This window comes from Enterobacter cloacae complex sp. P6RS (assembly GCF_014982245.1).
GTDB lineage: Bacteria > Pseudomonadota > Gammaproteobacteria > Enterobacterales > Enterobacteriaceae > Enterobacter > Enterobacter bugandensis.
On the sequence record NZ_JADCLB010000003.1, the window covers coordinates 137,437 to 249,665 of the forward strand.

The window sequence follows — 112,229 nt, forward strand, 5'->3', positions numbered from 1 at the left end:
CCCGGATTCTCACCGCCGCCTGCTGACGGCGTCTTCGCCCCTCCTGAACTGCCGCCCGCCGTTGCTGCAAGCGTTGCCAGGGTCACCCCCACCGCTGCTGCCCCCACAGTCTGCAGCAGCGCATTGTCTTCTTTACCGCACAACTCGGCACGGGATGACAGCTGATCGACTGTTAATGCACTCAGGTCTGCCGTGCAGTCGATGGTTTCAGATGACGTAGGCTGACTGGCCCATACGGGTGAATACAGCGCCATGGAAATACTTACCGATAAGGCGCTTAGCGTTGCTATACGACTGTGTTTTATTTTCATTGTCTTTCCTTCTGCTTTTCCATACTCTCCGCTCCCCGGTTTATATAAAGGGGATAGATTCAGATAGATATGACGTTACGCACGCCCGGTGAGGGAGTGCGGGAATGTGTCTGATTATTTAAAGGGGTGTTTCTTTTCTACATTTTTAAATACATTCAGCCATAGCAAGCCTCCTTACTTCGTTGGCATTCCTGAGATTCAGCTTTCTCGCTATAAAACCCACCCGGGAATAAACGGTTTTATTATTTGAATTGAGTGCGCGTGCGGCCGTTGCTATATCCGGATATTTCACTATAAACCTAATAACGTTCATTTCTCTGGAGGTCATCATGGACCAGTCCTGCATCTCAGTGAGATGATGTCGTATATACTGCCATTCCGGGTTCTTCTTCCCTTTCAGACACCTTATAATATCCGGCAGGCAATCATCGTAACAAAATGCGGTCAGAGGGCTTAGTGCTCTTGAATGAATACCGATGCCTTTTATCATGATAACAGGCTGCCTGTCCGCAGGGTTCGCATTTTCCAGTGCATCCAGTAAAGCAGCGAATGAAGGATACGAGTCAACATCAACGACAAAATAGTTTCTTTCAGTACGAATACTCTCCAGAAGATACTTAAAAGAATTTTTAATATAGATATTTCTGGTAAATATTTTATGTCCCATTACGCATGTAAACCACTCAGTAAATTAGTTTGCAGTTAGGAAAAAGTATTTCAGTTAATATATTTCTCAACAAAACGAGCAATGCTCTCCGGACGGGAAAAATGGTATCCCTGAAAAAGACGGATCCCTTTACGCTTCAGAAGCATAAACTGCTCCTCTGTTTCGATCCCCTCCGCGATTATCTGTATCCCTAGCGCCTGTGATAAATGAGAAATGCTGTCAAGCACAGCGGAATACACGAGTGATCCATTACTGATAACCGTCAGGCACCTGTCAATTTTGACAGTCGTAAACCCCGCATGTTCTATGTATTTCAGGCTGGCGCTCCCGCTGCCAAAATCATCTATAGCAAACTGCACGCCAGCCTCAGTAAGCTGATGCATCGCATCCAGGGCAAAATCATCCAGATCCAGCGTGCCACGCTCAACGATTTCCAGTACCACGCCAATCCGGCCCCGGAATACTTCATTAAAATCGGCCACCGCCCTGATAACCTGCGGCGAGTTCAGCTGATGCGCACAGATATTAAAAGAAAGATAAAAATCGTCAGGCAGGGTTCCCCTGTAGTCTTCAAACTCCCCCCTGACGCTGGCCAGCAGACTGCAGGTGACGTCATTTATCACCCCGGCTGGCTCCATGAGAGCAAGATATTTTTCAGGGGTGCGCAGTACTCCCTTTTTTAGTACACGCAGCAGTACCTCTCCGCCCACCACCTTATCGTCCCTGCAGATAGGCTGGATGTGAGGCACAAACTCAGCGCCAGCCAGTTCTGCTGACAGAATTCTTTCCCGGATGATCGCGCAGAGGTTGCTGAAAAAACGCTCCGCCTTTCTGAGTAATCGGGTGCCAGTCATCATATTATGCCTCCTCCACCGGTGCTGCCCATAACCGGATATCTCATCCGGTTCGTCAGCGATAATCAGGACGCCCCTGCCATACGGAGGATAAGCCCTGTCTTATTCACTTCTGCGAATAATCCTAGCAAAGGAAAACAACAATAAGATATTTGTATCGTCAATAACTGAAATTACAAATAAAAAAACTAAAACACACGACAAATGCAAACATTAACACCAGCAATATTTGCATAAATTCCGCCTGTGCTACGATGATCGGCATGCCTGAACGTCCGGCAGGACGGTAAGTATGCGTTCATGCACTCACGGAAAAGGAGGACGGGAATGGTTTTCGAGATTGGCAGGAGAGTGGTTTACCGTCCGGAAGACGGAGCCCTGTGGCCTGCTGGAGATGAGACATCAGCCACCATCCTGACACTGACGATGGGCCGGGTTCTGATGTGCCTGCTGGAAAAACACGGTCAGGTGGTCACGCGCAACGAACTGCTTGACCAGGTATGGGACGCCCATGGACTGCGTTCCTCCAGTCATACCCTCAACAAATACATTTCTGAACTGCGAAGACACTTTGTACAGTTGGGTATTGCAGAAGAGTGCATCATTACCGTGCCGCGAGTGGGATTTCTGTTTAACGGCGATCTGGAGATCAAAGTGGTGACGGCAGAAGATGCTGAACAACGGGGTGAAAGTACGGTTATTTCGATGCCCTCTGCGGAGAAGGATAGAAAGAGGAATAAAGATGACAGGTCTTCAGACGCAGGTGCAAAACATCCTTTCCGGAAAATCCCTTTAGGCTATCTTATATCCGTGACCATGGCCGCAATAGTTTTCCTGGCGGCGATTGTCTATGATTTGCTGGCCCCCTCACCTGTGCAGCTGAAGGCAAAAGAAACACCGACTTATTTTCTTTTCAATTATGAAAGCTGTCCGGTCTATACCCTTCAGCAAAACTCTGACTCCCTTAAGGAGAAAAAAATACGCATTTTCCTCGAGGCTGCCATGAAGGAAAAAATTATCTGTCTGAACGGAACCTCTTTTGTTTACCAGGCATCAGAATCTTACCTTTACGGTAAAAAAGGAAAAGTATTTATCAGCCGGTGCACATTCTCCGGGACAAACTATCTGTCGTGCCTGAATTTCTACTGGAGCGGACATGGAAGCAATGACTAGGGTCACAAGAATAATTCTGGTTTTACTGATCATCCTGTTTTTGTCAGCAACGGTCTATCTTATTTATACAAGGCAGCAGACTCCCGGGCTGGAAGTGAACTGCTCAACCGTTATCCACTACGATAATATGGCACCTGGTTTTGTTTCATCCCTCGAACTGCATTTCAGGCTACATGACAATCACACCGGCAGGGCGGTCCTCTCGGGTAATATTGATGACGAAAATAATATCACTCTCATTTCCAGAAGCATTGTTTTTGATTATGAGATAAGCGCACCCGGTGAGATATCTGTCAGCAACCTCCGGTACCTCAAGAATACCCGTGACACGGCCAGCGATGACTATTTCCGGAACAGCTTTTTCTATGCCCGTGAAGGGACGAACAGGCTGCTGCGGCTGAGCCCTTTAAATAATGGCTGGCTGTTAGGCAACCTGCAGTCCTCATTTGCCATCTGCGTAAATAAGCAGGCTTAGGCAAATAAGTGTGCTCCGTCTGGTCTAATTTATAAGGGTTCCCGGATGAAGATTTTCAGAATACCGTGCCCCCTTCTGCTCGGGGACAGTAACGTATGCCTGCAATACTCATAAAGTAGTTACTTTATGGGGGTGTTCTTCACTCACTATCCGGACAGAGTAGCATCGCCAACATTGTTGAACATGATAATCGCCCTTGTTCCCGCCCCAGATGACTCATCGTCCCTCTTGATCTTTGCTATCAATCTACAATACTGTATATAAACACAGTATACGTTGACGGTAATCATCATGCAGTTTTTTACACCTACTGAGTTACGCCAGATAGTGGTACTTCCTATGTTCAATGATCTTGTTCCATGTGGCTTTCCAAGTCCTGCGCAAGACTACGTTGAGCGTCGTATCGATCTGAATGAGCTGATGATTCAGCACCCCAGCGCAACCTATTTCGTGAAATCCAGCGGTGATTCAATGATTGATGCAGGAATTGGCGAAGGCGATTTGCTGGTTGTAGACAGCTCCCGGAAGGCCGAACATGGCAGCATTATCATTGCTACCGTTGACGGTGAGTTCACCGTTAAACGCCTGCAGTTGCACCCTATTGTTATGCTCAAGCCTGAAAATCCCGCTTACAAGCCCATACTGATCGGGAGCGAAGACAATCTTGAGGTTTTCGGTGTAGTAACCTATATCGTGAAATCAGCGAGCTGACCATGTTTGCACTGTGTGATGTGAACTCTTTCTATGCTTCCTGCGAAACCGTTTTTCGCCCGGACCTGAAGGGCCGACCCGTGGTCGTTTTGTCAAATAACGATGGCTGCGTTATTGCTCGTTCTATAGAAGCAAAACCTTTTGTAAAAATGGGCGAGCCCTATTTTAAACAAAAGGATCTCTTCAGGCGGCACGGTGTGGTGTGCTTCAGCAGCAACTATGAACTCTACGCCGATATGTCCAACCGGGTGATGACCACGCTGGAAGAGATGTCTCCTCGCTGTGAAATATACTCAATTGACGAACTATTTTGTGACCTAACCGGTGTTCAAAACTGTCGCGATCTTTCGGAATTTGGACGTGAGATTAGAGAAACTGTACTACAACGTACGCATCTGACAGTAGGCGTCGGTATTGCACAGACAAAAACCCTGGCCAAACTGGCAAATCATGCGGCAAAGCGATGGCAGCGGCAGACGGGAGGCGTCGTTGATCTGTCAAATAAGGACCGCCAGAGAAAACTGATGGCAGTCCTGCCGGTTGACGAGGTCTGGGGAGTGGGCCGACGGATTACGAAAAATCTTGAAGCTATGGGTATCAAAACGGTATTGCAGCTGGCGGACTCCGATATTCGGTTCATCAGAAAGCATTTTAGTGTTGTGCTGGAGAGAACGGTCCGCGAATTGCGTGGAGAACCGTGCCTTGAGCTGGAAGAATTTACACCGGTAAAGCAGGAAATCATCTGTTCTCGTTCGTTCGGCGGGCGTATTACCGAATACGAAGATATGCGTCAGGCCATCTGTAGCTATGCGACCCGGGCCGCAGAGAAATTGCGTAATCAGCACCAGTACTGCCGATTTATCTCAGCATTTGTTAAAACCTCCCCCTTCGCGCCTGACGAACCGTATTATGGTAATAGCGCTTCGGTAAAACTGCTCACACCGACTCAAGACAGCAGAGATATCATCGAGGCGGCCATCCGCTGTCTGGATGTTATCTGGAGAAACGGGCACCGGTATCAGAAAGCGGGCGTCATGCTGGGCGATTTTTATAGCCAAGGTGTCGCACAACTTAATCTGTTTGACGACAATACACCAAGGAAAAATAGCCAAAAGTTAATGGATGTATTAGATCATCTGAACGCTGAAAATGGCCGTGGAACGCTCTACTTCGCGGGACAAGGTATCCAGCAGCAATGGCAGATGAAACGGGAAATGCTATCACCTCGATACACAACACGATTTACTGATCTACCCACTGTTAAATGAATGGACACGCCATGAATGAGCCTGAAGAGTGAAGTCAACATGGTTAAACTCCTTTCGGTAAAGTAGTTGGCCACAGTCGTGAAAGAACGAATCCACCTTTCCAATCGCTGAACCTCCACAAGAAAAAGGGTGGAACTAAATGTATCCCCCTTTAACAGTTCCCCTGGATATCGAGGGCGTAGACTAACTCAATGTCGTAATGCCCATCTTCTGAGGGCCAGGAAAGCCACAGGCAACACGCTCAAGATATAAAGGTAATTCAATAAGTTGCTTTGGATGATAAGAAAAGAGAGTGTCCATAAATGCCTTTCCCGCCAGATACTGTATATAAACACAGCATTTCGGATTGCGGCACAGGATCAAGGTCATTTCCGACAAAGACCGCAAACGCGTTGAAGTTTGAGCGGATTTAATTTAGCAACCTCTCCTGCTGGCGATCGCAGATGGGCCAACCAAAAGTCATAAAAAAGTCATTAGAAAACACTTTAAAATGACCTCATGTGAAAAAAGATCATTAAATCACTATTGAAACACTATCAATTGACTTCAACATCAAAATAACGCATATTCCAGGGCGCGAATTATCAAGACTTTTGGAGGACGTTTTCTATGCCAGCCCGTGACTATCCCGACAAGCGAGTTGCCCGCGGTTTAGCAAAGGAGGCCGATCTCAGGATGTTGAGCGCCCGCATTGAGCCTGACCTGATGGAATACATCAGAATCACCGCCTTTGAGACGCGAAAAAGCAAGCAGGAAATTGTGGCAGAAGCGTTAGCGCTTCACAGACAGAAAAGTCAATGCGGAGTCTGAGCAGGCAAAGCCTGGAAGTGTCCTTCCGGCTTTGCCCATGCTGTGATTAACCCATCAGCGCATTCAGTTTTTCAAGTGCTTCAGGCGGCAATTGCACCTCTCCCGCCGCGAGGTTTTGCCGCAGATGCGCCACGGATGACGTGCCGGGGATCAGCAGGATGTTCGGCGACCGTTGCAGCAGCCATGCCAGCGCAACCTGCATCGCCGTTGCGCCCAGGGAATCCGCGACGGCCTGCAGGCCGGTGGACTGCAGCGGCGTGAAGCCTCCCAACGGGAAGAACGGCACATACGCAATCCCCTGCTGCGCCAGTAAATCCACCAGCGCATCGTCGCCGCGGTTCACAATGTTGTACATGTTCTGCACGCAGACGACCTGCACCATCTTCCGCGCTTCCGCCACCTGCGTGGCCGTGACGTTGCTCAGGCCAATGTGGCGTACCAGCCCCTGCTGCTGTAATTTTGCGAGGGTGGAAAGCGGTTCAGCAATCGATCCTTCTGCCGGGCCGTGTGCGCTAAACATGATCCGCAGGTTCACCACGTCCAGCACATCCAGCTTCAGGTTGCGCAGGTTGTCATGCACCGCCTGGGTCAGCTCCTGCGCGGAAAAGGCCGGCAGCCAGGCCCCTTTGTCATCGCGACGGGCACCGATCTTGGTGACGAGGGTGAGATCGTCCCGGTAAGGATGAAGCGCCTCGCGGATCAGCTGGTTCGTCACATGCGGGCCGTAAAAATCGCTGGTATCGATATGATTCACACCCGCCGCCACGGCTTCGCGCAGCACGTCCAGCGCGGCCTGTTTATCCTTCGGCGGGCCAAATACGCCCGGCCCGGCAAGCTGCATTGCCCCGTAGCCCAGTCGTTTAACCGTTCGCGTTCCGAGCGCGTACGTCCCGCTTTTATCAATGCTGCTCATGTTAACCTTCCTCATAAAATGATCCGGATTTACAACAGGTTCCTGACCGAAGCCCTAAGTTAAGCGCGAGTTAAATTAAAGTTTAAATTCTATACGACGATAGTATGGGTGTACCTCTGCATCTTTTCTAACGGACGACCGCTATGCTGAAAAATCTGCACGTGATTACCGGAATTATCTTTGCCCTCACCATATTCTGTCTGCTGCAAGTTGTCACGGGAGGGTTGTTCTACTCTGCCGTCAGCAACGATCGCCATAACTTCCAGAACTCCGGCGTGCTGAATGCCCAGCAGGAAAGCCTGAGCGACAGCGTGAACACGCTGGTGAAAACGCGCGTTACCGTCACCCGCGTGGCAATCCGCTACCTGAAGAACCAGCGCGACCCGGCATCCCTTGCCGCGATCAACAAACTGCTCGGCACCGCAGGCGACTCGCTGGCTAAAGCTGAAGCCTATAACAAAGAATGGCAGAAAATGCCGCAGGTTAACGGCCAGAATGCGGCGTTAACCGACGAGATGCAGAAGTCATGGAATCAGATGCACGAGGTGATGCGTTTGTCGATTGAGTATCTGCGTGCCGACAACTACCAGGCCTATGGCGATCTGGACGCACAGCAGGCCCAGGACGACATGGAAGCGGTCTATAACCGCTGGCGCGCCGAGAACAACACGCTGCTGAAGGCGGCAACCGAAGAGAACCAAAGCAGCTTCACGCAGATGCAGTGGACGCTGGCTGCCATTTTCCTGGCCGTTATCGCCGTGCTGGTGGTGATCTGGCAGGGTTTACAGCACCTTCTGTTAAAACCGCTCAACGCCATCATGAACCATATTCGCGCCATTGCGGGAGGCGATCTGACGCAGGATATCACCCTCTCTGGCCGCAATGAGATGGGTCAGCTGGCGGCTGGCCTGCACGAGATGCAGCAGTCGCTGGTGACGACCGTCAGCGCCGTACGCGGCAGCACCGACTCCATCTACACCGGCGCGGGTGAAATTGCCGCAGGGAGCAACGATCTCTCCGCCCGCACCGAAGAGCAGGCCTCCTCGCTTGAAGAGACTGCCGCCAGCATGGAAGAGCTGACCGCAACGGTTAAACAGAACTCCGATAACGCCCGTCAGGCGACGCTGCTGGCGAAGAATGCCTCTGAAACAGCGGCTCGCGGCGGCCACGTCGTGGATAACGTGGTGCGCACCATGAACGAAATTGCCGACAGTTCGCAGCAAATCGCTCATATTACCGGCGTGATTGACAGCATTGCGTTCCAGACCAACATTCTGGCGCTTAACGCCGCGGTGGAAGCCGCGCGCGCAGGCGAGCAAGGCCGCGGGTTTGCGGTTGTCGCCGGTGAAGTTCGTACGCTGGCCAGCCGCAGCGCGCAGGCGGCGAAAGAGATCAAAGGGCTTATTGAGAACTCCGTCAGCCGGGTAAACACCGGTTCTGAGCAGGTCAGTGAAGCGGGCGCGACTATGAAGGAGATTGTCGCCGCCGTCACCCGCGTCACCGATATCATGGGCGAGATTTCGTCCGCATCGGATGAACAGAGCCGCGGAATTGAGCAGGTGAGCCTGGCCGTGTCGCAGATGGACAGCGTGACGCAGCAAAACGCCGCGCTGGTACAGCAGTCCGCCACGGCGGCAGCGGCGCTGGAAGATCAGTCCGAACAGCTGCGTCAGGCCGTGGCCGCGTTTCGTCTGAACGGTAAAGTAAACGCCACCGCCCCACGCCCGGCCAACGTTAAAACACCGCAGCTGCTGCGTCCGGCAACGGCTAACGCCACCCCCGACAGTAACTGGGAAACCTTCTAAGCCTCAGACGGGCGAAGATATCGCCCGCTAACGGCTGCGCTTGGCGTGCCGTTCCCAGTTCTCCTGCTTCGCGTCGTCGGATTTTCGCAGGGAAACATAGCAAGCCCCGCTGCCGCCGTGATGCGGCAGCGCCACGCAGAACGCCTGCACTTCCTCGAACTCGGTTAACCAGCGTGCCAGATAGCTACGCACCACATTAGGATGCGAATTTTGCTCGCGCCCTTTCCCGTGGATGATGATGAGGTTACGTAATCCGTCACGACTGGCCTGGCGAATAAAGGAATACAGCATCTGGCGGCAGCGTTCAGCGGGCTGACGCAACAGATTTAAGCTGGCCTGTCGGGAGTATTTACCCGAACGCAGCTTATCAATAACGCCCTGCTGGACGCCTTCGCGCTGGAACGCCAGCGGCTCGTCAAGCGGCAATAGCTCAAGGAAACCCAGGGTCAGAAAGTTGTCGAGCTGTTCGGTATCGATGTCCTGGCGAGCCCGGGTATTACGGCTTTGCTGCCAGTGGATATCGGTGCAGCGTTTCAGGGGCTGGACATCCTCCATGGCGTCAAGAAAAAGGGATTTGTCGTCAGGGTTCATGGAAATCCTCCGGCTACATCTGGGCTTGTACTATACCTGCGCCAGGCAGGTGTCTCAATAAACCTTAGAAGATGAGGCACGAGATAAATATTAACCCGATGAATATATATAGTCATTATAAAATGCACTTAAACCTGACTTAACTAAAACCCCATCAACGGTAAAATAGGTGATTTGCGTTAAATTTTTGTAAAATCAGTCATTCACCTTCCTTTCATTTTTCGGGAAAGGTGTTATAACTAAATTTACCTGCCTCATGGATATAATACCCAGGACTTGCGAAAGGACGCACTGCTGTGTGTACTATAGGGTCTGTCTGATGTCGGGCAGACTCTGTTTTTTTATTATGCGACTTTCACCCTGAAACTATTTTTCTCGCTTCCCTTCTGAATTGCGTAATTAATGATTCGGCAAGCGGAGTTTGACGAGAATCCCGGCGCTGAATTAAATAATATGCGGCTTTTGGAAGCGACTCGGCAACCGGCAGAATGACCAGACGGTGCGCCAGCAGCGGATCACAGCCTAACTCCTGTGGAAGGATACTTAAAAAATCACTTTGCGCAACAAGGCTAATGCAGGAAGAAAAGGTTTCGCACACTACGCCAATCCGCGGTATTTGCGAGCGGTGGCTAAATAGATCTTCTAATTGCTTATAATAACTTCCCCGCGGCGTTGGCATTGTCCAGTTATAATGCAGCAGATCGTTAATGGATGTTGCCCCTGTCGCCGGATGCCCTTCCCGGCAAAATACCGCAAACGGTTTTTCGAAGAGTTTTTCAAACGTAAATTCATGGTCGTAAGGCCCCTGATAATAGGTGTTGATGGTGAAGTCCAGTTCGCCCTGGCGTAATTCATTGATCATCGACACCAGCTGCCCTTCCATAATTCGCACTTTAACCTGCGGGTGCTGGGCGTGAAAACGGGTGATGACGGCGGGCATCAGGCTGCGTGACACGCTGGCCCCCATCCCGATATTGATCTGCCCGGCCAGATCCCCCTGCCGCTGGCGAATGTCATCCTGCGCCGCACGCAGCTCTTCCAGAATCAGCCTGGCGCGCTGGTAAAACCCTTCCCCGCACTCGGTCAGCGCAACGCCTTTACTCCGGCGAACAAAAAGCTGCGCCGCCATGCCCTCCTCCAGCTCTTTGATGGATTTGGTCAGCGCCGGCTGCGAGAGATTCAGCGTCCGGCTGGCACCGCGAATGCTGCCCTGACGCGCCACTTCAACAAACGCCCGGATTTGATGGAATTTAATCTGAAATGACATAGCCCAACCGATAACCGTTGTTTATCAGAGTAAAGAAACTGTCATCTACTTTAATGGAAAGGGATGTGCGAGGGTAATTCCTGAACGGTTAAAACTGTGAAAAAACGGTTAGTGATAAGTAAAAACTATCACAGCGTGAAGCAGTTCACATTTTTTAATGATGACAGGAACAGATATGGACACACTGGCGCAGTACATCCAGACATTAGCCCCCCAGCTGATCGCATGGCGTCGCGATTTTCACCAGTTTGCGGAATCCGGCTGGGTAGAGTTCCGTACCGCCGCAAAGGTCGCGGAAATCCTTGACTCCCTGGGCTACGAACTGGCGATGGGTCGCGACGTGATCGATGCCGAAAGCCGTATGGGGCTGCCCGATGACGCCACCCTTTCGCGAGAGTTTGCCCGTGCGCGGTCGCAGGGGGCGCCTGAGAAATGGCTGGCGCCGTTTGAAGGCGGATTTACCGGCATTGTGGCGACCCTGAATACCGGACGACCGGGCCCGACGCTGGCGTTTCGCGTCGACATGGATGCCCTTGATTTAAGCGAAGCGCTCGACGACAGCCATCGCCCGTTCCGCGACGGTTTTGCCTCCTGCAACGCGGGAATGATGCACGCCTGCGCGCACGACGGCCACACCACCATTGGCCTGGGGCTGGCAAAGGTGCTTAAGCAGAACGAAGCGCAGCTCAACGGTACCGTCAAGCTGATCTTCCAGCCTGCCGAGGAAGGCACCCGCGGCGCGCGCGCCATGGTCGCCGCCGGGGCGCTGGACGGCGTGGACTATTTTACCGCCATCCATATTGGTACCGGCGTCCCCGCCGGAACGGCGATCTGCGGCAGCGATAACTTTATGGCAACCACCAAGTTCGACGTGAACTTTACCGGCGTTGCCGCACACGCGGGCGGCAAACCGGAGGATGGACGTAACGCCCTGCTTGCCGCCGCGCAGGCCGCCCTCGCCCTGCACAGCATCGCCCCGCACAGCGAAGGCGCTTCCCGCGTCAACGTCGGCGTGATGCAGGCGGGTAGCGGCCGCAACGTGGTGCCCGCAAATGCACTGATTAAGGTTGAAACCCGCGGTGAAAGCGAAGCAATAAACCAGTATGTCTTTGAACGCGCGAAGGCTGTCATTACCGGCGCGGCCGCGCTCTATGGCGTGAGCGCGGAGATGCGCCTGATGGGGGCCGCCACCTCCAGCGCGCCGACGCCGGCCTGGGTTGATTACCTGCGTGAACAGGCGAGCCAGGTATCGGGAATTGTGCACGCAATCGATAAGGTGAAAGCGCCAGCAGGCTCTGAAGACGCCACGCTGATGATGGCCCGCGTGCAGCAGAACGGCGGCATGGCGTCGTATATGGTGTTCGGCACGGATTTGAGCGCCGGACATCACAACGAAAAATTCGACTTCGATGAGCAGGTCATGGCTGTCGCCATTGAAACGCTGGCGCGAACTGCGCTCAATTTCCCGTGGACGCGAGGTGTGTAATGCAGGAGAACTACGCTTTTATTGCCGATGCCATCGACACGCGATGTCAGACGCTAACCGATATTGCCGACGCGATTTGGGATCATCCCGAAACCCGCTTTGAAGAGTTCTGGTCCTCCAGACGGCTCGCTGACGAGCTGGAAGCCGAGGGCTTTACGCTGACCCGCGAGGCTGGCGGTATCCCAAACGCGTTTATCGCCAGCTTCGGCAGCGGAAAACCGGTTATCGCTCTGCTGGGCGAGTACGACGCGCTGGCCGGGCTAAGCCAGCAGGCGCACTGCACGACAGCGCAATCCGCCACGCCGGGGGCGAACGGCCACGGCTGCGGGCATAACCTGCTGGGCACCGCGGCGCTTGCGGGCGCGGTGGCGGTAAAAAGCTGGCTGGAGCAGCACGGCGGCAGCGGAACGGTGCGTTTTTACGGCTGTCCCGGTGAGGAAGGCGGCTCCGGGAAAACCTTTATGGTACGTGAAGGTCTGTTTGATGACGTTGATGCCGCCGTCACCTGGCACCCGGAGGCCTTTGCCGGGATGTTTAACGTCAGCACGCTGGCGAATATTCAGGCCGCCTGGCGTTTTCACGGCGTGGCGGCGCACGCGGCCAACTCGCCCCATTTAGGGCGCAGCGCGCTGGACGCCGTGACGCTGATGACCACCGGCACCAACTTCCTTAACGAGCACATCATAGAGAAAGCGCGCGTCCATTACGCCATCACCGACACCGGCGGGATTTCGCCCAACGTGGTGCAGGCGCAGGCTGAAGTGCTGTACCTGATCCGCGCCCCGGAGATGGCGGATGCGCAGCAGATCTACCAACGCATCGAAAAAATTGCCCAGGGCGCGGCAATGATGACCGAAACCACCGTCGAATGCCGCTTTGATAAGGCCTGCTCCAGCTACCTGCCGAACCGCACGCTTGAGGCTGCGATGTACCGCGCGTTGCAGCACTACGGCACGCCGGAGTGGACCGATGAAGAGCGCGACTTTGCCCGCGAAATCCGCGCCACGCTGACGCCAAACGATCTGCAGAACAGCCTGAAAAACATTGCCGCCACGGGGGGAGAAGCAGGCAAAGCCTTTGCCCGCCGCCATCAGGAGACGCTGCTGGTGGATGAAGTCGCGCCCTATGCCATCACCGATAACGTGCTGGCGGGTTCAACGGACGTAGGTGACGTCAGCTGGAAAATGCCGGTCGCCCAGTGCTTCAGCCCCTGCTTTACCGTCGGCACGCCGCTGCACACCTGGCAGCTGGTGTCTCAGGGGAGAACCTCTATTGCCCACAAGGGCATGCTGCTGGCCGGGAAAGTGATGGGCGCGACCGCGCTCAATCTGCTGCAGGACGCCGCGCTGCTGAGAAAATGCCGTGAAGAGTTCGAACAACAAATAGAAGAAAAACCGTACGTGTGTCCGATCCCACCGGGCGTGACACCGTCACCTTTAAAATAAAAAAACACAACACAACAACACAACACTCCCGAGGAACGCCCATGAGTATGTCATCCATACCTTCGCATTCCCCATCCGGTAAGCTCTATGGCTGGGTTGAAAGGATCGGCAATAAAGTGCCGCACCCTTTCCTGCTTTTTATCTATCTGATTGTGATTTTGATGGTTGCCACCGCCGTACTCTCGGCCTTTGACGTCAGCGTGCGCAGCCCGGCAGACGGCAGCCTGGTGGCGGTGAAAAACCTGCTGAGCATTGAAGGGCTGCACTGGTTTTTACCGAACGTCATCAAAAACTTCAGCGGTTTCGCTCCGCTGGGGGCCATTCTGGCGCTGGTGCTGGGCGCCGGGCTGGCTGAACGCGTGGGCCTGTTACCCGCGCTGATGGTAAAAATGGCGTCCCACGTCAGCGCGCGCTACGCCAGCTACATGGTGCTGTTTATCGCCTTCTTCAGCCACATTTCATCCGATGCCGCGCTGGTTATTATGCCGCCGATGGGGGCGCTGATCTTCCTCGCCGTCGGGCGTCATCCCGTGGCGGGTCTGCTGTCGGCCATTGCGGGCGTGGGCTGCGGCTTTACCGCCAACCTGCTGATCGTCACCACCGACGTGCTGCTCTCGGGCATCAGCACGGAGGCGGCGAAAACCATTGATGCGGCCATGCACGTCAGCGTGATCGACAACTGGTACTTTATGGCCAGCTCGGTGATTGTCCTGACGATTGTCGGCGGGCTGATTACCGATAAGATCGTCGAGCCGCGTCTGGGCAAATGGGAAGGCCGTAGCGATGAAAAGCTGGAGACGCTAAGCAAAGAGCAGCGCTTCGGCCTGCGCGTGGCCGGGCTGGTCTCGCTGGCGTTTATCGCGCTGGTGGCGCTGATGGTGGTGCCGGAAAACGGCATACTGCGCGATCCGGTTAAGCATACCGTTCTGCCGTCGCCGTTTATTCAGGGCATCGTGCCGCTGATTATTCTCTTCTTCTTTGTCGTTTCGCTCGCCTACGGTATCGCTACCGGCAAAATCCGCCGTCAGGGCGATCTGCCGCAGCTGATGATCGAGCCGATGAAAGAGATGGCGGGCTTTATCGTGATGGTATTCCCGCTGGCGCAGTTTGTGGCGATGTTTAACTGGAGCAACATGGGCAAGTTTATGGCCGTGGGCCTGACCGACGCGCTGGAGGCTGCCGGATTAAGCGGCGTACCGGCGTTTGTCGGGCTGGCGCTGCTGTCATCCCTGCTGTGCATGTTTATTGCCAGCGGCTCCGCCATCTGGTCAATTCTGGCGCCGATCTTCGTGCCGATGTTTATGATGCTCGGGTTCCACCCGGCGTTTGCCCAGATCCTGTTCCGCATCGCGGACTCCTCGGTGATCCCGCTGGCGCCCGTCTCACCTTTCGTTCCGCTGTTTTTAGGCTTCCTGCAGCGCTATAAGCCCGAGGCCAGACTGGGTACCTACTATTCGCTGGTTTTACCCTACCCGCTTATCTTTTTAGGGGTATGGCTGGTGATGCTGGTGGCATGGTATCTTGTCGGCCTGCCGATTGGGCCGGGGATATACCCGAGGCTAAATTAAAGGATTGAAAATGCTGAGATTACTCGAAGATAAAATTGCGACGCCGCTCGGGCCGCTGTGGGTGATCGCGGACGAGCAGTTCTGCCTGCGCGCCGTTGAGTGGGAAGAGCACAGCGACCGCATGGAGGAACTGCTTGATATTCATTACCGCGCACAAGGTTATGAACGCATCAGCGCCACCAACCCGGGCGGGCTGAGCGACAAGCTGGCGGCGTATTTTGAAGGCGATCTCAGCATCATTGACACTCTGCCAACCGCCACGGCAGGTACCCCTTTTCAGCGCGAAGTGTGGCAGGCGCTGCGGTCGATTCCGTGCGGGCAGGTCATGCATTACGGCCAGCTCGCGGAGCATCTAGGCCGCGCAGGCGCCGCACGCGCGGTGGGTGCCGCCAATGGCTCTAATCCGGTCAGCATTGTGGTGCCCTGCCATCGGGTCATTGGCCGTAACGGCACCATGACCGGCTATGCTGGCGGCGTGCAGCGCAAGGAGTGGTTACTGCGTCACGAAGGGTATCTCTTGCTGTAGATCCCAGGCTTTTTGTGCTTAATTTTCTACCGGTTAGGCTAAAAATCCATAATCAAGCTGTGGAATTTCAAGAAGATGGCAACACGTTGCCGTCTCTTGTCCTTATTGAGGGTTTGTCAGGCTTACGTACTTACCAAAAAGATGTTAAAATTGACCAATATCAATTAAGGCTTGAGCAAACCTATGATCCCGGAAAAGCGAATTATACGACGCATTCAGTCTGGCGGTTGTGCTATCCATTGCCAGGATTGCAGCATCAGCCAGCTCTGTATCCCGTTTACCCTGAATGAGCATGAACTCGATCAGCTTGATAATATCATCGAGCGCAAAAAGCCGATTCAGAAAGGGCAGACGCTGTTTAAAGCGGGAGACGAACTGAAATCGCTCTATGCTATCCGCTCTGGCACCATCAAGAGCTACACCATCACCGAACAGGGTGACGAGCAGATCACCGGCTTCCACCTGGCAGGCGATCTGGTGGGCTTTGATGCCATCGGCACTGGTCACCACCCGAGCTTTGCTCAGGCACTCGAAACCTCAATGGTTTGCGAAATTCCGTTTGAAACCCTGGACGATCTGTCCGGTAAGATGCCTAACCTGCGTCAGCAGATGATGCGTCTGATGAGCGGTGAGATCAAAGGCGATCAGGACATGATTCTGCTGCTTTCCAAAAAGAATGCAGAAGAGCGCCTGGCCGCGTTTATCTACAACCTCTCCCGCCGCTTCGCCGAGCGCGGTTTCTCGCCGCGTGAGTTCCGTCTGACCATGACCCGTGGCGATATCGGTAACTATCTGGGCCTGACCGTTGAGACCATCAGCCGTCTGCTGGGTCGTTTCCAGAAGAGCGGAATGCTGGCCGTAAAGGGTAAATACATCACTATCGAAAACGGCGAAGCGCTGGCCGTTCTTGCCGGACACGCCCGCAACGTGGCGTAACTCTCCGCATGTTGATAACCAGACTGATAAATTCATGTGATTTATTGGTCTGGTATCATCGCTTCCGCTTTAAGACATTTTCACCGCAGCACGTCCCCACACAGCGCCTGAAAGGTTGTCGTTGAGGTTATGAATTGAGAGAAAGTTTGTTTTTCGTTTCAGTCGTGATCGCCTCAGTGACCTTTATCTTCATCTGGATCATGCTTGTCGGTCCGATGAAGGGGGAGGAAAAAACCTACGTTCAGGATTCCACGACCTTTGCGATAGCGGTGATGGTGCTGCTGTTCATTGCGTTTATCGCGGTGACATCCACCGTGCTTTTCCTCTGATAAATTTTCATGAATTATTGATCTGGCAAAAGCTCCCCTCTGTTTCATTCAGGATATATAGGTTACTCTTTTAATTACAGACTGTGGTGACAGTAGTAAGGAGACCTGTATGGCCAAGTATCAAAACATGCTGGTAGCTATCGATCCGAATCAGGACGATCAGCCGGCATTACGACGTGCTGTGTATTTACATCAACGGATTGGTGGCAAAATCAAAGCATTTTTGCCGATCTATGACTTCTCGTATGAGATGACCACCCTTCTGTCGCCTGACGAGCGCACCGCTATGCGTCAGGGCGTCATCAGCCAGCGTACCGCGTGGATCCGTGAACAGGCGAAGTATTACCTGGAAGCGGGCGTGCCTATTGATATTAAAGTGGTCTGGCATAACCGACCTTTTGAGGCCATTATCCAGGAAGTGGTTGCCGGTGGGCACGACCTGCTGCTGAAGATGGCGCACCAGCACGACAAGCTGGAGTCCGTAATCTTCACTCCGACCGACTGGCATTTGTTGCGTAAATGCCCTTGCCCGGTCTGGATGGTGAAAGACCAGCCGTGGCCTGAAGGCGGGAAAGCCGTTGTGGCGGTGAATCTCGCGAGCGAAGAGGATTATCACAATTCGCTCAACGAGAAGCTGGTGAAGGAGACCATCCAGCTTGCCGATCAGGTTAACCATACCGAAGTGCATCTGGTGGGCGCCTATCCGGTTACCCCAATCAATATCGCCATTGAGCTGCCGGAATTTGACCCTGGCGTCTATAACGACGCGATCCGCGGTCAGCACCTGCTGGCGATGAAAGCGCTGCGCCAGAAGTTCAGCATTGACGAGAACATGACGCACGTGGAAAAAGGGCTGCCTGAAGAGGTGATCCCGGATTTAGCCGAACATCTGCAGGCCGGGATTGTGGTGCTGGGCACCATTGGCCGGACCGGTATCTCTGCTGCCTTCCTCGGCAATACCGCCGAACAGGTGATCGACCATCTGCGCTGCGACCTGCTGGTCATCAAGCCGGATGAGTATCAGACGCCGATTGAGCTGGACGACCCGGAAGACGATTAACGTAAACATCAAAGCCCGCCGCTCCGGCGGGCTTTTCTCATCAGATCTCCATTACCGGCTTCGGCTGTTCACCTGACTCATCCTGCATCCACGGCGCGTGCAATACCATGCTGGGCAGCGCCAGCTTAATCTCCTGGGCGTTCAGCCCTTCAAGAATACGGATATTGATCTCCTGCTGGATGTCCATGTATTTGTTGTAATCCGCGGTATTAACGATATGGACGACTTCGAACGTCAGGCGGTCGCGGTCAAATCCCAGAAAATGGGCACGATCGAATTTTGTCTCGCCGACATCGGTAATGATCTGCCTGACCATATCCCCCACGTAGCGCAACTTATCGGGCGGCGTGTCGCTGGCAACGCCAAAGGTAAAGACGATGCGACGCGTCTGCATGCGTTTGTAGTTGTGAAGCGTCTGCTGAAGCAAAATGGCGTTACCGCAGACGATCTGCTCCCCGCTCAGGCTGCGGATACGGGTCGTTTTCAGGCCAATGTGCTCTACCGTCCCCGCCACGTCGTTGAATACCACAAAATCGCCAATTTCAAACGGCTTATCAAAGCCGATAGAGAGCGAGGCAAACACGTCGCTGAGGATCGTTTGTACGGCGAGGGCGATGGCAATACCCCCTACCCCAAGGCTGGCAACCAGAGCAGTGATGTTGACGCCCGCGTTAGCAAGGATAGACAGCAGCATCACTGACCAGACGATGGCACGGAGAATAAGCCCCGTGATCACCAGCGTGACCGGGTTTTTATGGCTTCCGGGCGCCAGCATGACGTGACGAAGCCACGACACCACCCCCTGATCCATCCACAGCGCCACCTGGATGGCGAAAACCAGGAACCAGGCGTGGCTCACGGTGCCAAAGAGATGATCCGGCAAGTCAACGAAACGCAGGCTGAAGAGCAGCGCCACCACAAACAGCAGGAAGCGGCTGGTGCGGTTAAGCATATCGGTCAGGATAAAACGCATCCGGTTGGTGGTCGGGTGCTTGTCGCCCCAGGTGGTGATGCCTTTCTTAACGAACGCGATCAGGCGCGTTAGCAGCCAGTACACCAACAGCGTCACAAAGACAACCGTGGCGGCGCCTATCCAGAATGTCGGCGTCATCATCAGCGCGATGATGTCGAAGCGGGACAGAAATTGCATTACACCTCCTCGTATTACACAAAGGGTAAAGTATAGACAGAGGAGAAACGCTGGCCGCAGAAATAGGAAAACCGCCCCGAAGGGCGGTTTGTCAGGAGAAAGCGAATTACAGCGCTTTCAGAATCGCATCCACGCTGGCTTTGGCGTCGCCAAACAGCATATGGGTATTCTCTTTGAAGAACAGCGGGTTCTGCACGCCAGCATAGCCGGTGTTCATCGAGCGTTTGAAGACAATGACGTTCTGCGCCTTCCACACTTCCAGAACCGGCATCCCGGCGATTGGGCTGCGCGGATCGTCCTGTGCCGCCGGGTTAACGGTGTCGTTAGCACCAATAACCAGCACGGTGTCGGTGTCGGCGAAATCATCATTGATCTCGTCCATCTCCAGCACGATGTCGTATGGCACCTTCGCTTCCGCCAGCAGTACGTTCATGTGGCCCGGCAGACGTCCCGCCACCGGGTGAATACCAAAGCGAACTTTGATACCGCGCGCGCGCAGCTTCTCGGTGATTTCCGCCACCGGATACTGCGCCTGCGCCACCGCCATACCGTAGCCTGGGGTGATGATCACAGAATGCGAGTTTTTCAGCATTTCCGCGGTGTCTTCCGCGCTGATCTCACGGTGTTCACCCACTTCTTCGTCAGAGCCGGTAGAAGAACCGTCAGAACCGAAGCCACCGGCGATAACGCTGATGAACGAACGGTTCATCGCCTTACACATGATGTAAGACAGGATGGCACCGGAAGAACCGACCAGCGCACCGGTGACGATCAGCAGGTCGTTGCTCAGCATAAAGCCCGCAGCCGCCGCTGCCCAACCGGAGTAGGAGTTCAGCATCGAGACAACCACCGGCATATCCGCACCGCCGATGGACGCCACCAGATGCCAGCCAAACGCCAGCGCGATGATGGTCATCACCAGCAACGCCAGTACCTGCAGGCCCACGCTTTCGGTACGCACGAAGACCACCAGGAGCACAAACGACACCACCAGCGCCGCCAGGTTCAGCTTGTGACGGTTAGGCAGCATCAGCGGTTTAGAAGAGATCTTACCGCGCAGCTTGCCAAACGCCACGATAGAACCGGTGAAGGTTACTGCACCGATGAAGATACCGAGGAACACTTCGGTCAGATGAATGTTGACCAGAATCGGCTCCATGCCCGGTTCGTGATACAGGTAGCTGTTGAAGCCCACCAGCACCGCCGCCAGGCCCACGAAGCTGTGCAGAATCGCCACCAGCTCCGGCATCTCGGTCATTTCAACGCGCTTCGCCAGGCGAATACCAATCGCGCCGCCGATGATCATCGCCACCAGGATCCACGCCACGTTGCCGGTATCCGGCCCGAAGATGGTGGCAATCAGCGCAATCGCCATCCCGGCGATACCAAAGTTATTTCCCTGCTGAGACGTTTCGTGTTTGGAAAGCCCCGCCAGACTGAAAATAAACAGGATTGCAGCAACAATGTATGCGGCTGTCACTAATCCTCCAGACATATGCTACCCCTTAGCCTTTACGAAACATTTTCAGCATGCGCTGAGTCACGGTGAAGCCACCGAAAATATTGATACTGGCGATCAGCACCGCGATAAAGCTCAGGAAGCTGATCCAGCCGCCGTGTCCAATCTGCAGCAACGCCCCTACCACGATGATCCCGGAGATAGCGTTGGTCACCGACATCAGCGGCGTATGCAGCGCATGGGAGACGTTCCACACCACGTAGTAACCCACAACGCACGAGAGTGCGAAGACGGTAAAGTGGCCGAGGAACTCTTTCGGCGCGACGTCAGCCAGCCAGCCGAACAGAATAATGACCAGCGCCATGATGGCGTATTTGCGCCACGGAGAAGCCGGTTTTGCCGGTTCTTTTGGCTCGGGTGCCGCTTTTGACGCAGCCTGGGGCTGGGCTGAAACCTGAATAGGCGGCGCAGGCCAGGTAATTTCACCTTCGCGAACGACGGTAACGCCGCGCACCACCACATCGTCAAAATCGACGGTGATGTTGCCGTCTTTCTCTTTGCAGAGCAGCTTCAGCAGGTTAACCAGGTTGGTGCCGTACAGCTGAGATGACTGGGTTGGCAGGCGGCCAGGCAGGTCGGTATAGCCGATCACCTTCACGCCGTTAGCGGTCGTGGTCACCTGATTGGCAACGGTATACTCGCAGTTACCGCCGTTTTGCGCCGCCAGGTCGACAATCACGCTGCCCGGCTTCATGGAGTCGACCATCTCACGGGTGATCAGCTTCGGCGCCGGTTTACCCGGAATAAGCGCGGTGGTAACAATAATGTCGACGTCTTTCGCCTGCGCGGCGAAGAGTTCCATTTCGGCTTTGATAAAGGCTTCGGACATCACCTTCGCGTAACCATCACCGCTGCCCGCTTCTTCCTTAAAGTCCAGCTCAAGGAATTCGGCCCCCATGCTCTGGACCTGTTCCTTCACTTCGGGACGGGTGTCGAACGCGCGCACGATAGCGCCCAGGCTGTTTGCCGCACCGATGGCGGCAAGTCCCGCCACGCCCGCGCCAATTACCATCACTTTCGCCGGTGGGACTTTCCCCGCCGCGGTGATCTGGCCGGTAAAGAAGCGTCCAAATTCGTGGGCTGCTTCAACAATGGCGCGGTAGCCGGCAATGTTTGCCATGGAGCTCAGCGCATCCAGCGACTGCGCGCGCGAAATACGCGGCACGGAGTCCATCGCCATCACGGTCACGCCACGGGCCGCCAGCTTCTCCATCAGTTCAGGATTTTGTGCAGGCCAGACGAAGCTCACCAGCGTGGTGCCTGGATTCAGCAGCGCAATCTCACTCTCTTCCGGCGCGTTGACCTTCAGAATCACGGGCGACTGCCAGACTTCAGCACCGTCCACCACTTCCGCGCCAGCCTGAATAAAGGCTTCGTCATCGAAACTCGCCAGCTTGCCTGCGCCGCTTTCAACCGCGACGGTAAAACCCAGCTTAAGCAGTTGCTCCACCGTTTTCGGTGTTGCCGCTACGCGGGTTTCATTGGCTAACCGTTCTTTTGGTACCCCAATACGCATAGTTTTCCCTTCCATCGGTTTTTGATGATGGTTTGTCGATAAATGCCCGCGGTTTGTATCAATTTTCGCCAGCATGATAGCGACGAGAAATGAGTAACCCCGCAAAATAAAACAGTAACAAACTGTCTATAACCTACTGAAAATAGCGCTTGTGATCTACCGCCAGAAAACACTATTTCTTACTTTATCTGTGAAAAATAAGCGATCGGCGTCACTGACAGTGATATTTACCTTAAATTCATCGCCAGAACCGATAAATCGCGCAAGCGAAGCGGTAAAAACATGATATAGCGCCATAAGAGAACAAGTTATTAACATTAAATTAACTTGTAAAAGTCATATGCTTTATCAGTTTTGCTTGTCAAACGCCTGTTTTTTCAACATATCACTAAATGTTATCGAATTCGGTAATTGCGTGAGCACAGGCAGTGAAAAATGGCGCAGACAGCGACGGGTTTTAAATGCCATAATCGGGACCGTCTCAAATAAACAACAATACCAGTACATGGTTTGCGCAAGGCGAAGGATTATTTTTATGAAGCTTAAGAACACACTCCTGGCGTCCGCACTTCTCTGTGCGACCGCCCTGTCTGCGAATGCCGCAACAGAGTTAACGCCAGAGCAAGCGGCAGCGTTAAAACCTTTTGACCATACGGTCATTGTGGGTCGTTATAATTCTATTGGCGATGCCGTCGCCGCCGCATCAAAAGCCGCGGATAAAAACGGGGCGGCCTCGTTTTACGTAGTTGACCAGTCCGATTACGGCAACAGCGGTAACCAGCGCGTGACCATTGCGCTGTATAAAGATAATGCACCAAAGGCTGACGCGCCGAAAAACCGCGTGATCAACGGTATCGTTGAGCTGCCGAAAGACCAGGCCATTGAGCTGGAACCTTACGACACCGTTACCGTTCAGGGCTTCTATCGCAGCCAGCCAGAAGTGAACGATGCCATCACCAAAGCCGCGAAAGAGAAAGGTGCCTACTCTTTCTATATCGTGCGTCAGGTGGATGCTAACCAGGGCGGCAACCAGCGCATTACCGCATTCATCTACAAAGAAGATGCGAAAAAACGCGTTCTGCAGAGCCCGGATGCCATCCCTGCGGATTCTGAAGCGGGTCGCGCGGCGATAGCCAAAGGCGGCGAAGAAGCGAAGAAAGTTGAAATTCCGGGCGTAGCGACCTCTGCGGCGCCAAGCGCTGAAGTGGGCCGTTTCTTTGAAACGCAGTCCACGAAAGGTGGCCGTTACTCCGTGACGCTGCCGGACGGCACCAAAATTGAAGAGCTGAACAAAGCCACTGCCGCGCAAATGGTGCCGTTCGACAGCATCAAGTTTACCGGCAACTACGGCAATATGACGGAAGTCTCTTATCAGGTCGCGAAGCGTGCGGCGAAGAAAGGGGCGAAGTATTACCACATCACCCGCCAGTGGCAGGAACGTGGTAACAACGTGACCATCAGCGCCGATCTGTACAAGTAACAAAACCGTTGACGAAAGGCGGCGCAATGCCGCCTTTTTTGTTACTTTTTTTGAAATTCTGCCACACATCATTGCATGCTTTCGTTACACTCCGTAAAATCCCGCGCCTTAGTGTGATCCACCATTTTTATGCGCCTTAGCGAAATAATTATTCTGGATTGGGACTTTTAATAACAGGAAGCCAATGGAAAAGAAACTTGGCCTGAGTGCTTTAACTGCACTTGTATTGAGCTCAATGCTGGGCGCGGGCGTATTCAGTTTACCGCAGAACATGGCGGCCGTCGCAAGCCCTGCCGCCCTGCTCATTGGCTGGGGCATTACCGGTGTCGGGATATTGCTGCTGGCGTTTGCCATGCTGTTGCTGACGCGCATTCGCCCGGATCTGGACGGCGGCATATTCACCTATGCACGTGAAGGTTTCGGCGAGCTGATCGGCTTCTGTTCCGCCTGGGGCTACTGGCTGTGCGCGGTCATCGCCAACGTCTCTTATCTGGTGATTGTTTTCTCGGCGCTCAGTTTCTTTACCGATACCCCTGAGCTGCGCCTGTTTGGCGACGGCAATACCTGGCAGTCTATCGTCGGCGCCTCGGTGCTGCTGTGGATTGTTCACTGGCTGATTTTGCGCGGTGTCCAGACCGCCGCCAGCATCAACCTGGTGGCGACGCTGGCGAAGCTGGTGCCGCTTGGCCTGTTTATCGTGCTGGCCTTCATTGCGTTCCGTCTCGACGTGTTTTCGCTTGATTTCAGCGGCATTGCGCTGGGCGTTCCGGTCTGGGAGCAGGTGAAAAACACGATGCTGATTACCCTGTGGGTATTTATCGGCGTTGAGGGTGCCGTCGTGGTTTCTGCCCGCGCGCGTAATAAGCGCGATGTAGGCCGCGCCACGCTGCTGGCCGTCCTGGCGGCGCTGGGCGTGTATCTGCTGGTGACCCTGCTGTCGCTGGGCGTGGTGGCGCGGCCTGAACTGGCCGAAATGCGTAACCCGTCCATGGCAGGCCTGATGGTGAAAATGCTCGGCCCGTGGGGCGACGTGGTGATTGCCGCAGGGCTGATCGTCTCCGTCTGCGGCGCTTACCTGAGCTGGACCATCATGGCGGCAGAAGTACCGTTCCTGGCCGCGACGCACAAGGCGTTTCCCCGCCTGTTTGCCCGTCAAAACCATAATAATGCGCCATCAGCCTCACTCTGGCTGACCAACATCAGCGTTCAGGTCTGTCTGGTGCTGATCTGGCTCACAGGTTCAGACTATAACACTCTGCTGACCATCGCCTCGGAGATGATTCTGGTACCCTATTTCTTAGTGGGTGCGTATTTGTTAAAAATCGCCACGCGTCCGGCGCACTATGTTGTGGGCGTAGGGGCCTGTATTTACGGCCTGTGGTTGTTGTATGCTTCCGGGCCGATGCATCTGCTGCTGTCGGTTGTGCTGTATGCGCCGGGTCTGCTGGTGTTTATCTATGCCCGCCGCACGCATCAGCTGGAGAACGCGCTGAAACGCCGTGAAATGGCCTTAATCGGGCTGTTACTGGTTGCTGCCGTACCGGCAACCTGGATGTTAATGGGATAGCACTGTCTTTCCCATTGTTGAACTGTAAAGGAGAATACGATGGGAAATGCACCGCTTCGCCCAATACTGATCACCGGTGGAGGCCGCCGTATCGGCCTCGCCCTCGCCCATCACTTTCTCAACCTTCGCCATCCGGTCATTGTCAGCTACCGTACGGAATACCCGTCGATTGAGGGGCTGCGCAAAGCCGGAGCGGTCTGCATTCAGGCTGATTTTTCCACCGACGAAGGCATTCTGGCCTTTGCCGAACAGGTTAAATCCACCGCGACGGGGTTGCGTGCCGTGATCCATAATGCCAGCGCATGGTGTGCCGAGAAACCCGGCACGTCCCTCAGCGATACGCTCTCCGCCATGCTGCAGATCCACGTTAACGCCCCTTATCTGCTTAACCACGCGCTGCAGGATCTGCTGCGCGGCCACGGGCATGCGGCGGGGGACATTATTCACTTTACCGATTATGTGGTGGAGCGCGGCAGCGACAAGCATATCGCCTACGCGGCCAGCAAAGCCGCGCTGGATAACATGACCCGCTCCTTTGCCCGCAAGCTCGCGCCCGAGGTAAAGGTGAACGCCATCGCCCCGGCGATGATTTTGTTTAACGAACACGATGATGCGGAATACCGCCAGCAGGCGCTGAATAAGTCGCTCATGAAAATAGCGCCCGGTGAGAAAGAGGTGATCGACCTGGTGGATTACCTGCTCACCAGCTGCTATGTCACCGGCAGAACCTTTGCCGTGGACGGCGGCCGCCCGCTGCGCTAGTGAAAGCGGCTCCAGAAGAAGATTAACACCCAGGCGCTGAGTCCCCAGCAGACCACTGCCCCGCCCAGCGCCAGCGGAAGCCGCAGAAAACCGGTGAAATACCACAGGGAAAGCAGGTAGAGAAAGTACGGTATGATTGACCACATGCCAAACACGATGGTCGTGCGTAGCGCTTCCGTACCCCGCTCAGAGGCCACAATATAGTGGGCAATCAGCGCAAAGGTCGGGAACAGCGGGATCAGCCCGGCAATATAGTAGTTTTTGGTTTTTGCCAGAATGCCAATCAGTAACACCACCAGCGCCCCCAGCGCGGCTTTGATCACCAGCCCCATATTTTTTCCTATAACAATCATATAACAAGAAACGTCAGAATAACGGAAGCGGCGTTAATTTTGAAAGATTAATGGAAGGTTAAGGTTCCGCGGTGTATTTTGGCTTTTTTCACGAAAACAGACGCTGTATGAATAAGATTGTATATGTTGAAGACGAACCCGAAGTCGGGCAATTGATCGCCGCCTATCTGGGTAAACATGATATGGACGTCATTGTTGAGCCTCGCGGCGATCGTGCCGAAGAGGTGGTCGTCCGTGAAAACCCCGATTTAGTGCTGCTGGACATCATGCTGCCAGGTAAAGACGGCATGACGCTCTGCCGGGATCTGCGCGCCCGCTGGGACGGTCCTATCGTTCTGCTTACCTCACTGGACAGCGATATGAACCATATTCTGTCGCTGGAGATGGGCGCAAATGATTACATTCTGAAAACCACACCGCCTGCCGTCCTGCTCGCTCGCCTGCGCCTCCATTTACGCCAGCACGCCAGCATCGAACGCGAAGCGCCCGCGCCGTCCCTGACGCCGCACAAAGCGTTGCGCTTTGGTACGCTGTCTATTGACCCGGTTAACCGCCAGGTCCTGCTTTCCGGCGAGCTTATCGCCCTTTCTACCGCAGACTTTGATCTACTGTGGGAGCTGGCCACGCATGCCGGGCAAATCATGGACCGCGACGCGCTGCTGAAAAACCTCCGTGGCGTGAGCTATGACGGTATGGATCGCAGCGTTGACGTGGCGATTTCGCGATTACGCAAAAAACTGCAGGATAACGCCACCGAGCCCTACCGCATTAAAACCGTGCGTAACAAGGGTTATCTGTTTGCCCCACACGCCTGGGAAACCTGATCGTCGGATAAGATAATCTGCGCGAATTGAAGGCATTGCGCGAAAACGCCCTCCTTTCGCGCATTTATTTTTACGTTTGCGCAACATTTAACTTGCTAAGCACGCAAACTATTCCATAATTAGCTTCTCGACTCTCCTTTCTTCAGCTCATCCCGCTCTTGCGATCGTTTTACTCATTTTCGCCGTGAAGCTTTCACGACATCGCTCCCAGAAATCTTGAAATGAGGATTTAAGCTCATGAATTATGTATAGCTACGGTCAGGTAGAAGCGATAAAAATCAATCTTGAGTGGATTGTTAATCAGGCAGCGCTTAACCATCCTTCTCCCTCTCGCCACGACCAAAAAGCGCTCTTTGATCTTCTGGAACTGATTCAGTCTTACGAAATATTGCTGGATTTAATTAACGAATTCGGAAGCGCCGTGATTGATGCGGAGATCGCGGAAGGCCTGACCCAGTCAGAAAAACTTATCGCCAAAATCAAAAGTAGTACCCACGCCATGTAGTTCAGAGCGCGGGAAATGAACGCAACTGATTCTAGTGCGCAGCATTACAACGTGCAATTTCTTAAACCGGTGACTGGAGTTCGTCCACAGATAACAGGTTATGATGTCAAAGCAGGCAAAGATCTGCTAGCTGTGGTCAGCTCGTCGTGATGGTAATTGTCATTGTCATCATCCACATGCCATCTGAGGCATCATTCTTTGAGCAGAAATCGCTTTTAAAGAAGTATTCGGGCAGGCTAATGCTTTTATGGCCGAACATTTTCATTAGACATATGAACTAATTCTGAGTGAAAAAAACTCGCTTTACTTTCACTCTCAGCCAGTAGATACATACTTGAAAACCTAATCTGCTTTTCTTCCATGTCACCTCACGTATGCCTTATATGAATTCAACTACTAAAGGGCTAAAATGCTGATTGAAAATGTGATTTTCCAAAACACACCTAAAGAACTGTACTACGTCCATGGTCCATGTCATTGTCCCCTTAGCAAGACCCTGCTGGTTTAATATACAATAAAGGGGGGGGTAATAGCATCATGATTTAAACGGCCATACCGAGTCTAGATGGATATCCAATAAAAATGCCTGATTTGTTCCTTAGTGACTGCTAGAATCTGATTTTCTCAACATAACAAGTGACTCATATGACGAAGGATGTATTACCTTTATGTCCTGTCGAGGGATTTCATACAGTTGAAATTTTAGGCAGCGGCGGCAATGGTGACGTAACAAAAATTGCTAATAATGAAACTGGTGAAGAGTTCGCTTTGAAAGTACTGAGGCGAGTTCAAGATGATACTTATCAACGATTTCAAAACGAGGTGAACGTCGTTACCAAATGCGGTATCGAGGGCGTTATGCCAATAACAGCTTCCTGTTTGCCAGTCAATCCCAGAGAAATTAAACCATGGTATGTTATGCCCTTGGCACAACCCTTCTCTGTTTTCATTGAAGGGAAGAGTTTCTCTCAAATAATTGAAGCATTTATACCTCTTGCCGAAACTCTCGAACAGCTTCACATGCAAAGAATTTACCACCGAGATATTAAGCCAGATAATTTTCTTTATTATTCAGGCAGAATATATTTGACTGACTTCGGCTTGGTCAAGTTTCCCGAAAGTGGGAATCTAACACCCGAAAGACGTGACGTTGGAGCTAAATTCACAATGGCTCCAGAAATGCGGCGCATCGCTTTTAAAGCTGATGGTGAACCAGCAGATGTTTATTCATTTGCAAAATCACTCTGGATTGCATTAACGAAACAACCATTAGGTTTTGATGGTCAATTCATTAGAGGCAGTGCACTTTCTTTATCAAACTTTGAGAAAGATGGATACCTTGCTCCTCTGGAAGAGTTGTTGCATAAATCAACAGATAATGATCCAAGCCAAAGACCTTCCATAAAAGCATTCAAAGAAGAATTAATCCAGTGGTTAGCGTTAAATGAAGATTTCAGCGCACGTAATCTCACAGAATGGTTAGAAATCCAAAATATTCTTTTCCCCATGGGTTCTCCAGCGCATGCTGAATGGACAAGGAAAGAAGATATTATTAATATTCTTTCGATCATTGCTGGAAGAAAATCCTTAAATCATATGTTTTATCCCTCTGGTGGAGGAATGGACTTAAAAGGTGTTGAACAAGCAGGTGAAGCGGGAGCAATATCTTTATTAGTTGGCCCACAGTCAGCTGAAATTTTAAAGCCTAAAAAATTATGTTATGAATCTTTTGGATTTGACCCAGAATGGAATTATTTTTGGTTGGAAGCCGATGAAATAGAACCTATTGATGGCGTAGCACTTTCGTATAATGGCTTTGATCAATACCTAACTGAATTAGACAGAGGTGAATATACTGGCCCAGAAGCTTGGGAATATTCCGAGTACAATTACCAACCATTACCTGTCACGGCTCGCCGTGTAAATAGATATATTAAAGGTGCTTTTGTTTTTTTCAGTAAGGCCTCTCGTTACAACGCTACATCAAGTACTTATGATGCATGGCAGAATATAGGGGAAGTAGAATTTAGGGAGATAATTGAACGTGCCGCGGCGCGTTTCAGGCGGTAAAGTGTTCTGCGGGAATAATATTAAGAGTATTGCATTATTTAACAAATTTTGTTTGGCCACGAACATCCTTTTCTGTAAAAAACGGGACGTTGTTACGGGTGAGCATTCGTTAATTCCACGTGGTAAGATATATACCCATCGCAATCTCACTCAGAAGGGCCTATTCAAATGGACTATGAAAATGCATAAATTGTCTATACAAAGTACTCTGCTTGGGTAAACGCGCTTGATGGTGATCAGATTGAATATCTTAACCCTCGCATCGAAGGATACTGCAGGGCCCCACAGGTGTCCAGTATCAGCTAATCTGCTGATCTTACGGTGAAAATTAATGAAAAAGCTGTTTGTGCAGTTTTATCTTTTACTGTTTGTCTGCTTCCTGGTGATGACCATGCTGGTCGGCCTGGTTTATAAATTCACCGCCGAACGTGCGGGCCGGCAGTCGCTGGACGATCTGATGAAAAGCTCGCTCTATTTGATGCGCAGCGAGCTGAGAGAGATCCCGCCACACGACTGGGCGAAAACCCTGAAAGAGCTGGATCTTAATCTGTCATTCGATTTACGCATTGAGCCGTTGAAAGATTTTGAGCTGGATCCGCCCGCCATGCAGCGTCTGCGCGACGGGGACATCGTCGCGCTGGATGAGAAATACACCTTTATCCAGCGCATTCCGCGCAGCCATTACGTGCTGGCCGTCGGGCCGGTGCCCTATCTCTATTATCTCCATCAGATGCGCCTGCTGGACATGGCGCTGATGGCCTTTATCGCCATTTCGCTCGCATTTCCGGTCTTTATCTGGATGCGGCCCCACTGGCAGGACATGCTGAAGCTGGAATCCGCCGCGCAGCGTTTTGGCGAGGGGCATTTTACCGAACGCATTCACTTCGACAGCGGTTCCAGCTTTGAGCGTCTGGGCGTGGCCTTTAACCAGATGGCCGATAACATCAACGCCCTGATCGCCAGCAAGAAGCAACTGATCGACGGAATTGCGCACGAGCTGCGCACGCCGCTGGTTCGCCTGCGCTACCGTCTGGAGATGAGCGAAAATCTGACCGAGGCAGAGAATCAGGCGCTTAACCGCGACATTGGCCAGCTTGAAGCGCTGATTGAGGAGCTGCTGACCTACGCGCGTCTCGACCGCCCGCAAAACGAGCTGAACCTCACCACGCCGGATCTGCCCGCCTGGCTGCAAACCCACATTGATGACGTTCAGAGCGTAAACCCGCAGCGCACGCTGTTGACGCGCGTCACGCCGGGTGACTACGGCGCGCTCGATATGCGCCTGATGGAGCGCGTGCTGGACAACCTGATGAACAACGCCATGCGCTACAGCGAAAGTACGCTCCAGATTGGCCTGGATTTGCAGGGCAACCGGGCCAGCCTGACGGTGGAGGACGACGGACCGGGAATTGCCCCGGAAGCGCGAGAAACCGTGTTTGAACCGTTTGTCCGCCTCGATCCCAGCCGCGATCGCGCCACCGGCGGATGCGGCCTGGGGTTGGCGATTGTCTACTCTATCGCGCAGGCGATGGGCGGCACGGTGCATTGCGAGGAGAGCGAGCTCGGCGGCGCGCGCTTCTGCTTTAGCTGGCCGGTGTACCATAACATCGCCCTTCCCGTCCCTGCCTGACCTCAAACGCACGCTGGCCTGACCCGGCGTGCTGTGCTATATGATAAGTATGTTGTAACTAATGAGAGTGTTTATGGCGAACTACGATCTCATCGAACGGCTTAACGGCACGTTTCGGGAAATAGAACACGAACTCCTGACCCTGACCGAGCGTTTGCAGGCCTGCCGCCTGCTGGCCGCGCGCGTCTTTACCCTGCCGGATGTGGCTAAGGGAGCCGAGCACGATCCGCTGGACACCATCGAGGTCGAACAGCACATCGGCAGCGCGGCCCTTGAGCTGGCGCTAAAACACTATCGTCGCCTGTTTATCCAGCAGCAGTCAGAAAACCGCAGCAGCAAGGCCGCCGTGCGCCTGCCGGGGGTCATCTGCCTGCAAACCGATGCGACATCGCGCGAAGCGCTGGAAAGCCAGATTGCGCATATCAACACCCTGAAAGCGGCCTTTGAAAAGATCATCACCGAAGAGTCCGGCCTCGCGCCTGCCGCGCGGTTTGAGTGGGTGCACCGCCAGCTTCCGGGGCTGATTACCCTGAATGCCTATCGGACGCTGACGGTACTGCGTCACCCCGCTACGCTGCGCTTCGGCTGGGCGAATAAGCACATCATTAAAAACTTCACCCGGGATGAGATTCTGGCCCAGCTGGAAAAAAGCCTGAAGACGCCGCGCACCGTCGCGCCGTGGTCGCGGGAGCAGTGGATTGAGCGCCTGGAGCAGGAGTACCACAGCATCGCCTCGCTGCCGGCGGATGCGCGCCTGAAGATAAAGCGCCCGGTGAAGGTGCAGCCTATCGCTCGCGTCTGGTATTCCGGTCAGCAAAAGCAGGTACAGTATGCCTGCCCGACGCCGCTGATTGCGCTTTACGATGCCGATCAGGGCGCGGTGGTACCCGATATTGGGGAACTGCTGAATTACGATGCTGACAATGTTCAGCACCGTTACAGACCTCAGGCGCAGCCGCTACAGCTGATTATTCCTCGGCTGCACCTGTACGTGGCGGGATGATTATTTCAGGCTACCGACCATCGCTTCCGGGCGAACCCAGGCGTCAAACTCCGCCTCCGTGAGATAGCCCAGCGCCAGGGCGGAGGCTTTCAGCGTCAGCCCCTCTTTATGCGCTTTTTTGGCGATCTCGGCGGCCTTGTCGTAGCCAATATGGGTATTGAGCGCGGTGACCAGCATCAGAGATTCATTGAGCAGCTGGCTGATGCGTTCGCGATTGGGCTCAATCCCCACCGCGCAATGCTCGTTAAAGCTCTCCATCCCGTCCGCCAGCAGACGAACAGATTGCAGCACGTTGTGGATCACCATCGGGCGATAGACGTTCAGCTCGAAGTTGCCGGACGCACCGCCCATGTTGACGGCCACGTCGTTGCCCATCACCTGGCAGCAGAGCATGGTCATGGCTTCGCACTGGGTCGGGTTCACTTTACCCGGCATGATGGAGCTGCCCGGCTCGTTTTCCGGGATGCTGATTTCACCGATGCCGCAGCGCGGGCCCGAGGCCAGCCAGCGCACGTCGTTAGCAATTTTCATCAGCGAGGCCGCCAGCCCCTTCAGCGCGCCGTGGGTGTGGACCAGCGCATCGCAGGTCGCCAGCGCTTCGAACTTATTGGGCGCCGTAACGAACGGCTGTCCGGTGATGGCAGCAAGCTCCTCCGCCACGCGCACCGCGTATTCTGGATGGGTGTTTAACCCGGTACCGACCGCCGTCCCACCGAGCGCCAGCTCCGCCAGGTGCGGCAGGCTGTTCTCGATATGCTTCAGGTTGTGTTCCAGCATCGCCACCCAGCCGGAAATCTCCTGGCCGAGCGTCAAAGGCGTGGCGTCCTGCAGGTGCGTACGGCCAATCTTGACGATGTCGCGGAAGGCCTGCGCTTTCTCGTTAAGCGTGGATTTGAGCATGTTGAGCTGCGGGATAAGCTGCTCGCGAATGGCGATTACCGCCGCCACGTGCATCGCCGTCGGGAAGACGTCGTTAGAGCTCTGGCTTTTGTTGACGTCATCGTTCGGGTGGACCTTACGTTCCATGCCGCGCACGCCGCCCAGCAGCTCGCTCGCCCGGTTCGCCAGCACTTCGTTCATGTTCATGTTGCTCTGGGTACCGGAACCGGTCTGCCAGATAGCAAGGGGAAATTCGTCAGGATGCTTTCCCGCCAGCACTTCGTCTGCGGCGCTGATAATGGCGGTGGCTTTATCGGCGTCCAGCAGGCCCAAATCCTGGTTCACTTTCGCGGCGGCGCGTTTGGTCAGCGCCAGCGCCTGAATCAGCGAGACGGGCATTTTTTCGGTCGAAATACGGAAGTGCTCCAGCGAACGCTGGGTTTGCGCGCCCCATAGCTTGTCGGCCGGGACGTCGATGGCGCCCATCGAATCTTTCTCATGGCGTACCGTGGTCATTACTTTCTCCTTGATAACAAAAGAGGGATTGCTCACATGCTTAAGGGATAAGTATTGATGACTTCTGAGAAACGGTATGGCGCTTTGTGCGCTCTTTTTGATGTCGGGTGGCGGCGGCGCCACCCGTTTTTTTCAATTTACTTCACGCACGCCGAACACTGGGACGACTGGATCTGCTTGAAGAAGTCGTTGCCTTTGTCATCCACCAGGATAAACGCCGGGAAGTCTTCCACTTCGATTTTCCAGATCGCTTCCATACCCAGCTCCGGGTATTCCACGCACTCCAGGCTCTTGATGCTGCCCTGCGCCAGAACCGCCGCCGGGCCGCCGATGCTGCCGAGGTAGAAGCCGCCGTGCTTGTGGCACGCGTCCGTCACCTGCTGGCTGCGGTTGCCTTTCGCCAGCATGATCATGCTGCCGCCGTTGGCCTGCAGCTGATCAACGTACGAGTCCATACGCCCTGCCGTGGTTGGGCCTAACGAGCCGGAGGCATAGCCTTCAGGCGTTTTCGCCGGGCCCGCGTAGTAGATCGGGTGATCTTTAATGTACTGCGGCAGCCCTTCGCCGTTGTCCAGACGCTCCTTCAGCTTCGCGTGCGCAATGTCGCGGCCCACGATGATCGTGCCGTTGAGGGAGAGACGGGTCGAGACCGGATACTGAGAAAGCTGCGCCAGAATCTCCTTCATCGGACGGTTCAGGTCAACGCGAACCGCTTCACCCTCACCCGCTTTACGCAGCGCTTCCGGGATGTATTTGCCTGGGTTATTTTCCAGTTTTTCGATCCACACGCCTTCGCGGTTGATCTTCGCTTTGATGTTGCGATCCGCAGAGCAGGAGACGCCCATCCCGACCGGACAGGAGGCACCGTGGCGCGGAAGACGGATCACGCGCACGTCGTGGGCGAAGTACTTACCGCCAAACTGCGCCCCGAGCCCCAGATTACGCGCCTCTTCCAGCAGTTCCTGCTCAAGCTGCACGTCGCGGAACGCCTGACCGTGCTCGTTACCTTCAGTAGGCAGGCCGTCGTAGTATTTGGTCGAGGCCAGCTTGACGGTTTTCAGCGTGCTTTCAGCTGAGGTTCCGCCAATCACGAAGGCGATATGGTACGGCGGGCACGCCGCGGTGCCGAGGGTGCGCATCTTCTCAACCAGATAATTCTTCAGCTTGCCCGGGGTGAGCAGCGCTTTGGTCTCCTGGTAGAGATAGGTTTTGTTGGCCGAACCGCCGCCTTTGGCGATGCAGAGGAATTTGTACTCGTCACCGTCGACGCTGTAGAGGTCAATCTGTGCTGGCAGGTTGGTGCCGGTGTTGACCTCTTTGTACATATCCAGCGCCGCATTTTGCGAGTAGCGCAGGTTGTCTTCGGTGTAGGTGTTGTAGACGCCGTGAGCCAGCGCCGCTTCGTCACCGCCGCCGGTCCAGACGCGCTGGCCTTTTTTACCGACGATGATCGCCGTGCCGGTATCCTGGCAGGTGGGCAGAATGCCTTTCGCCGCGATATCGGAGTTACGCAGGAACTGCAGGGCAACGTACTTGTCGTTTTCGCTGGCTTCCGGGTCGCTCAGAATATCGGCAACCTGCTGCTGATGCGCGGGGCGGAGCATAAAGGAGGCATCGTGGAAAGCGTGCTGCGCCAGCAGCGTCAGCGCCTGCGGATCCACCTTGAGGATCTCTTGTCCTTCAAACTCAGAGACGGAGACGTGATCGCGGGTTAACAGGTAATACTCGGTCTGATCCTTACTGAGGGGGAAAGGATCCTGATAATGGAAGGGTTTATTCGACATTGTTCTCTCACTTACTGCTTCGGTCTGTTTATTCAGGGCAGATGTTCCGCTGCCCGGCTTAAAAGCGAGTCAGCTTATCCTACACAATTTTTTAACAAAAACTGAGACTAGTACGACTTTTTACATCCACAGGTTACTTCCACGTAGTTTATTGCTTTAATACCCGGAGTTAATTCCACATTTGAATCAGGGCTTGATAATGCAAAAACTCATTAACTCAGTGCAAAACTACGCCTGGGGAAGTAAAACTGCGTTAACGGATCTCTACGGTATCGCGAACCCGAACAACCTGCCGATGGCGGAACTGTGGATGGGGGCGCACCCGAAGAGCAGCTCAAAAATTGAAGACGCCAGCGGCCAGGTACGCAGCCTGCGTGACGTGATTGATGCCGATAAAGCCGCACTGCTGGGCGACAAGGTGGCTCAGCGCTTTGGCGAACTGCCGTTCCTGTTTAAGGTGCTGTGCGCCGACCAGCCGCTCTCCATCCAGGTTCACCCGAATAAGAAAGCGTCTGAAATCGGCTTTGCCAAAGAGAACGCGGCGGGCATCCCGCTGGACGCCGCCGAGCGTAACTACAAAGATCCTAACCACAAGCCGGAGCTGGTTTTTGCGCTGACTCCGTTCCTGGCGATGAACGCCTTCCGCGAGTTTTCAGAGATTATCTCCCTGCTGCAGCCGGTCGCGGGTGCCAACAAGGCTATTGCCCACTTCCTCGAAAACCCAAACGCGGACGCGCTCAGCCAGCTGTTTGCCAGCCTGCTGAATATGCAGGGTGAAGAGAAATCTCACGCGCTGGCGGTGCTGAAAGCGGCCCTGAACAGCCAGCAAGGGGAACCGTGGGAGACCATCCGCCTGATTTCCGAGTTTTACCCTGACGACAGCGGCCTGTTCTCCCCTCTGCTGCTGAACGTGGTGAAGCTGAACCCGGGCGAAGCGATGTTCCTGTTCGCGGAAACCCCGCACGCCTACCTGCAGGGCGTAGCGCTGGAGGTGATGGCCAACTCTGACAACGTGTTGCGCGCGGGCCTGACGCCGAAATATATCGACATCCCTGAGCTGGTTGCCAACGTGAAGTTTGTGGCGAAACCTGCCGCGGAGCTGCTGACTCAGCCGGTGAAAAACGGTGCAGAGCTGGACTTCCCGATTCCGGTTGAGGATTTTGCGTTCTCCCTGCACGACCTCAATCAGACGGAAACGACAATCGCACAGGAGAGCGCGGCGATCCTGTTCTGCGTCGAGGGCGAAGCAACGCTGCGCAAAGGCGAGCAGCGTCTGGTTCTCCAGCCTGGCGAGTCAGCATTCGTTGCAGCCAATGAGTCCCCGGTCAGCGTGAGCGGCACCGGTCGCCTGGCGCGCGTTTTTAATAAGCTTTAAGCACTTACTGAATTTTTTAACAACTCTTGCTAAGCTAGTTGAAGGCTTAATATCTCCGGGCGGTTTTTACCGCCTGGTTTCATTTTAGGGATAGTCGCAATGAAAAAATCGGTCGTAGCGGTTGGAGTGATTGTAGCGTTAGGCGTGGTCTGGACGGGTGCCTCCTGGTTTACCGGGAAACAGCTGGAAGGCCGTCTGGCTGAGATGGTGGCGCAGGCTAACGGAGAAATTAAGCGCAGCGCGCCGGAGGCGGGTCTAGAGCTGAGCTACCAGAACTATCAGCGCGGCGTGTTCACTAGCCGCATGCAGCTGGTGGTGAAGCCGGTGGCCGGTGCGGCAAACGGCTGGCTGAAGCCGGGACAGAGCGTGGTGCTGGATGAAGTGGTAAGCCACGGTCCGCTGCCGCTGGCGCAGCTAAAGTTGTTTAACCTGATCCCGTCCATGGCGTCCGTTCATACCGTACTGGTGAATAACGACGTCACTAAACCGCTGTTTGACTTGGCGAAGAATGAATCACCTTTCGACATTAACACCCGTATTAGCTACTCCGGTGATACCAGTTCTGATATCGCGCTGAAAGCGCTGAACTACGAGAAAGAGAACGAAAAAGTCGCCTTCAGCGGCGGCCATTTCAAAGTTGATGCGGATCGGGACGGCAACGTCTTCTCCATGACGGGTGAAGCGGAAAGCGGCCTGGTCAACGCCGTGAACGAATATAATCAAAAAGTTCAGCTCACCTTCAACAACCTGAAAGCCGACGGCAACAGCCGTATGACCGACTTTAAAGAGCGTATCGGCGATCAGAAGCTCTCCGTGGATAAGATTGCTATCGCAATTGAAGGAAAAGAGATGGCCGTGCTGGAAGGCATGGACGTTAACGGTCAATCCGACGTATCCAAAGACGGTAAGAGCATCAATACCCAGCTGGATTACACGCTGAAGAGCCTGAAAGTGCAGAATCAGGATCTGGGCACCGGCAAGCTGTCGCTGAAGATCGGCAATATCGACGGCCAGGCATGGCATGAATTTAGCCAGAAATACAGCAAAGAGAGCCAGGCGCTGCTGACCGACGCCGCGCTGCAGCAGAACCCGGAAGTGTACCAGCAGCAGGCGATGGCGGTGCTGTTCAATAACCTGCCAATCCTGCTGAAAGGCCAGCCGGTGGTCACCGTTGCGCCGCTGAGCTGGAAAAACAGCAAAGGCGAAACCAGCTTTAACCTGTCGCTGTTCCTGAAAGATCCTGCAGCCGCCACGGGTGAACCGCAGACGCTGGCGCAGGAAGTGGATCGCAGCGTGAAGTCGCTCGACAGCAAGCTGACCATCCCGATGGATATGGCGACCGAGTTTATGACCCAGATTGCGAAGCTGGAAGGCTACGGCGATGAAGATGCCGGCAAGCTGGCGAACCAGCAGGTGAAAGGTCTGGCGGCGATGGGTCAGATGTTTCGCATCACCAAAGTGGAAGACAACACCATTTCCACCAGCCTGCAATATGCCAACGGCCAGGTAACGCTGAACGGCGACAAAATGCCGCTGGAAGAGTTTGTTGGCATGTTTGGTATGCCGATGCTGGGAATGCCGGAACCGGCTGAACCCGCAGCGCCAGCCGTACCGGCGGCACCGCAGCAGTAAACGTCAAAACCCCTCGCAAGAGGGGTTTTTTATTGCCCTTATCCTTTCCATCCCTCCAGGAAATCCAGCAGCAAGGCGTTAACTTTCTCAGGCTGTTCCTCCTGAGGAAGATGGCCGCACTCGTCGATACCCTGCGCCCGCAGGTTATCCGCCATTTCAGCCCAGACGCTTTGCATATCGAAAAGCTTGCCAACCGCGTGAAAATCATTGCCCCACAGCGACATTACCGGACAGGCGATTTTCACGTCAGCGTCGGCAAGATCCTGCGCCACGTCTTCCGCGTTGGCGCGATAGTCAGCCATCGCGCCTCGCACTGCTCCGGGCGCCTGATACGCGCGAACATAGGTGTCAAACGCCTCGCCGCTGATGGTTGATGGATCGTAGGTCCAGTCCGAGAAAAAGTGGCGCAGCCAGATATTTTCACGTCCCGCAATCAGCGCTTCCGGCAGATCGGGCACAAGATGGAACAGGAAGAACCAGTATGCGCGGGCGATGGACGCATTCAAATCGCGCGCCACGATACGCGTTGGCACGTTATCCATGACCACCAGACGATCCACCAGCTCAGGGTAATCTTTTGCAAACCGCGTCGCGACGCGCGCCCCGCGATCGTGCCCCACCAGCACCACCTTCTGTAACCCCAGCGCACGCATTAGCTCCCGGATGTCCCGGGCCATGTTCCGTTTATCATAGCCAGAAGCCGGTTTATCCGTTTCGCCATATCCTCGCAAATCCGGCGCGATGACGCGGTAGTGCCGGGACAATACAGGTATCTGGTAGCGCCAGGCATAGTTTGTTTCAGGAAAACCGTGCAGAAGAATAACCGGCGCGCCTTCACCCTCTTCAACCACAAACTGGCGAATGCCGTTTGCCGTTACGGTGTAACTTTTCATATTCGTAACCTCACTTTATTTCAGCAGAGGCACATTGGCCGCACGTTGATAAGGACCGTAATTTACAGGGTTCCAGCTATAGCCCTGCTGCCAGGCGGTGATATGCCCAATACCGGGGAAAGGCAGATGCGCAGCGGCCATCCACTCGCCATCTTTCGCCAGGGCGTTAAACTCCTGCGCCCGGGACGAGATGGCTTTTTTCGAATCGACATCAAAGCGAATAGACACTTCAGGATGCGGGAACTGGACGGCTGGCGCATGAATCAGATCCCCAATGAAATTAATAGCCGTCCCCTGCGACGCAAAGCGATAAACGGTACTGCCGGGCGTATGGCCAACGGCATAGGCCGTCTGGACTTCCGGGATCGGCGAAGCTGGCGGAACGAAGGTTTTAAGATGTCCGGAGGCTTTATACTCAGACAATGCTTTTCGGGCGATAGCAAAATACTCTTTCGCATTAGCCGGCGCGCTCGCTTCTTTTGCAGGATCAAGCCAGTAGTCGGCCTCCCCCTGCGGTACGTAGACGGTGGCATTGGGGAACAACGCTTTACCGTCTGCATCGCTCAGGCCACACACGTGGTCAAGATGAAGATGCGTCAGGAAAATGGTATCGACCTGCTCGGGACGATAGCCTGATGCTTTCATATTGTTAACCAGCTGGCCGGCCGTTTCCGGCACGCAGTGCCCCGCTCCGCTGTCAATCATGACCAGATGTTTACCGGTATTAACCAGGAAAGCGTTAAAGGCGGTCGGCATGCGTTCGGCATCGATTTTATGCTGAGCCAGCAGTTTACGAACCTTGTCGTCTGAAAGACCGTGCAGTAATGACGGCGAAAGGTCGTTATAGCCGTCGAACAGCGCCGTGACCTCATATTCCCCTACCGCCAGACGATAATAGCCTGGGACCTGCTGCTTCACCTGCGCAGGTGCGTCAGCCCAGGCGGCACTTACCAGTAACAGGCTGCTGAATGCCAGAACCGTTTTCAACTTTTTCATCTTCACTCCAGATTGGTATTTTTCAGGTTGTAAAGAGACTATGGCAGCGTAACGATAAATACTGTAGATATGTACTTTGATAAGTCAGCATAACGAAAAGCGATATAATGAAACTGGAAGACGTTGAAGTGTTTGTCGAAGCCATTAAGGCGGGTAGCCTGGCGGGCGCCGCGCGTCGGCTCTCAATGAGCGCCATGGCGGCGTCACGCTCTCTTAACAATCTTGAGGCTGAGCTGGGGGTCAGGCTGGTGCATCGCACCACGCGATCCCTCTCACCCACCAGCGATGGTGACGTTTTTTTGCCTCATGCGCAGGCGTTGCTGGAAGATAAAAATAACGCGCTGGCCGATCTGTTTCCCGATGGTACGCACCTGTCCGGACGCCTTCGCATTACCGCCTCAGCGGCGTTTGGACGCAAGATCGTTGCACCGATGTTGCCGCTGTTTATGCAGCAACATCCTGCCCTGCAGGTCGACCTGCTGGCAACCGATGAGCAAATTGATATTGTCGGGAAAGGCATAGACGTGGCGTTACGCATTGCACCGCTGCGCGATAACCGGTTAGTTGCACACCGCATCTGTGATAACCCCCGCGAGCTTTGCGCCAGCGCGGAGTATCTCGCCGCGTACGGTTCACCGAAATTGCTTAACGATCTGGCTGGACATAGCTGCCTGACCACCTCAGATACGACACACTGGTCGTTTGAGAAGGGTGAACAGCGCTACAAACAAAAGGTGTCAGGCCGATTCTCGGCTAACTCTATTGAGGCGATTTTCGAGGCTTGTCTGGGGGGACTCGGCATCGCAAATTTATCTCGCTGGTACGTAGAGCCTGCCATTGCTGAGGGTAAACTCGTGCGGATCGTCCTGGAAGATGCTCAGCCGGAATCGCTGGCCATTTGGGCGGTTTACCCGACCTCCCGGCTGATCCCGGCAAAAGTACGAAAATTTGTAGAAGCCCTGGAGACACATCTGACGCTCAACCCGCTTACGCAGCAGAGCTGAGTTATTTCACCGTCACCAGCCGCGCCGCGACAATCTGGTGCCCGGACTGGACGTCCGTGTTGTCGATGCGCTGCATAATTCTCTCTGCCAGCGTGTAGCCCATCTCCCGCGCAGGGGTGGTAGCCCAGACTATCGGCAGGTCATCCAGCGCGTTTTCACCAACGTCGGCGAACGCCCCTAACGCCACCTGATGGCCAAAGAAGGTTTCCACCCCGCCCTCGCCGCTCTGACGCCCGGCGCGAATCAGGCCAAACCAGGCACCCATGGCAATCACATCGTTGTAGCAAATCACGGCGCTGATCGTCGGATTGCTTCGCAGCAGCGCGCCTATCGCTTCCGCCGCTTTCTTCTGGCTGGATTCACACTCCACGACCCATTCGCTGTGGAACGGCAGGCCGTATTTAATCAGCGTCGCGCAGTAGCCGCCGACCCGCTCGGCGCGCGTCAGGGAGGAGCTTTTCCCTCCCAGCCAGGCAATGCGCTGATGCCCGCGGCGAATAAGATGTTCGGTCAACATTTGCGCGGCCTGCATGTTATCCGGGCGCAGCGTATCGGCCTCGTCCAGATAGCTGGCGCGCGAGGCGAACACCAGCGGCACGCCTTTCTCGGCGGCACGCTCGCACAGTTCGCTACCCACGCCCGACGCTCCGGCGACGATCACTCCGTCAACCCCCTGGGTCAGCAGCATATCGAGACGGGAGAGAAGCTGCCCGGCCTCGCGCCCGCCGTGCAGCAGAAAGACCATCCGCCCCTGCGCTTCCAGCGCTTCGGTTAACCCGGCGGTCAGCTCCGCATAAAAAGGTGACGTCAGGTCACGGACAATCAGGCCAATCACCCCGCTTTGCCCGCCGCGCAGCGCCGACGCCTGACGGTTACGCACAAAGCCCAGCTGTTCAACCGCCTCGTTCACCCTCTGGCCGGTTGCGGGCGAGATGCGCCCTTTACCACTGAGCACGAGAGAAACGGTGCTGACGGAAACCCCCGCCGCCAGCGCGACATCGTTGATGGTGACTTTTTTCGCTACAGCCATGTGTCAGCGTGACTCCCTGAAATGAGATCGGTAAAACGTTTTATCAATACGTTATCTTTATACTACCAGTCAAAGCCTGAGAATGTGATTTAGCGCGCACTAAACTTTGATAAAACGTTTTATCTTCTCGCAGCATTGAAGCAGGCAAACTGATTTTAACAATAAAGGAGTCGTTTTATGACGGCGAAAACAGCACAAAAAATATCGCTGTGGGAGTTTTTCCAGCAACTGGGTAAAACCTTTATGCTGCCCGTGGCGCTCCTCTCGTTCTGCGGGATCATGCTCGGGATCGGCAGCTCGCTGAGCAGTAAAGACGTCATCACGCTGATCCCGTTCCTCGGTACTCCCGTGCTGCAGGCGATCTTTATCTGGATGAGTAAGGTCGGCTCCTTCGCGTTTAGCTTCCTGCCCGTGATGTTCTGCATCGCCATCCCGCTGGGCCTGGCCCGCGAGAATAAAGGCGTCGCGGCCTTTGCCGGGTTTGTGGGTTACGCCGTGATGAACCTGGCGGTTAACTTCTGGCTGACCGCGAAAGGCATTCTGCCGACGACCGATGCTGCCGTGCTGAAGGCCAACAACATTCAGAGCGTGATTGGCATCCAGTCTATTGATACCGGGATCCTCGGAGCGGTGATCGCCGGGGTGATTATCTGGATGCTGCACGAGCGCTTCCACAATATCCGTCTGCCGGATGCCCTGGCCTTCTTCGGCGGTACCCGCTTCGTGCCGATTGTCACCCTGGTGGTCATGGGTCTGTTCGGCCTGATCATTCCGCTGATCTGGCCGGTCTTTGCGATGGGCATCAACGGCATTGGCCGCATCATCAACGGCGCGGGAGATTTTGGTCCGATGATCTTCGGCACCGGCGAGCGTCTGCTGCTGCCGTTCGGCCTGCAGCATATCCTGGTGGCCCTGATTCGCTTCACCGAAGCGGGCGGTACCATGGAGGTGTGCGGTCACGACGTGAGCGGTGCGCTGACCATCTTCCAGGCGCAGCTAAGCTGTCCGACTACCCACGGCTTCTCCGAAAGCGCCACCCGCTTCCTGTCTCAGGGTAAAATGCCGGCCTTCCTCGGCGGCCTGCCGGGTGCCGCGCTGGCGATGTACCACTGCGCGCGCCCGGAAAACCGACATAAAATTAAAGGGCTGCTGATCTCCGGCGTGATTGCCTGCGTCGTGGGCGGCACCACCGAGCCTATCGAATTCCTGTTCCTGTTTGTTGCGCCGGTGCTGTATCTCATCCACGCGCTGCTGACCGGCCTGGGCTTTACCGTGATGGCGGTGCTGGGCGTCACCATCGGCAACACCGACGGCAACGTGATTGACTTCGTGGTGTTCGGGATCCTGCACGGCCTGTCAACCAAGTGGTATCTGGTGCCGGTCGTGGCGGCTATCTGGTTCGCGGTGTACTACGGTATCTTCCGCTTCGCCATCACCCGCTTTAACCTGAAAACGCCGGGCCGCGATACCGATACCGCCACCAGCGTTGAGCAGGCGGTGGCCGGTACCGTGGGCAAATCCGGGTATAACACCCCTGCCATTCTGGCGGCGCTGGGCGGTGCGGATAACATTACCTCGCTGGATAACTGCATCACCCGCCTGCGTCTGTCGGTGGCGGATATGTCAAAAGTGGATACCAACGCCCTGAAAGCCAACCGGGCCATCGGCGTGGTACAGTTAAATCAGCACAATTTGCAGGTGGTTATCGGCCCGCAGGTTCAGTCGGTGAAAGATGAGCTGGCAACCCTGATGCGAACAGTAGAAGCCTGATGCCTCAACCCCCTCTCATGAGGGGGTTTTACTTTAAGGATTAACGTCATGTTTGATTTTTCTACCGTCGTGGATCGTCACGGCACCTGGTGTACGCAGTGGGACTACGTCGCCGACCGCTTTGGCGCGGCGGATCTGCTGCCCTTCACCATCTCGGATATGGACTTCGCCACCGCCCCCTGCATTACCGACGCGCTGCATCAGCGCATCAACCACGGCGTGCTGGGCTACAGCCGCTGGAAAAACGACGAGTTTCTTGCCGCTGTTGAGCACTGGTTTCGGCAGCGCTTTAACAGCCGCATTGATAAAGAAACCATCGTTTATGGCCCTTCCGTCATCTACATGGTGTCAGAGCTGATCCGCCTCTGGTCAAAGCCCGGTGACGGCGTGGTGGTTCACACCCCGGCGTACGATGCATTTTACAACTCCATTGGAGGCAATGCGCGTCAGGTAGTGGCTGTTGAGATGGAAAAGCAGGCGACTGGCTGGCAGGGCAATATGGCGGCGCTTGAAGCGGCCCTGGCGAAACCGGAAAACAAAATTCTGCTGCTGTGCAGCCCGCAGAACCCGACCGGAAAAGTATGGACTCTTGAAGAATTGACCCATATGGCAGAGCTTTGCGCACGCTATGACGTGGCGGTTATCAGCGATGAAATTCATATGGACATGGTCTGGGGGGCGCATCGCCACACCCCGTGGAATGCGGTAGCGCGCGGCAAATGGGCGCTTCTCTCCTCCGGCTCGAAAAGCTTTAATATTCCGGCACTAACGGGCGCATACGGCCTGATCGGCGATGAAGAGAGCCGTAACGGCTATCTCAGCGCGCTAAAAGGACGAGATGGGCTCTCTTCCCCTTCCGTGCTGGCGCTGACGGCCCATATCGTCGCCTATCAGCAGGGAGAGCCGTGGCTGGATGCCTTGCGCCGTTATCTGGAAGAGAATCTGTTGTATATCGCACAGGAATTAAACAGTGCTTTTCCGAAACTGAACTGGCAGCCGCCGGAAGCAACCTATCTGGCCTGGATTGACCTGCGCCCGCTGAACATTGACGACAGGGCACTGCAAAAAGTGCTGATCGAGCAGCAAAAAGTCGCCATCATGCCGGGATATACCTACGGGGAAGAGGGAAATGGCTTCGTGCGCTTAAATGCAGGCTGTCCGCGCAGCAAGCTGGAACAAGGGGTTCAGCGCCTCATCGCCGGGATCAACACGCTCCTGTAATTTGTTTGCGCAACGGAATATTCCCTTGCGCAAATAGCTTTTTACCCCGTTTTGTTTTTATAATATGGCGCACTTTAACCCGAAAAGAGTGCGACCATGATTGATACACGCCTGCCCTTAACTGATATTCATCGTCACCTTGACGGTAACATTCGTGCCCAAACCATCCTCGATCTTGGCCGCCAGTTCAACTTAACGCTTCCTGCTCAGACCCTTGAGTCCCTGATCCCACACGTACAGGTCACCTCCAATGAACCGGACCTGGTCAGCTTCCTGAGCAAACTCGACTGGGGCGTGAAGATGCTGGCCTCGCTGGATGCCTGCCGCCGCGTGGCGTTTGAGAACATTGAAGACGCGGCCCGTAACGGCCTGCACTACGTTGAGCTGCGCTTCTCGCCAGGCTATATGGCGATGACCCACAACCTGCCCGTTGCAGGCGTGGTGGAAGCCGTCATTGAAGGCGTCCGTGAAGGGTGTAAAACCTTCGACGTTCAGGCCCGCCTGATCGGCATTATGAGCCGCACGTTCGGCGAAGCCGCCTGCCTGCAGGAGCTGGAAGCGCTGCTGGCGCACCGTGACGCCATCACCGCCGTTGACCTTGCCGGCGATGAGCTGGGCTTCCCCGGCAGCCTGTTCCTCTCCCACTTCAACCGCGCGCGCGATGCCGGCTGGCACATTACCGTCCATGCGGGTGAAGCAGCGGGCCCGGAAAGCATCTGGCAGGCCATCCGCGAGTTGGGCGCCGAGCGTATCGGCCACGGCGTGAAGGCGGTTGAAGACCGCGCGCTGATGGATTTCCTGGCGGAGCAGCGCATCGGCATTGAGTCGTGCCTGACGTCCAACATTCAGACCAGCACCGTGGCAACGCTGGCGCAGCACCCGCTGAAAACGTTCCTTGAGCACGGCGTGCTGGCCTCGCTGAACACGGACGATCCGGCGGTTCAGGGCGTGGATATCATCCACGAGTACAACATCGCCGCACCGCAGGCGGGCCTGAGCCGCGAGCAGATCCGCCAGGCGCAGATCAACGGGCTGGAGATCGCCTTCCTGACGCCTGCGGAGAAGCAGGCGCTGCGGGATAAGGTGGCAACCGCGTAAACCCTTTGCCGGGTGGCTTCTACGCCTTACCCGGCCTACAACAACGTCAAAAACTTATGCCAGACAGAGCGTGGCGCGATGTTTGGCAGATTCGATCCCCAGCTCAATCAGCTCCATAATCTGAATCGCCTGGCTGGCCGGAACCGGATTCTCTCCCGTGCCGTTCAGCGCATCGCGGATGGCAGCATAATAAGCCGGATAGTTACCCGGGATCGTTAACAGGGTTTCCTCAACCAGCTCCTCACCTTCCGTCCGCGTCACGACGCCGTCGCGCATATCATAGCCCCAGTCTTCCTGCGGCAGACGTTCACCGTTTTTGAGGCGATCTTCCTGCGGATCGAGGCCAAACTTCACGTAGCTCCCGCGCGTGCCGTGGATGATATAGCGGGCAGATTCCGCGGCCGCGACCATCGTGCCGTGCAGCACAATCCGCCGCTGCGGGTAACTCAACACCGCGTGGAAGTAATCGGTTGTCTGCGCCCCGGGCCTGAGCTGGGCCAGATCGACCGTCATGCTCACCGGCAGCCCAAACAGATTCACGGCCTGGTCCAGCAGATGCGGGGCTAAATCGTACCAGATGCCGCTGCCCGGACCGGCCTGCTCGCGCCAGCGATTTCTCACCTGCGGACGGAAACGGTCAAAATGCGATTCAAAAAAAACGATCTCTCCTAACGTGCCTTCCCCGAGAAGCGTTTTAACCGTCAGGAAGTCGCTGTCCCAGCGGCGGTTATGGAAAACGGACAGCACTCTGCCCAGGCTTTTTGCCAGCACCTCCAGTTCACGCGCCTGTGACAACGTCACGGTAAAGGGTTTGTCAACAACGACGTGCTTCCCGGCTTCCAGCGCGGCTTTCGCCAGCGGGAAGTGCGTGTCGTTCGGGGTGGGAATAACAATTAAATCGATATTCGGATCGTTGAAAAGGTGTTTAGGCTCGGAGACAACCGGCACTGCGGGCCAGTCAGCGTGGACTTTGGCGGCGTCACTGCTGGATACCGCCGCCAGCGCCATTCCCGGCGTTCCGGCTATAAGAGGCGCATGAAACGTTTTGCTCGCGTACCCGTAGCCTATAAGCCCGACGCGGATGTTATCACTCATCGTGTTGTCCTCTTTTTGCGTTTCTTATTTCATACTGGCCTTTCTGGCATTGCCCTCATTAATAATGAGCCATGGCGCTTAAAATAGCAGGCTGTACCGGCTATTTTTGTTACATAGTATTAACCTTCTGATTTTGTTTAAGGGAATCGTTCCCAAAGCGCTTGCCGTCAGAGAAACAGCGCTGTAACATTTGCGACCTGTATTTATGGATAAATTACAACAGTGAATCATGGCATCAATTATTAATCGAATCATTGAATTAGCGGGATGGATTGTTCTTGGGGTTTCGGTCATTTTGCTCGGCGTAGCCAGCCATATTGATAACTACCAGCCGCCGGAGCCAGCTGCCGTCACCCATCCTAAGTAACCGGTTGCTGCTTTAAAGAGTGACATAATGTGTCAGTTTCGTATTGCCAGCCCTGGTGAACGCGGTTAACCTTCTCTTCCAGGCATCACCTTCGGTGCCTGAATTTCAGCAAAGAAAACTCCTAATTTCGTCGCGTTATCTGAGTGGGCTGTTTACGTCTGTATTAATCCGTTTATTATTCGACCGAATTACCTTAACTGGTATTACTCACTTTTATATGGAAAATTATTAATATGACAGTTCAGGACTATTTATTAAAATTTCGCAAGATCAATTCGCTTGAGAGCCTGGAAAAACTGTTTGACCATCTGAACTACACCCTGTCGGATAATCAGGACATTATCAATATGTATCGCGCCGCTGACCATCGCCGTGCGGAGCTGGTCTCCGGCGGACGCTTGTTCAACGTCGGCGAGGTGCCGAAGTCCGTATGGCGTTACGTTTTATAAGAAAGTAGCCATCCGCGCGAAATGTTATATACTCTCCGCCCTGCAAACTGGCTGTACAACATTTCGCGCAGATAATGGGAGAGTTCATGACCGCAACGCCTGGAGAACGCATCGGAGGCTGGTTAATCGCCCCACTGGCATGGCTGCTGGTTGCCTTATTAAGCGCATCGCTTGCGCTGCTGCTTTATACCACCGCACTGATTACCCCTCACGCTATTCAGACCCTGATGTCGCAAAGCGTGTTGAATATAGCGATGTGGTTTGTGTCGTTCGTTTTCGCGATTGGGATGTGGTACTACACCCTGTGGCTGACTATCGCCTTCTTTAAGCGCCGCAAGAGTGTGCCTAAGCACTACATTATCTGGCTGCTGGTCTCGGTCCTGCTGGCGGTTAAAGCGTTTGCTTTCTCGCCCGTGTCTGACGCGCTTGCTGTCCGCCAGCTGCTTTTCCCGTTACTGGCCGCGGCGCTGCTGGTGCCCTATTTCAAACGTTCAACGCGTGTGAAAAACACCTTCGTGAACCCGTAATAACCTTACAGATAACCTGTTGTCGCCTGCCCCGGTTTGTCCGATAATAGGCGGCTTTTTTATTTCAGGCTAAATAATGACCGATTACTTACTGCTCTTTGTCGGCACCGTGCTGGTTAACAACTTCGTTCTGGTGAAGTTCCTTGGCCTGTGCCCGTTTATGGGCGTGTCCAAAAAGCTGGAAACGGCGATGGGCATGGGGCTGGCGACGACCTTCGTCATGACGCTGGCGTCCATCTGCGCGTGGTTGATTGACACCTGGATCCTCATCCCGCTGGGGTTAATCTATCTCCGCACGCTGGCGTTTATTCTGGTCATTGCGGTGGTAGTGCAATTTACCGAAATGGTGGTGCGCAAAACCAGCCCGGCGCTCTATCGCCTGCTGGGTATCTTCCTGCCGCTGATCACCACCAACTGCGCCGTTCTCGGCGTGGCGCTGCTGAACATCAACCTTGGCCATAATTTTATGCAATCGGCGCTGTATGGTTTTTCTGCGGCCGTCGGTTTCTCCCTGGTCATGGTGCTGTTTGCCTCTATTCGCGAGCGCCTGGCAGCAGCAGATATTCCTGCGCCCTTCCGCGGTAACGCGATTGCGCTGGTGACTGCGGGTTTAATGTCTCTGGCCTTTATGGGCTTTAGTGGTCTGGTGAAGTTGTAATGAGTGCTATCTGGATTGCCATCGCCTCTATCAGCGTCCTGGGGTTGGTGTTTGGCCTTATCCTGGGTTACGCCTCCCGCCGTTTCGCGGTAGAGGACGATCCTGTTGTTGAAAAAATTGATGAGCTTTTGCCGCAAAGTCAGTGTGGACAGTGCGGCTACCCGGGCTGCCGCCCTTACGCTGAAGCGGTAGGCATTCAGGGTGAAAAAATTAACCGCTGTGCGCCCGGCGGCGAAGCGGTGATGCTGAAAATTGCCGCCCTGCTTAACGTCGATCCGCAGCCCGTTGATGGCGATGCGGAAGTCCAGGAGCCGGTTCGCGCCCTCGCGGTGATCGACGAAGCGAACTGCATCGGCTGCACCAAATGTATTCAGGCCTGTCCGGTCGACGCCATTGTTGGCGCAACGCGCGCCATGCACACCGTTGTGGCGGATCTCTGCACCGGCTGTAACCTCTGCGTGGCCCCCTGCCCGACGCAATGTATAGAGCTGCGCCCGGTTGAAACGACTACCGAAAGCTGGAAGTGGGATCTTCAAACCATTCCGGTTCGCAATATTCCTGTGGAACAACATGCTTAAGTTATTTTCTGCTTTCAGAAAAGAGAAGATCTGGGACTTTGACGGCGGTATCCATCCGCCAGAGATGAAAACCCAGTCCAACGGCACGCCGCTGCGTCAAATTCCGCTGGCGACGCGTTACGTCATGCCGCTCAAGCAGCATATTGGCGCTGAGGGCGAGCTGTGCGTGAAAGAAGGCGATACGGTGCTGCGCGGTCAGCCGCTGACCTTCGGACGCGGACGTATGCTGCCGGTACACGCCCCCACCTCCGGTAAGGTGGTCGCCATTGCGCCGCATACGGTGGCGCATCCGTCCGCGCTGTCGGAACTGAGCGTGATTATTGAAGCCGACGGCGAAGACCGCTGGATTGACCGTGACGGCTGGAGCGACTACCGCAGCCAGAGCCGCGAAGCGCTCATCGAGCGCATTCATCAGTTCGGCGTGGCCGGGCTTGGCGGCGCGGGCTTCCCGACCGGCGTCAAGCTGCGCGGCGGTGGCGATAACATTCAGACGCTGATTATCAACGCCGCCGAATGCGAACCGTACATCACCGCCGACGATCGTCTGATGCAGGATTGCGCCGCCCAGGTGGTGGAAGGCATCCGCATCCTTGCGCACATTCTGCAGCCGCGGGAAGTGCTGATTGGTATCGAAGACAATAAACCGCAGGCTATCTCGATGCTGCGCGCCGTGCTGGCCGGTAGCCATGATATCAGCCTGCGCGTCATTCCGACCAAGTACCCCTCTGGCGGTGCTAAACAGCTGACACAGATCCTCACCGGCAAGCAGGTCCCGCACGGCGGACGCTCTTCGGATATCGGCGTGCTGATGCAGAACGTGGGCACCGCGTACGCCGTGAAGCGCGCGGTGATCGACGGCGAGCCGCTGACCGAGCGCGTGGTGACGCTGACCGGGGAAGCGGTCTCTCGTCCGGGCAACGTCTGGGCACGTCTGGGTACACCGGTGCGTCACCTGCTGGAGCAGGCTGACTTTTGCCCGGGCAGCGATCAGATGGTGATCATGGGCGGCCCCCTGATGGGCTTTACCCTGCCGTGGCTCGATGTGCCGGTGGTTAAAATCACCAACTGCCTGCTCGCGCCTTCCCCGACCGAGATGGGTGAAGAGCAGGAAGAGAAAGGCTGTATTCGCTGCAGCGCCTGCGCCGACGCCTGCCCGGCGGATCTGCTCCCGCAGCAGCTGTACTGGTACAGCAAAGGCCAACTGCACGACAAGGCGAAAGCCCATAACCTGGCCGACTGCATCGAATGCGGTGCCTGCGCCTGGGTCTGCCCTAGCAACATTCCTCTGGTGCAGTATTTCCGCCAGGAGAAGGCTGAAATTTATGCCATCTCCATGGAAGAAAAGCGCGCCGCAGAAGCCAAAGCGCGCTTTGAAGCGCGCCAGGCGCGACTGGAACGCGAAAAAATCGCCCGTCAGGAGCGCCATAAGCAGGCCGCCGTTCAGCCTGGCGAGAAAGATCAGGATGCGATTAACGCTGCTCTGGCGCGCGTTCGCGAGAAAAAAGCCACCGCGGCGCAGCCAGTGGTGATCCCGGCTGGCGAGAAGCCGGACAACAGCGAAGCCATTGCGGCGCGTGAAGCGCGTAAAGCTCAGGCACGCGCCCGTCAGGCTGAAAAAGCGCAAACGGTCCAGGCAGAGGCGGAGATCGACCCGCGTAAAGCCGCCGTTGAGGCGGCGATAGCCCGCGCCAAAGCCCGCAAAGCCGTTGAGCGAAGCGTGGTGGTTGAGCAGGAAGCGGTCGACCCTCGCAAAGCGGCCGTTGAAGCGGCGATTGCCCGCGCCAAAGCGCGCAGAGCAGCGCAGCAGGCGCCAGCCGCAGAACCTGAAGCACCGGTCGACCCACGTAAAGCCGCCGTTGAAGCGGCGATTGCCCGCGCCAAAGCCCGTAAGGCGGCGCAGCAGGAAGAGCAGCCGCAGGCCGCCAACGATGACCCGCGCAAGGCCGCCGTCGCCGCCGCCATTGCGCGCGTTCAGGCAAAGAAAGCCGCACAGCAAGCAGTTAACGAGGATTAAATGGTTTTCAGAATCGCAAGCTCCCCTTACACCCACAATCAGCGCCAGACATCGCGCATCATGATGCTGGTCTGCCTGGCGGCGCTGCCGGGCATTGCCGTTCAGTGCTGGTTTTTCGGCTGGGGGACCCTGTTCCAGATAATCCTGGGCTGTACCAGCGCCTTAGCGGCGGAAGCCCTTGTGCTTAAGTTGCGCAAGGCGGCGGTCTCCCGCATTCTGGCCGATAACTCCGCGCTACTCACCGGCCTGCTGCTGGCGATCAGTATTCCGCCGTTTGCCCCGTGGTGGATGGTGGTACTCGGCACCGTTTTTGCCGTGATTATTGCCAAACAGCTCTATGGCGGACTGGGCCATAACCCGTTTAACCCGGCGATGATCGGCTACGTGGTGCTGCTGATCTCCTTCCCGGTACAGATGACCAGCTGGCTGCCCCCGCACGAGATTGCAGCCACGGTTCCGGGCTTCATGGATGCTCTGCACGTGATCTTCACCGGCCATACCGCACTCGGTGCGGATATGAACGCGCTGCGTATGGGCGTGGACGGTATCAGCCAGGCGACGCCGCTCGATACGTTTAAAACGTCCCTGCATGCCGGGCACAGCGTTGAGCAAATTATGAAATCGGCCATCTACAGCGGCGTGCTGGCAGGAGCTGGCTGGCAGTGGGTCAACCTGGCGTATCTGCTGGGCGGCCTGTTCCTGTTGCAGCAGAAGGCCATCCGCTGGCATATTCCGGTCAGCTTCCTCGTGACGCTGACGGTCTGCGCCACGCTGGGCTGGGTATTCTCTCCTGAATCCCTGGCCAGCCCGCAGATGCACCTGCTCTCCGGCGCGACCATGCTGGGTGCCTTCTTTATCCTGACGGATCCGGTGACGGCCTCAACGACTAACCGCGGACGCCTGATCTTCGGCGCGCTGGCTGGCCTGCTGGTTTGGCTCATCCGCAGCTTTGGCGGCTACCCGGACGGCGTGGCCTTTGCCGTCCTGCTCGCCAACATTACCGTTCCGCTCATCGACTATTACACGCGTCCGCGCGTGTACGGCCATCGCTAAGGGTTTCGCCATGTTAAAAACGATGCAAAAACACGGCGTCACGCTGGCTGTCTTCGCCGCGGTTCTGACGGGGCTGACGGCACTGGTTAATGCGTTGACCAAAACGACCATCGAAGAACAGGCCTCGAAGCAGCAAAAGGCGCTGTTCGATCAGGTGATCCCGTCCGATTTCTACGATAATGACCTGCAAAAAAGCTGCTTTGTGGTAGACGCGCCGCAGCTTGGGAAAGGCCCGCACCGCCTCTTTATCGCCCGCAAAGGGGATAAACCGGTTGGCGCGGTGATGGAAGCGACCGCGCCTGACGGCTATTCCGGTGCCATTCAACTGCTCGTGGGCAGCGATTTCTCCGGCACCGTGCTGGGCACCCGCGTGACGGAGCATCATGAAACGCCGGGCCTGGGCGATAAAATCGAAACGCGTTTAAGCGACTGGATTTTGCACTTTGCCGGTAAAGTCATCCATGGTGAAGATGACACCGCGTTTGCGGTGAAGAAAGACGGTGGCGAGTTTGACCAGTTCACTGGCGCAACCATCACGCCGCGGGCGGTAGTAAACGCCGTAAAACGAGCCGGGCTGTACGCTGAAACGCTGCCCGCGCAGATCAACAATCTTCCGGCCTGTGGAGAGTAATCATGAGCCAGGTTAAAGAGGTTATTGTCCAGGGATTGTGGAAGAACAACTCCGCGCTGGTACAGCTTCTGGGTATGTGCCCCCTGCTAGCGGTGACATCCACCGCCACCAACGCGCTCGGTCTGGGTCTGGCAACCACGCTGGTATTGACCCTGACCAACCTCTCCATCTCTGCCCTGCGACGCTGGACGCCGTCGGAAATTCGTATTCCGATTTACGTGATGATCATTGCGTCGGTGGTGAGCGTCGTCCAGATGCTGATTAACGCCTACGCGTTTGGTCTGTACCAGTCGCTCGGGATCTTCATTCCTCTTATCGTCACCAACTGTATCGTGGTCGGTCGTGCGGAAGCGTTCGCAGTGAAAAACAGCCCGGCCATGTCGGCGCTGGATGGTTTTTCCATTGGCATGGGCGCCACGTGCGCCATGTTCGTGCTGGGCTCGCTGCGTGAAATCCTCGGCAACGGTACGCTGTTCGACGGCGCAGATGCGCTGCTGGGCGGCTGGGCTAAAGCGCTGCGCGTTGAGGTGTTTCACACCGATACACCGTTCCTGCTGGCGATGCTGCCGCCCGGCGCGTTTATTGGCCTCGGCATGATGCTGGCGATAAAATACCTGATTGATGAGAAACGTAAGCGCCGCGCGGCTGAGCGCAGCGTTCTGGAAGGGACACCCGAGAAGGCCTCATGAATAAAGAAAAGCGCATTGCGATCCTGACCCGTCTGCGGGACGAGAACCCGCACCCGACGACGGAGCTGAATTTTACCTCCTCGTTTGAGCTGCTGATCGCGGTGTTGCTCTCTGCGCAGGCGACCGACGTGAGCGTCAATAAAGCCACTGCCCTGCTCTATCCGGTCGCCAATACGCCGAAGGCCATGCTGGAGCTGGGCGTGGAAGGCGTGAAGTCCTATATCAAAACAATCGGCCTGTTTAACAGCAAAGCCGAGAACGTAATTAAGACCTGTCGGATCCTGCTGGAACAGCACGGAGGCGAAGTACCGGAAGATCGCGCCGCGCTGGAAGCCTTGCCGGGCGTGGGGCGTAAAACCGCGAACGTTGTGCTCAATACCGCGTTTGGCTGGCCGACCATCGCCGTTGATACGCATATATTCCGGGTCTCAAACCGGACCAACTTCGCCCCAGGGAAAAATGTCGAGCAGGTAGAAGAGAAGCTGTTAAAAGTGGTTCCTGCCGAATTCAAGGTTGACTGCCACCACTGGCTGATTTTGCACGGTCGTTATACCTGCATAGCCCGAAAGCCGCGCTGCGGCTCCTGCGTTATTGAAGATCTCTGCGAATATAAAGAAAAAGTCTATCCCTGACCGTCATAATCCCTTGCCAAAAGAAGGGCTACCGTTCGTTCTTCTTTTGGCCGTTATTTGTCCGCTCTTACTTTCTTCTGACTTGTCACTTGTTCGGCTCTATAACGCTCAAACAGGTTAATACTTTTTTCATAGCCAAAAATTTCTATACATCTGTGATCGCGATCACTCTGATAACGTCATGTTGATTTTTTGTAGTCAAAGTCATCGCAAACCCTTTGCCGGGCAAGATTTAAATGCGTTTAGCCGGAAGATAAGACCAGCTATTTTTCAGAATATGGGCTATATCACTACAACAAGCGGCAAATAGCAGAACATATCGCCAAAACCCCATCGCACTGGGTGTATACCAGTCGAAAAAACTACCTTTAGTTATCGTATAAAATTTAACGCTAAATAACATTTGTAGAAACCGACAATTATACCGCTCAAGATATATGTAACAGATTATTACAAACGTATTGCCAGACGGGGCAGGATAGTGAACATTACCCGCCGTTTCTCCTCCCAATATAACTATAAGGCGGATGGGCTACGGCCATCACGCTATGAACACCCCCGTTAATATGGGATGTAAAAAAAGAGGTATATGTGTCGACTGCAAACAATAAACCAACAGATGAAAGCGTGAGTCTGAACGCTTTTAAACAACCGAAAGCGTTTTATCTCATCTTCTCTATCGAGTTATGGGAGCGTTTTGGTTACTACGGCCTGCAAGGGATCATGGCGGTTTACCTGGTTAAACAGCTGGGTATGTCCGAAGCCGATTCCATCACGCTGTTCTCCTCCTTTAGTGCCCTCGTTTACGGTCTGGTTGCTATCGGCGGCTGGCTGGGTGATAAAGTTCTCGGTACTAAGCGCGTCATTATGCTGGGTGCCATTGTTCTGGCTATTGGCTATGGTCTGGTTGCATGGTCAGGACATGATGCGGCTGTGGTCTACATGGGCATGGCAACCATCGCCGTAGGTAACGGCCTGTTCAAAGCGAACCCGTCTTCCCTGCTCTCAACCTGCTACAGCAAAGATGACCCACGTCTGGACGGTGCATTTACCATGTACTACATGTCCATCAACATCGGTTCCTTCTTTTCCATGCTGGCAACCCCATGGCTGGCCGCGAAATTCGGCTGGAGCGTGGCGTTTGCGCTGAGCTTCGTGGGTATGCTGATCACCGTGGTAAACTTCCTGTTCTGCCGCAACTGGGTGAAAGACTACGGTTCAAAACCTGACTTCGAGCCTGTCCACATGGGCAAGCTGCTGGCTACCATCGTGGGCGTTGTCGTCCTGGCGGCGATCGCCACCTGGCTGCTGCACAACCAGGGTATCGCTCGTGCCGTTCTGGGCGTAGTTGCGCTGGGCATCGTGGTCATCTTCGCAAAAGAAGCATTCGCAATGAAGGGTGCAGCCCGTCGTAAGATGATTGTGGCGTTCATTCTGATGCTGGAAGCGATTATCTTCTTCGTGCTGTACAGCCAGATGCCAACCTCTCTGAACTTCTTCGCTATTCGTAACGTTGAGCACTCTATCCTGGGTATCGCATTCGAACCCGAGCAGTTCCAGGCGCTGAACCCCTTCTGGATCATGATCGGTTCCCCGATTCTGGCCGCAATCTATAACAAGATGGGCGATCGTCTGCCAATGCCGCACAAGTTCGCGGTGGGTATGGTGCTCTGTTCTGGTGCGTTCCTGGTGCTGCCGCTGGGGACTAAGTTTGCGTCCGACGCCGGTATCGTGTCCGTTAACTGGCTGATCCTGAGCTACGCGCTGCAGTCTATCGGCGAACTGATGATCTCCGGTCTGGGTCTGGCGATGGTTGCACAGCTGGTTCCACAGCGTCTGATGGGCTTCATTATGGGTAGCTGGTTCCTGACCACTGCCGGTGCGGCTATCATCGCCGGTAAGATCGCGAACCTGATGGCTGTGCCAGAAAACGTGACCGATCCGCTGCTCTCCCTGAACGTCTACGGTACCGTGTTCATGCAGATTGGTATCGCTACGGCGGTTATCGCGGCGCTGATGCTGCTGACCGCGCCGAAACTGAATCGAATGACTCAGGACGACGACAAGACGGCGGAAGCGAACAAAACCGCTACCGCGTGATATTTGAGAGAAACGACAGAACAGAAGCCGCTAAGAGATTAGCGGCTTTTTTTTTGTCCATTCGCGCACTAACATAGCTGAAACCTCAGCAAAAAGGAGTTACCGATGAAACTGTTCTACAAACCGGGCGCGTGCTCTCTTGCTTCCCATATCACCCTGCGCGAGAGCGGCAAAGATTTCACGCTGGATGGCGTTGATCTGATGAAAAAGCGCCTGGAAAACGGGGATGACTTTTTTGCGATTAACCCAAAAGGGCAGGTTCCGGCCCTGCTGTTGGATGACGGAACTCTGCTGACCGAAGGCGTGGCGATTATGCAATTCCTGGCGGACAACGTACCGGATCGCCAGCTCCTTGCCCCTACCGGCAGCGTCGCACGTTATAAAACGCTGGAGTGGTTGAACTATATCGCCACCGAGCTGCACAAAGGTTTTACCCCCCTCTTCCGCCCGGATACGCCGGAAGAGTACAAGCCGACCGTGCGAGCTCTGCTGGAGAAAAAGCTGCAGTATGTTAACGAATCGCTGAAAGACGATCAGTGGATTTGCGGTTCACGCTTCACCATTGCCGACGCGTACCTGTTTACCGTACTGCGCTGGGCGCGTGCGGTTAAGCTGAACCTGGAAGGGTTGGACCATATCGCATCGTATATGGCGCGCGTGGCGGAGCGTCCAGCTGTGGCTGCGGCGCTAAAAGCGGAAGGGTTGAATTAAGCGAGGCGTCTCTGTTGCCGGGTGGCGCTGACGCTCACCCGGCCTACGAACTCAGGACGATTATAGCCGTGTGGCGCTGAAATAGTGCTCCGGCTTCGCGATACGATCCTGTGCCGCGACCACCTGCAGTTCATATTCCTGCATCTGTTTCGTCGCAATCATGATTTCGTACACCGCTGCCGTCACGTGCTCCAGCGCGTCTCTCACCGTTGCCCCCTGCAACAGTTTCACCAGCAGTAGCCCGCTGGTCACATCACCCACGCCCACCGGCTGACGCGTGCCGAAATCCACCAGCGGACGGCTGATATGCCATGCGTCATCTTTCGTCACCAGCAGCATCTCAAAACGCTCCTGGGTCAGCCCTGCGCGGGCGAGATGTTTTACCAGCACAATCTCCGGCCCCTGGGCTATCAGCTCGCGAGACGCGCGTACAGCCTCTTCTACGCTGTTAACCGGATGCTCGCAGAGGATCTCCAGCTCAATCAGGTTGGGCGCAATGATATCGCTGGCGGGCAGCGCATGGCGAACGTGAAATTCCGCTACGCCAGGCGCCACAATGCAGCCTTTCTCCGGGTGTCCCATGACGGGGTCGCAGAAATATTTTGCCGCCGGGTTTGCCGCTTTCACCTGACGCACGATGCCGAGGATGTGTTCCCCCTGCTCCGCTGAGCCGAGGTAGCCGCTCAGAACGGCGTCGCAGCGCTTGAGCTGGTCGATATCCGCAATACCCTGCACAACCTCTGTGAGGTGCGAAGGCGGCATCACGCAGCCGGTCCATTTGCCGTATTGCGTGTGGTTAGAGAACTGCACGGTATTGAGAGGCCAGACGTTGGCACCGAGGCGGCGCATCGGGAATTCCGCTGCGCTATTGCCAGCATGTCCAAACACAACGTGGGACTGAATGGCGAGGATGTTCTTCATCTTTTTCTTACCAAACCCTGAACAAACAAAAAGGGCGTGGTTTCCCACGCCCCTCGAGACTTTTACTTACTTCCAGCAGACCAGACAGTAGTTTTTCTTACCGCGGCGCAGTAGCGTGTAGCGGCCATACAGACGATCGCCGTCAACGAAGGTGTATTCCGGATCAGCCTGCTTTTCACCGTTGATGGTGATAGCGTTGGAGGCGATGGTTTTACGCGCCTGACCACGGGAAGGCTGGAGCTCAGAGTCCACCAGCGCCTGCATCAGGTCAGCTCCTTTTTCCATCTCAACCATCGGCACGCCGTCCTGCGCCAGCTGTTCGAAGTCCGCTTCGCTCAGATCGCTCAGCGTACCGTTGAACAGGCTTGCGGTGATGCGTTTTGCCGCGGCCAGACCCTCTTCACCATGAACCAGTTTGGTCACTTCGTCCGCCAGCACGTACTGGGCACGCGGCGCTTTACCGCTGTTCTTATCTTCCTCTTCCAGCGCATTGATCTCTGCAATGTCCATGAAGGTGAAGAACTTCAGGAAGCGGTAAACATCGGCGTCCGCCGTGTTGATCCAGAACTGATAGAATTTGTACGGGCTGGTTTTCTTCGGATCGAGCCATACCGCGCCGCCTTCGGTTTTACCGAATTTGGTGCCGTCTGCTTTGGTGATCAGTGGAACGGTCAGGCCAAAGACCTGGTTCTGATGCAGACGACGGGTCAGGTCGATACCGGAGGTGATGTTCCCCCACTGGTCAGAGCCGCCGATCTGCAGAGAGACGCCGTGCAGCTTGTTCAGGCAGGCAAAGTCATAGCCCTGCAGCAGGTTGTAGGAGAACTCGGTAAAGGAGATACCCTGATCGTCACGGTTCAGACGCTGCTTGACCGCTTCTTTGTTAATCATCTGGTTAACAGAGAAGTGCTTGCCGATGTCACGCAGGAAGGTCAGCACGTTCATGCCGCCAAACCAGTCGTAGTTGTTAGCAGCAATGGCAGAGTTATCACCACAGTTGAAGTCGAGGAACGGTGCAACCTGTTTGCGGATCTTATCCACCCACTCCTGCACGGTATCTTCGGTGTTCAGCTTACGCTCCGCGGCTTTAAAGCTCGGGTCACCAATCAGACCGGTCGCGCCGCCCACCAGGGCAACAGGCTTATGGCCCGCCATCTGGAAGCGTTTCAGGCATAACAATGGAACAAGATGCCCCAAATGCAAGCTGTCAGCGGTGGGATCGAAGCCGCAATAGAGCGCGATCGGGCCTTGCGCCAGTCGCTCTGCTAACGCTTCCTCGTCCGTCACCTGGGCCACGAGGCCCCGCTCTTGCAATTGTTTAATCAAGTTACTGCTTGCCATCAAATTCTCCATGTATAAACGACTGCACCTTTGCCGGTACACGACTTTTCGCCTGATGCGAAAGGACCATAGAATAAAGCGCAAGCGCGGTGTGCGCTAGCGCTTAAATCAACAAATTTCGGGGATTACGGGGCCAGTCTGTCGATTTTCCAGCCGCCATTCTCGCGCTGGTATAAAAAGCGGTCATGCAGGCGATGCTCACCGCCTTGCCAGAATTCCATCTGCTCAATCGGAATGCGGAAGCCGCCCCAGAAGCTCGGCAGCGGAATTTCCCCCTGCTGGAACTTCTGTTTCAGCTCCAGGAATTTACTTTCCAGCACGCCACGGGCAGAGATCCGGCTGGACTGTTTTGATACCCAGGCGCCAATCTGGCTGTCGCGCGGGCGGCTGTGGAAATACTTCACCACCTCAAGGGTCGAGAGACGTTCCGCTTTACCGGTGACCATCACCTGACGTTCCAGCATGTGCCACGGGAACAGCAGGCTGATGCGCGGGTTGTTTTCTAAGTGGTGCGCCTTGCGGCTGCCCAGATTGGTATAGAACACCAGCCCTTTCTCGTCGTAATGCTTAAGCAAGACGATGCGCTGATACGGTTGACCGTTTTCATCTACCGTCGCGACGACCATGGCCGTTGGGTCGGCCAGCTTCGCGTCGCAGGCCTGTTTCAGCCAGCGCTCAAAAAGCACGAGGGGTTCAGCGGGAAGATCCTGGCGACGCAGGCCGCCTTTGGTGTATTCACGGCGCAGATGCGCAATTTGCTGCAGTTCGTCGTTATCTGACATGGCGTTAACTGATCTTGAGATTGGGTGGCGCTATTGTGCGCCGCCCCTGTAAAAATCTCAACGCTTCGGATTTTCAAGCTGGCAGTTGTTCAGCACAATGCGGTCGCGTTTGTAGACCGTGGCGCTGTCGCCTTTCGACCAGAAGACATAGATGCCGTCCGAATAACGCGCCCCGGAGGCCGAGATACCCTGTTTAAGGGTTAGCAGCTTGTTATCGTAAACGAAGCTGGCTTCCTGACGCGGGTTATTCAGCTTCACGGTCAGCGGTTTTTCATCGCAGCGATACTCCAGCGTATCGGTCTGCATGCGCTCAAGGAACTGGTTATAGACGCTGCATCCTGACAGCAATAAAGGCGCGGCAATAAGAAGAAGTTTTTTCATGGGCGTATTCCGAAGACTTTCCTGGTCCTGGAGGGCATGGCTGCCCCCCTGTTTTATTCCATTCTAACGACGAGGCGCCGCGCTGAATTTCAGTTAACTCTGATTATGACGAGGATTTGCAGGGAAAATCGCCCCGAGGACGCTGGCCTCGCGCGCGCCGGTTACCGACGGCAAATTCCCTGGCAGCCCGGCGATGGTGCGCCAGGCAAGCCAGGCGAAAGCCAGCGCTTCCATATCATCCCCGCTGATGCCAGCCTCGTCCGTCGTCGTCACCTCGGTGCCCGGCAGCAGCCCGGCAAGACGCGCCATCACCAGCGGGTTTCGGCTTCCCCCGCCGCACACCAGCAGGCGTTCGCAGCCGCCGCTGAGAAGCACTTGCTCAGAGATCGACACGGCCGTTAATTCGGCAAGCGTCGCCTGGACATCCTGCGGGGCGAGTGCCGGGAACAGCGCAAGCTGGCGCTCGAGCCAGCCAAAGTTGAAGTATTCTCGTCCCGTGCTTTTCGGCGCCGGTAAGGCAAAATAAGGGTCGCTGAGCATGGACTGCAGCAGCGGGAGAACCACTTTACCCTCGCTCGCCCACTCGGCGTTTTTATCATATGGTTGACCGCACTGCCGCCAGATCCAGGCATCCATTAACATATTCCCCGGGCCGGTATCGTAGCCGCGAACGGGCTGCCCCGGAATAAGCATCGAGAGGTTAGCAATCCCGCCTATGTTGAGCACCATGCGGCGTTCTGTAGGGTGCGCCAGCAACGCCTGATGGAAGGCAGGCACCAGCGGCGCGCCCTGGCCGCCAAGGGCAATATCGCGGCGACGAAAATCCCCGACGACCGTTACGCCCGTCTTCGCCACAATCTGGTTGTTATCGCCGATTTGCAACGTATGCGGCGCGTCGCCAGTCGGCTCATGCCAGACGGTTTGTCCGTGACACCCGATGGCGACCACATCCTGGGGACGAAGGTGTTCTTTTTGCATTAACGCCTGCACCGCATCCGCAAACAGCGCCCCCAGCCGAACATCAAGTTGACCAAGCTGGGAGAGGGTTAACTGCTGCCCCTGACAGATGCTCAGAACGTCCTCTTTCAGCGAAAGGGGGATTGGCCAGGTCAGGCTCGCCTGCTGTGCCACCATATGTTCGTCAATGGCGGCCAGAACGACATCTACCCCATCCAGACTGGTGCCCGACATCACACCAATGTAGCGACCCGATTTCATGCGCTTTCCTTACGTTGCGTGGGCTAAGGATATCCACTCAACCATAAACAGCGCTCCTTTGCCATCCGACGATAATATTTTTTAACAATGTCTTGCCGGTATGGCGAGTGGCTCCTGTTTATGTCTCGTTAAGTCAAATTCAAGTACAATTTTCTTATTGTTAGTGCAAAGATATGAACTATGGCTCTTTATGCCATATAATTTAGCCATAACGGATGCCTCCAGATGGGCGTTTTTGGTGAACAGGAGATTCAAATGATTGTACGTGTACTGGGCGTTTCGCTGATTGGTTTAACCCTGGCTGGCTGTGTGAACGACAGCTCGCTGTCTGGCGACGTTTACAGCGCTTCTGAAGCAAAACAGGTTCAAAGCGTGACTTACGGTACCGTTGTTAACGCCCGTCCTGTACAAATTCAGGGTGGTGATGAAAACAACGTGATGGGCGCAATCGGCGGTGCTGTACTGGGTGGTTTCCTGGGTAATACCGTTGGCGGCGGCACGGGCCGTTCTCTGGCAACCGCAGCGGGGGCTGTAGCGGGTGGTGTCGCGGGTCAGGGCGTTCAGGGCGCGATGAACAAAACCCAGGGCGTAGAGCTGGAAATTCGTAAAGACGACGGCAGCACCATTATGGTTGTTCAGAAGCAGGGCAACACCCGCTTCTCTGCGGGTCAACGCGTCGTGCTGGCGAGCAACGGCAGCCAGGTTACCGTTTCTCCGCGTTAATTAAAAATGGATGTGGTCATCAGGCCACATCCATTTACAATATATATCACTCTCACAAATATATTTACAGAATACATTCATCTCACACATTATTAAACGCGCCATATATTGTTTCTGCGCAAAGTATTTAGCGTGCTAATTGATTAAACTCTTCGCAATCATCTCTTCATAATTATTTTAATTTGTATAACTTTATATGCTTGCGAATAGTCGTTCTGTAAAAGGTCGTTATATCTCGTTCTGTTTCGGTTGCTTTGTCGTCATCGGAATATTACAGGCTTTATTTTCAAAACTGGTTGACTGGGTTCCGTCCTTTTCGCCTCTTTTGTTCCCCACACTCACCATTTTTTTACTCGTGTTTCACCTGTTTATTGCCTGTTTTATGGCAATGAAATACTGGTGTGATAAGCGGCGGCTCTATCTGATTGCCATCTCATTTGCCTTTGCCGGTTCGGCCTTGCTGATGGTCGGAACATTGACCAGCTTTCCGGCATGGCTGGATCTCTATCAGTTCAACGTTGTGAACTACAACGATGCGATGATCTACTATATGTTCCGCCACCTCTTAATGGCGGTGCTGATGATCGTTTCGGCATTACTTTATCCCACGCGCAATCTGCCCCTTTCACGGCTGGCGCATATCATCATCGTTAGCGGTTCATTTCTTTTTACCGCATGTATGGTGATTCTGGCCTGGATGTATTCCAGCCATTCCCCGTTTTTATCCCTCGATCTGGTTGATAATGAAACGCGGCAGTTTATGGTTCTCTGGAGCCACAGCATTAATATTTCATTAATCGTTCTCTGGGTCGTGACACTAGCCACGCTGATGTTTATTACGCGCGTGCGTAATCTGTTCTGGGTAGGCGGTAATTTTCTGTGTGTCTGCTATGTCGTCACGCTCTCTATGCTGTTGGTAGGCGGACATGCAGAAGATATATCCTGGTATCGCGCCCGATTATTTGAAACCGTCGCGACGCTGATTATTATTTTTGTGCTGCTCTATGATGTCTTCAGGTTGTATCGTGACTCCCATTTGAAGTATCAGCAGTCGTATCAAAATTCGATTCGCGATCCGCTCACGCGCCTTTATAACCGTAGCTATTTTTATGAATCGTTAAACCAGGCGCTGGGCATCGCCAAACCCAGCCGCCCGGTTTCGGTTATCGTCAGCGATCTCGATCGTTTCAAGCGTATCAACGACAACTACGGTCACCTGCAGGGAGATAAAGTCCTGCAGTTTGTCGCCAATCTGCTGATGGACTCCGTACGTCCGCAGGATATCGCAGCGCGAATCGGCGGCGAAGAGTTTGTCCTGATGCTGGCAAACACCTCCGCAGAAGACGCATATCAGGTGGCGGAGCGCATTCGGTTGAAGCTAAGCGGTTTTGATAAAATTAGCAGCGAGGGTCAGTTACCAGAGCCGATTACCATCAGCATGGGGGTGTTTACGGCAACCTCTTCGTCGGTAAGCGCAGAAGCGTGCGTGGAAAGTGCCGATAAGGCGATGTATGAAGCGAAAGAGACGGGCCGTAACCGCGTCGTTGTCTTTAAGTAAAAACAAGGCCTTGCAGATGCAAGGCCGTGTTGTCTGGTCAGTCGCGAGACTGTAGCTCGTGAATGTTTTGCTCAAGGCGCGCAATGAGGCTGATGAGCATTTCCAGCTCCGTCGGTGAAACCCCTGAAAGGATTTCACCGCGCGTTTTGGTGATCACCGCTTCCATTTCAGTGATGATAGGCGCCGCTTTCTCCGTCAGCTTAATGCGCTTGGCGCGACGATCGCTGGCGCAGGTTTGCCGGGAGATCAGTCCCTTCTCTTCCAGTTGGTCAAGCGTGCGCACCAGCGACGGTTGCTCAATGCCTATCGCTTTAGCCAGTTGAATTTGCGACTGGTCGGGCGGCAGCTGATGAATGTTGTGCAACGTGACCCAATGCGTCTGCGTCAGTTCCAGAGGTTTCAGGCGATGGTCAATCAGAGCACGCCAGACGCGTACCAACCTTGCCAGATCAGAACCTAATGGCGATTCCAATTTCATCTCCTTATAATTAGCTTGCTAAGTTATTATACTGATTTTAGAATAGTGTGCAGCATTTGTATTGGCAAAACAAATGCAATACTGCATTCATCGGACTCAAAAGTATGACTTACACTGAATTATGATGCTTCTTCATACTCAGACAAGCCAACGCGGCATTCTGTTCACTGCAAAGGATTTCTGCCTGTGATCTTTTTTCATCGCTCAGAAGGTTTACCCCTTCAGGACCTGATCTTCGGTGCGTCAGTCTACTTTCCTCCCCTGTTTAAAGCCGTGCTGGTGGGCTTTGTTCTCTGGCTCATCGCGCATCGCCTGCTTCGCGACTGGATGTACTCCGGCGAAATCTGGCACCCCATGCTGATGGATCTCTCCCTGTTTGCCCTCTCCGTATGCCTGGGCCTTGCTGTTCTGATCGTGTGGTGAATATGCCTCTGAAAACGCTGAAGTACTTTTCCACCCTGTTCGTTCTTGTCCTCGCCCTGGCTGCTGGATGGTGGTTGTGGAATTATTATATGCAGTCCCCCTGGACCCGTGACGGCAAAGTTCGCGCTGAGCAGGTCAGCATCACCCCCCAGGTGTCGGGAAGTATCACAACGCTGCTGGTTAAGGATAATCAGTACGTTAAAAAGGGAGAGGTGTTATTCCGCATCGACGACACCCCGTATCACATTGCGATTCTGAACGCCCAGGCGCAGCTGGCAAAAGCCCAGTCTGACCTTGCAAAGGCCAATAATGAGGCCAATCGCCGCCGTCACCTGTCGAAAAACTACATCTCCGCGGAAGATTTAGATACCGCCAATATCAACGTCAAGGCCATGCAGGCAAGCGTCAACGTGGCTGAGGCCACGCTGAAGCAGGCGCAGTGGGAGTTAACCCAAACCGTGGTCACCGCCCCCGTCGACGGATGGGTGACCAACCTCTCCGCCAGGGTGGGAAATTATGCCACCGCCGGTCAGCCGGTTTTTGCTCTCGTCGACAGCCACTCGTTCTACGTCGTGGGCTATTTCGAAGAGACCAAGCTTCGGCATATCCGTGAAGGCGCACCCGCCGCCATAACGCTGTATAGTGGCCCGCAAAAGTTACAGGGTCACGTTTCCAGCATTGGCCGCGCCATTTACGATCAAAGCGTTGAAACGGATTCCGGGCTGGTGCCGGACATCAAGCCGAACGTACCGTGGGTGCGCCTGGCTCAACGCGTGCCTGTGCGCGTGGAGTTTGACCGTTTACCCGAGGACATCACGCTGGTTTCCGGCACCACCTGCACTGTCTCTATCGGAACCCGTTAATGAAGCTGCAGGCGCTCTCCTGGCAAAACACGCCGTGGATGAAAGCGACGCGCCCCCAGTGGCGCTACGCGCTGCGTAACGGCATTGCCATGTGCCTGGCGCTGACTGTCGCCTATTATCTGAACCTGGATGAACCCTACTGGGCGATGACCTCCGCGGCGGTGGTAAGCTTCCCCACCGTTGGCGGGGTGATCAGCAAAAGCCTTGGCCGTATCGCAGGTAGCCTGCTGGGCGCCACCGCGGCGTTAATTATCGCGGGCCACACGCTGAACGATCCGTGGCTGTTCCTGCTGAGCATGGCGGCATGGCTGGGTTGCTGTACCTGGGCCTGCGCCCATTTCACCAATAACGTGGCCTATGCTTTCCAGCTGGCGGGCTATACCGCCGCCATTATCGCCTTCCCGGTCGTCAATGTGCTCGACACCACCGAGCTATGGGATATCGCACAGGCGCGCGTCTGCGAAGTCATTGTCGGGATCCTCTGCGGCGGATTTATGATGATGATCCTGCCCAGCACCTCTGACGGCACTGCGCTTATCACTGCGCTGAAAACCATGCATACCCGGCTGCTGGAACATGCGAGCCTGCTGTGGCAACCGGATACCAGCGATGACATCCGCCTCGCGCATGAAAAGGTTATCGGGCAGATCCTGACCATGAATCTGTTGCGAATTCAGGCGTTCTGGAGCCATTACCGTTTTCGCCGTCAGAACACGCTGCTTAACTATTTACTGCACCAGCAGCTGCGCATGACCAGCGCTATCTCCAGCCTGCGCCGAATGCTGCTCAACTGGCCGACACCGCCAGAAAACACCCGCGCGGTAATCGAAACCCTGCTCGCGGCGCTCGCGCGACCGGATGCGGACATCTATACCGTCGCGAAGATCATCGCCCCGCTCGCCCCGGTGGATGAGTTTGATTATCGCCATCGCGCCTTCTGGCAGCGGCTGAATTACTTTTGTCGGCTATACCTGCGCAGCAGCCGCTGGATTAAGGCGGTAGAGAATGCTACCCCGGTCACGGAGTTCGCCGTTCCCGGCAGCCCGGCTCTCGCACGTCACACCGATTATCTGGAAGCGCTGTGGAGCGGTTTTCGCACCTTCAGCGCACTGATGCTGGTGGGGGCGTGGAGCATTACCACGCAGTGGGAGTCAGGTTCGGCGGCGTTAACGCTTGCCGCTATCAGCTGCGTGCTTTACTCCGTCGCGGCCTCGCCGTTTAACTCGCTTACGCTGCTGCTGCGAACGCTTGTTTTGCTATCACTGTTCAGTTTTGTGGTGAAGTTTGGCCTGATGGTGCAGATAAGCGATCTCTGGCAGTTTCTGCTGTTCCTGTTTCCGCTGTTAACTACGATGCAGCTCCTTAAGCTGCAAATGCCGAAACTGGCGGGTCTGTGGGGGCAGCTGATTGTCTTTATGGGCTCGTTTATCTCCGTGACGAATCCGCCGGTGTATGATTACGCCGCTTTTCTGAATGACAACCTGGCAAAGATTCTTGGTGTCGGGCTGGCGTGGCTGGCCTTCGCGGTGTTGCGTCCCGGCTCTGACGCACGCAAAAGCCGTCGACATATCCGTGAATTGCGCAGAGGGTTTGTCGACCAGCTCAGCCGCAAGCCGCATCTGCAAGAAAGCGAGTATGAGTCGCTGGTTTATCACCACGTTAGCCAGTTAAATAACAGCCAGGACGCGCTGTCCCGACGCTGGCTGCTGCGCTGGGGGGTGGTGCTGTTGAACTGCTCGCACGTGGTCTGGCAGCTTCGCGCATGGGAAACGCGCTCCGATCCGCTGTCGCAGGTACGTGATGTGTGTATCTCTCTGCTACGCGATGTGATGAGCGAGCGCGGCGTTCAGCAGCGGCCTCTGGAGGCCACGCTGGCTGAACTGCAGCGGATCTGCGACACCCTTGCCCGGCATCATCTTCCCGCAGCCCGCGATTTGGCCTCGATAATCTGGCGCCTGCACTGCTCGCTGTCGCAGCTGGAACAGGCGCCCCCGCCGGGAACGATTGGGGATCAGATTACGCCGCAGGCATAGCGCGCCCCGCCGCCGCCAAGCGGTTTAGGCTGATCGGACATGTTATCGCCGCCCACATGGATCATCAGCGCTTTGCCTTTGACCTCATCCAGCTTTTTCAGCCGCGGGGCCACGACCGGATCCGTGGCTTTACCGTCATTGTTAACCACCAGCACCGGCAAGTCGCCCAGGTGTCCCATACCTTCAGGCCCTTCATGTTTACCTGAATTCTGCGGGTCGAGGTGGCCCCCTGCAGCTTCCGCTGCCGACGGTTTACCCTCTTTCATGGCTGGCTGACAGCTCCCTTTGGCATGAACATGGAAGCCGTGTTCGCCCGGCGGGAGTGCTTTAAGATCGGGTGCGAATTCCAGCCCTTTATCGGTCTCGGTGATTTTCACCGTCCCGATGGACTGACCCACGCCCTGTGAGGTGACGAGATTCATTTCTACTTCGTCGCTGGCTGCCTGCGCCCCTGCGCAAACAACCAGCGTGACCAATGCCAGAGTAAAACGCTTCATATGACCTCCGCTGGTTATTTTTTGCCCCTTAAGTGTATACCAGGGGCACAGATTTCACCGGAAAGTCACCTTTTTGCGGTTTAAGGCACGTCGTAACCCAGCGCGGCCTTGCGGATGCGGAACCACTGCTGGCGGGTCATCTGCAGCTCTTCGGCGGCCAGCGCGGAACGGACGCGTTCAATTTTCCCGGAGCCAATAATCGGCAGCGGTTTTGACGGCAGACGCAGGATCCAGGCGTAAACCACCTGCTCTATGCTCTGGGCATTCAGCTCGCGGGCGATGGTTTCCAGCTCATTGCGCAGCGGCTGGAACGCATCATCATTAAACAGGCGTCCACCGCCGAGGCACGACCAGGCCATCGGACGAATGCGCAGCTGCTGCAGCTGGTCGAGCGTACCATCCAGCAGCAGCGGCTGATGCACCGGGGAGATCTCAACCTGGTTAGTGGCGAGCGTAAACGGCAGACGAGACTGAAGCAGGGCAAACTGGGCCGGGGTAAAGTTGGAGACGCCGAAGTGACGCACCTTCCCGCTCTGATGCAGACTCAGGAAGGCTTCCGCCACCTCGTCGGCATCCATGAGCGGGTCCGGACGGTGAATCAGCAGCAGGTCGATACGATCGGTTGCCAGATTGACCAGCGACTGCTCGGCGCTCTTGATGATATGGGCGCTGTCGGTGATGTAGTGGCCGAGGGCATGCTCCGGTTTGGCCGTGGTGGCAATACCGCATTTGGTAACGATCTCCATGCGCTCCCGGAGTGCCGGAACCAGCTTGAGCGCCTCGCCAAAGGCGGCTTCACACTGATAGCCACCGTAAATATCCGCATGATCGACGGTTGTTACCCCTAAATCGATATGCTCTTCAATAAAGCTTGCCAGCTGGAGGGGGGACATATTCCAGTCCATCAGGCGCCAGTAGCCCATCACAAAACGGGAGAATTCTGGCCCCTGGGGGGCAAGGGTAATACGCTGAACCATAACATTTTCCTCAAGGACGTGATGTCATGAGTATACGCAATTACCGCATTAAAACAGTGAAGGTTGCTGGGGTTCTTCGGTCTCAGAGGCTTTGTTTGCGCGGATTTTGCGCAGAAGTCGCTGTCTGCAGAGGCGCAGCACCTCTTGCTTTTGCGTGTCGCTGAAGTTTTGCCAGTTAAAACGCTCGTCACGGGTACGCATGCACCCGCGGCAATAACCGCGTTCATCTGACTGACAAATCCCCCGGCACGGGCTCTGGATGGGGAAAAACTCCAGTTGCTCTGCCACACTCACCTCCGGTTAACCTCTCTCACCTACAGTGAAGACGCTAAAAGCGCCGCGTGCAAGGGCTTTACCACAGTTTTGTGGCATTAAGGTTTCACTAATCTTCCCTATTTATACTCGCCACATCATGACAATGACAGGTTTTACGATCGATGTGGTTAAGTAAAAAGTTACAATGTAACGACATAAAATTTACTCTGGGCTGTGCACTCTTTTTTACTCTGCTTAACGGGCTGTTTATCCAGCGCAGCTGGGCCATTATTGCCCCTGCGCATCTGCACGATATTCTCTTCGCCGCATCCGTGCCGGTGGTGCTGTTTTGTGGCTGGGTCATTGTATTTAGCCTGCTCAATATCCCGTATATCCGTAAGCCGCTGATGATCGTCTTAACTGTCGGTTGCGCTGCGGCAACTTACTTTATGTTTACCTACGGCGCGGTCATCGATCAGAACATGATTGTGAACGTGTTCGAAACTAACTCCCAGGAAGCCACCGCGCTGGTGACCCCGCAGATGATTCTGTGGATTGTCATAGCCGGTCTTGTTCCATCCCTGGTGCTGGCGCTGACCCGCATTCGTACCGGCAAATGGTGGTACGCCCTGCTGACGCGTGTTGCCGCAATGCTCGGTGCCCTGCTGGTGATTATTCTTATCGCCGCGGTGTTTTATAAAGATTACGCGTCGCTGTTCCGCAATAACAAAAGCATCGTCAAAATGGTCACTCCGGCGAACTACGTCAGCGCCGTGGTGAAATACAGCAAGATGCGCTGGTTTGCCGGCGATCAAACGCTGGTGCGGATTGGCGAAGATGCGCACAAAGGCGCGCTGATTACGGGTCAGCAGAAGAAAACCGTTCTGGTGCTGGTCATCGGCGAAGCGTCGCGCGCGGCGAACTACTCCCTCAATGGCTACGGGCGTGAAACCAACCCGGAGTTGAAAAAGCAGGATGTGATTAACTTCCCGCAGGCCTCCTCGTGCGGCACTGAAACCGCTGTATCCGTTCCGTGCATGTTCTCCGGTATGACGCGCAGCAAATACGATGCCGACCTGGCGCACCATCAGGAAGGGCTGCTCGACGTGCTCAACCATGCGGGTATCAACCTCCTGTGGCGCGACAACGACGGTGGCTGTAAAGGTGCCTGCGATCGTATTCCCCATACCGACATGACGCAGTGGAAGCTGGATCAGTTCTGCAAAGGCCAGTCCTGTATTGATGACGTGAACTTCTATCACCTGGACAACGTGCTGGACGGTCTGAAGCAGGACACGGTGCTGGTTATCCACCTGATGGGCAGCCACGGCCCGGCGTACTATCGCCGTTACCCGGATAATTTCCGTAAATTCACCCCCACCTGCGATACCAACGAAATTCAGGATTGCGACCATCAGGCGCTGATGAACACCTATGACAATACCATCCTGTATACCGACAGCATGGTCAGCAAAACCATTGATGCGCTGAAAGCCCGTCAGGCGAACATGAACACCGCGCTGATTTACCTCTCGGATCACGGGGAATCGCTCGGTGAAAGCGGTATTTATCTGCACGGCACGCCGTACATGCTGGCGCCGGAGCAGCAGACGCACATTCCGTTTATGTTCTGGCTGTCCCCGGACTATGCGAAAAACTTTGGCATCAACGCGCAGTGTTTACGCGACCACGCAGCAAAAAATGCGGTTTCGCAGGACAATTTATTCTCGACGGTGCTGGGCATGATGGACGTTAAATCAAGCGTTTATCAGCAACAGTTGGACATTCTGAATGCGTGTCGCCGGTAACAGCGCTTGCATTAGACCGAACGGTCTATTAGAGTGAATCCATGAGCAGAAATACTGAACACGACACGCGAGAACATCTCCTTGCGACCGGCGAGCGGCTGTGCATGCACCGCGGCTTCATCGGTATGGGGTTGAGCGAGCTATTAAAAACCGCTGAGGTACCGAAAGGGTCGTTCTATCACTACTTTCGGTCCAAAGAGGCCTTTGGCGTGGCGATGCTGGAGCGGCACTATGCTGCTTACCACCAGCGCCTCGCGACCCACTTCGCCACGGGGGAAGGCAACTATCGGGATCGTGTACTGAACTACTACCAGGAAACGCTGAACCAGTTCTGTCAGAAGGGCATTATCAGCGGATGCCTGACGGTTAAACTCTCTGCCGAAGTGTGCGATCTCTCAGAAGATATGCGCACTGCAATGGATAAAGGCGCCAGCGGCGTTATCGCCCTGCTGGCGCAGGCGCTGGCGAAGGGGCGCGAAGAAAATACGCTCGCCTTCCCCGGGGATCCCTTAACGCAGGCTCAGGTGCTCTACTCCCTCTGGTTAGGCGCCAACCTGCAGGCTAAAATTTCTCGCAGTGCCGTGCCGCTCGAAAGCGCGCTGGCACATGTGATAAGTACGATTACTGCGCCTGGCGCTTAGCAGGCGTTTTTATTTACGTTATTACTAGTCGACTGGTCTACTCAGGAGTCGTTATGTCAGCTGAAAAATTATTTACCCCCTTAAAAGTGGGTGCCGTCACCGCGCCAAACCGCGTGTTTATGGCTCCGCTTACCCGTCTGCGCAGCATTGAGCCGGGTGATATCCCAACCCCACTGATGGGTGAATACTATCGTCAGCGCGCCAGCTCTGGCCTGATCATCACTGAAGCCACGCAAATTTCTGCTCAGGCCAAGGGATATGCGGGTGCGCCGGGGCTGCACAGCCCGGAGCAGATCGCCGCATGGCAGAAAATCACCGCGGGCGTTCACGCTGAAGACGGTCGCATTGCGGTCCAGCTTTGGCATACCGGTCGTATCTCCCACAGCAGCATTCAGCCTGGCGGTCAGGCGCCGGTTTCAGCGTCTGCCCTGAACGCGAACACCCGCACCTCCCTGCGCGATGAAAACGGTAACGCGATCCGCGTCGACACCTCTACGCCACGCGCGCTGGAGCTGGATGAGATCCCGGGTATCGTGAACGATTTCCGTCAGGCCGTGGCCAACGCCCGCGAAGCCGGTTTTGACCTGGTTGAGCTGCACTCCGCGCACGGTTACCTGCTGCACCAGTTCCTGTCACCGTCGTCTAACCATCGCACCGACCAGTACGGCGGCAGCGTCGAAAACCGCGCCCGCCTGGTGCTGGAAGTGGTTGACGCCGTTTGTCAGGAGTGGAGCCCGGACCGTATCGGTATCCGCGTCTCCCCAATCGGTACGTTCCAGAACGTCGACAACGGTCCGAATGAAGAAGCGGACGCGCTGTATCTGATTGAAGAGCTGGCGAAACGCGGCATTGCCTATCTGCACATGTCCGAGCCGGACTGGGCCGGCGGTAAGCCTTATACGGAAGCCTTCCGTCAGAAAGTGCGCGAGCGCTTCCACGGGGTGATCATCGGTGCGGGTGCTTATACCCCTGAGAAAGCCGAAGATCTGATTAATAAAGGGCTGATCGACGCCGTGGCGTTTGGCCGCGACTATATTGCCAACCCGGATCTGGTTGCTCGACTGCAGCAGAAAGCGGCCCTGAACCCGCAGCGTCCTGAGAGCTTCTACGGCGGCGGCGCGGAAGGCTACACCGACTACCCTTCTCTGTAATCTCGCCATTGTTCATTGATAGCGGCGACACTTCGCCGCTATACTAAAACATCGTTTCTGTTCAAAAAAATAGTCTATTCCATTGGTTAATGAGGAAATTATGCGCCTACTTCACACCATGCTGCGCGTTGGCGATCTGCAACGTTCTATCGATTTCTACACTAACGTCCTGGGCATGAAGCTGCTGCGCACCAGCGAAAACCCGGAATACAAATACTCGCTGGCGTTCGTGGGTTACGGCCCGGAAACGGATGAAGCGGTCATTGAACTGACCTACAACTGGGGCGTGGACAGCTATGAGCTGGGCACCGCCTACGGCCATATCGCGCTGGAAGTGGACAACGCGGCCGAGGCGTGTGAACGCATTCGCAGCAACGGCGGTAACGTCACGCGCGAAGCCGGCCCGGTAAAAGGCGGCACCACCGTTATTGCCTTTGTAGAAGATCCGGACGGTTACAAGATCGAGCTGATTGAAGCCAAAGACGCGGGTCGCGGTCTGGGCAACTGATCCCTCAGGGCGCAACATGCGCCCGTAGTTTTACTGCATCACCCTGCAAAATTTGCCATAATGCGCACTGCTTTTTCCCCTTGTAAGAGACCCTGATGTCCGATAACGCTCAATTTAGCGGTCTGTGCGACCGTTTTCGTGGTTTTTATCCCGTTGTCATTGATGTAGAAACAGCCGGATTTAACGCTAAAACCGATGCGCTGCTCGAAATTGCCGCCATCACGCTGAAGATGGATGAACAGGGCTGGCTTACACCGGACACCACGCTGCATTTCCACATTGAACCTTTCGAAGGGGCAAACTTACAGCCGGAGGCGCTGGCGTTTAACGGTATCGATCCGCATAACCCGCTGCGTGGTGCAGTCAGTGAATATGATGCGCTGCACGCCATATTTAAAATGGTGCGTAAAGGCATGAAAGAGAGCAACTGCAGCCGCGCCATCATGGTAGCCCATAACGCCACCTTCGATCACAGCTTTACCATGGCAGCAGCCGAACGCGCGTCGCTCAAACGCAACCCTTTCCACCCGTTCGTGACCTTCGACACCGCCGCGCTAAGCGGCCTGGCGCTGGGACAAACGGTTTTATCCAAAGCCTGCATTACGGCGGGTATACCGTTTGACGGTACCCAGGCGCACTCCGCCTTATACGATACGGAGCGCACCGCAGAGCTGTTCTGTGAGATCGTCAACCGCTGGAAGCGTCTGGGCGGCTGGCCGCTGCCGATGGGCGACAGTGAAGAATAAAAAAAAGCGACCTCTTCAGGTCGCTTTTTTATTAACGCAGAAAATTATTCAGCGTCCGGCTCTTCCGTTTTGTACTTCGCCGCCGTCTCTTTGATCAGCTGCTGCAGTTCGCCGCGCTGATACATCTCAATCAGGATATCGCAGCCGCCCACCAGCTCGCCGTCTACCCACAGCTGCGGGAAGGTCGGCCAGTTAGCGTATTTTGGCAGCTCAGCGCGGATGTCCGGGTTCTGCAGGATATCAACGTAAGCAAAACGCTCACCACAGGCTGACAGCGCCTGAACCGCTTGCGCGGAGAAGCCGCAACTTGGCAGCTTCGGAGAACCTTTCATATACAGCAGAATCGGGTTTTCAGCGATCTGGCGCTGGATTTTTTCAATAGTGGTGCTCATGTCTTGCTTCCTTTAACTTCTGTTACGGCAGTAGTCTGACATTGTAGCGGGTCAGGCTGGCATCGGAAAATAACATTTTCGTCACGTTTATATATTTTACCCCGACTCCACAAAAGTTGCATTGCAAATGGTGTTTACCCCTTCGCCCGTCAGGGTTTTGCTTAGGGAGTGAACAATTGTGCGTCAGAACGATGAATTTTTTTGCACTTGCTAACGAAACACGTTTTTAGATTGAAAAATGCTATTAACTTCTCGGGTTTTTATGGATTAGAATCGACGGGCTTTGTAAATCACACGCGGGTATTATTGATGACCTGCATATATCAGGGGACTGCCCAGTGGCGCGGATAACTAAAATCTCGATCACGCTCTGTGCTTTACTGTTTACATCACTCACGTTAACGCCAGCGGCAAACGCCTCTCAGCAGGCGCGGCAATCTGCTGTACAAAAAAGCCATCTGGTTAAAGCCACAGAACGTAAGAAAAAAACCAGCAACAAGAACGACAAGAAAAAAACCACCGCTCAGACTAAACAAACCGCTTCCAGCAAGACGAAAACAAAATCTTCCCGCACTACCCGCACCGCCAAAAATAAAGCTTCGCAGACCGCCGCTAACCTCGTTACTGAAAAATGCATTACCCGTAAAGGCCATAAAGCAAAATGCACGAAGGTAACAAAGCTGGCGGATGTGCATAAAGTGCGTGTGCAAAAAGCGCAAAAAACCGCGATGAATAAACTGATGGGGCAGATTGGCAAACCTTATCGTTGGGGCGGCAGTTCGCCGCGTACCGGTTTCGACTGCAGCGGCCTCGTCTATTACGCTTATAAAGATCTGGTTAAATTCCGTATTCCACGTACCGCCAATGAGATGTATCACCTGCGCGATGCGTCACCGGTTAACCGGGGGGAGCTGGAAAACGGCGACCTGGTCTTCTTCCGCACGCAGGGTCGCGGTACGGCTGACCACGTGGGCGTCTACGTTGGCAACGGGAAATTCATCCAGTCTCCGCGCAGCGGTCAGGACATTCAGATCACCTCGCTCAGCGAAGATTACTGGGTACGTCATTACGTCGGCGCGCGTCGCGTCATGACGCCAAAAACCATTCGTTAGTCCCTGCCCTGCCGCATCTGCGGCAGGGTAAGTTCCTCTTTTGCATACCCTTTCAATTTGCTATCCTGTCCTTGTTGTCTGTAGGGTTATTGGCAACACAAAATACAATAAGGAGAGAAGCAATGTCGTTCGAATTACCTGCACTACCGTATGCAAAAGACGCCCTGGCACCGCACATTTCTGCGGAAACCCTGGAATACCACTACGGCAAGCATCATCAGACGTACGTCACTAACCTGAACAACCTCATCAAGGGCACCGATTTTGAAGGCAAAACGCTGGAAGAGATCGTTCGCAGCTCAGAGGGTGGCGTTTTTAACAACGCGGCTCAGGTGTGGAACCACACTTTCTACTGGCACTGCCTGGCGCCGAATGCCGGTGGCGAACCTGCCGGTGAACTGGCAGCCGCCATCAACACCGCCTTTGGCAGCTTTGCAGAGTTTAAAGCGAAGTTTACCGATGCCGCCATCAAGAACTTCGGTTCTGGCTGGACGTGGCTGGTAAAAGAGGCGGATGGCAAACTGGCTATCGTGTCCACGTCTAACGCGGGCACCCCGCTGACCACCAGCGCTACGCCGCTGATGACCGTGGACGTGTGGGAACATGCATACTACATTGATTACCGCAATGCGCGCCCGAACTACCTGGAGCACTTCTGGGCTCTGGTTAACTGGGACTTTGTCGCGAAGAACTTCGCCGCATAAGAGACACGCAGAAGGGGTAACCCTTCTGCGTTTTTGCTTATTCAGCCGTGCAAACCGCTTCAGGCTGTTTACGGCCGGACATCATCACCAGCAGCAGGCCGAGCGCGGCAATAATCGCCCCCATCACCGGCACAAAACTGTACCCCAGACCGCCTGAAATCACGGCGCCTCCGGCGGCGGCACCCAGCGCATTGCCGAGATTAAATGCCCCGATATTCACGGAAGACGAGAGACCTGGCGCCTCATGGGCGACACGCATCACGCGCATCTGCAGCGGCGGCACCACGGCAAAGGTGGCAGCGCCCCAGACAACCATCGCAATCGCCGCGCCGAATTCATTCTGCGCCAGCCACGGGATCGCGACCATAATGACAATCAGCAGGGTTAAAAAGCCCTTCAGCGTGCCGCTCACGGAACGGTCGGCAAATTTCCCGCCGAGATAGTTGCCAATCGAGAAGCCCACGCCAATCACCACCAGCATCGCGGTAACAAAGAGTGGCGTTGCGTGGGTAATGTCGTGTAAGACCGGCGAGATATAGGTATAGAGGGTAAACATCGCCCCTGCCCCGAGCACGGTGGTAAGCAGCGCGGAGAGCACCTGCGGGCGCACCAGCACCGACAGCTCTCTGCGTACGTCAGGGCGTTCACCCGCGCTGCCTTTTGGCAGGGAGAAGAACAACGCCACCATCGCGACCACGCCCAGTCCGGCCGTCGCCAGGAAGGACATCCGCCAGCCAATGACCTCGCCCAGCCAGGTTGCCGCAGGAACACCGCCGATGTTAGCGATGGTCAGCCCCATAAACATGGTCGCCACGGCGCTGGCCTGCTTGTGTTTTGGCACCACGCTTGCGGCCACGACCGAGCCCAGACCAAAGAAGGCACCGTGGTTGAGGCTGGTCAGAATGCGCGACAGCATCAGAGTGGTGTAATCCGGCGAAATGGCCGAAAGCACGTTGCCCAGGGTGAAAATCGCCATCAGGAAAATCAGCGCATTGCGGCGCGCACGGTGCGAAAGCAGAAGCGTCATCAGCGGCGCCCCCACCATCACGCCGATGGCGTAGGCGCTGATTAACATCCCGGCGGCCGGGATCGAGACGTCCACGCCCCGGGCGATAACGGGCAGTAACCCCATCGGGGAGAATTCAGTGGTGCCAATCCCAAAAGCGCCAATCGCCAGGGCCAGCAGGGGAAAATTGATTTTCATGCGTCAACTCCGGATGCCGTGTCATGTGGTGACACAGAACAAAGAAGCGGAAAGCATGACATCAATCACAAAAAATGAGAAGTTAACAAAATGGCAAAAGATTTTTGCCAGAGAAGTAACAATCGGAGCGTTCGGGAGGGAGAAGGCTCTCCCCCCGCGTAAATCAATGCAGCGCAGCCGTCAGGCCAGCCGCCACAATCAGCGCCAGCACAATAACGGTGGTGAACAGCGAAAACTTCAGATCGGAACTCATCAATTTTTCTCCTTTTAATCCCCCACGAAAAGTGAGCTTGCTCATTTTTGCACAGTTTACGTCAAAAATCTTCCTGGATTTAAGCTGATAAACACTTTACCTCTTCCCCTTTTCATCAAGATAGGCCAAAATTCCACGCTAAATTTATTAGCGTACCGGCCATTGACCCCCTCCTGACGTCCCGTGTCGTTTTCCCGGCGTGCCGCAATTCAAAATTGCGTGATAAGGGTGAGAGAAGGCAAACGTTTACCTTCAAGTTTTTCAGGAGTTTAGGATATGGTCTGGAGTGACATTTAATGGCAACAATTAAAGACGTAGCAAAACGCGCAAACGTTTCCACTACAACCGTATCACATGTAATTAACAAAACCCGTTTTGTGGCGGAAGAGACGCGCAACGCCGTCTGGGCAGCGATCAAAGAGCTGCACTACTCGCCAAGCGCGGTTGCGCGCAGCCTCAAGGTTAATCACACCAAGTCTATTGGTCTGCTGGCGACCAGCAGCGAAGCGGCCTATTTTGCCGAGATCATCGAAGCGGTAGAAAAAAACTGCTTCCAGAAAGGCTATACCCTGATTCTCGGCAACGCCTGGAACAGCATTGAAAAACAGCGCGCCTACCTGTCGATGATGGCGCAAAAGCGCGTGGACGGCCTGCTGGTGATGTGTTCAGAGTACCCGGAATCCGTGCTGTCGATGCTGGAAGAGTATCGCCATATTCCTATGGTGGTGATGGACTGGGGCGAAGCGCGCGCCGACTTCACCGACTCCGTTATCGATAACGCCTTCGAAGGCGGTTACATGGCGGGCCGTTATCTGATCGAACGCGGCCACCGCGAGATTGGCGTGATCCCGGGCCCGCTGGAACGCAACACCGGCGCGGGCCGCCTGGCCGGTTTTATGAAAGCGATGGAAGAAGCGCTAATCACCGTGCCGGAAAACTGGATCGTGCAGGGCGACTTTGAGCCGGAATCAGGCTACCGCGCGATGCAGCAGATCGTCTCCCAGCCTCACCGTCCAACCGCCGTTTTCTGCGGGGGCGATATCATGGCGATGGGCGCCCTCTGTGCGGCCGACGAGCTGGGTCTGCGCGTACCGCAGGACATCTCCGTGATCGGATATGACAACGTGCGCAACGCGCGCTTCTTCACGCCAGCGTTAACCACCATTCACCAGCCGAAAGATTCACTGGGTGAAACCGCCTTCAATATGCTGCTGGACAGGATCGTCAACAAGCGTGAAGAGTCGCAGTCCATTGAAGTTCACCCTCGCCTCATCGAACGCCGTTCCGTTGCGGATGGCCCGTTCCGCGACTACCGTCGTTAATTTCATTGCGGAGCCAGTCAGTCTGGCTCCCGCAGCCACTCCCGGTTAAGCGTTTCGCTGTCCCCCAGATAGTCCAGCAGCCAGGCCATCGCCGGCGAGACATCATTTTGTTGCCAGGTGAGGCAGCAGGCCGCATCCGGGAACGGATTCTCCAGCGTTAGCTCAACCCACTCACCGGTGTCGATTCGCGGACGTGCAAAATGGGCGGGCACCATGCCTACGCAGAGCCCGGCGCTGAGGCACGTCGCCGACGATCCCCAGTCAGGGGCGACAACCCGCCGCTGGTTGTCCAGCAGCCAGGTAATTCGCTTCGGCAGCGAGCGGGAGGTATCCTCCAGCACCAGCGACGGCCAGCTCCGCAGCGTATCGTCGCTCAGCGGCCCTTCGGTCGCCGCCAGCGGATGATCGCTTGCCACCACGCATTTCCAGCTCAGCATCCCCATATCGCGAAAGGCGTAACGTCCCCCGACCGGGATCGCCTGGGTCGCGCCAATCGCCATCTCTACCCTGCCGTCCGCCAGCGCATCCCAGACGCCGTTGAACACCTCCTGCGAGACCCGCAGTTCTACGTCAGAGAAATGCCGATAAAAATCGACAATCATCTGCCGGGTGCGCTCGGGCTTAACGATGTTATCCACCGCAATGGAAAGGTGCCCCCGCCAGCCGTTCGCGATCTGCTGGCACTGCTCGCGGGTGATCTGCATTTTTTTGATAACAGAACGCCCTTCCTTTAAAAACCACGCCCCTGCGGGCGTTAATTCCACATCACGATGCCGCCGTTCAAACAGCGGTACCGCCAGCCATTCCTCAAGCTGTCGCACCGTATAGCTGATGGCTGAAGGGACGCGGTGCAACTCCTGCGCCGCTCCGCTAAAGCTGCCGTTACGCGCGACAGCATCGACCACCTCAAGAGAATAATCTGACCACATTTTCTGCCTGCAAAAAATTTGAATGCACCCGCCAAATATTAGCGTTTCACAAGCGGCTTTGCACTCCCTACACTCAGCGCCAACGTATACCTGCCTCCTCAGGAGAATAAAACAGTGCAGCCCAGGAAAGGTTTTTTAGTCTGGCTCGGCGGCTTAAGCGTGCTGGGCTTTTTGGCCACCGATATGTACCTGCCGGCGTTTGCCGCCATGCAGGAAGATTTGCAAACCCCTGCTGCCGCCATCAGCGCCAGCCTGAGCCTGTTCCTGGCCGGTTTTGCCTTCGCGCAGCTGCTCTGGGGACCGCTTTCGGATCGCTTTGGGCGTAAACCGGTGCTGCTGCTGGGGCTGGCCATTTTTGCCGTGGGCTGTCTGGGGATGCTATGGGTGCGCGATGCTACCTGGCTGCTGGTGCTGCGGTTTGTTCAGGCGGTCGGCGTCTGTGCCGCGGCCGTGACCTGGCAGGCGCTGGTCACCGATTACTACCCGGCGAACCGCACTAACCGTATTTTCGCCACCATCATGCCGCTGGTAGGGCTCTCACCGGCCCTCGCCCCGCTGCTGGGAAGCTGGATCCTCGCGCACTTTGACTGGAAGGCCATCTTTGCCACGCTGTTTGCCATCACGCTGGTGCTGATGCTGCCGGCGTTCGCCCTCAGGCCCGCGCATAAAAAAGAGGCGCACGCAGACGCGAAGCCGATTACCTTCACCTCCCTGCTGAGCGCGAAAGCGTATCGCGGCAACGTTCTGATCTATGCCGCCTGCTCGGCGAGCTTCTTCGCGTGGCTGACCGGTTCGCCTTTTATTCTGCACGATATGGGCTATAGCCCGGCGGCCATTGGCCTGAGCTACGTTCCGCAGACCATCGCGTTCCTGGTGGGCGGGTACGGCTGTCGAGCGGCGCTGCAAAAATGGGAAGGCCAGCAGATGCTGCCGTGGCTGCTGGTGCTCTATGCGCTGAGCGTCATCGGCACCTGGGCCGTTGGGTTTATTCCGGGCGCGGGTCTGGCCGAAATATTGATTCCATTCTGCGTGATGGCCATCGCGAACGGGGCGATCTACCCTATCGTTGTGGCGCAGGCACTGCGTCCGTTCCCGCAGGCGACAGGCCGCGCGGCTGCGCTGCAGAACACCCTGCAGCTGGGGCTGTGCTTCCTGGCAAGCCTGGTGGTCTCCGCGCTGATTGCCACGCCGCTGGTGACGACGACCAGCGTGATGCTGGCTACCGTTGCGCTGGTGGCGTTGGGTTATCGCATGCAGGCCTCCGCGCAGGATGAGAGCACGCAGGTAGAAACCTCGCATGCCTAATCGCGCCAGAAACTATGTTAATTTTCAGTGATTAGGTTGCTAAGAATTTTCTATTGAATCACCAAATTTTGAGGCCTATACTAAATTTGGTTCGATTAAATACGATAAATATTATGTGTTAACGGGAGCCGGAGTGCTCCCGTTTTACCATGGAAGGCATTTCGGCAAGGGTTATCTCCCTTCCTCTGTTCTACGTCGGATACTAGCCTCGCGGTATTTACCGTGAGATTTCTCACAAACCAAAAAAGCGTCTACGCTGTTTTAAGGTTCTGATCACAGTAGGGTGATGGAGAAGCTATGAGTTCATCGTGTATAGAAGAAGTCAGCGTTCCGGACGATAACTGGTCCCGGATCGTCAGTGAACTGTTAGGTCGGGCAGGCATCACTATCAACGGATCATCCCCATCGGATCCTCAGGTTAAACATCCCGATTTTTTTAAACGCGTGTTGCGCGAGGGGTCGCTAGGCCTGGGGGAAAGCTATATGGACGGCTGGTGGGAATGCGAACGGCTGGATACTTTTTTCGCCAGCGTGCTGCGTGCTGGTCTGGAAAAACAGCTCCCCCGTAATCTTAAAGACACCCTGCGTGTCGCCTCTGCCCGTCTCTTTAACCTGCAAAGTAAAAAGCGTGCCTGGATCGTCGGCAAAGAGCATTACGATCTCGGCAACGATCTGTTCAGCCGCATGCTGGACCCCTTCATGCAATACTCCTGCGCCTACTGGAAAGAGGCGTCGACGCTTGAAGAGGCTCAGCAGGCCAAGCTGCGCCTGATTAGCGAGAAATTGCAGTTGCAGCCCGGTATGCGCGTGCTGGATATCGGCTGCGGCTGGGGCGGGCTGGCGTATTTTATGGCGAAGCACTACGGCGTCAGCGTGGTCGGCGTCACCATTTCCGCTGAACAGCAAAAAATGGCGCAGGAGCGGTGCCTGGGGCTTGATGTGGATATCCGCCTGCAGGATTACCGGGATCTGAACGAACAGTTTGACCGGGTCGTTTCCGTGGGCATGTTTGAGCACGTCGGGCCGAAAAACTACGACACCTATTTCGAGGTGGTGGACCGTAATCTGAAACCGGACGGTATTTTCCTGCTGCACACCATCGGCTCTAAGCGGACCGACAATAACGTTGACCCGTGGATCAACAAATACATCTTTCCGAATGGCTGTTTACCGTCCGTACGCCAGATTGCCAACGCCAGCGAATCCCATTTCGTGATGGAAGACTGGCATAACTTCGGCGCGGATTACGACACCACGTTAATGGCGTGGCATGCACGTTTTCAGGAAGCCTGGCCTGAAATTGCGGACAACTATTCTGAACGATTCAAGCGGATGTTTAGCTATTATCTGAATGCCTGCGCGGGGGCGTTTCGCGCGCGAGATATTCAGCTCTGGCAGGTTGTTTTCAGCCGTGGGATTGAACACGGCTTGCGGGTCGCACGCTAGAAAAATAACCCCGGCCAGCCGGGGTTATTTTTTATTCTTCTTCTACAGCTTTAATTATTGCGGCTTCTTTTGCGGCCAGCACGCGCTCAACGGTATCTACAACCGCCTGGGTTTGCGGATCGATTTCGATATTCACGCGATGCCCCAGTTTTTTCGAACCCAGCGTGGTGCGCTGCAGCGTCTCGGGAATTAAATGCACGCAAAAACGCGTCGGAGTAACTTCTCCCACCGTCAGACTAATCCCATCAATGCCAATAAACCCTTTATAGAGGATGTATTTCATTAATGAGGGGTCCTGCACTTTAAACCAGATTTGACGGTTATTTTCTGATGTAACGATTTTCGCCACTTCGGCGGTGGTCATGATGTGCCCGGACATCAGATGGCCGCCAATCTCGTCGCTGAACTTCGCCGCGCGCTCAACGTTGACGGTGTCCCCCACCACCAGCTCGCCCAGGTTAGTAATACGCAGCGTCTCTTTCATTAAATCAAAGCTAATCTGGTTACCATTAATTTCGGTGACGGTCAGGCAGCAGCCGTTATGGGCAACCGAGGCGCCGGTTTCGATGCCGTCGAGCATATATTCCGGCAGCTCTACAACATGAGTACGAAAATTAGGTTTTTCATCAATGGACACCACTTTGGCGGTGCCCTGCACAATACCAGTAAACATGCTTACAACTCCTGTTTTTTCCGGACGGTGGTGACACCGTTTAATCCCACCACAATAACAGTTGGAAAAACAGGTTGCCAGCGGAGCGCATTTTCTGGCGATTTTTTCACTAGATAAATAGCTAAAGCCCGCTACAATAGCTGGCACCCCCCTGCATTTTCTTCTTGCTGCCCGTTTCGGCGGCTTTTTTAGTCTCTCATATAACTACAAAATAAAGGTGTTCACGTGCAGAAGTACATGAATGAAGCGCGCCAGCTATTGGCACTGGCTATACCAGTGATCGTCGCGCAGGTGGCCCAGACCGCAATGGGATTTGTGGATACGGTAATGGCGGGTGGCTACAGCGCCACCGATATGGCGGCCGTTGCCATCGGCACGTCAATCTGGCTGCCGGCCATCCTGTTCGGCCACGGTCTGCTGCTCGCCCTCACCCCGGTTATCGCTCAGCTTAATGGCTCGGGTCGTCGCGAGCGTATTGCCCATCAGGTCCGCCAGGGTTTCTGGCTGGCAGGGTTTGTCTCTGTTCTGATTATGGTCGTGCTCTGGAACGCGGGTCATATCATCCGCGCCATGCACAATATTGACCCGGCGCTGGCAGACAAAGCCGTGGGCTATCTGCGCGCCCTGCTCTGGGGTGCGCCCGGCTACCTCTTTTTCCAGGTCGCCCGTAACCAGTGTGAAGGGCTGGCGAAAACCAAGCCCGGCATGGTGATGGGCTTTATCGGCCTGCTGGTGAATATTCCGGTGAACTACATCTTTATCTACGGCCATTTTGGAATGCCGGAGCTGGGCGGCGTCGGCTGTGGCGTGGCGACGGCTGCGGTTTACTGGGTAATGTTCTTCAGTATGATCGCTTATGTGAAACGCGCCCGTTCAATGCGCGATATTCGTAACGAGAACAGATTCAGCACGCCGGACTGGAGCATCATGACGCGCCTGGTGCAGCTAGGCTTGCCGATTGCGCTGGCCCTGTTCTTTGAGGTGACGCTCTTTGCCGTGGTTGCCCTGCTGGTCTCCCCGCTGGGGATTGTTAACGTGGCCGGACACCAGATTGCGCTCAACTTCAGCTCCCTGATGTTCGTCCTGCCGATGTCGCTGGCGGCGGCGGTGACGATTCGTGTCGGCTTCCGCCTGGGACAGGGCTCCACCCTGGATGCGCAAACGGCCGCGCGCACCGGGCTGGGCGTCGGTGTTTGCATGGCCATCTGTACGGCGCTGTTTACGGTGGCGCTGCGCGAGCAGATCGCCCTGCTCTATAACGACAACCCGGACGTGGTGGCGCTGGCTTCGCACCTGATGCTGTTGGCTGCGGTGTATCAGATTTCTGACTCCATCCAGGTGATTGGCAGCGGCGTATTGCGCGGATATAAAGACACGCGTTCGATCTTCTTTATTACCTTTATCGCCTATTGGGTGCTGGGTCTGCCTACTGGCTACGTGTTGGCGCTGACCGATCTGGTCGTTGATCGCATGGGGCCAGCCGGATTCTGGATGGGCTTTATCATCGGACTGACGTCGGCGGCGATCATGATGATGATGCGCATGCGCTTCCTGCAGCGCCAGCCGTCAACGGTAATTTTGCAGCGCGCTGCGCGTTAACTACGCAGTAGCCGCCAGCTGGCGGCTACTTTCTCTTCACTTTGCGCGGTAATGAAGCAATCGCGTGAAATCAGAGAGAAAAATGCGTTTTCCCTCTTGCCTCCTTGATGCTGTGCCGCTAATATTCGTCCCCGTTGTCACCGACAACACGTTGCGTTCATAGCTCAGTTGGTTAGAGCACCACCTTGACATGGTGGGGGTCGTTGGTTCGAGTCCAATTGAACGCACCATTCTGCGTCCGTAGCTCAGTTGGTTAGAGCACCACCTTGACATGGTGGGGGTCGGTGGTTCGAGTCCACTCGGACGCACCATTTCAGTCCTGAAATGGTGCAAATTCTCCCCTTTTACCCTGAATTTTCTTAATCGCTTATTTTCATCATTATTCTCCTGCTACGCTTTTCTTATGGAATAAATACAGGAAGCGCGTCAATGAAGAATATCGCGATTATCGGCTCCGGCCCTACAGGGATTTACACCTTTTATCATCTGCTTAATAACAGCACCCCGCTCTCCGTATCCGTCTTCGAACAGGCCGATGAAGCTGGCGTGGGCATGCCCTATAACGACGACGATAATTCCCGGCTGATGCTGGCGAACATTGCGAGCATAGAAATCCCGCCCATTTTTATGACCTACCTCGACTGGCTCAAGGAACAGAGCGACGCCCATCTGGCGCGCTTTAAGGTTGATAAAGCCAGCCTGCATGACCGGCAGTTCCTGCCTCGACTCCTGTTGGGTGAGTATTTTCGCGACAGCTTGCGTTCAATCGTGAAAGAGGCAAAAAAACTGGGGTTCCAGGTTGCAGTCCATGAATCCGCGAAGGTAACGGACATCATCCCCTCGATAACCGGCGTAACGCTTTCCGTCAACGACACCACTTTGCCCGATCGGTTCGACCTGGCGGTTATCGCCACCGGCCACGTCTGGCCAGATGAGGAGGAAGCCACGCGCACGTTCTTCCCCAGCCCGTGGTCGGGGTTGATGGACGCCAGCATTCCCCCTTGCCGCGTGGGCATTATGGGAACGTCGTTGAGCGGTCTGGACGCGGCTATGGCGGTGGTAATGCAGCACGGTGAGTTTCGTGACGGTAAATTCCTCCTCGACAAAGGCAGCGAAGGGTTAAACATTACGCTGATGTCCCGCACGGGCATTCTGCCGGAAGCCGATTTTTACTGTCCAATCCCTTACGAACCGCTGTCGGTATTGACCGAATTCGTGGTTGAACGCGAGATAGCCAAAGGATCGGACGGCCTGCTTGACCGCATATTTTCCCTGATGGTGAAAGAGCTCGAGCTCGCTGACCCGGCGTGGTGCGAGAAAATTTCTCTGCGTAACCAGGATGCCGACAGCCTTCGTGAGGCATGGTTTGAGGACCGTAAACGGCACGGCCCCTTTACCTGGGCGGAAGAGAACCTCAGCGAGGTTGAACGCAACAAACGCGAACGGCGCACCGTGGCCTGGCGCTATACCGTCCTTCGACTGCATGAGGTGGTTCAGGAGATTGTGCCCCACCTCAACGACGACGACAGAGAGCGCTTTAAGCAGGGCCTCGCCCGCGTGTTTATCGACAACTATGCCGCCATCCCGCCGCAGTCTATCCGCAGGCTGCTTGCGCTTCGCGAGGCCGGCATCATTAGCGTGGCGGCGCTCGGCGATGATTACACGCTCGACGCCGGCAGCGATCGGACGGTAATTACCACCAAAGAGAGCGTTTATCGTTTCGACGTGTTTATTGACGCGCGCGGGCAAAAGCCGCTCAAAACAAAGGACTTGCCTTTCCCGACGCTGCGTAAACAGCTGGCAGAGACGGGCGACGAGATACCCGACATTGGTGAGGATTACACGCTTAAAGCGCCTGAAACGGTTCGCGGGCGCATTGCTTTCGGTGCGATACCGTGGCTGATGCACGATAGTCCCTTCGTTCAGGGGCTGGCGGAGTGTGCGGAGATTGCAGAGGCGATGGCGAAGGCGGCTGAAAAACCTGCCTCGGGGAGACGGCGTCGGTTACCGTACGTGGAGAACTGACAGGGCTTCCATGCCCTGCTATCGGTGATTACTCGAAGAAGACCTCCGGGTTTTCCGACAGCGATACGAACGTTTTGGTGTTCTTATCCAGGGCAAGGATTTTGCCGCTTTCAATGTCATACACCCAACCGTGCAGACGAAGCGAATTATTACGCAGGCCCACCGCGACGGACGGATGGGTCTTGATGTTGCTCAACTGCGCAAACACGTTCTCCTGCACCATCGCATTCACTTTATCGATAGGCTTGTCCCAGCTTTTCTTCTCTACCACGGCTTTCGCCGCGTCGGAATAGCGCAGCCAGTGCGATACGGCTGGCATTGGCTCCAGGTTGGCGTTATCGGCAATCGCCTTCATCGCGCCGCAGTTGGAGTGGCCGCAGATCACGATATCCGTCACGCCCAGCGCCACCACCGCGTACTCGATAGTTGCAGATACGCCGCCCGGCTCCGGCCCGAAAGGCGGGACAATGTTGCCAGCATTACGAATGACAAAAAGCTGTCCCGGCTCTTGCTGGGTGACCAGTTCAGGAACCAGACGGCTGTCGGAGCAGGAGATGAACAGCGCTTTGGGATTCTGGCTGGACGCTAAACTGCGAAAGAGCTCTTTACGTTGCGGGAAAATCTCTTTTTGAAAGCTGAGAAAACCTTCAATGATATGTTGCATAGCAATTTCTCTTTTATCTGTTTTCGTTTAGGTATGATCGCGATCACACTCGTAAAGTTTACCCACCGTACTTTACCTGAGACAAGCAATATATTTCTGGCCCGACCGCTGCACGATGTCGTCGGCGTTCGCCGGGATGTTTTGCCCTTCGAACGCGCCGTAAAGACGAGCGAACGATTTTCCCGCCAGGCGCCGGGTAACGTCCTCAACCGTACGGGCAGGCAGCGGGAGCATATTCGGGTAGCTCCACATAAACGACACCGCATCTTTCCCCGGGGTGACCTGCAAAATATCCCCCGCCAGCAAAACGCCCTCGTCCTCCTGCCAGTGCAGTACCGTTCCGCCCGCAAAATGGCCGCCGAGACGTAGCAAAGTGACGGACGGCCAAATCTCCAGCGCCTCCCCCTCCCAGAAATGAATCGCCGGGCTGTTGCGCAACACCCATTCGCGGTCGCTGGCGTGCAGGTAGACCGGCGCATCGAAAGCCGCGGCCCACTCCTGCATCGTGGTGTAATAGTGCGGATGCGAAATCGCAATGGCGTGAAGGCCACCGAGCGCAGTGATGAGCGTTTGGGTTGCGGGATCAAGGTTGGCAATGCAGTCCCAAAGAATATTGCCGTGCGGGGTGCGCAGAAGGAGCGCCCTCTGGTTAATCGCAAAAGCGGGAACCGTTTTGATACTGAACAGCGCGGGCTCCAGCTGCTGCCATTTATTCACGTGCGTGGCCGTCACCGTCGCGTAATCAATCCACGCCTGACCGCTGACCGGGACATACTGGCGTTCATCCTCGCAAATCGGACATCTCTCCGGCTTTCCATCATAGGAGGTACCGCAGGTTTTACAGAGTGTAATCATGAGCGCTCCTCGGTGATAAAGCACTGAGTATGGCAGGGATTATCCTTATGTGCTGCGAGGTACATTGCCGACGTTTTTTACCCTATACTGTGCCAGTATCAAAAACCGAACAGAGCAGGTGCAACATGGAAATTGATCTCGATAACTTAGTTTTTAACGGTCTGGATGAAGCGGAAGAGCGTAACGCGGAACGTCTGGACGACGCGGATAAAAAAGCGCAGGCGATTGTTGCCGACGACGACTGCGGTGATGCCTGCAAGATTTGATAAAAAAAGCACCGGTAAACCGGTGCTTTTTTATTTTACTTTTTCAGCCCGTCAATGGCCGCCGCACGGTGCGCTTCCACGGTTCTCGGGGAAAGGTTCAGGCGTGCAGCCACCTCTTTATTACTGCACCCTTCCAGCAGTACGGTCAGGGTAACCAGAATGCCCTTCTCATTTTTCAGACTGTCGACATTACCAGTTAACGTTGCTGAGAACAAAAAAACGCGGGCGTAATCAGATCTCAGGCGTTTTGCTAAAGCCGGTCAGCATCAGGATCAGGCTTTGCGGGGAAGACGCCGTCTCAAACTGGTAGTGATTTCCCTGACGATCGCCGCCGATGTACCACGAAATCTCGGTTTTCCCTTCTGCCAGCGCCTTGCGCACCGCTTTATCCACGTCCACCATCCGGTATTCGCGGGAGTGGTTAAGGTAAAGCACCGCATCCGAACGATAGTTACAGGCTGGCCGCGACTGCCAGCTCACGCTGGCCGGATCCCAGTCGTTGCTTGCCGGATAGAAGAAAATTTGATCCGCGCCGTTGGTTTCCACTTTCCCGCCATAAATCCGCACGCGGTATTTAAACTGCGAAGGATCCTGTCCGGCAGGCAGCGGGGGAATGTGAAACTTCACCAGCGACAGCGTTTCGCTGTTTTTGGTGCGCCCGCCGTTCTGCCAGTTATCCTGCACCAGCAGGACCTGGGGCTCTGGCTGGGTAAGCGCGGGCTCCAGGCTGCTGAGCCAGACGCTGGCCTTCGCTTTTGAATAACCATACGGAACGGTGGTGCCGCAGTCCAGACCGCGGTTCATGCACAGATCGGTCATAAAGCGCGCGGCGTCTTCCGTCCAGCCGTTCATAAAATCAGCATGCGCCGTATACAGGCTCCCCCACCGCTCTTCACGCTCGTTGCCGTGCATGATGGGGTCGAGAGAAAGCTGCGCTTTGCTGGTATCGAGCGAGCTAATCGTCGGGAGCACGTACGCAATGTTCATGTTCACAGTGGGAATTTTCACCGGGAAGTCGGACGGGCACTGCCCTTTGGTGTCGTAGGTGGCGTTGGCCAGACCGTGAGCGGGCTTAAGATTTACCCCGTCCCAGCAGTTCGGAAACTGAATGCCGATATTAAACTGCACGGCATCGTTCGCCTTGCGTAAGCCGCAGACCTCACCCGTTTTGGTGGTGTAGCCCTTGCCGTTAGCGCACAGGAAGGTGATATGTGGATTCGGCGCGGTGCCGTGATGATCGCCCGCCAGCAGCGACAGCCCCGCCGGGAACGGGTGCAGCGGCCAGGTGTCGACGTTCGATGCCTGATAATAGGTTTTTTGATAGGCGGGTTTGACCACCGTTCCGTCAGGCAATTTCAGAGAGGGTGCCCAGTAGGCCGAGCTGTCTGCTTTGTTATCGCAGGTGGTCTTTTCATCTTTACGCAGCGATTCACGGCTGGAGAAGGCATCCGTTTGCACGTTGCCAAAAAAATCGTGCAGCATGGCCTCGTTGGGCATGCCGTGCATCATAATGGCATCGTCGCCGAGCGTGTGGGAGTAACCGCAGACGACGTGCGCCTGTGGCGCAGCGTGCGCCGCCTGCATGGCAATCAATAGTGCGGTGGCAGAAAGTGCCGGGGTTAATACTGTCCGTTTCATTATCATCTCCTTCTGAGAAAGGAGATATTGGTATCAAAACGGCCAGGGTTTACCGAGGATTTGCCCGCGTATTTTTCCGTTCATCCCTGCTTTACACGGATCACGCACAGTTCATTCCAGTACGTTTCGCGCGTGCGGCGAAGTTCAGCGTGACGTTTTATCATGGAACCACTCCGGGTCGATGTTAGCGACGTCCACGCCATACAGGCTGGCAACAGGCAGTATTGACTCCAGAACACGCTGCGCGCTGTTCTCCGCATTCGCTGGCCGGGTCGCAAAAAACCGCCGTAGCGTGCCGATCCATTTTTTCATTGCCTTTACCCCTCTCGCTTCACCAGCCCTGAGTTAAGCACGCGTTTCCTGGCCGCGGAAATATCAATTCCGGCAGTCAATGTGCAGGACGTGCAAATAGCTCCTTACATTTACCTGCCGATAACACACTGTTCACTAATGCTTTTTTGTATAGAGCAAAGAACATTTTCTTATTTGGCGATAGCTTTTGCTTATGGGAGCGTAACGGTGCAAAACAAAAACAACGGGACGAACGATGACTATGGCAGCAAAGATGAAAAGGTTTAAAAAAGGGACGGCAGTTCTGGGATTACTGGCCGCCGGGAGCCTGTTTTCAGCGCAGGCGCTGGCCGATCGGCTGGAGGATATTAAGGCCGCGGGGGTGGTGAAAGTCGCCACGTTTGACGCCAACCCACCGTTTGGCTCAATTGATGCAAAAACGCACGAGATCGTGGGTTACGACGTGGACTTTGCCAAAGCACTGGCAAAATCACTCGGCGTGAAGCTTGAACTGGTTGCCACCAATCCGGCCAACCGAATTCCGCTGCTTCAGTCCGGTAAAGCAGACCTGATCGTAGCGGATATCACCATCACCCCGGAACGCGCGCAGGTGATTGATTTCTCCACCCCCTATTTCGTGACCGGACAACAGTTCCTGGTTCCCGCCAAATCGCCCGATAAGCTGGATGAATACAGCCGGGCGCGCATTGGCGCGGTCAAAGGCACCACGGGTGAACAGGCGCTCCACCAGCGTTTCCCGCAGTCCCGCGTGCTGGCTTATGACGACATTCCTCTGGCGCTGACGGCGCTGCGCAACGGCAACGTGCAGGCCATTACCCAGGACAGCACAATTCTTGCAGGCCTGCTGGCACAGGCTCCGGATAAAGCGAACTTCAAAATCCTGCCCGATCTGCTCAGTAAAGAAGAAATTGGCGTCGGGGTGAAGAAAGGTGAAACGGCGCTGCTGAAAGCCGTTAACGATGAGCTGGTTAATCTCGAGAAGAACGGTCAGGCGGCAAAAATCTATGACGTCTGGTTTGGCCCAAACACGCCCGCTCCACAGCCTCGCGCCTTTAAAATAGAAGCCAGGTAATTATGCTCTCAGGTTTATTTTCCCACTCCGCGGCCGGTGCCGCGGATTTTTCACATCTGGAACAGGCCAGCGTTGAGTTTCGTCACGTGGACAAACGCTACGGCGACCATCAGGTTTTACGCGACATTAACCTCACCATCACGCCCGGTGAAGTGGTTGCTATTCTCGGCCCTTCCGGTTCGGGTAAATCAACGCTGATCCGTCTTATCAATCAGCTTGAAACCCTGAGCGGCGGGGAAATCCTGGTCGACAGTAAGCCGACCGGGCAGCTTTCCGGCAGCAGGCTGCGTCAGCTGCGCAGCCGCGTTGGATTTGTGTTTCAGCAGTTCAATCTGTATGCCCACCTCACCGCCAGCCAGAACATCACCCTGGCGCTGGAGCATGTGCACGGCTGGAAGCCACAGCCAGCTCAGGAGCGCGCGCTGGCGCTGCTGGAGAAGGTCGGAATGCAGGAAAAGGCTCACCACCTCCCCGCTGAGCTTTCCGGCGGCCAGCAGCAGCGCGTGGCGATTGCCCGCGCCCTGGCCTCGTCGCCGCAGATCATCCTCTTCGACGAGCCGACGTCGGCGCTCGATCCGGAGATGATTGGCGAAGTGTTATTCGTCATGAAAGCCCTTGCCCATAGCGGGATCACCATGATTGTCGTGACTCATGAGATGCAGTTCGCCCGGGAAATTGCCGACCGGATTGTCTTTATCGACGGCGGGCAGATTCTTGAAACAGCGCCGCCGGGGCAATTTTTCAGTCAACCGTCGCATCCCCGGGCGCAGCGTTTCCTGCAAAAAGTGCTGAACCCGCTGCACCAGGAGCACCTCTGATGTCCGCCCTCGACTGGCAGGGCGTGCTGGCCGGACAGCCTCTGCAGTGGATACTCTCCGGATTTCTCACCACCCTGTGGGTGACGCTGGCGGGGGGCCTGATCGCCAGCCTGCTTGCACCGTTCTTTTTGCTCCTGCGTCTTTCCGGTGGACGCATCGGGAATGCGGTCGTCAGCGGCTGGGTATCGCTGTTTCGCAATACGCCGCTGTTGGTGCAGCTGCTGTTCTGGTATTTCGCCGCCTGGAACGGGTTACCGCAGGGCTTTCGAGACGCGGTGAATGCGGATCACAGCTGGTCAATTCTGCCCGGCGACGTCTGGTGGTTTACCCCTGAGTTTTTATGTTCTGCCTGGGGGTTGGGCGTTTTTACCTCGGCGTTTTTAATTGAGGAAGCGGCATCGGGACTGCGTTCTGTTCCTGCCGGACAGCAGGAAGCGGCGCTGGCGCAAGGGTTCTCCTCGTGGCGTTTATTTCGCTACATCCTTCTGCCGCAGGGGCTCGCCAACGCCTGGCAACCCGTTGTCGGCCAGTACCTCAATTTGATGAAGCTCTCCTCGCTCGCCAGCGGGATAGGCTTCGCTGAGCTAACCTACCAGGTCCGGCAGATTGAAAGTTACAACGCCCACGCCATGGAGGCGTTTATCGTCGGTACGGTGCTCTATTTGCTTACCGGCATTGTCATGGGGATGGTGCTGGTGCGCGTCGGCCCGCATTCAGGGAGGAAAAAAGATGGTTGCAGGATTTAACGTTATTGTCGAAAACCTGGATTATCTGCTGTGGGGACGAACGGCAGCGGGTGAACCCGGCGGCGTACTGCTTTCGCTGCTGATGGCCGCAGGGGCCGCCCTGCTTGCGCTTCCCGGCGGCGTGGCGCTGGCGTGCCTCGCCTGGCGCTATCCTGGGCTGGTGCGCAGGGGGCTTTTTCTGTGGGCGGAGTTGATTCGCGGTATTCCCCTGATTTTTGTGATTTTCTGGATGTGGTACCTATTGCCGCTGATCACCGGAGGGGATCTGCCGGGGGCGCTGACCGTGACGCTGGCGCTGGCCTGGTTTACGGCGGCATCGGTGATGCATTCGGTTTTTGCCGGGCTCAGGGCGCTCCCTGCGGGTCAAAACGAGGCCGCGCTGTCTCAGGGGTTCAGCACGCAGCAAATCCTGTGGCGCGTGCTGCTGCCGCAGACGCTGAGGAATATTTTGCCGTCGCTGGTGGGAATTTTTATCAGCCTCCTGAAGGATACGTCGCTGGCGTTTATCGTCAACGTCCCGGAGCTGACCACGGTGGCGGGACAGGTCAACAACCGGGTGCAAATCTACCCGGCGGCCATCTTTATCTTTACGGGTGCGGTCTATTACCTGCTCTGCTGCTCGCTTGAACAGGTCGCGAAACGCTGGCACGTTAGCCGGCCAGCGCCTTAACCACCGTTTCCATCGCTTCGGTTGTCAGTGCGCTGCGCTTGATGCGCTGGTTCGCCAGCGCCGTGCGCAGCACGCCCGCAATGACAATATGCTTCGGCTCCTGCCCTAAATCACGCATCTCCAGCACCACCTTTCCGACCACCCGGCACATCTCCTGGTACAGCGCTTCATCTTTGGTCACGTTACCCATCGTCATCACTCCATTGCCTGTTAAACGTTGAGCTTAAATGATTCTCCCGCCGGATACAAAAAAGAAGCCCGGCGAGGATCTCGCCGGGCTTCATCTGGAAAATCAAATAATTAGTTGTTTACTGGAATGACCGCGCCTTTGTATTTGGTGCGGATCCAGTCCTGAATCTCTTTGGAGTGCAGCACGTTCACCAGCGCGACGATGTCTTTCTTTTTCTCGTCACCGCGATGCACGGTAATGATGTTGGCGTACGGGTTGTTTTCACCGCTCTCGACCGCAATCGGGTCGTGAACCGGATCCAGACCGGCGTCTATCGCATAGTTGGCGTTAATCACCACCGCGTCGCCTTCGTCGTTGTTGTACATCTGCGGCAGCAGGGACGCTTCCACGTTCGGCGTGAACTTCAGTTTTTTCGGGTTCTCAACGATATCGCTGATGCGCGCCGTCACTTTGTCGATGCCCGGCTTCAGCTTGATCACGCCCTCTTTTTCGAAGATGGAGAGAATACGGCCTTCCTCGGAAACCGCATCACGCATGATGATCTTGCCGCCTTCCGGCAGGTCCTTCAGGGATTTGTATTTTTTTGAGTAGATGCCGATTGGCTCAATGTGGATCGCGCCCGCACTGACAAAATCGTAGTCTTTATCGCCCGCATGATCTTTCAGCACGCTGTTCAGGTAAGGAATGTGCTGGAAATAGTTCGCGTCGATGTCATGACCCGCCAGCGCAGTGTTCGGCAGAATGTAGTCCTGGAACGGTTTAATCTCCAGGTCGATACCCTGCTTCGCCAGAATCGGCTTTGCCTGCTCCAGAATTTCGGCGTGCGGCGTGTTGGATGCGCCCACGGTCAGGGTGTCGGCCCAGGAGGCGAAGCTCAGGGCGCTCAGGGTTGCGGCGGCGATCAGCGTCAGTGTCTTTTTCATGATGTGGTTCCTGTGTGTATTTATTAGCGTTTATCTAACAGTGAAGTAATGACATCGCCGCAGAACTGGATAATGAAAACGATGATTAAAATGGTCACCGTTGCCACCAGCGTGACGTCACCATGGTTGCGCTGGAATCCTTCCAGATAAGCCAGATTTCCTAAACCGCCGGCACCAATCACCCCCGCCATGGCGCTGTAGCTCACCAGCGCAATCAGCGTCACCGTAATACCTGATACCAGTGCAGGTGATGATTCCGGCAGTAAAACCCGAAACACGAGCGTGCTCAGTCGTGCGCCCATCGAGCGCGTTGCTTCAATGACCCCTTTGTCCACTTCGCGCAGGGCGATCTCCACCAGACGCGCATAGAACGGCGCAGCGCCGACAATCAGGGCCGGAAGCGCCGCGTTAGCGCCAAGGATGGTGCCGACGACGGTCTTGGTGAATGGGATCAGCAGAACGATGAGAATGATGAACGGAATAGAGCGGAACACGTTCACCACTATCGAAATGACGCTGTAGACCGTGCGGTTGTGGAACAAGCCACCGCGCGCGGTTAAAAACAGCGCCAGGCCCAGCACGATGCCCAGCACAAAGGTCGCCACGCCGGACAGCGCGGTCATGTACAGCGTCTCCAGCGTTGCAGCCCAGAGCTGATCCCACTTGAGATGCGGAAAGAGATTCTCAGACATGTTTAATTACCTCGCCTTCAATATCGCTGTGCTGCAGGTCGGCGAGGATATTGTTCAGTTGTTCATCGGATGCCGCCACGTGGACCCAGAGCTGCCCGAAAACACCGTGGGCGGTCTGCGTCATTTTTCCGTGCAGAATGTTAAACGGCAGGCCGTAGCGCAGGGTGAGTTCCCCGACAATCGGCTTGTGCGTGCTGTGTCCGGTAAAGGTCAGCCTGATCACCGTGCCTTCCAGATCGTTTGCGAGTTCAGTATTGAAGGTCTCTTCCTCGGCGTACTGGCTGACCTGGCGGACAAACTGCTGCGTAATCGGCTGCTGCGGATGGGTAAAGACGCTCAGCACGTCGCCCTCTTCCACCACTTTGCCGTTCTCCATCACCGCCACGCGGTCGCAGATTTTGCGCACCACGTGCATCTCGTGCGTGATCAGCACGATGGTGAGTTTGAAGCGGCGGTTAATGTCCAGCAGCAGATCGAGGATCTGATCGGTGGTCTGCGGGTCGAGCGCGGACGTAGCCTCATCGCAGAGCAGCACGTCGGGGTTGTTGGCCAGCGCGCGCGCAATCCCCACGCGCTGCTTTTGCCCGCCGCTCAGCTGCGACGGATACGCATTTTCGCGTCCCTTCAGGCCAACCAGCTCCACCAGTTCGGCGACGCGCGCCTTAATCTTCGCTTTTGGCACACCGGCAATTTGCATAGAGAAAGCAATGTTCTCACTCACCGTGCGCGACCACAGCAGGTTGAAGTGCTGAAACACCATGCTGATTTTGAGACGCGCCTGGCGCAGCGCTTCACCTTTTGCGGCGGAGATATCCTGCCCGTTAATGGTGACGCTCCCGGCGCTGGGTTTCTCCAGACCATTCAGCAGACGAATCAGCGTGCTTTTCCCGGCGCCGCTGTAACCGATAATGCCGTATATTTGTCCCTGCTCTATCGTCAAATTGACGTTATCAACGGCTGTGAGTGCCACCTTTCCGTTGTCAAAAACCTTCGAAATATTGCTCAGTACAATCATTCTTATTCGTTATCCGTGCCGCCCTCGGCGGTTTAGCAGTATGGATGTCCAAACGATAGTAAACAGGCGTTATCAGCTTTTAAATGAACAAAAAAGAATGTGTTATAACTTTCGGAAATAAACAGCGGATTTACCGGGTGGGAAGCATTTAGACCAATTTCAGCAATGATTATCTGCCGGATGCATATCTGCTGGCGGACGCGCGTAAAAAACGGTCATTTTTGCAGCATTTTATCCCGATATAGCCATCCCCACATCCAGACAACTTTACGTCTTGCTGTCCTGACATCCAAAAACGGTATTTATATTCCTTTCTGTTCTAAACGGCAGTGAATGGTTCTTTATTGAGAAAATTTCATCGCCCTATCATCCCGTCATGACATCCCGAAAGGAAAACATCATGACGATTTACCACTCCGTCACCGAACTGATTGGCCACACGCCGCTGATCCAGCTACATAAGCTTGATACCGGTCCCTGCTCACTGTTTCTGAAGCTGGAGAACCAGAACCCCGGCGGCTCGATTAAAGACCGCGTTGCGCTGTCGATGATTAACGAAGCGGAGCGTACCGGCCAGCTGCAGCCGGGCGGCACGATTATTGAGGCCACGGCGGGCAATACCGGCCTCGGCCTGGCGCTGATCGCCGCCCAGAAAGGCTACTCGCTGATCCTCGTAGTGCCCGACAAAATGAGCCGCGAAAAGATTTTCCACCTGCGCGCGCTGGGTGCTCAGGTAGTGCTGACCCGCTCGGACGTGAATAAGGGCCACCCCGCCTATTACCAGGATTACGCCCGGCGTCTGGCTAACGAGCTGCCGGGCGCGTTTTACATCGACCAGTTCAATAACGTGGCCAACCCGCTGGCGCACCGCACCACCACGGCACCGGAGCTGTACGAGCAGCTTGACGGCAGAATTGACGCCATCGTCGTCGGCGTCGGCTCAGGTGGTACGCTCGGTGGCCTACAGGCGTGGTTCGCCGAGCACTCTCCGCACACCGAGTTTGTCCTGGCTGACCCGGCCGGATCCGTTCTCGCTGACCAGGTGGAAACCGGACGCTACCACGACGCGGGCTCCTGGCTGGTAGAGGGAATTGGCGAAGACTTTATTCCCCCGCTGGCCCACATCGAAGGGGTGAATCGCGCCTGGCGCATCTCCGACCGCGAAGCGTTCGCCACCGCGCGCGAGCTGCTGAAAACGGAAGGCATTCTGGCGGGCTCCTCCAGCGGCACGCTGCTGGCGGCGGCGCTGAAGTATTGCCAGGCGCAGACCACGCCGAAGCGCGTGGTGACCTTTGCCTGTGACAGCGGCAATAAATATCTCTCGAAGATGTTCAACGACGACTGGATGCGCCAGCAGGGGCTTATCACGCGCCCTCAGGCGGGGGATCTCTCCGACTACATTGCCCTGCGCCATGATGAAGGCGCTACCGTCACCGCCGCACCGGACGATACGCTTTCCACCGTACTGGCACGCATGCGTCTGTATGACATCTCTCAGCTGCCGGTCCTGGAGAACGGCAAGGTGGTGGGCATTATCGACGAGTGGGATCTCCTGCGGCATATCGGCGGCGACGGCGACCGCTTTGCCCTGCCGGTCACGGCGGCCATGACCCGTCAGGTGGAATTTCTCGATAGACGTGCCCCGGAGAGCGCCCTGCATGCCATCTTCGACCGCGGTCTGGTTGCCGTGATTAACGACAATGACCATTTTCTCGGCCTGATTACGCGCAGCGACGTCCTGACCGCGTGGCGCAATCGTCTACAGCAATAAAGGATTAAACGATGAAAAACCTGGCAACCCTGAGCGTCCACAGCGGCGCATTCAACGACCCGCACGGCGCCGTCATGCCGCCGATTTACGCCACGTCGACGTTTGCGCAACCGTCACCGGGCGAGCATACCGGCTATGAGTATTCCCGCAGCGGCAACCCAACGCGCCATGCGCTGGAAACCGCCATCGCCGAACTGGAAGGCGGCACGCGCGGCTACGCCTTTGCTTCCGGTCTGGCGGCCATCTCCACGGTGCTCGAGCTGCTGGATAAAGACAGCCATATCGTCGCCATTGATGACGTTTACGGCGGGACGTACCGCCTGATTGAAAACGTGCGCAAACGCAGCACCGGCCTGCAGGTCAGCTGGGTTAAGCCGGACGACCTGGCCGGGCTTGAGGCCGCCATTCGCCCGGAGACCCGCATGGTGTGGGTCGAAACGCCGACCAACCCGCTGCTGAAGCTGGCGGATCTGGCGGCCATTGCGGCGATCGCCCGTCGTCATAACGTCATCAGCGTGGCGGATAACACGTTCGCATCGCCGGTGATCCACCGTCCGCTGGAGTCCGGTTTCGATATCGTGGTGCACTCCGCCACCAAATACCTTAACGGCCACTCTGACGTGGTGGCTGGGCTGGCAGTGGTGGGAGATAATCCGGCGCTGGCGGACCAGCTTGGCTATCTGCAAAATGCGGTCGGTGGTGTCCTGGATCCGTTCAGCAGCTTCCTGACCCTGCGCGGTATCCGCACGCTTGCGCTGAGGGTAGAAAAGCACAGCAGCAACGCGCTGGAGATTGCGCAATGGCTGGCGCAGCATCCTCTGGTCGAAAAGGTATTCTATCCCGGCCTGGAATCACATCCGCAGTACCAACTAGCCCGCACGCAGATGGCGCTGCCCGGTGGCATGATTTCCGTCGTGGTAAAAGGCGATGCGCAACGCGCCACCGAGGTGATTCGCAACCTGAAGCTGTTCACCCTCGCGGAAAGCCTGGGCGGGGTGGAGAGCCTTGTGAGCCAGCCTTACAGCATGACGCACGCCTCGATTCCGCTGGAGCAACGGCTGGCAAACGGTATTGTGCCGCAGCTGATCCGCCTCTCGGTAGGCATTGAAGATCCAAAAGACCTGATTGCCGACCTCAGCCAGGCGCTGCAAAAATAAGCAAACGGCGGCAGGTCGCTCACCTGCCGCCAAAAGTTGTCATCATGGCTTAACGCCTTGATAACAATATTATGTGAAACGGCATTGATTAATTCTGAAACACCGTTTCCATTTTCCTTTTATCTTAAAATTAGCGTATAATGCGCGCCAAATCCCTGGTGAATGGTTTCAGCGCTTGGAATACAAAAAACAACGTACAACTTCTCCTCTCCTTCGTTGGGCTGTCACTCAGGCACACTTTCTTCTGCACGCTCATTTGATGTCTCCTATCCTTAGTGCGTGTCATATACTCTTTTGCAACACAGGTTTGACTCCGCGGCGGTGCGCCCCCGGAGCGAGATTTCCATATCCTTCCCAACTTAAAGACTAAGACTGTCATGAAAAAGACGAAAATTGTTTGTACTATCGGCCCGAAAACCGAATCCGAAGAGATGCTGAGCAAAATGCTGGACGCCGGCATGAACGTGATGCGTCTGAACTTTTCCCACGGTGACTACGCAGAACACGGTCAGCGTATCCAGAACTTGCGCAACGTGATGAGCAAGACCGGTAAAAAAGCGGCGATCCTGCTCGATACCAAGGGTCCGGAAATCCGTACCATCAAACTGGAAGGCGGTAACGACGTCTCTCTGAAAGCGGGCCAGACCTTCACCTTCACTACCGACAAATCCGTTGTCGGTAACAGCGAAATCGTTGCGGTCACCTATGAAGGCTTCACCAGCGATCTGTCTGTGGGTAACACCGTGCTGGTCGACGATGGTCTGATCGGTATGGAAGTGACCGCTATTGAAGGTAACAAAGTTATCTGTAAAGTGCTGAACAACGGCGACCTGGGCGAAAACAAAGGCGTTAACCTGCCGGGCGTTTCTATCGCGCTGCCAGCACTGGCGGAGAAAGACAAACAGGACCTGATCTTCGGCTGCGAACAAGGCGTTGATTTCGTTGCGGCGTCCTTCATCCGTAAGCGTTCCGACGTGGTTGAAATTCGTGAGCACCTGAAAGCCCACGGCGGCGAGAAGATCCAGATCATCTCCAAAATCGAAAACCAGGAAGGCCTGAACAACTTCGACGAAATCCTCGAAGCGTCTGACGGCATCATGGTTGCTCGTGGCGACCTGGGCGTTGAAATCCCGGTTGAAGAAGTGATCTTCGCGCAGAAGATGATGATCGAGAAATGTGTTCGCGCGCGTAAAGTGGTTATCACCGCCACGCAGATGCTGGACTCCATGATCAAAAACCCACGCCCTACCCGCGCTGAAGCAGGCGACGTGGCGAACGCCATCCTCGACGGTACCGATGCAGTAATGCTGTCCGGTGAATCCGCTAAAGGGAAATACCCTCTGGAAGCGGTCGGCATCATGGCGACCATCTGCGAACGTACTGACCGCGTGATGACCAGCCGTCTGGACTTCAACAACGACAGCCGCAAGCTGCGCATCACTGAAGCAGTATGCCGCGGTGCGGTAGAAACCGCTGAGAAACTGGAAGCGCCACTGATTGTTGTTGCGACCCAGGGCGGTAAATCTGCGCGCGCAGTGCGTAAATACTTCCCGGATGCCACCATCCTGGCCCTGACCACCAACGAAACCACCGCACGTCAGCTGGTGCTGAGCAAAGGCGTGGTTGCGCACCTGGTCAAAGAGATCGCCTCTACTGACGATTTCTACATTCAGGGTAAAGCAATGGCTCTGGAAAGCGGTCTGGCGCAGAAGGGCGACGTTGTTGTAATGGTTTCTGGTGCTCTGGTACCAAGCGGAACAACCAATACTGCCTCCGTTCACGTGCTGTAATAATTCACGAACGAATTAAATTTGATAAAAAGCGCCCAATGGGCGCTTTTTTTATTCCCGGCATTAGCCAAATTCATTCAAAAAGCAAATCGGGTTTTTCTATTTAAATGCGATTTATCTAAGATGAATCCGATGAAAAATGCCTTTTTTTACATAGCTTTTTACTCAAAACGCACTGATTCGATGCTTCTTTGAGCGAACGATCAAAAATAGGCGTATTCCCATCAAAAAAATATTCTCAACCCAAAAAAGTTTGTGTAATACTTGTAACGCTACATGGAGATTAACTCAATCTAGAGGGTATTAATAATGAATCGTACTAAACTGGTACTGGGCGCGGTAATCCTGGGTTCTACTCTGCTGGCTGGTTGCTCCAGCAACGCTAAAATCGATCAGCTGTCTTCTGACGTTCAGACTCTGAACGCTAAAGTTGACCAGCTGAGCAACGACGTGAACGCAATGCGTTCCGACGTTCAGGCTGCTAAAGACGACGCAGCTCGCGCTAACCAGCGTCTGGACAACCAGGCTACTAAATACCGTAAGTAATAGTACCTGTTAATAAAATGGCGCACATTGTGCGCCATTTTTTTTGCCTGCGTCAAAATGCTACTGCGTTACCTTTTCCCCTTCCTCTTCTGCTACCGCAGCAGACACCCGGCTGTTCTGCACTGACAACACGCTATTGCTGGCCGACGGGCCGCTACCCGCGGATACGACAACCGGGATCCCGGCACGGCGCGCCAGGGCTTTATCAATTAACGCCTTATCGCTTCCGGCCTGAGAAACAAAGGTGGCAAAGTCTGCCGAGTGGGTGATGGGCGAAATCTGCGGGTTCTCGCCCTCCACCTGCGCCAGCGGACGGTGGACCTCAATATAACGTTTACCGTCCGGCTCAACCGAGAATTTCACCGGCTCGTTGATGATCTGTACCCGCGTGCCGACCCGCACCTGTTCAAACAGGGCTTTAATATCCGGGGCGTTCATTCGCATACAGCCGGAACTGACGCGCAGACCTACGCTGTCCGGCGCGCTGGTGCCGTGAATAAGATATTCCCCATTACCAATTCCCAGACGCAGCGCATAGCGCCCCAGCGGGTTATTTGGCCCCGCCGGGACGACGGGTGGCAATTTAATTCCCTGGGCCAGGGAACGCGCTCTGATGCCCGCCGTTGGCGTCCAGGTTGGATTAGGGATTTTTTGGCTGACGCGGGTGGTACTCACCGGCGTTTCCAGCCCCAGCTGTCCGATGCCGAGCGGGAAGACCTGGACAATATTTTCTCCCGGTGGGAAGTAGTAAAGCCGAAGCTCGGCCAGGTTAACCACAATGCCTTCGCGCGGGGTATCCGGCAGCAACATCTGCGACGGGATGGTGATAACGGTACCCGGTGCCGGGTTTACTGGCGCAATGGTATTGTTCGTTTCAAGGATCACCTGCGCCGCCGTATTAAACCGACGGGCGATAGTCTGAAGCTTATTATCCCCTTCCTGTATCGTGTAGGTTTGATTTTGCCCAATCAGACGGCTGCCTGCGGGCGGCAACGGATAGTCCATCGCGCGGGCCGAATTAAACGTACCGAGCGAACTGAGGAGTAATAGAGTTATTAGAGACGCGCGCTTCATGCTGAGATTCCTTATTCACTGGCAGGATGCCAGAAAGCTGAAAAACCAGCGAGGCGGGAACCACCTCGCGAAACAGAATGAATGCTGTTCTGTAAGTCTAGCTAAGGATTGCAGCTTTGGCGCGAATGGCGCGAATCATCGCTTCCAGCCCCTGGGAGCGGGACGGGGTGAGGTGTTGGGTCAGGGCCATTTTTTCAAACCACGGGCGGACATCGAACGCGACGATATCCTGCGCCGACATCCGGTGGTAAAGAATAAAGACGACCGCAATCAGCCCTTTTACAATGGCCGCATCGCTGTCGCCGTGCAGGGCGATAGTGCCGTCGTCAGACTGCTCCATCACAATCCACACCTGGCTCTGGCAGCCCTGAATAATGTTTTCCGGGTTATGCGCCTCTTCTCCGAGCGGCGGCAGACGCTGCCCCAGCTCGATGATATAAAGGTATTTCTCTTCCCAGTTTGCACAGCGCCCAAAGTTGCGCAGCAATTTGTCTCTGTCCGGCAGTTCTGCCATCTTTTGCCTCTTCTTAGCCCAGCAGCTGGTGAATGCGCTTAAGCCCCGCCACCAGCCTGTCGACCTCTTCCATTGTGTTATACATCACCAGCGATGCGCGGCACATTGCCGGCACCTGGTAAAAAGCCATCAGCGGCATGGCACAGTGGTGCCCGGTACGGACGGCCACGCCGTAGTTATCGAGGAAGCTGCCCACGTCATAGGCGTGGTGTTTCCCCAGGTTAAAGGCAATCACGCCCTGTCGGTCAGCCGGGCCATACAGGGTAAGGTCAGGCACGCTGGCAAGCTCCTGCAGCGCGTAGTGCATCAGCAGCTGTTCGTACTCCTGAATGGCGTCGAGGCCGATTGCGGAGACGTAAGACACCGCCGCCCCCAGGCCGATAATCCCGCCGGTGTTGGGGGTGCCCGCCTCGAAGCGCCAGGGCGCACGGGCGTAGGTCGTCCCTTCCGTCAGGCTGACGGTGGCGATCATCGATCCGCCCCCTTCCCACGGCGGCATCGCCTGCAGGATGTCTTCTTTCACATACAGCACGCCAATCCCGGTCGGGCCATAGAGCTTATGCCCGGAGAATACGTAGAAATCACAGTCCAGCGCCTGCACGTCCACCGCGTGGTGCATCACCGCCTGCGCACCGTCAATCAGCACCTTCGCGCCGGCCTGATGGGCTTTTGCGATAATCTCTGTCACCGGGTTTTCGGTGCCCAGCACGTTAGAGACCTGGGTGACCGCCACCAGCCGCGTTTTATCGTCCAGCAGGGCGTCAAGCTGCTCCAGCTGCAGCGTGCCATTGTCGTTCAACGGAACGACCCGCAGCTGCGCGCCGACACGCTCGCAGAGCATCTGCCACGGCACAATATTGGCGTGGTGCTCCATCTGGGTGATGATGATGTTATCCCCCGCGCGCACCTGGGCGTTGCCCCAGCTGTTGGCGACAAGGTTAATCCCCTCGGTTGTGCCGCGCACAAATACCAGCTCTTCCGGCAGGCGTGCATTGAGGAAGGATGCAATTTGCGTGCGCACGTTTTCCATGCGCTGGGTCGCCTCGGCGCTCAGGGTATGAATACCGCGATGCACGGCGGCGTAGCCGTGGCGGTAGAACTCGGCTTCCGCATCCACCACCTGATTCGGCTTCTGCGCGCTGGCCGCGCTGTCGAGATAGGCCAGCGGCAGGCCGTTCACTTCACGGGTCAGAACCGGGAAATCGGCCCGCACTTTCTCTACGGGAAAACTCATGCTTCGCCTCCGGGCAGACGCTGACCAATGCGGGCCAGCACCTGCTGCTTCAATACGCCATCGTGCAGCGCTTCCGTAAGCTCCGCCGCAAAGGCGTAGATGATCATTTTCTGCGCCGCCTGCTGGTCGATGCCGCGCGAGCGCAGGTAGAACATCTGCTCGTCGTCGATCCGACCGACCGTCGCGCCGTGACTGCATTTTACGTCGTCGGCGTAGATCTCCAGCTGCGGCTTGGTGTCCACTTCCGCCAGGCGCCCCAGCAGCAGATTGTTGTTGGTCATCTGCCCGTCGGTTTTAATGGCGTGCTGGGCCACGTTAATCAGGCCGTTAAACACCGCCCGCCCTTTATCGCTGACGATGGTTTTGTGCAGCTGGCGGCTGTTGCAGTAGCCTTTGTTGTGCTCAAGCCAGGTGCGCGTGTCGCACACTTCTGCCTTCACCGGCATCGCCAGGCTGTTGATGCGCAGCGTAGTGTTTTCACCGTTAAGCTGCGTGCTGGTGTTGTGGCGCAGCACCGCGCCGCCGAGCAGGAAGCTGTGGCTGTACGCCGCGGCATCCTGGCCCAGCAGAAGATCGTTATGGGCAAAATGATGGCTCTGCGGATTCTCAAACGCCAGCTTAATGTGGTGAAGCTGCGCATTAGCGGCAACGTTCATCGTCAGCCGCGACCCGGTAAAATGGCGGGTCTCGTTGAGGCTGACGTAATGTTCGATTACCGTGGCCTCCGCCCCCTCCGCCAGCTCAAGGTGATGGCGATAGTGCGCGGTGTTGATCTCATCGCCCTCCACGCCCTGTGTGATGTGCATCAGCAGCAGCGGTTTTGCCGGACGCTGGTTACGCTTGACCTGAATATGCGTCACGCTGCGGGCCAGGCTCTCGGTCAGGTGGAGGAAGACTTCCGGCTGAACCGGGGTGCTCAGGCTCTGGCGGTCGTCGTTAATGACGATATCGAACCCGCTATCCCGGGCGTCGTCGCTCAGTTCTGGACGCCAGACGCCGTCGACAAAGACCAGACGCACCGCATCCACCGTCAGCGCCAGAGCGTCGCGCCGGACCGGGTCAATCTCCGCCAGACGCGTCACAAACTCGCCGTTCAGCAGGCCGTCGAGTGGGGTGTATTTCCAGTTCTCATGCTTCCGCGTCGGCAGGCCGAGGCGCAGCATCTGCTGCAGGTGCTGCTGCGCCTGCTCGGAGCGCGTATTACCCTGCTCCTCAAACAGCCGGTGCCACTGCTGGAGCGCATTACTGCTGTTCGGTAAGCCAGCCATAGCCCTGCTCCTCCAGTTGTTTAACCAGCGTAAAATCACCGGATTTCACAATACGTCCCTGGTAAAGCACGTGGACATAGTCCGGCTTGATGTAATCCAGAATGCGCTGGTAGTGGGTGACAATAATGAACGAGCGCTTGCCGTCGCGCAGGGAATTCACCCCGTCGGCGACAATCTTCAGGGCGTCGATATCCAGACCGGAGTCGGTCTCATCCAGAATGCACAGCTCGGGCTCCAGCACCGCCATCTGCAGGATATCGTTACGCTTTTTCTCGCCGCCGGAAAAGCCGACGTTGACCGAGCGGGTCAGCAGGTCTTCCGGCATTTTCAGCAGTTTGATCTTCTCTTCCATGAGATCCTGGAAGTCGAAGCGATCCAGCGCCTCCTGGCCGCGATACTTGCGCACCGCATTCAGCGCCGTCTGAAGGAAAAACTGGTTGCTGACGCCCGGAATTTCCACCGGGTACTGGAAGGCCATAAAGATGCCCTCACCCGCGCGGTCTTCCGGCGACATCTCCAGAAGATCTTTGCCGTTAAATTCGACCGAGCCGCCTGTCACTTCGTAATCTTCGCGTCCCGCCAGCGTCGCTGAAAGCGTACTTTTCCCGGAGCCGTTTGGCCCCATGATGGCGTGAACTTCACCCGGCTTGACGTCAAAATTGAGACCGCGCAGGATCGCTTTCTCTTCCACGCTAACCTGTAAATCTTTAATGCTTAACATGTGCTTTCCTTAACCGACGCTGTGTTCAAGACTAATGGCGAGGAGTTTTTGTGCTTCAACGGCGAATTCCAGCGGCAGTTCAGAGAACACGTCCTTACAGAAGCCGTTCACAATCATCGAAATGGCATCTTCTTCGCTGATGCCGCGCTGCAGGCAGTAGAAGAGCTGATCTTCCCCAATGCGCGACGTGGTCGCCTCGTGCTCCAGCTGAGCCGTGTTGTTGCGACACTCCACGTACGGGAAGGTATGCGCCCCGCAGTCGGCACCGATCAGCATTGAATCACACTGAGTGAAGTTACGCGCGTTGGTGGCCGTCGGCATGATTTTCACCAGCCCGCGATAGCTGTTCTGGCTATGCCCGGCGGAGATCCCCTTCGAAATAATCGTCGATTTGGTGTTTTTCCCAATGTGGATCATCTTGGTGCCGGTATCGGCCTGCTGATGCCCGCTGGTCAGCGCCACCGAGTAAAACTCACCGATGGAGTTATCCCCGCGCAGAATACAGCTCGGGTATTTCCAGGTAATAGCTGAGCCGGTTTCCGACTGCGTCCAGGACATTTTGCTGTTTTCGCCTTCGCACAGCGCGCGCTTGGTGACGAAGTTCAGGATACCGCCGGTATTGCCGTCGCCGGGGAACCAGTTCTGCACCGTGGAGTATTTCACCTCGGCGTCTTTGTGAATGATGACCTCAACCACCGCCGCGTGCAGCTGGTAGCTGTCGCGCACCGGGGCGGAGCACCCTTCGATATAGCTGACGTAGCTGCCTTCGTCCGCTACCAGAATGGTGCGTTCGAACTGTCCGGTTTTTTCGGCGTTGATGCGGAAATAGGTGGAGAGCTCCATCGGGCAGCGCACGCCTTTCGGCACGTAGATAAAGGTACCGTCAGAGGCTACCGCGGCATTCAGCGCGGCGAAGAAGTTATCGTTGCTCGGTACCACGGTGCCGATGTACTTTTTCACCAGATCGGGATGGTCATGAATGGCTTCGCCAAAGGAGCAGAAAATGATCCCCTGCTCGGCCAGCTTTTCACGGTAGGTGGTCGCCACCGAGACGGAGTCGAAAATGGCGTCCACCGCCACCTCTCTCCCCTCGCGCACGGGCACGCCCAGCTGGTTAAACGCCTCTTCAACCTCTTTGCTCAGGAAGCTGTTCTCGGCACCGGTCTGCTGGACCGCGCCGGGCTGCGAGGCGCAGGTATCGTCACAGCTGCCGCAGGAGGGTGCGGAGTAGTAGCTGTAATCCTGATAGTTTAGCTTGTCGTAGTGGGCTTTCAGCCAGTGCGGCTCTTCCATCTCCAGCCAGGCGCGGAATGCGCTCAGGCGAAATTCGAGCATCCACTCGGGCTCGTTACGTTTGGCCGAAATGGCGCGCACCACATCTTCATTAATGCCTTTCGCCAGCTCGTCGGTCTGCAGCTGCGTGAAAAAACCCTCTTTATAGTTGAGGTGTCCGCCGCTCCAGGTGTTTACATCACTCGTTGCTTCAGTATTACGAGACATAGTACCGCCTATACCCCAAAGCTTTCGCCGCAGCCGCATTCGTTCTGGGCTTTCGGGTTATGAAATTTGAATAACTGGTTTAAACCTTCCCGCACGTAATCCACTTCGGTTCCATCGATAAACGGCATAGCCTGCAGCGCGACGTACAGCTTTGCGCCGTCGGTTTCAAACACCAGGTCATCTTTTTCCGGTGCGGTGACGGTATCCAGCACGTAGCCAAAGCCCGCGCAGCCGGTCTGCTTAACGCCTAAGCGCACGCCGAGAATGTCGGGATTTTTTGCCACCAGCTCGTGGATATGCGCCGCCGCCGCAGGCGTGAGCGTTAATCCACGCCAGGCAAAATCGGCAGGATTGAAGGTTTCTGAATGCAGTTCCATAGGTCCACCTCATCTGATTAGCCATCAGGGCATAACACCATGTTAGTGATAACGATTATCACTTCAACCCTCTGTCAGCAGGGGCATTCGGCTAAACCGCCCTTTTTGTCTACTTTTATTAAGCATAGACCCTGTGGCAGGATGCAGGCAGGATGGATTTAATTGTTCAATACTTTGAAAATTAATGGATTATCTGTTGGAGAAAACAGCGAAGAGAGGAAAAGTAAAATATGTATCGGAAATGCCTATTTTTGAGATAGCTTTTGTTCTGGAAGTGTCTAAAACAATAAAAGGCCCTCAAGGCCTCTGATTATTATTGGTGAAATGAAACGCTAAAACCCTGCTCACGCCAGTGATCCAGCTGTTCCTGCTGACGCGGTGTTAGCGTCTTTCCCGTCCAGACGAAGATTTTTTGCCCCGGGAAAAGTTCAGGACGCGGAGAATCAATCGGGTCCGCCAGCACGTCAATGTGCCAGCCTTGCTGCGCCAGCCGCGCGGCTTCAAGCCAAAGATGGGTACGGTCATCGCATTCCCAGCCGATAAGCAACGCATCTTTACCCGCTTTCTTGCGCGACTCCGCCAGGCTTAGAACCGCGAATTCAATCAGGACGCCGTCAAGCATGCTCGCCATGTGGCGTACAGTATTTTGATCCTGATTCATTCGCTGGCGGACGGGGGAAATGATGTTATCAATCAGCGCATCCATGGCATGCTCCCGGCGGAACTCACCGATTTTGGCGCGCAGCTTTGCCGGGCTGGCATAACGCAGAACGGTCATCATCTCTTCCTGGAACGAGACCCAGTTACCCTGAGTCAGGACTTCTTTATTTTCCAGCAAGGCTTTTACTTTTCCGACCGAAACGCCGCTTTTCATCAGGCGTTTGATCTCTTCAATACGCAGGATATCTTCATCGTCAAACTGACGATGACCCCCTTCGCTGCGCTGCGGCTTCAACAATCCATAACGTCGCTGCCAGGCACGCAGCGTAACGGGGTTGATACCGCATCGTTCGGCCACTTCGCCGATACTGTAATAGGCCATTAACTCCCTCACGCTCAGAACTTCCATACCTAACTACACCAACCTTATCAGATTGTACAAACCATTTGTATAACTAAGACCGCATTTTGCTCAGGTGAAAGGGGTCGTTCTCCCTTCACCTGTTAATACATTGTTGTCTAAAGTTTGCTTCTCGTACAGCTAAGTCTGCCGAATTTTGTACAGCTTTATCAAAAATCGAATTTCTTCTCCGGCCATGCAATCGCCGGAATTCCGCCATGCCGGGGGCTTGCAAACAGATGGCCCTGGAACTGGGAAATGCCCGCAGATTCCAGCCACATCCACTCTTCTGCCTTCTCCACGCCGACCGCGCAGAACTGAATTTCAAGCGAGGAACAGCATTTGATAATCGCCTGAATGATGGCCTGTCGAGGGCCACTTTTATGCACGTTCGCGACGAGATCGCGATTAATCTTAATTCTGTCGGGCTGGAATTGGGCCAGTAGCTGTAGTCCCGCAAAGCCGGCACCAAAGTGATCGATCGTCACGCTGATGCCTGCACTTTTCAGCTGTCTGACTGAATCCGTGAACTCGTCAAAACGGGAAATGGCTTCACTTTCGGTAAACTCCACCACAATTTGCTCAGGGACAAAACCGTTTGCTTCAATTGCGGTGAGCAAGAAATCAACGGCATTAGGAATGTTAACCAGCGTCATAGGCAGCAGGTTGAGGGATAACGTCTGGTTCTGCAACCCGAGTGCACTGGCCATTGAGAGTGCCACCTGCTTGCTGTGCAAATCAGAGGTATACACGTCGTCACGCGGCAGATTGGCGAAGTAGATCCCCGGAGCGCCGCCTTCAGGCGTGCGGAG

The 112,229-nt window shown here is 55.4% G+C and carries 113 protein-coding genes and 2 tRNA genes (1 of these 115 running past the window's edge); 67 read left to right on the forward strand and 48 right to left on the reverse strand.

Annotated features, from left to right (window positions below; all coding sequences use genetic code 11):
• From INF73_RS01650 to INF73_RS01660, 3 genes are all read right to left on the reverse strand, one after another.
• A partial coding sequence (locus INF73_RS01650; RefSeq protein ID WP_193547278.1) for a hypothetical protein occupies window positions 1–254 on the reverse strand: 254 nt, incomplete at its 3' end.
• Window positions 255–456: 202 nt separating this feature from the next.
• Window positions 457–978: a hypothetical protein gene (locus INF73_RS01655; RefSeq protein ID WP_193541321.1), complete on the reverse strand. Its 522-nt coding sequence runs from the start codon at window positions 976–978 to the stop codon at window positions 457–459.
• 50 nt (window positions 979–1,028) lie between these two features.
• Window positions 1,029–1,835: an EAL domain-containing protein gene (locus INF73_RS01660; protein ID WP_227413021.1), complete on the reverse strand. Its 807-nt coding sequence runs from the start codon at window positions 1,833–1,835 to the stop codon at window positions 1,029–1,031.
• Window positions 1,836–2,159: 324 nt separating this feature from the next.
• Here INF73_RS01660 and INF73_RS01665 point away from each other — a divergent pair, with 324 nt between their 5' ends.
• The 5 genes from INF73_RS01665 to INF73_RS01685 all read left to right on the forward strand — a co-directional run bounded on the left by INF73_RS01665 (window position 2,160) and on the right by INF73_RS01685 (window position 6,269).
• The gene (locus tag INF73_RS01665) at window positions 2,160–3,005 is read left to right on the forward strand and encodes a winged helix-turn-helix domain-containing protein (RefSeq protein WP_193541323.1); all 846 of its coding nucleotides are present in this window, start codon (window positions 2,160–2,162) and stop codon (window positions 3,003–3,005) included.
• Window positions 2,989–3,480, forward strand: coding sequence for a hypothetical protein (locus INF73_RS01670; RefSeq protein WP_193541326.1), 492 nt, complete (start codon window positions 2,989–2,991; stop codon window positions 3,478–3,480). Before INF73_RS01665 ends, INF73_RS01670 begins: the two co-directional genes overlap by 17 nt.
• A 291-nt stretch (window positions 3,481–3,771) precedes the next feature.
• Window positions 3,772–4,191, forward strand: coding sequence for a translesion error-prone DNA polymerase V autoproteolytic subunit (locus INF73_RS01675; RefSeq protein ID WP_193541328.1), 420 nt, complete (start codon window positions 3,772–3,774; stop codon window positions 4,189–4,191).
• Window positions 4,192–4,193: 2 nt separating this feature from the next.
• Window positions 4,194–5,459, forward strand: coding sequence for a Y-family DNA polymerase (locus INF73_RS01680; protein ID WP_193541330.1), 1,266 nt, complete (start codon window positions 4,194–4,196; stop codon window positions 5,457–5,459).
• Between the two features lie 609 nt (window positions 5,460–6,068).
• Window positions 6,069–6,269: a hypothetical protein gene (locus INF73_RS01685; RefSeq protein WP_028012954.1), complete on the forward strand. Its 201-nt coding sequence runs from the start codon at window positions 6,069–6,071 to the stop codon at window positions 6,267–6,269.
• 46 nt (window positions 6,270–6,315) lie between these two features.
• Here INF73_RS01685 and INF73_RS01690 read toward each other — a convergent pair whose 3' ends face one another.
• The gene (locus tag INF73_RS01690) at window positions 6,316–7,182 is read right to left on the reverse strand and encodes an aldo/keto reductase family oxidoreductase (protein ID WP_193541332.1); all 867 of its coding nucleotides are present in this window, start codon (window positions 7,180–7,182) and stop codon (window positions 6,316–6,318) included.
• A gap of 143 nt (window positions 7,183–7,325) precedes the next feature.
• Between INF73_RS01690 and INF73_RS01695 the strand changes: the two genes are divergently transcribed.
• Window positions 7,326–8,987, forward strand: coding sequence for a methyl-accepting chemotaxis protein (locus INF73_RS01695; protein WP_193541334.1), 1,662 nt, complete (start codon window positions 7,326–7,328; stop codon window positions 8,985–8,987).
• A 27-nt stretch (window positions 8,988–9,014) separates the two neighbouring features.
• Here INF73_RS01695 and smrA read toward each other — a convergent pair whose 3' ends face one another.
• Together smrA and INF73_RS01705 are read right to left on the reverse strand one after the other, a co-directional pair.
• Window positions 9,015–9,578 carry a DNA endonuclease SmrA gene (gene smrA / locus INF73_RS01700; protein WP_045630204.1) on the reverse strand — a complete coding sequence of 188 codons (564 nt, stop codon included), beginning with the start codon at window positions 9,576–9,578 and terminating at the stop codon, window positions 9,015–9,017.
• 355 nt (window positions 9,579–9,933) lie between these two features.
• The gene (locus INF73_RS01705; protein ID WP_028012950.1) at window positions 9,934–10,845 is read right to left on the reverse strand and encodes a LysR family transcriptional regulator; all 912 of its coding nucleotides are present in this window, start codon (window positions 10,843–10,845) and stop codon (window positions 9,934–9,936) included.
• 175 nt (window positions 10,846–11,020) lie between these two features.
• Between INF73_RS01705 and INF73_RS01710 the strand changes: the two genes are divergently transcribed.
• The 7 genes from INF73_RS01710 to uspE all read left to right on the forward strand — a co-directional run bounded on the left by INF73_RS01710 (window position 11,021) and on the right by uspE (window position 18,195).
• The gene (locus INF73_RS01710) at window positions 11,021–12,331 is read left to right on the forward strand and encodes a M20 family metallo-hydrolase (protein ID WP_193541336.1); all 1,311 of its coding nucleotides are present in this window, start codon (window positions 11,021–11,023) and stop codon (window positions 12,329–12,331) included.
• Window positions 12,331–13,776 carry a M20 family metallopeptidase gene (locus INF73_RS01715; RefSeq protein WP_193541338.1) on the forward strand — a complete coding sequence of 482 codons (1,446 nt, stop codon included), beginning with the start codon at window positions 12,331–12,333 and terminating at the stop codon, window positions 13,774–13,776. Before INF73_RS01710 ends, INF73_RS01715 begins: the two co-directional genes overlap by 1 nt.
• A gap of 41 nt (window positions 13,777–13,817) precedes the next feature.
• Entirely contained in the window at window positions 13,818–15,344 is a 1,527-nt protein-coding gene (gene abgT / locus INF73_RS01720; protein ID WP_193541340.1) for a p-aminobenzoyl-glutamate transporter, read from the forward strand.
• A 10-nt stretch (window positions 15,345–15,354) separates the two neighbouring features.
• Entirely contained in the window at window positions 15,355–15,870 is a 516-nt protein-coding gene (gene ogt / locus INF73_RS01725; RefSeq protein ID WP_193541342.1) for a methylated-DNA--[protein]-cysteine S-methyltransferase, read from the forward strand.
• A gap of 183 nt (window positions 15,871–16,053) precedes the next feature.
• Window positions 16,054–16,806 carry a fumarate/nitrate reduction transcriptional regulator Fnr gene (fnr, locus tag INF73_RS01730; RefSeq protein ID WP_006174991.1) on the forward strand — a complete coding sequence of 251 codons (753 nt, stop codon included), beginning with the start codon at window positions 16,054–16,056 and terminating at the stop codon, window positions 16,804–16,806.
• A 146-nt stretch (window positions 16,807–16,952) separates the two neighbouring features.
• Window positions 16,953–17,135: a hypothetical protein gene (locus INF73_RS01735; protein WP_224224379.1), complete on the forward strand. Its 183-nt coding sequence runs from the start codon at window positions 16,953–16,955 to the stop codon at window positions 17,133–17,135.
• Between the two features lie 109 nt (window positions 17,136–17,244).
• Window positions 17,245–18,195, forward strand: coding sequence for a universal stress protein UspE (uspE, locus tag INF73_RS01740; protein WP_193541344.1), 951 nt, complete (start codon window positions 17,245–17,247; stop codon window positions 18,193–18,195).
• A 40-nt stretch (window positions 18,196–18,235) separates the two neighbouring features.
• On the opposite strand, the gene INF73_RS01745 is transcribed toward uspE, so the two are convergent.
• From INF73_RS01745 to pntA, 3 genes are all read right to left on the reverse strand, one after another.
• Window positions 18,236–19,345: a mechanosensitive ion channel family protein gene (locus INF73_RS01745; protein ID WP_193541346.1), complete on the reverse strand. Its 1,110-nt coding sequence runs from the start codon at window positions 19,343–19,345 to the stop codon at window positions 18,236–18,238.
• A gap of 106 nt (window positions 19,346–19,451) precedes the next feature.
• On the reverse strand, window positions 19,452–20,840 hold the full coding sequence (pntB, locus tag INF73_RS01750; RefSeq protein WP_013096868.1) for a Re/Si-specific NAD(P)(+) transhydrogenase subunit beta: 1,389 nt from the start codon (window positions 20,838–20,840) through the stop codon (window positions 19,452–19,454).
• 10 nt (window positions 20,841–20,850) lie between these two features.
• Window positions 20,851–22,380, reverse strand: coding sequence for a Re/Si-specific NAD(P)(+) transhydrogenase subunit alpha (gene pntA / locus INF73_RS01755; RefSeq protein ID WP_193541348.1), 1,530 nt, complete (start codon window positions 22,378–22,380; stop codon window positions 20,851–20,853).
• 535 nt (window positions 22,381–22,915) lie between these two features.
• On the opposite strand from pntA, the gene ydgH reads away from it, so the two are divergent.
• The 3 genes from ydgH (at window position 22,916) to folM (ending at window position 26,189) form a co-directional block, all read left to right on the forward strand.
• The gene (gene ydgH, locus INF73_RS01760) at window positions 22,916–23,860 is read left to right on the forward strand and encodes a DUF1471 family protein YdgH (RefSeq protein WP_028012941.1); all 945 of its coding nucleotides are present in this window, start codon (window positions 22,916–22,918) and stop codon (window positions 23,858–23,860) included.
• 184 nt (window positions 23,861–24,044) lie between these two features.
• Window positions 24,045–25,427 (forward strand): amino acid permease, encoded by a 1,383-nt coding sequence (locus INF73_RS01765; RefSeq protein ID WP_047368429.1) that lies wholly within the window; start codon window positions 24,045–24,047, stop codon window positions 25,425–25,427.
• 39 nt (window positions 25,428–25,466) lie between these two features.
• Window positions 25,467–26,189, forward strand: a complete 723-nt coding sequence (gene folM / locus INF73_RS01770) for a dihydromonapterin reductase (RefSeq protein ID WP_028012939.1) — start codon at window positions 25,467–25,469, stop codon at window positions 26,187–26,189.
• Here the strand turns inward: folM and INF73_RS01775 are convergent.
• Entirely contained in the window at window positions 26,186–26,521 is a 336-nt protein-coding gene (locus tag INF73_RS01775) for a GlpM family protein (protein ID WP_014883596.1), read from the reverse strand. The genes folM and INF73_RS01775 overlap by 4 nt on opposite strands.
• A 128-nt stretch (window positions 26,522–26,649) precedes the next feature.
• On the opposite strand from INF73_RS01775, the gene rstA reads away from it, so the two are divergent.
• The 5 genes from rstA (at window position 26,650) to tus (ending at window position 32,574) form a co-directional block, all read left to right on the forward strand.
• The gene (gene rstA / locus INF73_RS01780) at window positions 26,650–27,366 is read left to right on the forward strand and encodes a two-component system response regulator RstA (protein ID WP_028012938.1); all 717 of its coding nucleotides are present in this window, start codon (window positions 26,650–26,652) and stop codon (window positions 27,364–27,366) included.
• A gap of 244 nt (window positions 27,367–27,610) precedes the next feature.
• Window positions 27,611–27,871: a hypothetical protein gene (locus INF73_RS01785; RefSeq protein WP_193541351.1), complete on the forward strand. Its 261-nt coding sequence runs from the start codon at window positions 27,611–27,613 to the stop codon at window positions 27,869–27,871.
• 645 nt (window positions 27,872–28,516) lie between these two features.
• Entirely contained in the window at window positions 28,517–29,941 is a 1,425-nt protein-coding gene (locus tag INF73_RS01790) for a protein kinase (protein WP_193541352.1), read from the forward strand.
• A 331-nt stretch (window positions 29,942–30,272) separates the two neighbouring features.
• Window positions 30,273–31,571: a two-component system sensor histidine kinase RstB gene (gene rstB / locus INF73_RS01795; RefSeq protein ID WP_048999470.1), complete on the forward strand. Its 1,299-nt coding sequence runs from the start codon at window positions 30,273–30,275 to the stop codon at window positions 31,569–31,571.
• A 73-nt stretch (window positions 31,572–31,644) separates the two neighbouring features.
• Window positions 31,645–32,574, forward strand: a complete 930-nt coding sequence (gene tus / locus INF73_RS01800; protein ID WP_059356968.1) for a DNA replication terminus site-binding protein — start codon at window positions 31,645–31,647, stop codon at window positions 32,572–32,574.
• On the opposite strand, the gene fumC is transcribed toward tus, so the two are convergent.
• Both fumC and fumA read right to left on the reverse strand, forming a co-directional pair.
• Window positions 32,575–33,969: a class II fumarate hydratase gene (gene fumC, locus INF73_RS01805; RefSeq protein ID WP_193541355.1), complete on the reverse strand. Its 1,395-nt coding sequence runs from the start codon at window positions 33,967–33,969 to the stop codon at window positions 32,575–32,577.
• 137 nt (window positions 33,970–34,106) lie between these two features.
• Window positions 34,107–35,753, reverse strand: coding sequence for a class I fumarate hydratase FumA (fumA, locus tag INF73_RS01810; RefSeq protein ID WP_028012930.1), 1,647 nt, complete (start codon window positions 35,751–35,753; stop codon window positions 34,107–34,109).
• A 199-nt stretch (window positions 35,754–35,952) separates the two neighbouring features.
• Here fumA and manA point away from each other — a divergent pair, with 199 nt between their 5' ends.
• Window positions 35,953–37,128 carry a mannose-6-phosphate isomerase gene (gene manA, locus INF73_RS01815; protein ID WP_028012929.1) on the forward strand — a complete coding sequence of 392 codons (1,176 nt, stop codon included), beginning with the start codon at window positions 35,953–35,955 and terminating at the stop codon, window positions 37,126–37,128.
• A gap of 99 nt (window positions 37,129–37,227) precedes the next feature.
• Window positions 37,228–38,760 carry a YdgA family protein gene (locus INF73_RS01820; protein WP_193541357.1) on the forward strand — a complete coding sequence of 511 codons (1,533 nt, stop codon included), beginning with the start codon at window positions 37,228–37,230 and terminating at the stop codon, window positions 38,758–38,760.
• A gap of 38 nt (window positions 38,761–38,798) precedes the next feature.
• On the opposite strand, the gene INF73_RS01825 is transcribed toward INF73_RS01820, so the two are convergent.
• Window positions 38,799–39,653 carry an alpha/beta fold hydrolase gene (locus INF73_RS01825; protein WP_049000884.1) on the reverse strand — a complete coding sequence of 285 codons (855 nt, stop codon included), beginning with the start codon at window positions 39,651–39,653 and terminating at the stop codon, window positions 38,799–38,801.
• 15 nt (window positions 39,654–39,668) lie between these two features.
• The gene (locus INF73_RS01830) at window positions 39,669–40,649 is read right to left on the reverse strand and encodes an MBL fold metallo-hydrolase (protein WP_048959888.1); all 981 of its coding nucleotides are present in this window, start codon (window positions 40,647–40,649) and stop codon (window positions 39,669–39,671) included.
• Between the two features lie 107 nt (window positions 40,650–40,756).
• On the opposite strand from INF73_RS01830, the gene INF73_RS01835 reads away from it, so the two are divergent.
• Window positions 40,757–41,653, forward strand: coding sequence for a LysR family transcriptional regulator (locus INF73_RS01835; protein ID WP_045261486.1), 897 nt, complete (start codon window positions 40,757–40,759; stop codon window positions 41,651–41,653).
• Window position 41,654: 1 nt separating this feature from the next.
• Here INF73_RS01835 and INF73_RS01840 read toward each other — a convergent pair whose 3' ends face one another.
• Entirely contained in the window at window positions 41,655–42,683 is a 1,029-nt protein-coding gene (locus INF73_RS01840) for a Mal regulon transcriptional regulator MalI (protein WP_136343178.1), read from the reverse strand.
• Between the two features lie 177 nt (window positions 42,684–42,860).
• On the opposite strand from INF73_RS01840, the gene malX reads away from it, so the two are divergent.
• The 3 genes from malX (at window position 42,861) to add (ending at window position 46,772) form a co-directional block, all read left to right on the forward strand.
• A complete protein-coding gene (malX, locus tag INF73_RS01845; protein ID WP_028012923.1) occupies window positions 42,861–44,453 on the forward strand; it encodes a maltose/glucose-specific PTS transporter subunit IIBC in 1,593 nt (530 codons plus the stop codon).
• A gap of 48 nt (window positions 44,454–44,501) precedes the next feature.
• Window positions 44,502–45,674, forward strand: coding sequence for a MalY/PatB family protein (locus INF73_RS01850; protein WP_193541359.1), 1,173 nt, complete (start codon window positions 44,502–44,504; stop codon window positions 45,672–45,674).
• A 96-nt stretch (window positions 45,675–45,770) separates the two neighbouring features.
• Entirely contained in the window at window positions 45,771–46,772 is a 1,002-nt protein-coding gene (add, locus tag INF73_RS01855) for an adenosine deaminase (protein ID WP_047368418.1), read from the forward strand.
• A gap of 54 nt (window positions 46,773–46,826) precedes the next feature.
• Here add and INF73_RS01860 read toward each other — a convergent pair whose 3' ends face one another.
• Entirely contained in the window at window positions 46,827–47,867 is a 1,041-nt protein-coding gene (locus INF73_RS01860) for an oxidoreductase (RefSeq protein WP_028012920.1), read from the reverse strand.
• 241 nt (window positions 47,868–48,108) lie between these two features.
• Here INF73_RS01860 and blr point away from each other — a divergent pair, with 241 nt between their 5' ends.
• The 12 genes from blr (at window position 48,109) to gstA (ending at window position 58,276) form a co-directional block, all read left to right on the forward strand.
• On the forward strand, window positions 48,109–48,234 hold the full coding sequence (gene blr / locus INF73_RS01865) for a division septum protein Blr (protein WP_168733269.1): 126 nt from the start codon (window positions 48,109–48,111) through the stop codon (window positions 48,232–48,234).
• 233 nt (window positions 48,235–48,467) lie between these two features.
• Complete coding sequence (gene ydgT / locus INF73_RS01870; protein ID WP_013096896.1) at window positions 48,468–48,683, forward strand: transcription modulator YdgT; 216 nt, start codon at window positions 48,468–48,470, stop codon at window positions 48,681–48,683.
• An 86-nt stretch (window positions 48,684–48,769) separates the two neighbouring features.
• On the forward strand, window positions 48,770–49,210 hold the full coding sequence (locus INF73_RS01875; RefSeq protein WP_025758365.1) for a DUF2569 domain-containing protein: 441 nt from the start codon (window positions 48,770–48,772) through the stop codon (window positions 49,208–49,210).
• Window positions 49,211–49,286: 76 nt separating this feature from the next.
• Complete coding sequence (gene rsxA / locus INF73_RS01880) at window positions 49,287–49,868, forward strand: electron transport complex subunit RsxA (protein WP_032657707.1); 582 nt, start codon at window positions 49,287–49,289, stop codon at window positions 49,866–49,868.
• On the forward strand, window positions 49,868–50,446 hold the full coding sequence (gene rsxB, locus INF73_RS01885; RefSeq protein WP_032640037.1) for an electron transport complex subunit RsxB: 579 nt from the start codon (window positions 49,868–49,870) through the stop codon (window positions 50,444–50,446). Before rsxA ends, rsxB begins: the two co-directional genes overlap by 1 nt.
• Window positions 50,439–52,460 carry an electron transport complex subunit RsxC gene (rsxC, locus tag INF73_RS01890; protein WP_193541361.1) on the forward strand — a complete coding sequence of 674 codons (2,022 nt, stop codon included), beginning with the start codon at window positions 50,439–50,441 and terminating at the stop codon, window positions 52,458–52,460. The genes rsxB and rsxC overlap by 8 nt, the downstream gene beginning before the upstream one ends.
• Window positions 52,461–53,513, forward strand: coding sequence for an electron transport complex subunit RsxD (gene rsxD / locus INF73_RS01895; protein ID WP_193541363.1), 1,053 nt, complete (start codon window positions 52,461–52,463; stop codon window positions 53,511–53,513). It begins immediately after the preceding gene.
• Window positions 53,514–53,523: 10 nt separating this feature from the next.
• Complete coding sequence (gene rsxG / locus INF73_RS01900; protein ID WP_193541365.1) at window positions 53,524–54,144, forward strand: electron transport complex subunit RsxG; 621 nt, start codon at window positions 53,524–53,526, stop codon at window positions 54,142–54,144.
• A 2-nt stretch (window positions 54,145–54,146) separates the two neighbouring features.
• Window positions 54,147–54,833, forward strand: coding sequence for an electron transport complex subunit E (locus tag INF73_RS01905; protein ID WP_023311374.1), 687 nt, complete (start codon window positions 54,147–54,149; stop codon window positions 54,831–54,833).
• The gene (gene nth / locus INF73_RS01910; RefSeq protein WP_059356960.1) at window positions 54,830–55,465 is read left to right on the forward strand and encodes an endonuclease III; all 636 of its coding nucleotides are present in this window, start codon (window positions 54,830–54,832) and stop codon (window positions 55,463–55,465) included. Before INF73_RS01905 ends, nth begins: the two co-directional genes overlap by 4 nt.
• Window positions 55,466–56,056: 591 nt before the next feature.
• The gene (dtpA, locus tag INF73_RS01915; RefSeq protein WP_028012913.1) at window positions 56,057–57,565 is read left to right on the forward strand and encodes a dipeptide/tripeptide permease DtpA; all 1,509 of its coding nucleotides are present in this window, start codon (window positions 56,057–56,059) and stop codon (window positions 57,563–57,565) included.
• A 105-nt stretch (window positions 57,566–57,670) separates the two neighbouring features.
• On the forward strand, window positions 57,671–58,276 hold the full coding sequence (gstA, locus tag INF73_RS01920) for a glutathione transferase GstA (RefSeq protein ID WP_028012912.1): 606 nt from the start codon (window positions 57,671–57,673) through the stop codon (window positions 58,274–58,276).
• A gap of 60 nt (window positions 58,277–58,336) precedes the next feature.
• Here the strand turns inward: gstA and pdxY are convergent, their stop codons facing one another.
• The 5 genes from pdxY to anmK all read right to left on the reverse strand — a co-directional run bounded on the left by pdxY (window position 58,337) and on the right by anmK (window position 62,919).
• On the reverse strand, window positions 58,337–59,197 hold the full coding sequence (gene pdxY / locus INF73_RS01925; protein ID WP_048956288.1) for a pyridoxal kinase PdxY: 861 nt from the start codon (window positions 59,195–59,197) through the stop codon (window positions 58,337–58,339).
• Window positions 59,198–59,263: 66 nt separating this feature from the next.
• Window positions 59,264–60,538 (reverse strand): tyrosine--tRNA ligase, encoded by a 1,275-nt coding sequence (tyrS, locus tag INF73_RS01930; protein WP_028012910.1) that lies wholly within the window; start codon window positions 60,536–60,538, stop codon window positions 59,264–59,266.
• A 125-nt stretch (window positions 60,539–60,663) separates the two neighbouring features.
• On the reverse strand, window positions 60,664–61,320 hold the full coding sequence (gene pdxH, locus INF73_RS01935) for a pyridoxamine 5'-phosphate oxidase (protein WP_028012909.1): 657 nt from the start codon (window positions 61,318–61,320) through the stop codon (window positions 60,664–60,666).
• A gap of 57 nt (window positions 61,321–61,377) precedes the next feature.
• A complete protein-coding gene (mliC, locus tag INF73_RS01940; RefSeq protein WP_028012908.1) occupies window positions 61,378–61,701 on the reverse strand; it encodes a C-type lysozyme inhibitor in 324 nt (107 codons plus the stop codon).
• A 93-nt stretch (window positions 61,702–61,794) separates the two neighbouring features.
• Entirely contained in the window at window positions 61,795–62,919 is a 1,125-nt protein-coding gene (gene anmK / locus INF73_RS01945; RefSeq protein WP_193541367.1) for an anhydro-N-acetylmuramic acid kinase, read from the reverse strand.
• Window positions 62,920–63,174: 255 nt separating this feature from the next.
• Between anmK and slyB the strand changes: the two genes are divergently transcribed.
• Both slyB and INF73_RS01955 read left to right on the forward strand, forming a co-directional pair.
• Entirely contained in the window at window positions 63,175–63,642 is a 468-nt protein-coding gene (gene slyB, locus INF73_RS01950; RefSeq protein WP_028012906.1) for an outer membrane lipoprotein SlyB, read from the forward strand.
• Window positions 63,643–63,838: 196 nt separating this feature from the next.
• Window positions 63,839–65,200 carry a GGDEF domain-containing protein gene (locus INF73_RS01955; RefSeq protein ID WP_047368413.1) on the forward strand — a complete coding sequence of 454 codons (1,362 nt, stop codon included), beginning with the start codon at window positions 63,839–63,841 and terminating at the stop codon, window positions 65,198–65,200.
• A gap of 37 nt (window positions 65,201–65,237) precedes the next feature.
• On the opposite strand, the gene slyA is transcribed toward INF73_RS01955, so the two are convergent.
• Window positions 65,238–65,678 (reverse strand): transcriptional regulator SlyA, encoded by a 441-nt coding sequence (gene slyA, locus INF73_RS01960; protein WP_028012904.1) that lies wholly within the window; start codon window positions 65,676–65,678, stop codon window positions 65,238–65,240.
• Between the two features lie 186 nt (window positions 65,679–65,864).
• Between slyA and INF73_RS01965 the strand changes: the two genes are divergently transcribed.
• Genes INF73_RS01965 through INF73_RS01975 form a run of 3 tightly spaced genes read left to right on the forward strand, consistent with a single transcriptional unit; the run spans window position 65,865 to window position 68,997 of the window.
• Window positions 65,865–66,101, forward strand: coding sequence for a DUF1656 domain-containing protein (locus INF73_RS01965; protein ID WP_028012903.1), 237 nt, complete (start codon window positions 65,865–65,867; stop codon window positions 66,099–66,101).
• Window positions 66,102–66,103: 2 nt separating this feature from the next.
• On the forward strand, window positions 66,104–66,964 hold the full coding sequence (locus tag INF73_RS01970) for an HlyD family secretion protein (protein ID WP_045261497.1): 861 nt from the start codon (window positions 66,104–66,106) through the stop codon (window positions 66,962–66,964).
• Window positions 66,964–68,997, forward strand: coding sequence for an FUSC family protein (locus tag INF73_RS01975; protein ID WP_041910337.1), 2,034 nt, complete (start codon window positions 66,964–66,966; stop codon window positions 68,995–68,997). Before INF73_RS01970 ends, INF73_RS01975 begins: the two co-directional genes overlap by 1 nt.
• Here INF73_RS01975 and sodC read toward each other — a convergent pair.
• The 3 genes from sodC to INF73_RS01990 all read right to left on the reverse strand — a co-directional run bounded on the left by sodC (window position 68,976) and on the right by INF73_RS01990 (window position 70,759).
• A complete protein-coding gene (gene sodC / locus INF73_RS01980) occupies window positions 68,976–69,494 on the reverse strand; it encodes a superoxide dismutase [Cu-Zn] SodC (RefSeq protein WP_028012900.1) in 519 nt (172 codons plus the stop codon). The genes INF73_RS01975 and sodC overlap by 22 nt on opposite strands.
• Window positions 69,495–69,574: 80 nt before the next feature.
• Window positions 69,575–70,471 (reverse strand): aldo/keto reductase family oxidoreductase, encoded by an 897-nt coding sequence (locus INF73_RS01985; RefSeq protein ID WP_028012899.1) that lies wholly within the window; start codon window positions 70,469–70,471, stop codon window positions 69,575–69,577.
• Between the two features lie 48 nt (window positions 70,472–70,519).
• Window positions 70,520–70,759, reverse strand: coding sequence for a DUF1289 domain-containing protein (locus INF73_RS01990; RefSeq protein ID WP_045630183.1), 240 nt, complete (start codon window positions 70,757–70,759; stop codon window positions 70,520–70,522).
• 149 nt (window positions 70,760–70,908) lie between these two features.
• Here INF73_RS01990 and eptA point away from each other — a divergent pair, with 149 nt between their 5' ends.
• The 5 genes from eptA to rnt all read left to right on the forward strand — a co-directional run bounded on the left by eptA (window position 70,909) and on the right by rnt (window position 75,580).
• On the forward strand, window positions 70,909–72,534 hold the full coding sequence (gene eptA, locus INF73_RS01995; protein WP_193542434.1) for a phosphoethanolamine transferase EptA: 1,626 nt from the start codon (window positions 70,909–70,911) through the stop codon (window positions 72,532–72,534).
• Window positions 72,535–72,575: 41 nt separating this feature from the next.
• A complete protein-coding gene (locus INF73_RS02000; RefSeq protein WP_193542436.1) occupies window positions 72,576–73,175 on the forward strand; it encodes a TetR/AcrR family transcriptional regulator in 600 nt (199 codons plus the stop codon).
• A gap of 53 nt (window positions 73,176–73,228) precedes the next feature.
• Window positions 73,229–74,326 (forward strand): alkene reductase, encoded by a 1,098-nt coding sequence (locus tag INF73_RS02005; protein ID WP_028012895.1) that lies wholly within the window; start codon window positions 73,229–73,231, stop codon window positions 74,324–74,326.
• A gap of 100 nt (window positions 74,327–74,426) precedes the next feature.
• On the forward strand, window positions 74,427–74,834 hold the full coding sequence (gene gloA, locus INF73_RS02010; RefSeq protein ID WP_013096923.1) for a lactoylglutathione lyase: 408 nt from the start codon (window positions 74,427–74,429) through the stop codon (window positions 74,832–74,834).
• 95 nt (window positions 74,835–74,929) lie between these two features.
• Window positions 74,930–75,580 (forward strand): ribonuclease T, encoded by a 651-nt coding sequence (gene rnt / locus INF73_RS02015; RefSeq protein WP_028012894.1) that lies wholly within the window; start codon window positions 74,930–74,932, stop codon window positions 75,578–75,580.
• Window positions 75,581–75,624: 44 nt separating this feature from the next.
• Here the strand turns inward: rnt and grxD are convergent, their stop codons facing one another.
• Window positions 75,625–75,972 (reverse strand): monothiol glutaredoxin 4, encoded by a 348-nt coding sequence (gene grxD / locus INF73_RS02020; RefSeq protein WP_003832760.1) that lies wholly within the window; start codon window positions 75,970–75,972, stop codon window positions 75,625–75,627.
• Between the two features lie 338 nt (window positions 75,973–76,310).
• On the opposite strand from grxD, the gene INF73_RS02025 reads away from it, so the two are divergent.
• A complete protein-coding gene (locus INF73_RS02025; RefSeq protein WP_047368407.1) occupies window positions 76,311–77,084 on the forward strand; it encodes a C40 family peptidase in 774 nt (257 codons plus the stop codon).
• Between the two features lie 122 nt (window positions 77,085–77,206).
• Window positions 77,207–77,788, forward strand: a complete 582-nt coding sequence (gene sodB, locus INF73_RS02030) for a superoxide dismutase [Fe] (RefSeq protein WP_063438362.1) — start codon at window positions 77,207–77,209, stop codon at window positions 77,786–77,788.
• A gap of 37 nt (window positions 77,789–77,825) precedes the next feature.
• Here sodB and INF73_RS02035 read toward each other — a convergent pair whose 3' ends face one another.
• Window positions 77,826–78,992: an MFS transporter gene (locus INF73_RS02035; RefSeq protein WP_193542438.1), complete on the reverse strand. Its 1,167-nt coding sequence runs from the start codon at window positions 78,990–78,992 to the stop codon at window positions 77,826–77,828.
• 163 nt (window positions 78,993–79,155) lie between these two features.
• Entirely contained in the window at window positions 79,156–79,245 is a 90-nt protein-coding gene (locus tag INF73_RS02040) for a YnhF family membrane protein (RefSeq protein WP_020688313.1), read from the reverse strand.
• Window positions 79,246–79,541: 296 nt separating this feature from the next.
• Here INF73_RS02040 and purR point away from each other — a divergent pair, with 296 nt between their 5' ends.
• Window positions 79,542–80,567, forward strand: coding sequence for an HTH-type transcriptional repressor PurR (gene purR, locus INF73_RS02045; RefSeq protein ID WP_008500597.1), 1,026 nt, complete (start codon window positions 79,542–79,544; stop codon window positions 80,565–80,567).
• A gap of 17 nt (window positions 80,568–80,584) precedes the next feature.
• Here the strand turns inward: purR and punR are convergent, their stop codons facing one another.
• Window positions 80,585–81,496, reverse strand: coding sequence for a DNA-binding transcriptional activator PunR (gene punR, locus INF73_RS02050; RefSeq protein ID WP_028012890.1), 912 nt, complete (start codon window positions 81,494–81,496; stop codon window positions 80,585–80,587).
• A gap of 114 nt (window positions 81,497–81,610) precedes the next feature.
• Between punR and punC the strand changes: the two genes are divergently transcribed.
• Together punC and cfa are read left to right on the forward strand one after the other, a co-directional pair.
• Window positions 81,611–82,801, forward strand: coding sequence for a purine nucleoside transporter PunC (gene punC / locus INF73_RS02055; RefSeq protein ID WP_193542440.1), 1,191 nt, complete (start codon window positions 81,611–81,613; stop codon window positions 82,799–82,801).
• A gap of 297 nt (window positions 82,802–83,098) precedes the next feature.
• Window positions 83,099–84,247, forward strand: a complete 1,149-nt coding sequence (cfa, locus tag INF73_RS02060) for a cyclopropane fatty acyl phospholipid synthase (protein WP_028012888.1) — start codon at window positions 83,099–83,101, stop codon at window positions 84,245–84,247.
• Between the two features lie 31 nt (window positions 84,248–84,278).
• Here cfa and INF73_RS02065 read toward each other — a convergent pair whose 3' ends face one another.
• Window positions 84,279–84,920: a riboflavin synthase gene (locus INF73_RS02065; protein WP_028012887.1), complete on the reverse strand. Its 642-nt coding sequence runs from the start codon at window positions 84,918–84,920 to the stop codon at window positions 84,279–84,281.
• Window positions 84,921–85,145: 225 nt separating this feature from the next.
• Here INF73_RS02065 and mdtK point away from each other — a divergent pair, with 225 nt between their 5' ends.
• The 4 genes from mdtK to INF73_RS02085 all read left to right on the forward strand — a co-directional run bounded on the left by mdtK (window position 85,146) and on the right by INF73_RS02085 (window position 88,544).
• The gene (gene mdtK, locus INF73_RS02070; RefSeq protein WP_049138896.1) at window positions 85,146–86,519 is read left to right on the forward strand and encodes an MdtK family multidrug efflux MATE transporter; all 1,374 of its coding nucleotides are present in this window, start codon (window positions 85,146–85,148) and stop codon (window positions 86,517–86,519) included.
• 153 nt (window positions 86,520–86,672) lie between these two features.
• Window positions 86,673–86,749, forward strand: a tRNA-Val gene (locus INF73_RS02075).
• A 4-nt stretch (window positions 86,750–86,753) separates the two neighbouring features.
• Window positions 86,754–86,830, forward strand: a tRNA-Val gene (locus INF73_RS02080).
• 118 nt (window positions 86,831–86,948) lie between these two features.
• Complete coding sequence (locus INF73_RS02085; RefSeq protein WP_193542442.1) at window positions 86,949–88,544, forward strand: FAD-NAD(P)-binding protein; 1,596 nt, start codon at window positions 86,949–86,951, stop codon at window positions 88,542–88,544.
• 28 nt (window positions 88,545–88,572) lie between these two features.
• Here INF73_RS02085 and INF73_RS02090 read toward each other — a convergent pair whose 3' ends face one another.
• Both INF73_RS02090 and INF73_RS02095 read right to left on the reverse strand, forming a co-directional pair.
• The gene (locus tag INF73_RS02090; RefSeq protein ID WP_028012884.1) at window positions 88,573–89,208 is read right to left on the reverse strand and encodes a carbonic anhydrase; all 636 of its coding nucleotides are present in this window, start codon (window positions 89,206–89,208) and stop codon (window positions 88,573–88,575) included.
• Window positions 89,209–89,280: 72 nt separating this feature from the next.
• Window positions 89,281–90,063, reverse strand: coding sequence for an MBL fold metallo-hydrolase (locus tag INF73_RS02095; protein WP_028012883.1), 783 nt, complete (start codon window positions 90,061–90,063; stop codon window positions 89,281–89,283).
• Between the two features lie 125 nt (window positions 90,064–90,188).
• Here INF73_RS02095 and INF73_RS02100 point away from each other — a divergent pair, with 125 nt between their 5' ends.
• Window positions 90,189–90,329, forward strand: a complete 141-nt coding sequence (locus INF73_RS02100; protein WP_003857665.1) for a hypothetical protein — start codon at window positions 90,189–90,191, stop codon at window positions 90,327–90,329.
• Between the two features lie 35 nt (window positions 90,330–90,364).
• On the opposite strand, the gene INF73_RS21995 is transcribed toward INF73_RS02100, so the two are convergent.
• The 3 genes from INF73_RS21995 to INF73_RS02115 all read right to left on the reverse strand — a co-directional run bounded on the left by INF73_RS21995 (window position 90,365) and on the right by INF73_RS02115 (window position 92,279).
• Window positions 90,365–90,544, reverse strand: coding sequence for a LuxR C-terminal-related transcriptional regulator (locus INF73_RS21995; RefSeq protein ID WP_049000831.1), 180 nt, complete (start codon window positions 90,542–90,544; stop codon window positions 90,365–90,367).
• 16 nt (window positions 90,545–90,560) lie between these two features.
• Window positions 90,561–91,967 carry a DUF1996 domain-containing protein gene (locus INF73_RS02110; RefSeq protein ID WP_049000829.1) on the reverse strand — a complete coding sequence of 469 codons (1,407 nt, stop codon included), beginning with the start codon at window positions 91,965–91,967 and terminating at the stop codon, window positions 90,561–90,563.
• 144 nt (window positions 91,968–92,111) lie between these two features.
• Entirely contained in the window at window positions 92,112–92,279 is a 168-nt protein-coding gene (locus INF73_RS02115) for a hypothetical protein (protein ID WP_032644868.1), read from the reverse strand.
• Between the two features lie 241 nt (window positions 92,280–92,520).
• On the opposite strand from INF73_RS02115, the gene INF73_RS02120 reads away from it, so the two are divergent.
• From INF73_RS02120 to INF73_RS02135, 4 genes are read left to right on the forward strand one after another with little or no spacing between them, the layout of a single operon-like run.
• A complete protein-coding gene (locus INF73_RS02120; protein ID WP_071993779.1) occupies window positions 92,521–93,351 on the forward strand; it encodes an ABC transporter substrate-binding protein in 831 nt (276 codons plus the stop codon).
• A gap of 2 nt (window positions 93,352–93,353) precedes the next feature.
• Window positions 93,354–94,169 carry an amino acid ABC transporter ATP-binding protein gene (locus INF73_RS02125; RefSeq protein WP_045261541.1) on the forward strand — a complete coding sequence of 272 codons (816 nt, stop codon included), beginning with the start codon at window positions 93,354–93,356 and terminating at the stop codon, window positions 94,167–94,169.
• Complete coding sequence (locus INF73_RS02130) at window positions 94,169–94,915, forward strand: amino acid ABC transporter permease (RefSeq protein ID WP_193542444.1); 747 nt, start codon at window positions 94,169–94,171, stop codon at window positions 94,913–94,915. Before INF73_RS02125 ends, INF73_RS02130 begins: the two co-directional genes overlap by 1 nt.
• Window positions 94,899–95,585 carry an amino acid ABC transporter permease gene (locus INF73_RS02135; RefSeq protein ID WP_193542446.1) on the forward strand — a complete coding sequence of 229 codons (687 nt, stop codon included), beginning with the start codon at window positions 94,899–94,901 and terminating at the stop codon, window positions 95,583–95,585. The genes INF73_RS02130 and INF73_RS02135 overlap by 17 nt, the downstream gene beginning before the upstream one ends.
• Here the strand turns inward: INF73_RS02135 and fumD are convergent.
• From fumD to INF73_RS02155, 4 genes are all read right to left on the reverse strand, one after another.
• Window positions 95,566–95,775, reverse strand: coding sequence for a fumarate hydratase FumD (gene fumD / locus INF73_RS02140; RefSeq protein ID WP_028012876.1), 210 nt, complete (start codon window positions 95,773–95,775; stop codon window positions 95,566–95,568). The two genes, INF73_RS02135 and fumD, sit on opposite strands and share 20 nt — an antisense overlap.
• 110 nt (window positions 95,776–95,885) lie before the next feature.
• On the reverse strand, window positions 95,886–96,698 hold the full coding sequence (locus INF73_RS02145; RefSeq protein ID WP_028012875.1) for a MetQ/NlpA family ABC transporter substrate-binding protein: 813 nt from the start codon (window positions 96,696–96,698) through the stop codon (window positions 95,886–95,888).
• Window positions 96,699–96,721: 23 nt separating this feature from the next.
• A complete protein-coding gene (locus INF73_RS02150) occupies window positions 96,722–97,390 on the reverse strand; it encodes a methionine ABC transporter permease (protein WP_028012874.1) in 669 nt (222 codons plus the stop codon).
• On the reverse strand, window positions 97,383–98,405 hold the full coding sequence (locus INF73_RS02155; protein WP_047365404.1) for a methionine ABC transporter ATP-binding protein: 1,023 nt from the start codon (window positions 98,403–98,405) through the stop codon (window positions 97,383–97,385). The genes INF73_RS02150 and INF73_RS02155 overlap by 8 nt, the downstream gene beginning before the upstream one ends.
• 400 nt (window positions 98,406–98,805) lie before the next feature.
• Between INF73_RS02155 and INF73_RS02160 the strand changes: the two genes are divergently transcribed.
• From INF73_RS02160 to lpp, 4 genes are all read left to right on the forward strand, one after another.
• Window positions 98,806–100,176, forward strand: a complete 1,371-nt coding sequence (locus INF73_RS02160) for a cystathionine beta-synthase (RefSeq protein WP_028012872.1) — start codon at window positions 98,806–98,808, stop codon at window positions 100,174–100,176.
• An 11-nt stretch (window positions 100,177–100,187) separates the two neighbouring features.
• Entirely contained in the window at window positions 100,188–101,333 is a 1,146-nt protein-coding gene (locus tag INF73_RS02165) for a PLP-dependent aspartate aminotransferase family protein (RefSeq protein ID WP_049000819.1), read from the forward strand.
• A gap of 377 nt (window positions 101,334–101,710) precedes the next feature.
• Window positions 101,711–103,123, forward strand: a complete 1,413-nt coding sequence (pykF, locus tag INF73_RS02170) for a pyruvate kinase PykF (RefSeq protein WP_014883536.1) — start codon at window positions 101,711–101,713, stop codon at window positions 103,121–103,123.
• A 309-nt stretch (window positions 103,124–103,432) separates the two neighbouring features.
• Window positions 103,433–103,669, forward strand: coding sequence for a murein lipoprotein Lpp (gene lpp, locus INF73_RS02175; RefSeq protein ID WP_001082307.1), 237 nt, complete (start codon window positions 103,433–103,435; stop codon window positions 103,667–103,669).
• A 60-nt stretch (window positions 103,670–103,729) separates the two neighbouring features.
• Here lpp and INF73_RS02180 read toward each other — a convergent pair whose 3' ends face one another.
• The 9 genes from INF73_RS02180 to INF73_RS02220 form a co-directional block, all read right to left on the reverse strand.
• Window positions 103,730–104,743 carry a L,D-transpeptidase family protein gene (locus INF73_RS02180; protein WP_028012870.1) on the reverse strand — a complete coding sequence of 338 codons (1,014 nt, stop codon included), beginning with the start codon at window positions 104,741–104,743 and terminating at the stop codon, window positions 103,730–103,732.
• Between the two features lie 97 nt (window positions 104,744–104,840).
• Window positions 104,841–105,257, reverse strand: a complete 417-nt coding sequence (sufE, locus tag INF73_RS02185; protein ID WP_028012869.1) for a cysteine desulfuration protein SufE — start codon at window positions 105,255–105,257, stop codon at window positions 104,841–104,843.
• Window positions 105,258–105,270: 13 nt separating this feature from the next.
• Complete coding sequence (gene sufS, locus INF73_RS02190) at window positions 105,271–106,491, reverse strand: cysteine desulfurase SufS (RefSeq protein ID WP_193542448.1); 1,221 nt, start codon at window positions 106,489–106,491, stop codon at window positions 105,271–105,273.
• Window positions 106,488–107,759, reverse strand: coding sequence for a Fe-S cluster assembly protein SufD (gene sufD / locus INF73_RS02195; RefSeq protein ID WP_192970958.1), 1,272 nt, complete (start codon window positions 107,757–107,759; stop codon window positions 106,488–106,490). Before sufD ends, sufS begins: the two co-directional genes overlap by 4 nt.
• Window positions 107,734–108,480, reverse strand: coding sequence for a Fe-S cluster assembly ATPase SufC (gene sufC / locus INF73_RS02200; RefSeq protein WP_041910384.1), 747 nt, complete (start codon window positions 108,478–108,480; stop codon window positions 107,734–107,736). The genes sufD and sufC overlap by 26 nt, the downstream gene beginning before the upstream one ends.
• A gap of 9 nt (window positions 108,481–108,489) precedes the next feature.
• Entirely contained in the window at window positions 108,490–109,980 is a 1,491-nt protein-coding gene (sufB, locus tag INF73_RS02205) for a Fe-S cluster assembly protein SufB (RefSeq protein WP_028012865.1), read from the reverse strand.
• An 8-nt stretch (window positions 109,981–109,988) separates the two neighbouring features.
• Complete coding sequence (gene sufA / locus INF73_RS02210) at window positions 109,989–110,357, reverse strand: Fe-S cluster assembly scaffold SufA (protein ID WP_041910386.1); 369 nt, start codon at window positions 110,355–110,357, stop codon at window positions 109,989–109,991.
• A 313-nt stretch (window positions 110,358–110,670) separates the two neighbouring features.
• Window positions 110,671–111,399, reverse strand: a complete 729-nt coding sequence (locus INF73_RS02215; protein WP_049000802.1) for a MerR family transcriptional regulator — start codon at window positions 111,397–111,399, stop codon at window positions 110,671–110,673.
• Between the two features lie 188 nt (window positions 111,400–111,587).
• A protein-coding gene (locus INF73_RS02220; protein WP_193542450.1) for a diguanylate phosphodiesterase crosses the window boundary here: on the reverse strand, window positions 111,588–112,229 show its 3' portion. It continues 579 nt past the right edge of the window; 642 of the gene's 1,221 nt are visible here — the last part of the coding sequence; the start codon falls outside the window, past its right edge — the gene reads right to left on this strand; its stop codon occupies window positions 111,588–111,590.

What these genes read in the sequence shown, in the direction of transcription:
- INF73_RS01655 (WP_193541321.1), bottom strand. Translation starts at nt 978, where the DNA reads ATGGGACATAAAATATTTACCAGAAATATCTATATTAAAAATTCTTTT.
- INF73_RS01660 (WP_227413021.1), bottom strand. Translation starts at nt 1,835, where the DNA reads ATGATGACTGGCACCCGATTACTCAGAAAGGCGGAGCGTTTTTTCAGC.
- INF73_RS01665 (WP_193541323.1), top strand. Translation starts at nt 2,160, where the DNA reads ATGGTTTTCGAGATTGGCAGGAGAGTGGTTTACCGTCCGGAAGACGGA.
- INF73_RS01670 (WP_193541326.1), top strand. Translation starts at nt 2,989, where the DNA reads ATGGAAGCAATGACTAGGGTCACAAGAATAATTCTGGTTTTACTGATC.
- INF73_RS01675 (WP_193541328.1), top strand. Translation starts at nt 3,772, where the DNA reads ATGCAGTTTTTTACACCTACTGAGTTACGCCAGATAGTGGTACTTCCT.
- INF73_RS01680 (WP_193541330.1), top strand. Translation starts at nt 4,194, where the DNA reads ATGTTTGCACTGTGTGATGTGAACTCTTTCTATGCTTCCTGCGAAACC.
- INF73_RS01685 (WP_028012954.1), top strand. Translation starts at nt 6,069, where the DNA reads ATGCCAGCCCGTGACTATCCCGACAAGCGAGTTGCCCGCGGTTTAGCA.
- INF73_RS01690 (WP_193541332.1), bottom strand. Translation starts at nt 7,182, where the DNA reads ATGAGCAGCATTGATAAAAGCGGGACGTACGCGCTCGGAACGCGAACG.
- INF73_RS01695 (WP_193541334.1), top strand. Translation starts at nt 7,326, where the DNA reads ATGCTGAAAAATCTGCACGTGATTACCGGAATTATCTTTGCCCTCACC.
- smrA (WP_045630204.1), bottom strand. Translation starts at nt 9,578, where the DNA reads ATGAACCCTGACGACAAATCCCTTTTTCTTGACGCCATGGAGGATGTC.
- INF73_RS01705 (WP_028012950.1), bottom strand. Translation starts at nt 10,845, where the DNA reads ATGTCATTTCAGATTAAATTCCATCAAATCCGGGCGTTTGTTGAAGTG.
- INF73_RS01710 (WP_193541336.1), top strand. Translation starts at nt 11,021, where the DNA reads ATGGACACACTGGCGCAGTACATCCAGACATTAGCCCCCCAGCTGATC.
- INF73_RS01715 (WP_193541338.1), top strand. Translation starts at nt 12,331, where the DNA reads ATGCAGGAGAACTACGCTTTTATTGCCGATGCCATCGACACGCGATGT.
- abgT (WP_193541340.1), top strand. Translation starts at nt 13,818, where the DNA reads ATGAGTATGTCATCCATACCTTCGCATTCCCCATCCGGTAAGCTCTAT.
- ogt (WP_193541342.1), top strand. Translation starts at nt 15,355, where the DNA reads ATGCTGAGATTACTCGAAGATAAAATTGCGACGCCGCTCGGGCCGCTG.
- fnr (WP_006174991.1), top strand. Translation starts at nt 16,054, where the DNA reads ATGATCCCGGAAAAGCGAATTATACGACGCATTCAGTCTGGCGGTTGT.
- uspE (WP_193541344.1), top strand. Translation starts at nt 17,245, where the DNA reads ATGGCCAAGTATCAAAACATGCTGGTAGCTATCGATCCGAATCAGGAC.
- INF73_RS01745 (WP_193541346.1), bottom strand. Translation starts at nt 19,345, where the DNA reads ATGCAATTTCTGTCCCGCTTCGACATCATCGCGCTGATGATGACGCCG.
- pntB (WP_013096868.1), bottom strand. Translation starts at nt 20,840, where the DNA reads ATGTCTGGAGGATTAGTGACAGCCGCATACATTGTTGCTGCAATCCTG.
- pntA (WP_193541348.1), bottom strand. Translation starts at nt 22,380, where the DNA reads ATGCGTATTGGGGTACCAAAAGAACGGTTAGCCAATGAAACCCGCGTA.
- ydgH (WP_028012941.1), top strand. Translation starts at nt 22,916, where the DNA reads ATGAAGCTTAAGAACACACTCCTGGCGTCCGCACTTCTCTGTGCGACC.
- INF73_RS01765 (WP_047368429.1), top strand. Translation starts at nt 24,045, where the DNA reads ATGGAAAAGAAACTTGGCCTGAGTGCTTTAACTGCACTTGTATTGAGC.
- folM (WP_028012939.1), top strand. Translation starts at nt 25,467, where the DNA reads ATGGGAAATGCACCGCTTCGCCCAATACTGATCACCGGTGGAGGCCGC.
- INF73_RS01775 (WP_014883596.1), bottom strand. Translation starts at nt 26,521, where the DNA reads ATGGGGCTGGTGATCAAAGCCGCGCTGGGGGCGCTGGTGGTGTTACTG.
- rstA (WP_028012938.1), top strand. Translation starts at nt 26,650, where the DNA reads ATGAATAAGATTGTATATGTTGAAGACGAACCCGAAGTCGGGCAATTG.
- INF73_RS01785 (WP_193541351.1), top strand. Translation starts at nt 27,611, where the DNA reads ATGTATAGCTACGGTCAGGTAGAAGCGATAAAAATCAATCTTGAGTGG.
- INF73_RS01790 (WP_193541352.1), top strand. Translation starts at nt 28,517, where the DNA reads ATGACGAAGGATGTATTACCTTTATGTCCTGTCGAGGGATTTCATACA.
- rstB (WP_048999470.1), top strand. Translation starts at nt 30,273, where the DNA reads ATGAAAAAGCTGTTTGTGCAGTTTTATCTTTTACTGTTTGTCTGCTTC.
- tus (WP_059356968.1), top strand. Translation starts at nt 31,645, where the DNA reads ATGGCGAACTACGATCTCATCGAACGGCTTAACGGCACGTTTCGGGAA.
- fumC (WP_193541355.1), bottom strand. Translation starts at nt 33,969, where the DNA reads ATGACCACGGTACGCCATGAGAAAGATTCGATGGGCGCCATCGACGTC.
- fumA (WP_028012930.1), bottom strand. Translation starts at nt 35,753, where the DNA reads ATGTCGAATAAACCCTTCCATTATCAGGATCCTTTCCCCCTCAGTAAG.
- manA (WP_028012929.1), top strand. Translation starts at nt 35,953, where the DNA reads ATGCAAAAACTCATTAACTCAGTGCAAAACTACGCCTGGGGAAGTAAA.
- INF73_RS01820 (WP_193541357.1), top strand. Translation starts at nt 37,228, where the DNA reads ATGAAAAAATCGGTCGTAGCGGTTGGAGTGATTGTAGCGTTAGGCGTG.
- INF73_RS01825 (WP_049000884.1), bottom strand. Translation starts at nt 39,653, where the DNA reads ATGAAAAGTTACACCGTAACGGCAAACGGCATTCGCCAGTTTGTGGTT.
- INF73_RS01830 (WP_048959888.1), bottom strand. Translation starts at nt 40,649, where the DNA reads ATGAAAAAGTTGAAAACGGTTCTGGCATTCAGCAGCCTGTTACTGGTA.
- INF73_RS01835 (WP_045261486.1), top strand. Translation starts at nt 40,757, where the DNA reads ATGAAACTGGAAGACGTTGAAGTGTTTGTCGAAGCCATTAAGGCGGGT.
- INF73_RS01840 (WP_136343178.1), bottom strand. Translation starts at nt 42,683, where the DNA reads ATGGCTGTAGCGAAAAAAGTCACCATCAACGATGTCGCGCTGGCGGCG.
- malX (WP_028012923.1), top strand. Translation starts at nt 42,861, where the DNA reads ATGACGGCGAAAACAGCACAAAAAATATCGCTGTGGGAGTTTTTCCAG.
- INF73_RS01850 (WP_193541359.1), top strand. Translation starts at nt 44,502, where the DNA reads ATGTTTGATTTTTCTACCGTCGTGGATCGTCACGGCACCTGGTGTACG.
- add (WP_047368418.1), top strand. Translation starts at nt 45,771, where the DNA reads ATGATTGATACACGCCTGCCCTTAACTGATATTCATCGTCACCTTGAC.
- INF73_RS01860 (WP_028012920.1), bottom strand. Translation starts at nt 47,867, where the DNA reads ATGAGTGATAACATCCGCGTCGGGCTTATAGGCTACGGGTACGCGAGC.
- ydgT (WP_013096896.1), top strand. Translation starts at nt 48,468, where the DNA reads ATGACAGTTCAGGACTATTTATTAAAATTTCGCAAGATCAATTCGCTT.
- INF73_RS01875 (WP_025758365.1), top strand. Translation starts at nt 48,770, where the DNA reads ATGACCGCAACGCCTGGAGAACGCATCGGAGGCTGGTTAATCGCCCCA.
- rsxA (WP_032657707.1), top strand. Translation starts at nt 49,287, where the DNA reads ATGACCGATTACTTACTGCTCTTTGTCGGCACCGTGCTGGTTAACAAC.
- rsxB (WP_032640037.1), top strand. Translation starts at nt 49,868, where the DNA reads ATGAGTGCTATCTGGATTGCCATCGCCTCTATCAGCGTCCTGGGGTTG.
- rsxC (WP_193541361.1), top strand. Translation starts at nt 50,439, where the DNA reads ATGCTTAAGTTATTTTCTGCTTTCAGAAAAGAGAAGATCTGGGACTTT.
- rsxD (WP_193541363.1), top strand. Translation starts at nt 52,461, where the DNA reads ATGGTTTTCAGAATCGCAAGCTCCCCTTACACCCACAATCAGCGCCAG.
- rsxG (WP_193541365.1), top strand. Translation starts at nt 53,524, where the DNA reads ATGTTAAAAACGATGCAAAAACACGGCGTCACGCTGGCTGTCTTCGCC.
- INF73_RS01905 (WP_023311374.1), top strand. Translation starts at nt 54,147, where the DNA reads ATGAGCCAGGTTAAAGAGGTTATTGTCCAGGGATTGTGGAAGAACAAC.
- nth (WP_059356960.1), top strand. Translation starts at nt 54,830, where the DNA reads ATGAATAAAGAAAAGCGCATTGCGATCCTGACCCGTCTGCGGGACGAG.
- gstA (WP_028012912.1), top strand. Translation starts at nt 57,671, where the DNA reads ATGAAACTGTTCTACAAACCGGGCGCGTGCTCTCTTGCTTCCCATATC.
- pdxY (WP_048956288.1), bottom strand. Translation starts at nt 59,197, where the DNA reads ATGAAGAACATCCTCGCCATTCAGTCCCACGTTGTGTTTGGACATGCT.
- tyrS (WP_028012910.1), bottom strand. Translation starts at nt 60,538, where the DNA reads ATGGCAAGCAGTAACTTGATTAAACAATTGCAAGAGCGGGGCCTCGTG.
- pdxH (WP_028012909.1), bottom strand. Translation starts at nt 61,320, where the DNA reads ATGTCAGATAACGACGAACTGCAGCAAATTGCGCATCTGCGCCGTGAA.
- mliC (WP_028012908.1), bottom strand. Translation starts at nt 61,701, where the DNA reads ATGAAAAAACTTCTTCTTATTGCCGCGCCTTTATTGCTGTCAGGATGC.
- anmK (WP_193541367.1), bottom strand. Translation starts at nt 62,919, where the DNA reads ATGAAATCGGGTCGCTACATTGGTGTGATGTCGGGCACCAGTCTGGAT.
- slyB (WP_028012906.1), top strand. Translation starts at nt 63,175, where the DNA reads ATGATTGTACGTGTACTGGGCGTTTCGCTGATTGGTTTAACCCTGGCT.
- INF73_RS01955 (WP_047368413.1), top strand. Translation starts at nt 63,839, where the DNA reads ATGCTTGCGAATAGTCGTTCTGTAAAAGGTCGTTATATCTCGTTCTGT.
- slyA (WP_028012904.1), bottom strand. Translation starts at nt 65,678, where the DNA reads ATGAAATTGGAATCGCCATTAGGTTCTGATCTGGCAAGGTTGGTACGC.
- INF73_RS01970 (WP_045261497.1), top strand. Translation starts at nt 66,104, where the DNA reads ATGCCTCTGAAAACGCTGAAGTACTTTTCCACCCTGTTCGTTCTTGTC.
- INF73_RS01975 (WP_041910337.1), top strand. Translation starts at nt 66,964, where the DNA reads ATGAAGCTGCAGGCGCTCTCCTGGCAAAACACGCCGTGGATGAAAGCG.
- sodC (WP_028012900.1), bottom strand. Translation starts at nt 69,494, where the DNA reads ATGAAGCGTTTTACTCTGGCATTGGTCACGCTGGTTGTTTGCGCAGGG.
- INF73_RS01985 (WP_028012899.1), bottom strand. Translation starts at nt 70,471, where the DNA reads ATGGTTCAGCGTATTACCCTTGCCCCCCAGGGGCCAGAATTCTCCCGT.
- eptA (WP_193542434.1), top strand. Translation starts at nt 70,909, where the DNA reads ATGTGGTTAAGTAAAAAGTTACAATGTAACGACATAAAATTTACTCTG.
- INF73_RS02000 (WP_193542436.1), top strand. Translation starts at nt 72,576, where the DNA reads ATGAGCAGAAATACTGAACACGACACGCGAGAACATCTCCTTGCGACC.
- INF73_RS02005 (WP_028012895.1), top strand. Translation starts at nt 73,229, where the DNA reads ATGTCAGCTGAAAAATTATTTACCCCCTTAAAAGTGGGTGCCGTCACC.
- gloA (WP_013096923.1), top strand. Translation starts at nt 74,427, where the DNA reads ATGCGCCTACTTCACACCATGCTGCGCGTTGGCGATCTGCAACGTTCT.
- rnt (WP_028012894.1), top strand. Translation starts at nt 74,930, where the DNA reads ATGTCCGATAACGCTCAATTTAGCGGTCTGTGCGACCGTTTTCGTGGT.
- grxD (WP_003832760.1), bottom strand. Translation starts at nt 75,972, where the DNA reads ATGAGCACCACTATTGAAAAAATCCAGCGCCAGATCGCTGAAAACCCG.
- sodB (WP_063438362.1), top strand. Translation starts at nt 77,207, where the DNA reads ATGTCGTTCGAATTACCTGCACTACCGTATGCAAAAGACGCCCTGGCA.
- INF73_RS02035 (WP_193542438.1), bottom strand. Translation starts at nt 78,992, where the DNA reads ATGAAAATCAATTTTCCCCTGCTGGCCCTGGCGATTGGCGCTTTTGGG.
- INF73_RS02040 (WP_020688313.1), bottom strand. Translation starts at nt 79,245, where the DNA reads ATGAGTTCCGATCTGAAGTTTTCGCTGTTCACCACCGTTATTGTGCTG.
- purR (WP_008500597.1), top strand. Translation starts at nt 79,542, where the DNA reads ATGGCAACAATTAAAGACGTAGCAAAACGCGCAAACGTTTCCACTACA.
- punR (WP_028012890.1), bottom strand. Translation starts at nt 81,496, where the DNA reads ATGTGGTCAGATTATTCTCTTGAGGTGGTCGATGCTGTCGCGCGTAAC.
- cfa (WP_028012888.1), top strand. Translation starts at nt 83,099, where the DNA reads ATGAGTTCATCGTGTATAGAAGAAGTCAGCGTTCCGGACGATAACTGG.
- INF73_RS02065 (WP_028012887.1), bottom strand. Translation starts at nt 84,920, where the DNA reads ATGTTTACTGGTATTGTGCAGGGCACCGCCAAAGTGGTGTCCATTGAT.
- INF73_RS02085 (WP_193542442.1), top strand. Translation starts at nt 86,949, where the DNA reads ATGAAGAATATCGCGATTATCGGCTCCGGCCCTACAGGGATTTACACC.
- INF73_RS02090 (WP_028012884.1), bottom strand. Translation starts at nt 89,208, where the DNA reads ATGCAACATATCATTGAAGGTTTTCTCAGCTTTCAAAAAGAGATTTTC.
- INF73_RS02095 (WP_028012883.1), bottom strand. Translation starts at nt 90,063, where the DNA reads ATGATTACACTCTGTAAAACCTGCGGTACCTCCTATGATGGAAAGCCG.
- INF73_RS02100 (WP_003857665.1), top strand. Translation starts at nt 90,189, where the DNA reads ATGGAAATTGATCTCGATAACTTAGTTTTTAACGGTCTGGATGAAGCG.
- INF73_RS02110 (WP_049000829.1), bottom strand. Translation starts at nt 91,967, where the DNA reads ATGAAACGGACAGTATTAACCCCGGCACTTTCTGCCACCGCACTATTG.
- INF73_RS02115 (WP_032644868.1), bottom strand. Translation starts at nt 92,279, where the DNA reads ATGAAAAAATGGATCGGCACGCTACGGCGGTTTTTTGCGACCCGGCCA.
- INF73_RS02120 (WP_071993779.1), top strand. Translation starts at nt 92,521, where the DNA reads ATGGCAGCAAAGATGAAAAGGTTTAAAAAAGGGACGGCAGTTCTGGGA.
- INF73_RS02125 (WP_045261541.1), top strand. Translation starts at nt 93,354, where the DNA reads ATGCTCTCAGGTTTATTTTCCCACTCCGCGGCCGGTGCCGCGGATTTT.
- INF73_RS02130 (WP_193542444.1), top strand. Translation starts at nt 94,169, where the DNA reads ATGTCCGCCCTCGACTGGCAGGGCGTGCTGGCCGGACAGCCTCTGCAG.
- INF73_RS02135 (WP_193542446.1), top strand. Translation starts at nt 94,899, where the DNA reads ATGGTTGCAGGATTTAACGTTATTGTCGAAAACCTGGATTATCTGCTG.
- fumD (WP_028012876.1), bottom strand. Translation starts at nt 95,775, where the DNA reads ATGGGTAACGTGACCAAAGATGAAGCGCTGTACCAGGAGATGTGCCGG.
- INF73_RS02145 (WP_028012875.1), bottom strand. Translation starts at nt 96,698, where the DNA reads ATGAAAAAGACACTGACGCTGATCGCCGCCGCAACCCTGAGCGCCCTG.
- INF73_RS02150 (WP_028012874.1), bottom strand. Translation starts at nt 97,390, where the DNA reads ATGTCTGAGAATCTCTTTCCGCATCTCAAGTGGGATCAGCTCTGGGCT.
- INF73_RS02155 (WP_047365404.1), bottom strand. Translation starts at nt 98,405, where the DNA reads ATGATTGTACTGAGCAATATTTCGAAGGTTTTTGACAACGGAAAGGTG.
- INF73_RS02160 (WP_028012872.1), top strand. Translation starts at nt 98,806, where the DNA reads ATGACGATTTACCACTCCGTCACCGAACTGATTGGCCACACGCCGCTG.
- INF73_RS02165 (WP_049000819.1), top strand. Translation starts at nt 100,188, where the DNA reads ATGAAAAACCTGGCAACCCTGAGCGTCCACAGCGGCGCATTCAACGAC.
- pykF (WP_014883536.1), top strand. Translation starts at nt 101,711, where the DNA reads ATGAAAAAGACGAAAATTGTTTGTACTATCGGCCCGAAAACCGAATCC.
- lpp (WP_001082307.1), top strand. Translation starts at nt 103,433, where the DNA reads ATGAATCGTACTAAACTGGTACTGGGCGCGGTAATCCTGGGTTCTACT.
- INF73_RS02180 (WP_028012870.1), bottom strand. Translation starts at nt 104,743, where the DNA reads ATGAAGCGCGCGTCTCTAATAACTCTATTACTCCTCAGTTCGCTCGGT.
- sufE (WP_028012869.1), bottom strand. Translation starts at nt 105,257, where the DNA reads ATGGCAGAACTGCCGGACAGAGACAAATTGCTGCGCAACTTTGGGCGC.
- sufS (WP_193542448.1), bottom strand. Translation starts at nt 106,491, where the DNA reads ATGAGTTTTCCCGTAGAGAAAGTGCGGGCCGATTTCCCGGTTCTGACC.
- sufD (WP_192970958.1), bottom strand. Translation starts at nt 107,759, where the DNA reads ATGGCTGGCTTACCGAACAGCAGTAATGCGCTCCAGCAGTGGCACCGG.
- sufC (WP_041910384.1), bottom strand. Translation starts at nt 108,480, where the DNA reads ATGTTAAGCATTAAAGATTTACAGGTTAGCGTGGAAGAGAAAGCGATC.
- sufB (WP_028012865.1), bottom strand. Translation starts at nt 109,980, where the DNA reads ATGTCTCGTAATACTGAAGCAACGAGTGATGTAAACACCTGGAGCGGC.
- sufA (WP_041910386.1), bottom strand. Translation starts at nt 110,357, where the DNA reads ATGGAACTGCATTCAGAAACCTTCAATCCTGCCGATTTTGCCTGGCGT.
- INF73_RS02215 (WP_049000802.1), bottom strand. Translation starts at nt 111,399, where the DNA reads ATGGCCTATTACAGTATCGGCGAAGTGGCCGAACGATGCGGTATCAAC.